The sequence below is a fragment of the Nonomuraea sp. NPDC049637 genome, from assembly GCF_040675235.1.
In the GTDB taxonomy this organism is placed as follows: Bacteria; Actinomycetota; Actinomycetes; order Streptosporangiales; family Streptosporangiaceae; genus Nonomuraea.
In genome coordinates this window covers 112,186-223,796 of the sequence record NZ_JBFAOM010000008.1, presented here as the reverse complement: position 1 = coordinate 223,796, position 111,611 = coordinate 112,186, and the positions used below count along the sequence as shown (strand labels likewise).

The following is a 111,611-nucleotide window of genomic DNA, read 5'->3' as shown; positions in this document are numbered from 1 at the left end:
CGCCGGTGATCTCGTCCTCCGCGTACCCGAGCCGCCGGAACTTCGCCACGTTGTACGGCGTGCTCAGGTAGGGGCGCAGGTGCTCGCGGGCGGCGGCGCGGGCCTTGGCGGGGTCGGTCTCGAACAGCACCGGATGCTCGACGGCCAGGAACGCGTCCGGCCCGAGGAGCTGCCGTGACTCGGCGGTGTGCGCGACGTTGACGTGGTAGGTCTGGGCGCCCGCCGCCCGGTCGCGGGCCAGTTCGAGCATCTTGGGCCCGTACGCGGCCAGCAGGCGGCGCACGCCCGGCTTGGGAGCCGGGTTGACGGTCTCCAGCTCGTCCAGCTCGTCGAGGTAGGCCCGCATGGCCGTCAGCGGGGTCGTCCCGGGGCGGGGGGCGCCGCCGAAACCCAGGCCGAGCACGTGCCGGTCGGGGTAGGCGTCGGCCAGCAGCAGGGCGGCGCCGTACGTCCACCTGGCCTCGCGGGCCCAGATCTGGGCGATGCCGTTCACGATGTGCATCCTTCGCGTGCACGACAGCAGGAAGCCGGCATGGGTGAGCGCCTCGCGGCCGAGCAGCTCGGGCATCCAGAACGCCCGCCACCCCTGCTCCTCCAGCTCCTGGATCGACTCGCGCATGTGCGCGGCCGGCACGTGCTCGAAGTCGAACGTGTAGATCCCGAACGTGCCGAGATCCAGGCCGTCGATGGTGCCCATGGGACATCCCCTCATCGTGTGTCGATCCTCAGAAGCATAGACATATCGCAAAATGTCGATATATGAAAACCGACCTCTGTCGTCCGGGGGGCTCGGCGGGGAGCGGCTTCTACAGGGTGCGACCGAGGGTGGCGACGAGCTGGGCGATGCGGCGCTCGTCACGCTTGTAGTGCGTCCACTTGCCCACGCGGGTGGCGTGTACCAGCCCCGCGCGCTGCAGCTCGCTCAGGTACGCCGACACCGTCGACTGCGCGAGCCCGACCCTGGCCTGGATGTGCGTCACGCACACCCCGACCTCCACCGGGTCGGCGATCGCCCCCTCCAGGGAGAAGTGGCGCTCCGGCTCCCGCAACCACGACAGCAATTGCAGCCGGGTCGGGTTCGCCAACGCCCGCAACGCCTCGGACAGCTCTGAATCGGTCAAAAGTGGAGCCTCCGCCATGGATGCGAGCATAGTGAGCCATCGACGCATCGCGGTAATCCGATGCGTACCAGCTCGGCGCCCGCGCGGCTCCTCAAGGGGAGGCAATGCCTCGGTAGATTTCCCGCACCCGAAGTAATCCATCCAGTCAAGACGATTGCCTCAAATAAGTCGATCGCCTTATATTCCGATGTGTCGGGCTTTCAAGCTGGAGGACGCATGACCGTTGACGCGATCCCCGATTTCCCCTTCGACCGCCCCACGGCGCTGGAACCGCCCCCACAACTCGCCGACCTGCGGGAGAAGTGCCCCGTGGCCCACGTACGCCTGCCCAGCGGCGACGTGGCGGCCCTGGTGACCCGGTACGACGACGCCCGCGCCGTCATGGCCGACCCCCGCTTCAGCCGCAACCTCGCCCGCGAGGGCGCCGCCCGGCTGTCCACCACCGAGGACGGCGGCCTGTTCAACCGCCGCAAGGACGGCGCCGGCGACATCGGCGAGGGCGAGGGCCACATGCGCTGGCGGCGCCTGCTGAGCCGCTGGTTCACGGCCAGGAAGATGGAGGTCTGGCGCCCCCGCGTCCAGGCCATGGCCGAGGACCTCCTCGACTCCATGCTGGCCAAGGGCTCCCCGGGCAACCTGTCGTCCGGCCTGGCCCTGCCCCTGCCGGTACGGGTCATCTGCGCGCTGGTCGGCGCGCCGAGCTCGGACCAGGACAAGTTCGCGCACTGGTCGCGCACGATGCTGACCCTGACGCGCAACACGCAGGAGGAGGTCGACACGGCCTACCGGGAGTTCAACGCGTACGTGTCGGACCTGATCGACCGCAACCGCGCCGACCCCGGCGACGACCTGCTCAGCGAGCTGACCCAGATCACCGACGCCGAGGACGGCAGGCTCAGCCGGGACGAGCTCATCGCCACCGTGCGCGGGCTGCTGCTGGCCGGGCACGAGACCACGTCCAACATGATCGCCATCATGACGGCGATGCTGCTGTCCGACCGGCAACGCTACGAGGCCGTGATCGACGACCCCGACTTGATCCCGGGCACCGTGGAGGAGGTTCTGCGGCTGGACAGCACGTTGTCGGCCATCGGCGGCGTGCCCCGGTTCATCACCGAGGACGTCGAGCTGAGCGAGATCACCGTGCCCGCGGGCAGCACGCTGATCCCCAACATCCCGGCCGCCAACCGCGACCCGGCCAAGTTCGCCGACCCCGACCGGTTCGACCCGCGCCGGGAGAACAGCAGCCAGCACCTCACCTTCGGCGCCGGCCGCCACTACTGCCTCGGCCAGCCGCTGGCCAGGCTGGAGCTGCAGGTCGTCCTGGGCCTGCTGGCGCGGCGGCTGCCCGGCCTGCGGCTCCGCGACGACCCCGCCGAGCTGCGGCTGCGCACGGGCGGCCTGTCCGGCGGCCTCCAGGACGTGTGGGTCACCTGGTGACCCCCTGACCTCGGCCGGCGGCATGGGATAGCGTTCGGGGACGGTGGTGGAAACGAGATCGAGGACCGGTCATGGACGTCAGTACGGCGGTCGCCGCGCCGTCTCCCCGCTCGATCCGGGCCAAGGACAGGATCATGCAGACCGCGGAGCGGCTCTACGCCGAGCACGGCTTCGCGCACGTGTCGATCAGGATGATCCGCGAGGCCGCGGGCCAGCGGAACAAGTCCGCCGTCCAATACCACTTCAGCACCCGTGACGAGCTGATCCACGCGATCCTGTCCCGTCACGCGGCCGCCGTCGACCGGCACCGCCTGCCGATGGTGGCCGCGCTGGAGACGTCGGGCGAGGTGTCGCTGCGCGACTGGATCACGTGCGCGATCGCGCCGAGCATCGAGCACCACATCGAGCTGGGCACCCCGTCCTGGTACGGGCGGTTCCTCGCCCAGGCCGTCGTGGAGCCGTCCCTGCGCGAGTACACGGCGCGGGTGACGTTGAGCACGCCCTCGTTCCGCCGGCTGGAGCTGCTGCGCCCGCCGTCGATGCGCGACCGGGAGCGCCAGCTGTCCGAGCGGCAGGCGGCGATGATCCGGCTGCTCGTCGTGCACATGAGCGCCGAGCTGGAGGCCGACCTGGCGGCCGGCCACGCCGCCGCCGGTTCAGTCGAAGAATCCTGGCGGGCTCTGGGCGAACATCTTGTCACCGCCGTCTGCGGGCTCAGCGGGGCCCTGCTGCCTTAGCGCGTCCCTGTCCGGCACGCGTACGATCTCCCCGCCGGTGCCGCGAGGGGTGCCGTAGTGGCGGACCGCCTGGTAGTACAGCTTGGCCAGCGCGTTGCAGCTCGGCTGACGGAAGAGCGAGTACTGGGTGCACACCTGCTTGAGGTCGAAGTAGAACGCCTTGTCGATGTGCTCCTTGTTCGCCGGGAAGTCGCCGACGGCCTGGTAGTTCCGGTAGCCGAAGTCGTGTCGCCGGCACGGGATCGAGAAGTCGAAGCCGAGCGGCTGGTCGGGGCTGCTCGTACAGCCGTCGCTCGACCAGTCGAAGTCGAAGTCGGCCCACGACCCCTGGTCGGCCCAGGCGTCCCGCCAGGCCTCGGCGCTGGACGCGGTGGGCTGCGTGAACCCCGAGAGCGCGGCGAGCTTCTCCTCCAGCGTCACCGCCTGGGCCGGCGGCGCGACCGCGAGAACGGCGACCAGCGAGAGAGCGAGCGGGACCGGCGCCCCGAGAGCCCGTCTGACCATGGGAACCTGCCTGTTTCGACCGGGACGGGAACATGTCATGGTCAGGTTCGCCCGCCGGCCCGCCGCGGCCCGGGAATTCCGGGAAAACCAGTGGCAAAGGTCGTGTCCGGTTTCTGATGAGAGGCGGCGCGGGCGGCCGCTCGGCCTTCAGGTGCGGACGTCAGCCCAGGCCGTCGGCGTGGTTCATCTCCTCCGCCCGGGCCAGCGCCTCGGCCAGGGGCGGGACGTCCCAGACCGTGCGTTCGGCGTCCGTGGTGACGGGGTCGACGCGGTAGAGGCACCAGCGGCCGCCGATGTCGACGTACTGGGTGCCGTACCGCTGGGGCAGGCCCATCTGCAGCAACCACCGGTCGAGGGCCGAGGCGGCCAGCCTGCGGGCGGGCCGGCAACCGGCGCCGGCCGCCCGCCGCGCCAGCTCGAAGGCCAGGTGGTAGTGCTCGGCCAGCCCGCCGTGCTGCATCACCGCGGCCAGGTGGTAGTAGTCGCCCGGCGAGCGCACCTCTCCGGCCGCGAACTTCTCCATGCAGCGTGCCCGCCGGGCCAGGCCGCGCTCGCCGCCGTCGCCGGGCACGCCGTCGCGCCGGTCGTGCTGGTCGCGTTCGAACAAGTCACGCAGCTCCGGGTCGCCGGGCGCCTCGACGTCGGGGTCGGCGATCTTGGCGAGGATTTCCGGAAGGCTGAACATTTGGCTGCGCGGCGCGGCCGACCATCTGCGCGCCGCTCGCGCGCGGCTCTTTCCAGTACGGTTATCCGCCACGTCTGCCAGCGTGCCGGGACAACCCGGGGCGCGCAAGACGGCGCCACGCCGCAATATAGGGAAAATGTAGGGCCGTCGCCCGTTGACGCTTTATTGGGCCGGGGCGATGATGGCCGCGAAAGGGGCGCTTGCGCCTCCGCCGGAAATGGGGGAATGCGTGACCCTGCTTAAGGATGCGAATACTCGACACCCCGGGGCGCCTGCCGGCGTGCCCGCCGAGCGCCGGAACATGGCCGTGAACTGCGGGTTCTTGGCAGGTGCTGGCAGGGGCTGAGCAGATGAGGCCAGCGCCCGGCGCCACGGCGCTCCTTCGCGCCGGCCGCCCCGAGTTCGCCGCCGATTTCCGGGCGCATGAATTCATGCCCTTCGGCCCGGAGGTCCCGTCCATTGACTCGGGGTGGTGCGGAATTCTAGAACGGTCATCGCCGGGAAGCGTTTCCCATGCGGTCGGCGATAACGCGCGGCGGAGGCCGGTCGCGATATTACGCATAAGTCGCACAGGCAAATGGACCGGGCGCGAGGAAGCGCCTGGCATTCCGGGACCGCCGCTCGCCGGCGGCGCGGCATGAGTGATCTCGTCGCCTCCGCCGCGGAGGCCCTGCGCGCGCTCGACGAGGCGCTGCTCTGCCTGCTGAAGGCGCTCCCGCCCGAGGACCCCGGCGCGCGCGCGGAGCTGCGGGCCGAACTTGAGCGGGCGGGCGTCACGGACGAGGTCGCCGGCCGCTGCCTGCGCATCCTGCGAATGGTCCTGTCCGGCGAGCACGCGCGCCCGAGCGACTGGATCGGGGTGACGGCGGTGTTCCAGTGCGGATTCTGCGGCTCGACGCCCGACCCCGCCGATCTCGTCGTCGGCAAGTCGGTCTCGCTCTGCCTGGGCTGCGCGCTGCTGGCGACGGCCGGGGCGATGCGGGGCGAGCGGGAGCCGGTGGAGCGGCCGTGCGCGTTCTGCGGCGCGCGGGCCGTGCCCGCCCACCTGGGCGCCGACGGGGACAGGACGGTCTGCCGCGCCTGCGGCGAGCTGGTGCTCTACATCATCGCCAGCAAGAAGCGCGCCGACTGACGCCCGGGGGACGGCGGGGCGGCCGTCAGCCGCCCTGGGTGTAGATCGTCCGCCATCGTGAGCACCGGCCGACGGGCCGCGCGCCGTTGCCGCGGCACACCTGCGCCCGGATCTGCAGCGCGCCGCCGACGTTCTTGCGGAAGGAGCCGGTGCCCGGCAGGCAGTTGTAGACGCCGTGCGTGCGCCAGCGGCCGTTGCTCGCGCTCTGGTACCTGATCAGCACCCACGAGCAGTCCTTGCCGCGGTCGTCGTCGAGGGTGCCGGTCACGGCCAGCCCCGACTGGCCGGCCACGACCTTGCCCCGGGCGGTCGCCAGGCCGTCGGTGGAGTGCAGGGCGCCCCACCTCCAGCTCGCGGGATCGGCGGCGGTGTCGGCGGCTGTGTCGGCGGCGGCCGCCGTGCTCAGCGCGGTCAGCGTGAGGACGGCGGCGCCCAGGGCGGTCAGGACGCGGGTCGGAAGATGGTTCGTCACCGGTCCAGGACTACCGGCCGGTACTTGTGGCCGACTTGGAAGCGGGCTGAGGCGTCAGAGTGCGGGGCAGCGGGCGGGGGCGGTGCCGTAGGCGTACCTGAGGAAGTCGACCAGGTAGGCCGACCAGGCGTTCCAGTCGTGGCCGCCCCTGCTGTAGCAGTAGCGGTGGCCGACGCCGAGGCCGGTCAGCGTGGCGTCGAACTCGCTCGCGTACGCGCCGAGGATCGGCTCGCTGACGCCTGCGGCGTCGTCGCTCGCCCTGGTGTCGTAGCCGCACGCGGCGGGGGCGGGCTCGGTGCCGTCCGGGACGCGCGGGAGGCTCGCGCAGCCGCCGGCGTACAGGGCCAGCCGCCCGTCATAGGGGGCGTACCTGCCCTGGGTGACCAGGTCGGCGGGGTTGGCGGCGGGCCAGTCGTCGACCGTGCGGCCGTGGAAGACCGTGGTGGTGTGCGGGCCGAACAGCGTGTCCAGGCGGTAGCGGCGCTGCACCTCCTGGTCGAGGACGGGCAGCGGGCTGCCGTTGTCGTACTTGTTGACGCGGAACTCGCCCAGGTCGGTCAGCTCGATCGCGGCGCCCGACTGCCACATGGAGTCGGAGATCGTGCGCTGGGCGGGCCTGGCGCGCAGGTCGATGCCGGGCGAGAACGCGCCGATCACCGAGAAGACGTCGGGGTGCGCGGCCGCGTACCGCAGCGCGCCGTAGCCGCCCATGGACAGGCCCGCCAGGCCGCGTCCTGACCGGTCGGCGACGGTGTTGAAGTTGGCGTCGATCCACGGGATGAGCTGGTCGATGTGGTACGTCTCCCACTTCGGTGCGAAATATCCGTCCGTACGGCCGGCCCAGTCCGCGTACCAGCCGGTCATCCCGCCGGTCGGCATCACCACGATGCCGTCGAAGGAGCCCGCCTTGCGGACGAGGGAGACCAGGTCGGCCTTGGTGGTCCACGAGTCGTAGTTGTCGCCGCCGCCGTTGAGCAGGTAGAGCGCCCGGTAGGGGGTGGCGCGCGAGGGGTCGTAGTCCTTCGGCAGGTAGACGCGGACGCTGATCGGGCGCGACAGCGGGTCGATGACCGGGGTGCCGCCGGACGCCTGGAAGATCGCCGTCGAGGTCATCGTGACGTCCCGCAGCTCCGAGCCGTCGCTCTGCGGGCGACGTCGTACGTCGACGCAGGTGATGCCATGGCCGTCGGGGCGGGGCAGCACGGCCGCGCACCCGGCCGACTGGGTGGCCGCCGGTGCGGGCGCCGCCTGCGCCACCCCCGTGCCTGCGAACGTGCCTGCGAACATCAGTAATCCGGCAAGGGCGGACGTGAACCGCATCGCTCTCCTTCGGTTCGGGCTCCCGACCGCCCCAATTTACGAGGGGACCGGCGGCCGGCGCGTCAACCGCCGGACCGAAGGAGGTCAACTTCTGCCGTACGTTCCCAGCTTCTGCCGTACGGCTCAGCTTCTGCTGTACGCCTCAGTGGAGGTGCGCGGCCGTCCAGCAGTCGGGCGTGCCCGATCTGCCGCACGTCGTCAGCCCGCGCAGGACTCCGGCCAGGTACGCCGTCCGGGCGTTGCCGGGGTCGTTGGACTCCTGGCGGGGGTCGGTGACGGTGTTGTAGTACTCGGGTTTCGGGTCGTTCTCGTACTCGACGTACAGCTCGCCCGCGGTTCGTACGGCGTTGTAGGTGGGCGGTTGCGCGTTGCCCTGCCTCAGCCGGTCGGCGTCGGGATCGGGCCTGCCGGGCGTCCGCGGATCGGGCTTGACGTGCTCGACCAGCGCCGCCTGCCGCCAGTCCGCGACCTGCCGGCCCTGGATGAGGGGGAGCAGGCTGCGGCCGTCCCGGCTGTCGCGGATCGCCGGGGCGATGCCGGCCATGTCGAGGAAGGTCGCGAACAGGTCCACGTTCTGGGCGATGGCGCCGCTCACCAGCCGGTCGCGCTCTCCGGTGACCGGCCGCCTGACCAGCAGCGGGACCCGTACGTCGTGGTCGTAGGCGGTGGACTTGCCGCGGACCAGCCGGTGCTGGCCGAGGTGGAAGCCGTTGTCGCTGGCGAACACGACGTAGGTGTTGCGGCGCTCGGGCTCGGTGAGCGTGGACAACACCCGTCCCACCATGTCGTCGACCGACTGGACCATGCGGATCCGGTCACGGAAGTCCTCGCGCAGCTCCTCGGCGCGTTTGGCCTCGATCGGGGCCCGGCGGACCCAGGAGGGCTTGTCGGCGGTGTCCTCGTCGAAGGAGGGCAGGGCGGTCACGTCGATGCCGGCGCAGTCGGGGCCGCCGCAGTCGCCGTGCGGGAACTCGCCGTCCGGGAAGCGGTCCTTCGGACGGTCGCGCGGCGCGGGCGGGAAACGCGGCTCGGTGTCGCCGGGCCTGACGTCCACCCGGTTGTGCGGGGAGAAGGGCGAGACCTGGAGGAAGAACGGCTTGCCGGGGGCGTGCTCGCGGGAGCGCTCGATGAAGCCGGTCGCCCGCTGGGCCAGCTCGTCGACCAGGTAGTCGCCCCTGGAGGGGGCGATCGGGCGCCGGTCGCCCGACTCCTCCCTGATGTAGCGGGTGAGCTGGTACCTGAACTCGTTGTAGCCGCCGCCCGCGGAGACGTGCCATTCGTCCCAGCCGTCCGGCACCTGGTAGCCGGGGCGGGCCGGGTACTCGTTGATGTACTTGCCCAGGTAGCCCGTGCGGTAGCCGGCCTGGTGGAGGGGGACGGCGTAGGTGCGGCCCTCGTGCCGGGCGAACGCCTCGTAGCCGCCGCGGTCGTAGCCCTGGTTGGTCCGTACGCCGGTGTTGTGGGGGAACAGGCCGGTGAACATCGAGGCGCGGGAGGGGCAGCAGAGCGAGTCGGACACGTAGTAGTCGGTGAACGTGGTGCCGCCCTCGGCGAGCCCGCGGACCGTGTCCATGTAGGGCAGCAGGTCGGCGGACAGGTCGTCGACCAGGAAGAAGATGATGTTCGGCCGGGCCGGCGGGGTGTCGGCGGACGCCGGGGGCGTGGGGGAGGCGGTGAGCAGAGCGAGGATGGCGGCCACCGCCGCAGCCACACATCTCCTGATATTTCGGGACAACGACATGACTGCCTCGTAAGCGGTGGTAGGAGAGCAACGGCGCTGCCCACTAATACCAGACAAACTACCCACAAAGCACAAAACCTCCCACACCCACCCCACCCATCACCGCAGCTCAGCAGCCTCGGGCGCGAAGAGCGAAGGGGATGGAGGGGGAAAGGCCCGGAGAACGCGGAGGGCGCGGCGGGCGCCAAGGGTGCTGAGGGGGCGGGCGGATGAGCGCGGGAGGCGCAGAAGGCGGAGGGTGCAGAAGCCGAGGGTCGCCGAAGGCGAAGGGATGTGAGCGTGGGAATGTCAAGGTGGGCTCGCGAAGGGCGCGGCGCGCTTCCCGGCCCTCGGTCCCCGCCTTCGACCCATGGTTCAGGCGCCCGGTCCTGGCTCTAGCGTCCGACCTCGGGCTTCGGCTTCCGGCTCTGGCCTCGAATTCGCTGCGCGTCTGTGGTCGCCGTTCCGGGGTGGGGTGGGTCTGGGGGGAGGATGCGGGTCAGGGTTTCCTGGACGGTGGTGCGGACGGTGGCCGGGTCGTCCAGGTCGAAGCCCACTACCAGGCCGTCCCTGACCAGGAGGAGGATGTCGGCGGTGCGTTCGGCGTCGGCGTGGCCGTCGGCGGCCAGGAGGTCGCGGTACAGGTCGCGGTGCCAGCGCCGGTGCTCGGCGATGGCCTTCCGTACGGGATGCGCCGGATCCGGGTACTCGGCCGCCGTGTTGACGAACGGGCAGCCGCGGTAACCCGGGCCGGACCCGAACTCGCACATGAACGCGAAGACGGCCGTCAGCGTCTCCCGGGGTGAGTCAGCGCGCAGCGTGTCAACCATGGCCCGCTGCATCGAGCCCTGCTCGGCGATGTACGCCCGGACCAGCTCGTCCTTGCTCGGGAAGTGGTGGTAGAAGGTCGCCTTCGCGACGCCCGCCGCCGCGATGATCCGGTCGATCCCCACCGAGTGCACGCCCTCGGCGTAGAACAGCCGCGCCGCGGTCTCCAGGACCCGGGTGCGGGCCGGGCTCGGGCGGGGTTCCTTCACCGTCTCTGCGCTCACTCCTTGACGCTACCAGACAGACCTGTCTAGTCTCAGGCTCAACGAACTAGACAGACAGGTCTGTCTGATAGAGCGAAGGGCAACCGGTCATGAGCATGTACACCGCCATCGCCACCTCGGCGGGCCGCGACGGGCGCGCGGTCTCCTCCGACGGCAGGCTGGACGTCAAGCTGGCCCTGCAGAAGGAGCTGGGCGGCGACGGCGAGGGCACCAACCCCGAGCAGCTCTTCGCCGCCGGCTACGCCGCCTGTTTCGCCTCGGCCATGCGGCTGGTGGCCGGGCAGAAGCGGATCGACGTCTCCGACGCCGCCGTCACGGCGGAGATCGGCCTGTCGCCCAACGGTGCGGGCGGGTTCCAGCTCGACGCCCCGCTCCGCGTCGAGCTGCCCGACGACATCGCCCCCGAGGTCGCCCGCGAGCTGGTCGAGGCCACCCACCTGGTCTGCCCGTACTCCAACGCCACCCGCGGCAACATCCCGGTCAACCTGATCGTCGAGTGACGCAATCTGCCTCCCCGGAAGATCGGCCGGAGGTAGAGACGGGAGACTTGAAGTGTGACATGTTACATGCCATGCGAATCACTCTCTCCGCGGCGGCCGCCCTCCTGGCGATCGCCGCGCTCGGCGTCCCTTCCGTCTCCGCCGCGGCGGAGCCCGCGGCGCCGCCCGCGAAGAAGGTGAGCAGGGAGATCTCCCCGCTCAGCCCGCAGCAACGCGAGCAGGCGGCGCTGCGCAGGCAGGCCGTCGAAGGCGTCTTATCCCCGGACGCGGCGGCGGCCAAGGCGCGGCCCGGCCGCTCGGTCAAGGTCGGCCACCGCTACGTCGAGCTCGCCCAGGAGCGCAAGGACCAGGTCTTCGTCGTCCTGGCCGAGTTCGGCGACAAGGTGGACAACGAGACGAAGATCGACGGCCAGATCAAGTACGGCGGTCAGCCCGGCCCCCGCCACAACGCGATCCCCGACCCGCGCGGCACCGACGACAACCACACCCTCTGGCGTCCCGACTTCGACCGCGCCTCCTACGCGAAGTCCTACTTCGCCACCGGCGGCAACTCCCTGCGCGACTACTACCGCCTCCAGTCCTCCGGCCGCTACGACCTCGACGGCTACGTCAGCGACTGGGTACGCGTGCCGTACAACGAGGCCCGCTACGGCAGCGACCGGTGCGCCCCCGAGGAGGGCGGCATCTGCTGGAACAACTGGGACCTGGTCCGCGACTCGGCCAACGCCTGGTACGAGGCCGAGAAGGCCAAGGGCAGGACGGTGGAGCAGATCCGCGCAGAACTGGCCAAGTACGACGTCTGGGACCGCTACGACCACGACAACGACGGCGACTTCGACGAGCCCGACGGCTACCTGGACCACTACCAGGTCGTGCACGCCGGCGTGGACGAGACCTGGGGCGGCGGCGCGCAGGGCGCGGACGCCGTCTGGGCCCACCGCTACTTCGCCTACTGGCCCGAGCGCGGCCAGGCCGGCCCCGAGGGCAACCGCAACGGCGGCACCCAGATCGGCGACACCGGCATCTGGGTCGGCGACTACCTGACGGTCGGCGAGAACAGCGGCGTCGGCCTGACCGCCCACGAGTTCGGCCACGACCTGGGCTTGCCCGACCTGTACGCGGGCGGCGGCGACAACTCGGTCAACTTCTGGTCGCTGATGTCGTCCGGCTCCTACCTGAGCTCGCGGACCGGCCCGCTCGGCGAGTACGCCGGCGACCTGGACGCCTGGAGCAAACTCCAGCTCGGCTGGCTGGCCTACGACCGGGCCCGCGCCGCCACCCCCTCCACGCACACCCTCGGCGTCGGCTCCTACAACACCCGCGATCCGCAGGCGCTCGTGGTGGACCTGCCGGCGCGCGAGATCAGCACCCCGCTGGGCCGGCCGTACCAGGGGGAGTGGCAGTGGTGGAGCGGCAAGGGCGACAACCTTGAGCAGACGCTCACCCGGCAGATCGACCTCTCCCGGGCCACGGAGCCGACGCTCAGGGCGCACGCGGCCTACGCGATCGAGCAGGGCTACGACTTCCTGTACGCCGAGGTCTCCCGCGACGGCGCGGCCTGGACGCCGGTCGGGCAGCCGCTCACCGGAAGCTCGGACTGGCGGGAGATCGCCTACGATCTGAGCCCGTACGCGGGCGGCAGGATCTGGTTCCGCTTCCGCTACTCGACCGACTCCAACACCTCCGAGTCCGGCTTCCGGCTGGACGACGTCCAGGTGCCCGGCGTGTTCGCCGACGACGTCGAGCAGGGTGAGGGCGAGTGGACGGCGGTGGGCTTCGCCCGCAGCGGCGAGGTGGGCGTGCAGCGCTTCTCCCGGGCCTACCTCGCCGAGAACCGGCGTTACACCGGGTACAACGCCTACCTGCGGACCGGGCCGTACAACTTCGGGTGGACCGGCAGCCAGCGGGTCGAGCACTACCCGTACCAGCAGGGCGTGCTCATCTGGCTCTGGGACGCCTGGTACGGCGACAACACCACCCGCGACCACCCCGGCGAGGGCATGATCCTGCCCGTCGACGCCCGGCCCGAGCCGCTGCGCTGGGCCAGTGGGGCGGCGGCCGGGGCGCGGCTCCAGGTGTTCGACGCGCCGTTCGGCAATGCCCGCACGGACCGGCTGCGGCTGCACTCGGCGGGCGTTCCCGCCGTGTTCCCGGCGCGTCCGGGCGTTCCGGTGTTCGACGACCACCGGGGCGTCTACTGGCACCCCGATCTGCCGCAGCTCGGGGTGAAGGTGCCCGACACCGGCACCCGGATCGCCGTCCTGCGTGACGGGGACCGCGCGCTCGTGCGCGTCTCGGCCTCCTGACGCCGGCCGCGGCCCGCGCGCGGGGACGCGGGCCGCAGGTCGATGGGCGTTTACGACCGTTTTAGGCGGTTCGGGGCAGGGTTGTGGTGTTGTATCCCATGGAGAGGAAAGACCATGACCTCTGGGCCTGACGGATTCGGCAAGGCGGAGACCCTGGAGAACGAACCGCCCAGGCGCCGATTCCCCCGCTCCGTACTGCTCGCCGCGACCACCGCGGTCGTCCTGGCCACCGGCGCCGGCGTGGCCGCCGCCTCGGCGCTCTCGCCGGCGCCGTCGCCCACCGGGACGCCCCCGCCCGCGGCGAGCCCGTCGGCCGTCCCGTCGGGCTCGCCGTCCGACAAGGGACGCGGCTGGGGGCGCGGGTTCGGCGGCCCGCCCGTCCACGGCGAGTTCGTCGTGCCCGACGGGCAGGGCGCGTACGTGACGGTGGCCACCCAGTACGGCGACGTCACCGCCGTCGGCCAGAACTCCGTCACGGTCAAGAGCGCGGACGGCTACACCAAGCAGTACGTCGTCGACGCAGGCACCCGGATCAACCGCGACCAGGGTATCGACGCGATCAAGACCGGCCAGAAGGTCATGGTCAGCGCCAAGGTCACCGGCGGCACGGCCACCGCCGTCACCGTCCACGACGTGACCGCCCGCGACGGCCGCGGCCGGCACCCCCACGGCGACGACCGCTGGGACGACCGGAACGGCGACAGGAACGGCGACTGGCACGGCGACAAGGGCGGCCCCCGGCACGGCGACCACCGCCCCACGCCGTCACCCAGCGCCACCTCCTGAGGGACGCCGACCGAGGGACGCCGACCGAGCTCGACGCGATTATGCCCCCCGTATATACCCTCGGTATATAGTGCGGGAGCATGAGCGTTCCTCTTGCGCTGCTCGGACTCCTTGAGCGGGAGCCGAGCCACGGCTACGACCTGAAGCGCGACTACGACACCTATTTCGGCCGCGGCAAGTCCCTGCCCTTCGGCCAGGTGTACTCCACCCTCGGCCGGCTGGCCAGGGACGGCAAGGTCACCGCCGGGGAGAGCGAGCCCGGCGACGGCCCCGAGCGCAAGCGCTACGCGATCACCCCCGTCGGCGCGCGTGAGGTCGAGGCGTGGCTGAGCGAGCCGGTCGCGGCCGAGCCGTACCTGCAGACCGTGCTGTTCACCAAGGTCGTGCTGGCGCTGATGCTGGGCCGCGACGCGGCGGCCTATCTCGACCTCCAGCGCGCCACCCACCTGCGGCGCATGCGCGAGTTCGCGCAGATCAAGCGAGGGGACTCGCTCGCCGACGCGCTGCTCGCCGACCACGGCATGTTCCACCTGGAAGCCGACCTGCGCTGGATCGACGTCACGCAGGCGCGGCTGGACGCGCTGGCCGAGCTGGTGCGGGGGTCGTCGTGATCCTGGAGGCCCGCGGGATCAGCCGCTCCTTCGGCCGCACCCCGGCGCTGCGGGAGGCGAGCCTGGAGGTGGCGGCCGGCGAGATCGTGGCGGTCATGGGCCCGAGCGGCTCGGGCAAGTCGACGTTGCTGCACTGCCTGGCCGGGATCTTCACCCCCGACAGCGGCGAGGTGTGGTTCGACGGCAGCCGCCTGGACACCATGAGCGACGACCGGCGCACCCGGCTGCGGCGCACCGCGTTCGGCTTCGTGTTCCAGTTCGGGCAGCTCGTGCCGGAGCTCACCGCGGCCGACAACGTCGCCCTGCCGCTGCTGCTCGCGCGTACCGGGCGCAAGGAGGCGTACCGGCGGGCGGCGGGCTGGCTGGAGCGGCTGGAGCTGGCCGAGCTGGGCGGGCGGCGCATCGGCGAGCTGTCCGGCGGGCAGGCGCAGCGGGTGGCGATCGCCAGGGCGCTGGTGACCGGGCCGCGGGTGTTGTTCGCCGACGAGCCGACCGGCTCGCTCGACTCGCTGACCGGCGAGCACGTCATGGAACTGCTGGTCGGCCTGGCGCGCGAGGAGGGCACGACCGTGCTCGTGGTGACCCACGACGCCCGCGTCGCCTCCTGCGCCGACCGGGAGGTCATCGTCCGCGACGGCCGGCTCACCGACCCCTTCGCCGGTCAGGTCGTACGGTGATCGCCCTCGGCCTGCGGCTGTCGCTGGCCGGAGGCAGGGAGGCGGCCGCCCGGCTCGCGCTGATCGTCGCGGGCGTGGCGGTCGGCGTGACGGTGCTGCTGGCCACGCTCTCCCTGTTCAACGCCTTCCAGACGGCCGGCGAGCGCACCTGCTGGGAGTGCACCCGCGGCACCGCCCCCAGCGGCTGGGCCCTCGACGCCACCGCCACCGGCGCCCTGTGGAACTACCACGAGGACTACTACGCCGGACGCCCGATCAGGCGGCTCGACGCCGCCGCGCTCGGCGGTCAGGCTCCCGTCGTCCCCGGGCTGTCGCGCATGCCCGCGCCCGGCCAGTACTACGTCTCCCCGGCGCTGGCCGGGCTGCTGGACTCGGCGCCGCGCACGCAGCTCGCCGACCGCTTCCCCGGCACGAGGGCAGGGACGATCGGCCGTGCCGCGCTCACCGGCCCCGACGACCTGACCATCGTGATCGGCCGCACGCCCGAGCAGGTCGCCGCCCTGCGCGGCACCCGGCAGGTCGACACGACGGCCGACGAGCCCGCCGTCGACGGCGACGCCGACGTCTACCACTTCGGGTTCGCGATCGCGGCCGTCGGGCTGCTGCTGCCGCTGCTGGTGCTGGTCAACACCGCCACCCGGTTGGCCGCCGCCCGCCGCGAGGCGCGCTTCGCCGCGATCCGGCTGGTGGGCGGCACGTCCCGGCAGGTCAACCTGTTCGCCGCGGTGGACTCCGCGCTCGGCGCGCTGACCGGCACGCTCGCCGGGATCGTGCTCTTCCTCCTGGTACGTCCGGCCGTCGCCGGCATCCGCGTCACCGGCTCCCGGTTCTTCCCCGACACGGTGACCCCGGCCGCCTGGCAGTACGCGGCCGTGCTCGCCGGCGTCCCGCTGCTGGCCGGGGTGAGCGCGCTGTGGTCGCTGCGCCGGGTCCGGATCTCGCCGCTGGGCGCGCTCAGGAAGGGCGCCCCACGGCCGCCGCGCGCCTGGCGGGCGATCCCGCTGCTGGCCGGGCTGGCGCTGTTCGCGGTGCCGATGTTCCAGACCGACGACCGCAAGCCGGACGCCGGGCCGGCCTCGGCGGGCCTGGCGCTGATCATGATCGGGCTCATCCTGGCCGGCCCCTGGCTGACGATGCTGGCCGCCCGCCTGGCCGCCCGGCTGACCGGCGGAGCGGCGACGCTGCTGGCCGCCCGGCGGCTGGCCGCCGACCCGAAGGCCGCCTTCAGGTCGGTGAGCGGGCTCGTCCTCGCGGTGTTCATCGGGACGGCGATCGCCGGGATCGTGCCCGCCGTGGTGGACGGCCAGCGGGCGGTGGCCGGCGGCACGCTGTCCGGCGTGCTGCGCGCCCCGCTCGGCGACCTCGGCGGCGGCGGGTTGTCGCCGCAGGCCGGGGCCGAGCTGGTGGCCCGGCTGCGCGCGTATCCGGGCGTCGGCGTGCTGCCGATCCACGCCGCGAAGGAGGAGGCGGAGGACCGGGTGATCGACCCCGAGCGGCCCCCGCCGCCCCGCGCGGTCGTCGAGTGCGCCGACCTGGCCCGCTTCCCGGCGCTCGGGCAGTGCCCGCCGGGCGCGCGGGCCGTCGCCGGACGGTTCGACCGGGTGGTGGAGGCCGACAACCCGCTCACCATCGACAAGCTGATCCCCCTCGCCGGGCCCGGCAGCGAGCCGGTCTCCGCCGACGGGCTCAATCTGGCCTCCGTGCTGGTCACCATGGCCGACCCGGCGACGCTGGAGGAGATCCGCACCCTGCTGGCCGGGCAGAGCACCGGCCCGCCGATGACGTTCGACGAGGTCGCCCAGGTCCGGGCGGCGCTCTACACGCAGGCCGAGAACGTCGCGCTGGCCATGGTCGCGCTGACGCTGCTCGCCGGCGGCTGCAGCCTGCTGGTGGCGGTCGGCGGCGGGCTGGTGGAACGCCGCCAGCCGTTCACGCTGCTGCGGCTGGCCGGCACCCCCGGCCGCACCCTGGGCGCGGTCGTGCTGCTGGAGTCGGCGTTGCCGCTCGTCCTGGCGGCCGTCGTGGCGGCCGGGGCCGGGTTCGGGGTGGCGGCGCCGTTCATCGACGCCCTCGCCATGAAGGGGGCCTCCCTGGCGATGCCGGGGCCCGCGTACTTCGCCGGCGTCGGCGGCGGGCTGGTGGCCTCCCTGCTGGTGATCTCGACCGTCCTGCCGCTGCTGCGGCGCATGACCTCGCCCGACAACGCGCGTTTCGAATAGGAGCCCCATGAAGCTGCGAGCGTCCTGCGCGGCGATCGTGCTCGCCGTGCTCGCCGGCCTGCTCACGGCCCCGCCGGCCCCGCCGGTCGCGGCCGCCGCCGGCCGCTACTCGGCCGAGATCCGGCGCACCGAGTACGGCATCCCGCACGTGTCCGCCAAGGACCACGGCGGCCTCGGCTTCGGCTACGGGTACGCCTTCGCCCAGGACAACCTGTGCGTGCTGGCCTCGTGGGTGGTGACGTTGCGCGGCGAACGATCCCGCCACTTCGGCCTGCGGGCCCTGTCCGACGACCCGGTGCGCCCGGTCGCCAACCTCACCAGCGACCTCTACCACCGCAGCGTCGCCGACTCCGGCGTCGTCCGGCGGCTGCTGGCCAGGCCCGCCCCCATCGGGCCCAGCGCGGAGCTGCGCGAGCTGGTCGACGGGTACGTGGCCGGCTACAACCGCTACCTCGACGACACCGGCGTGGCCGACCTGCCCGACCCCACCTGCCGCGGCAAGTCGTGGGTCGGCCCGATCACCGCCGACGACGTCTGGGCCAACCTCCTCGACCTCGGCCGCATGTCGGGCAGCTCGGCGCTCAAGGAGGCCATCGTCGGCGGCGGCGACGACGGGGACGACGGCCCGCGCCGCGCCCCCGGCAGCAACGGCTGGGCGCTGGGCCGCGAGGCCACCCGCGACGGCCGCGGCATGCTGCTGGCCGACCCGCACTTCCCGTGGAACGGCGTCCGCCGCTTCTACCAGGTGCAGCTCACCATCCCCGGCGTGCTGGACGTCGCCGGCGGCAGCCTGTACGGCACCCCCGTCGTGCAGATCGGCCACAACAGGACCGTCGCCTGGACCCACACCGTCTCCCACGCCCAGCGGTTCACCCTCTACCGGCTCCGACTGGCGCAGGGCGACCCCACCACCTACCTGGTCGACGGCCGGCCCGAGCCGATGGGCCGCCAGGAGGTCGTGGTCCCGCTCCAGGACGGCACCCTCGTCTCCCGCACCCTGTTCACCTCCCGCTACGGCCCGGTGCTGGCCGCCGGGCGCGGCGAGGAGTACGCGTACGCGCTGGCCGACGTCAACGCCGCCAACCTGCGGGCGGCCGACGAGTGGCTGGCGATGGCCAAGGCCGGCGACCTGCGCGGGCTGCGCGCCGCCCAGGACGCCCACCAGGGCCTGCCGTTCGTCTACACGCTGGCCGCGGACGTCGGGGGGACGGCGTCCTTCGCCGACGCCTCCGTCGTTCCGCACGTCACCGACGCCCAGGCCCGCCGGTGCGCCATGCCGTCGCCCGACCCGTCGATCGACGCCTTCGTCCTGGACGGCTCGACCTCGGCGTGCCTGTGGGGCAAGGACGCCGACGCCGTCGTGCCGGGCATCTTCGGCCCCGGCAACCAGCCCGGCCTGACCCGCGCCGACTACGTCGCCAACTCCAACAACAGCCCGTGGATGACGAACCCGGCCGCGCCGCTGACCGGCTACGACCAGGTCTGGGGCACCGTACGGACCGACGTGGAGCTGCGGCCCCGGGTCAGCCTGGACATGATCGACCGGCGGCTCAAGGGCGCCGACGGGCTCGGCGCGCCCGGCTTCACCCTGGAGACGCTCCAGGCCACCGCGCGGAGCAAGCGCAACCTCGGCTTCGAGCTCATGCGCACGGACCTGAAGGCGTTGTGCCGGGACCGTCGCGAGCTGCGGGCCTCCTCGGGGGAGCGGGTCGACGTACGGGACGCCTGCCGGACCCTGACCCGCTGGGACGGGCGCGCCACCCTGGACGGCGAGGGGGCCGTGTTGTGGCGGCGGTTCTTCGACGGGCTGCAGGCCCCCGTCAAGCCCGGAGAGCCGCCGCAGAGCTGGTGGCGGGTGCCGTTCGACCCCGCCCGCCCGCTCACCACGCCGCGCGGCCTCAAGCGGGACGACCCCGCCGTGCGGCGCGCCCTGGCCGACGCCGTGCTGTTCTTCCGCGACAACCGCCTGCCCCTGACCCTGACCACCGGCCAGGCCCAGCACTACGCGTCGGTCCCGATCCCCGGCTGCACCGAGGGGGAGGGCTGCTTCGACCGCGTCCGCAACTCCGGCCCGCTCGGCAAGGACGGCCGCTACCCCGATGTGAACACCGGCTCCAGCTTCATGATGGCCGTCGAGCTCACCCCGGACGGGCCGCGCACCCGCACCGTCCTGACCTACTCCCTGTCCGCCGACCCGAGCTCCCCCCACCACACCGACCAGACCGCCCTGTTCTCCCGGGGAGGCTGGGTCACGGAACGCTTCACCGACGCCGAGATCCGCTCCGCCCCGCAACTGAACGTCACCACCGTGACCGGCTGACCAGCTTGTGGCGGCGGGGTTCTGGCCCTATTGTCACCCTTCGTGAAACCCCTCATGATCTTGACGATGGCGGGCGTGCTCACGGCCTCCCTGGCCGGCACGGCCGCCGCCGAGAGTGCGGCCTACCCGGTCAAGCACCCCAAGCTGATCGCCAACCCCCTCTACGAGGCGGGCCCGCTGCCCACGACCACCTGCGCCGAGCCGCGGGTCAAGCGCCACAACGTCAAGCAGGCCCGCGCCTACGTGGACGCCGTCATCGCCTGCCTGGAGACCACCTGGCAGCAGCACCTGACCGCGGCGGGGCTGCCGTACGCGCCGGTGAAGGTGCGGCACATGGACCGCATCCCCAAGAGCTACTGCGGCATCGCGGGGAGCAACGAAGCGTCGCAGGCGTGGTACTGCGACAAGACCCGCACGCTGGCCTTCCAGATCGGCAAGGACTGGACCGACGACCCGAGCGACCTGTGGCTGCTCCACACGACCGCCTCGATGTACGGCTACCACGTGCAGAACCTCGTCGGGGTCGCCGACGCCTACGACGTGATCACGTACCGCGGCAAGGCCGAGGAGCGTGAGCAGGACCGGCGCAATCATCTTCAGGTGGCCTGCCTGTCCGGCGCGTTCATCAAGAGCGTCTGGCCCCTGGAGGGCAGGTCGAAGAAGGACTGGGGCTACTTCCTCACCCTTCCCAACGGGGACAAGGAGGGCAAGTACAGCTCGTACGGCAAGACCGCCACCATCCGCTCCTGGATCAAGCAGGGCTTCGCCACCGGCGACCCGGGCTCCTGCAACACCTGGGCGGCTGCCTCCTCCAAGGTGCTCTGAGCGCCCTCCCGCAGTGCCCGTGACCAGGTGTCATGCCGGTGACCGGGGGCATGACCTGGGCAAGGGCATCTCGGGGGGTGGGGTGGGCGGACAGCGGCCGGAGGGCGGCGCGTACGGCGGAGACCTGGGGCCGTTCGGCGCCGAGAAGCTCCGGCGGCTGCAGGCGAGCCTGACGCAGATCGAGGATCTGCACGGCCGGATGGCGCGCCTGCTGGAGGCCGTCCTCGCGATCAGTTCCGAGCTGGAGCTGAACGCGGCCCTCCGCACGATCGTGGAGGTCTCGGCCGACCTGGTGGACGCCCGGTACGGCGCCCTCGGCGTGCTCAACGACGAGGGCGAGTTCGCCGACCTGTTCACCTACGGCGTCACCGAGGACGTGCACGACGCCATCGGCCGCCTGCCGACCAGCCACGGCCTGCTCCAGGAACTGATGGCCCGGCCGCGGCCGCTGCGCGTGGACGACGTGCTCGCCCATCCCGGCTTCCGCGAGTACCCTCCCGGCCATCCGGTGATGCACACCCTGCTGGGCACGCCGATCCTGGTCCGCGGCACCGTGTACGGCAACCTGTACTTCGCCGACAAACGGTCGGGCCTGCCGTTCACCGGCGACGACGAGCGGATCGTCGCGGCGCTGGCCAGCGCGGCCGGCGTCGCCATCGAGAACGCCCGCCTCTACGAGCGCATCCGCCGCAACACCGAGGAGTTCCAGAGCAGCCTGCTCCCGTCGCTGCCCGACCTGAACGGCCTGTGGGCCTGCGCCCGCTACCTGCCCTCCAGCACCGTCCCGCGCATCGGCGGCGACTGGTACGACGCGATCGTCCTGCCCGACGGCGTGCCCTGCCTGATGGTCGGCGACGTGATGGGCCACGACCTGCGCTCGGCCACCGTCATGAGCCAGATCAGCAACATGCTGCGGGTGCTCGCCTACGAGCACTGCGAGCCGCCGTCCCACATCCTGCGCCGCCTCGACGAGATCCTGCACGCCCTGCACGGCGGCCCGATGGCGACGGTGCTGCTGGCCCGCCTGGAGGAGTACGGCGGCACCGACTGGCGGCTGAGGTGGGCCACCGCCGGGCACCTGCCCCCGCTGCTGCTCCCCGTCGAGGGCCCCGCCCGCTACCTGCGGGCCGAGGGCGGCCACCCCCTCGGCGTCACCCCCGACCTGCCCCGGCCCGACCACGAGCAGGTCATCCCGGCCGGGTCCACGCTGCTGCTCTACACCGACGGGCTCGTCGAGGACCCCGCGCACGGCCTCGACCGGGGCATGGAGAGCCTGATCCGCACCGCCTCCCGGCTGCGCCACCTGCCCCTGGAGGAGATGTGCGAGCTGCTGCTCGTGCACCGGGGCGAGGGCTTCACCGACGACGTCGCCCTGCTGGCCCTGCGGCTCGGCGAACCGGCCGACCTGCACGTCGGCTGACCGGCCCGGCCGCCTGGTCGATGGCCAGATATGACAGATAACTGTCGTTGCAGACATTCCGCCAGTTCGGTGAGAATCGGGTCATGCCCGCTGCTCACCGCGTCGTCATCGCGCTCTTCCCGGACGTCGACCTGCTCGACGTCACCGGCCCGGCCGAGGTGTTCGCCCTGGCCAACCGGGTCGCCGGTCGCGCCCTGTACGACGTGCGGCTGGCCGGGCCCCAGGGCGGCCAGGTCACCACGTCCGCCGGGGTGCGGCTGGTCGCCGACCTGACGTTCGACCAGGTCGGCGACCAGGTGGACACCCTGGTGGTGCCCGGCGCGGTGACCGTCACGCCCGACGGGCCCCGCGCCCTGACGGACGCCGAGGTGGTCGCCTGGGTACGGCGGACCGCTCCGGGCGCCCGCCGGGTGGCCTCGGTGTGCGTCGGCGCGCACATCCTGGCCGAGGCCGGCCTCCTGGACGGCCTGACCGCCACCACCCACTGGTCCACCGCCGGGCAACTGGCCGCCGACCACCCCCGGGTCACCGTCGATCCCGATCCGATCTTCCTGCGCTCCAGCGGCCGGATCTGGACGGGCGCGGGCATCAGCGCCTGCCTCGACCTGACCCTCGCGCTGGTGGCCGAGGACCACGGCGAGGAGACGGCCCTCGCGGTGGCCCGCGAACTGGTCGTCTACCTCAAGCGCCAGGGCGGCCAGAGCCAGTTCAGCGTCCCGCTGACCCGGGCCGCCTCGGGCCGCCGCGACATCGACGACCTGCGCCTGTGGATCGCCGAGCACCTCGCCGAGGAGCTGACGACGGTCGAGCTGGCGGCGCGGATGGGGCTGAGCCAGCGCCAGTTCACCCGGGTGTTCCGGCAGCAGACCGGCTTCACCCCGGCCGCGTACGTCGAGTCGGCGCGTGTCGAGGTGGCGCGCCGGCTGCTGGAGACCACCGACCTGCCGCTGCCCCGGGTGGCCGCCGACAGCGGGCTCGGCTCGGTGGAGACCCTGCACCGCGCCTTCCGCCGCCGTCTGGGCACCGGCCCCGGCACCTACCGCCGCCGTTTCCACACGGTGGCCTGATCCCGCATCTGCCTGCGTGCGCCGTCCGAGCCGGGCGGCGGCGCGAGCCTGCCCGAAAGGAAACCCCTGCCATGAGCAGCACCGTCTCGCCCACCCTGCGCCAGGTCGTCGGCCTGCCGGCCGAGCCCGCCCGGCTGGCCGACTCGACCCTCGTGCTGATCGACTACCAGAACACCTACCGCACCGGCGTCATGGCCCTGCCGGACGCCGACCGGGCCCTCGCGGCCGGCGCCCGCCTGCTGGAGCGCGCCCGAGTCGCCGGTGCCCGCGTCGTGCACGTCGTCAACGACGGCGGCCCCGGCAGCCCGTACGACGTCCGCGCCGAGATCGGGGCGATCAGCGCGCCGGTCGCGCCGCGCGACGGGGAGCCGGTGGTGGTCAAGACGTTCCCCGACGCCTTCCACCAGACCGGGCTCCAGGACGTCCTGGAGGGCCTGGCGGCCGGGCCCGACCTGGTCCTGGCGGGGTTCATGACCCACATGTGCGTCACCTTCACCGCCCAGGGGGCCTTCCGGCTGGGCTACCGCCCCACGGTCGTCGCCGACGCCTGCGCCACCCGCACCCTGGCCGGCCCCGGCGGCGCGCCGCTGGCCGCCGACGTGCTGCACGAGGCCGCCCTGACGACGATCGGCGACCTGTTCGGCCTGGTGGTCCCCACGACCGACGCCCTGCCCGCCTGACCGTCCCCGTTCCGGCCGGTCCCGGCCCGGTCCCGGCCCGGTCCCGTGGCGGTTCGGGGCCGGGCGGGCGGTCGCGGGGTCAGCCGGTGGCCGGGCGGCGGCGGCCGGCGACCAGGCGGTCGGCCGGCGTCCGGTGACGCGCGGCGGGGGCGGAGTCGGGCTGCCGGTCGGCGGTGCGCCCAGTGGTTCGCCCAGTGGTGGGCCCGGTGGTGGGCCCGGTGGTGGCCACCAGGCGGTCGGCGGGCTGGTCCGTCGTGCGGCGCTCGTCCTGGTCCGTGGCGGGCCGGTCGTCGGCCCGCTCGGCCAGCAGACGGCGCAGTTCGCGGCGGCGGGCCAGCCTGCGGCCGATCCCGGCGGCGATCAGGAAGGCGCCGAAGATGAACGCGGCGGCGGTGGCCGCCCCCGCGGCGAACAGCTCCAGGTCGCCCACCCGGAAGGTGACGCCCATCAGCGTCAGCGCGGCGGTGGCGGTGGTCGTCGTCTGGGTGAACAGGACGACCACGGCGGCCGACCCGGCGACCATGAGCAGCAGGCCGAGCAGGACCATGGTTCTCACTCTCCTCGAACGTCGGCGATCACGTTTCATTGCCGCTGCCCAGCATTTCTTTACTCATGTATGGGCATGCGTCCGGCGTCGAAGAAATGGCCGCGCATTCGCATCCGGAATGGCCGCGCGGAGCACCGCTAATTGCTTCGCGAAAAAATCCGCATTGAGCAGCGGCGCTGCGCCCGGCGGGCAGGTCACGGGGTTTGTCGGCCGGTGGGCAGGGGAGAGCGGACCAAGAAGGGAAGTGATAGCAGTGAAAGTGGACACTTTCCGGCTCCTGGCGAACTCCGCAGGAGAAACGGTCGTTCTGCATCCGGCCGGGGACCTTGACCTGCACACCGCCGGCGCCATCGAGGATTGGGCGACCGGCTATCTCGACGGCACGCCGGCCGCCGTCACTTTGATCGATCTGTCCGACGTCGGCTTCATGGATTCGGCCGGACTCGGCGCGCTGATCGGCGCGTGGAAACGCATCACCGCCACGGGACGGACGGTGATGGTCGCCGCGCCGACCCCGCAACCGGCCAGACTGATGCGGATCACCGGCCTGGAAGGGCGTCTCGGCGTACGCGCCACCGTCGCCGAGGCGCTGGAGGAGATCATTCCCAGACGGACGCACGCGCCCGCCTAGGCGGCGTCCGTCCGGAGCGTGCGGCGTCAGCCGTCACTCGCCTTGGCGTAGTCGGCGGCGCCGCCCGCGAAGTCGTACAGGACGACCTGTTCGTCCCCGACCACCCAGGCGTCGTGTCCGGGCGGGCAGACGAAGACCTCGCCCGGCCCCGCCTCGGCCTCGGTGCCGTCGTCCATGCGCAGGCGCATCCGGCCCGAGACCACGAAGCCGTTGTGGTGCACCTGGCAGGACGACGTGCCGGCGATCGGCCTGACGGACTCCGACCACCGCCATCCCGGCTCGAACGTGGCGACCCCGAACGTCAGGCCGCTCAGCTCGCAGATCTCCAGGTGGCCCTTCGGGAAGTCCCGCCGCTCGTCGGGCTTGTCGATGCTCTTGACCTCGATCATGGCTCACCCCCTCGTCAGCTACCTTCTTACGCTGAATTGTCCATACCGAGGGGTTGGCCAGGGCAAATATCCCTTTGTGGGGACGGGTACGGCCCGCGAGCGGGGCCGTACCCGTGTCGTGCGGACTATCCGGCCCAGGGCAGCGAGTCGGACGGCCACGCCCGCTTCGTCTGCTTCCTGAACGTCTCCTCAGGCGTGCCCACGGCGCAGCGGGTGCCCTGCGGCGGAACCTTCAGGTCGATGAGGTACTGGTCGATGATGTCGGTCTGGCACTTGTCCTTGCCGTAGATGCGGTGACCCCAGCCCTCGTACGTGAGCAGCACGGCCTTCGAGCCGAGCTGGCGGTTGACGTTGGCCGCCCAGATCCACGGCGTGGCCGGGTCGTGGATCGAGTTGCCGAGCAGCAGCGGGGCCTGGCCGGTGTACCGCAGCGAGTGCGGCGGGTTGACGGGGGCGCCCGAGTTCATGCAGATGGGCAGGTCGTCGGTCGGGTACGGGTGGTACTTCGTGTCCGGCGCCAGCAGGCCGGCGGTGCGCATGAGTGCGGCGTACTCGGCGTAGCTGTTCACCTTGAGGTTGTAGTCCTGGCAGAGGATCCGGGTCGGCAGTTCGGCGACGTCGCCCTCCACCGGGCCCCGGCCGGGCAGCGGGGGCACCCACTCGGGGGCCGGGCCGCCGTTCAGCCAGTTGATCACTTCGCTCAGCGTGCGCCAGTCGGGCCCCTCGTTGCCCAGCGCGGCGTTGTAGATGACCTGCAGCTCGGTCATCCGCTGACCGGTGCTGGGGTAGACCAGCTCGCCGCGGCGGGCCTTGTCCAGCAGGCTCTTCCAGATCGCGCGGATGTCGCGGCCGTTCAGCACGCAGCTGGTGTCCTGCTGGCACCAGCCGACGAACTGGTCGAAGCCGTCCTCGACGGCCAGGGCCTCGGTGGCGAAGAAGCCCTTCACGCCGAGGCTGTGGTCCATGTTGCTGTCGAGGGCGAGCGCCCGGATGCGGCCGGGGAACAGCTCGGCGTACATCTGGCCGATCAGGGTGCCGTACGAGATGCCGTAGTAGGTGAGCTTCTCCTCGCCGAGGGCGGCGCGGAGGGCGTCCATGTCACGGGCCACGGAGACGGAGTCCACGTGGTCGTAGAGCGGGCCGGTACGGGCCCGGCAGTCCGGGTGCAGCTTCTTGGTGAAGGCGTTCCAGGCGTCGAAGTCGGCCTGGCTGCGCATGACGGTCGGCGGCATCTGGTTGTAGACCGACGCCGAGCAGATGACCGGGTGGCTGCGGCCCACGCCGCGCGGGTCGAAGCCGACGATGTCGAACCGCTGCTGCAGCTCCTCGGTGTAGGACCCGGGAGCGCCGTAGACGGCCTCCACGCCGGACCCGCCAGGGCCGCCGGGGTTGATCACCAGCGAGCCGACCCTGGCGGCCGGGTCGGTGGCCTTGCGCCGGGCGACCGCGAGGTCGATCGAGGGCCCGCTCGGCTGGGCCCAGTCGATGGGCACGGTGAGCTTGCCGCACTCGGCGCTGGGCTCCTCCTCGCAGGGCGCCCAGGTGATGGCGTTCGTCGTGGTCGTGGCGGGTTTCGCGGTCGTCGCCGCGTTGGCCGCCGGAACCGGGATCAAGGTCGCCAGCGCCACGAAGGCGGTGGCGAACAGTGGGAGTCTTCTCCGCAAAATAGGGCTCCAATCAACGGCCGGTGCGCCCCCCGTGGGCATCCGGCCGAGCTTGATCATCGCGGTTTATGGATGGAAATGACGGCAAAATCGGAAATTTCCTCAAAGTCGCCCGAGTGCTCTGTGCGCCCCGAGCCCTCCGCCGAACCGGCGGGTCACCCGATCCGGTAGGCGCGGATCACCGTCTGCTCCACGGTGTTGCCCCCGGTGTCGGCGGCGCGGGCGCGCAGGGAGACGAAGCCCGCCCCGGCCGGGTGGCGCAGCCGTACGGCGCCGCCCGCGACCTTCGCCGCGCGCCAGGTGCGGCCGTCGTCGTAGGAGACCTCCACGGCCAGTTCCCGCACCGCCCCCGCCTGCCCGCGCACGGACACCGGCACCGCGAACGCCCGGCCGGCGGGCGCGCCGCTCGCCGGGTCCAGCGCGGGCGAGAAGGCGACGACCGGCAGCGGCAGCGCGCCGTCCCGGCCACCGGCCGAGCGGAACGTCCAGGCGACCGCCGTACGGGTGGAGAGCAGCTCCGGGCCGCGCTCGGCCGCCATCTCCAGCCGGTAGGCCGCCTCCCCGGCCGGCACATCGAACCGCGCCCCCAGACCGGGCTCCTCCGCCACCAGCTCGCCGTCGCGGTAGAGGGCGGTCCGCGCGCCGGACACGCTCGACATCCCCGGATGACCGGCCCCGTCGGCGTACAGCGCGGGGAATGCGGAGATCACGTCACCCATGCGGGAGACGGGAGGAGTGCCGTCCTCGGTGACCGGCGCGGGACCGAAGACGCCGCGGTTCCAGGTCTCGTCGTAGGCGTGTCCCGCCTCGTACCTGCGGGGGGTCGAGATCAGGTCGGCTCCCCACGTCGGGCCCATTTCCGTGTAGACGTTCTGCCAGCGGAGGCCGCCGCCGGTGTTGACGTACTCGGTGTGCGTGAAGGGGGGCCGGAAGTCGGTCACGAACATGATGCCGAAGAACCGTCCCTCCGCGGGCCAGGCGGCGCTCGCGGCGCCGGCGTCCGTGCCGGCCGCCGGCGCGCCGTAGTCCCTGCGGATCGTGGCCAGGTCCGCGCGCCCGACCCGGCGGCTGAAGCCGGTCGGCACCTGGCCCTGGACGAACCACGCCAGCCGGTACGCCTGAGCGCTGCCCGCCAGGTCGCCGTCCGGGCCCGGCACCGCCCACTGGCCGGCGACCCTGGTCAGCAGGTCGTACCGGCCGGACCCGACCTGCGCGGTGCGGATGCCGGGCGCGGCGTCGAACATGGTGGCCTCCGCGCCCAGGTAGTAGGGGAAGCCGTCGAGCGTGCGGCCGCCGTAGGTCACCTCGGTCATCAGGTGCCTGGCCGCCGGGTCGGGCGGCGCGATGGACACCGGCCGCGCCCGAGCCGGGTCCAGCCGCAGCGACTGATCCCGGTCCAGGCGCAGGCCGGGATGGACGAGCATGGTCAGACCTTCGCCGTCGGTGGTCCGGCTGTCGACGACGTAGGTGCCCTTGGCCAGCCGCAGCGTGACCCTGCCGCCCGCCTGGACGGTGACCGGGTTCCAGTCCTTGCGGGCGACGTCGGTCCGGTAGAGGGTGGTCAGCGCGTCGGCGGCGCCCGGCCGGTCGAGGGTCAGGTCGTAGCTCTCGACCTCCTTGACCACGGCGAGCGGCGTGCTCACGGTCGTGCCGTCCTCGGCGGTGGCCTCCAGGTAGCCGCCGAGCGGCCCGTCGGCCGCGTCGCCGCGGGTGTCGGCGGTGACGGTCGCCTCCGCCCGGCCGCCGGCGGGGACGGTCAGCGTGCCGGGCGACACCTCGAACACGTCCGCGCCGGTCCGCGCCGACAGGCGCAGCGTCACCGGCTCAGGGCCGTCGTTGCGGTAGGCGAGCTTCCTGGTGACCGGCTGGTCGTCGTCGTGCGGCCAGGCGAGCACGCCGAAGCTGACCGACGCGGGGGAGGCGGTCACCGTCTGGCCGATCGCGCGGCCCACGTCGAGGCGCCCCGCGCCCTGGGCGTAGATCCCGGTGCCGGGCTGCGGCCGGGCGGAGGCCATGAGGGCGGCCTTGAGCTGCTCGGGCGTCCAGTCCGGGCGCAGCCCGGCCAGGATCGCGGCCGATCCCGCCGCGTGCGGGGCCGCCATGGAGGTGCCCGACATCTCGACGTACGGGCCGTCGCCGGGGGAGTCCTTGCCACGCGCGGCGCGGATGGCGACGCCCGGCGCGGTGAGGTCGGGCTTCAACGCCGAGTCGCCCGCGCGGGGACCGGCGCTGGAGAAGACGGCCAGACGGTCGGCACGGTCCACCGCGCCGACCGACAGGGCGGCGTCCGCGGTGGAGGGCGAGGAGACGGTGCCCGGCTTGCCGTAGTTCCCGGCGGCCACGACGAACAGCACGCCGTACCGCTCGGTCAGCGTCCGGACGGCCTCCTCCAGCGGGTCCAGGCCGGGGACGTCCGGCGAGCCGAGGCTGAGGTTGGCCACCTTGGCCCCCTGCTCGGCGGCCCACTGCATGCCGGCCAGGATCGCCGACTCCGCGCACCAGCGGTCGGCGCACACCTTGGCGTCCAGGAGGGTGGCGCCCGGCGCGACACCGCGGTAACGCTCGCCGGTCCCGGCGATGGTCGAGGCCACATGGGTGCCGTGCCCGGTGAGGTCGGCCGCGGTGTCCGTGCCGGTGAAGTTCCGGCGGGCCGCCACCTTGCCGGCCAGGTCGGGGTGGGTGTCGTCGATGCCGGAGTCCAGGACGGCGACCTTCACCCCGGCGCCCGTGTAGCCCTTCTCCCAGGCGGCGGGGGCGCCGATCTGCTTGACGCTGCCGTCCAGCGACAGGGTCGCCCGGCCGTCGAGCCAGATCTTCCCCGTGCCTGAGGTGAGCGAGGCCCTGAGGTCCGGCCAGGAGCCGGCGGCGGCGTCGAAGCGTACGGCGGCGCCGTTCACGGCCGGCAGGTCGCGGGTCACCGCCATGCCATGGGCGGCCAGGCCCGGCCGGCGGGCGGCGTCCGGGCCCGCGACGATGAGGGGCAGGGCGCCGGGGGCGTACTCCAGCAGGGTCGTCACGTCGAACAGGCGGGGGTCGAGCCGGCCGGCGGCCAGCAGGGGGACGGCGTCGCCCGGGATGACGCGGAGCCGGTCGCCGATCTTCTCCGTGCTGAAGACGACGCCCGTACGGCCCTTGCCCGGCGCGACGCGCACGCCGTCGGCGACGAGGCTCACCCGGTCTCCCGTGATCAGCGTCACGGTACGGGCGGGGCCGCCCGGCGGGGCCGGCAGGCCGGAGGGGACGGCTCCGAGGAGGGCGATGGTCAGCGAGACCGCTGTCGTTCTGAGGATCACATGTCTTCTTGGCGGAATGCCCGCCCCCTCTTCACGGGCTGAGAGGGCGTGAAGAAGGACGGGCGCTCCCGCCAAGTAGGGGTGTGACACAAACCATGACGGTCGAGGACGAGCAGGCGATCGCCGAGTCCCTGCGCCTCCCCGAGAGGTTCGGGGTGCTCTACGACCGCTACTTTCCCGAGATCCACCGGTACGTCGCCGGCCGCCTCGGCACCCAGGCCGCCGACGACCTCACCGCGGAGATCTTCCTGGCCGCCTTCCACGGCCGGGCCGGCTTCGACTCCGGCCGTGGGGTGGTCCGCGGCTGGCTGTACGGCATCGCCACCAACGTCGTCGCCCAGCACCGCCGGAGCGAGCTGCGCCGGTTGCAGGCGATGCAACGGGCCCCGGAAGGAACGCTCACCGGCGAACAGGCCGAGGACGGGCACGAGGACCTGGTCGCCGGACGGCTGGCGGCGGCGGGCGTCAAGGACGACCTGGTGGCGGCCCTCCAGGCGATGCCGGACGCCGACCGCGACGTCCTGCTGCTGCTGGCGCTGGCCGATCTGAGCTACCAGGAGATCGGCCAGGCCCTCGACATCCCCTCGGGAACGGTCGGTTCCCGGCTGAACCGCATCAGAAGGAAGCTTCGCGCCGCCCTGGGCGGCGTCAATCCCCTGCTTGGAGACTCCCGTGGCTGACCTGAACCAGGACCTGACCCTGATCCGCGACCTCTACGCGGCCCCGCCCCCCACCCCCGAGGTGCTGGCCGACGGCCGGGCCCGCCTCGCCGACGCCTACGCCTCCTCCATGGACGCCGGCGTCCGCCGGGAGGAGCGGCGGCCCCCGCTGCGGGCGCTGCCGGACGGCGGGAGGGGCCGGCGGCGCTGGCCGCTCGTGGGGGCGAGCCTGGCCGGGGCGGCCGCCGTCACCGTGGCCGCCACCTTCCTCACCGCACCCTCGACGCCTTCGACACCCGCGACACCCGCGGCGTCCGCGGCGCCCGCCCGGCTCTCGGCCGGTGAGATCCTGCTGGCCGCCGCCGGCTCGGTCACCCCCGACGCGGGCGACGGCGCGTACTGGAGGCGCGACGGCGTCGCCGGCCGGTACGAACGCGCGCCCGGCGGCCACTACACCCTCAAGACCAGCCGCTCGATCGAGCTCTGGCTCCCCAAGGCGGCCGGCCGCCCCACCTGGGTGATCCGCCAGGACCTCGGCGCCGAGCCGGCGACGCCCGAGGACGAGACGGCCTGGCGCGCCGCGGGCTCCCCCCGGACCTGGACCCTGAGCCGGGGCACGCCCCCGGTGAAACTGCAGGCCGGCCCGGGGGAGCGCGACGCCGTACGCGACGACAGCGGCAAGACCCTCACCCTGCTCGGCACGCCCATGACGCCCGCCACCCTGAACGCCCTGCCGACCACCCCGGAGGCGCTGCGCGACACCCTCGAACGCCTCGTGTCGAAGGGGTACGGCAAGGAGCGGGTGGACATGAACGCCCAGCTGTTCGAGACCGGCGTGCGGCTCGTCATGAACTTCCCGACCTCGCCGGAGGTGCGGGCGGCGACGTACCGCATGCTGGCCGCGCTCCCGGGGGCGAGCGCGGAGAGCGAGGCCACCGACCCGCTCGGCCGCAAGGGCCACGCGGTCAGCCGGCCGGCCGGGCCGGGCGAGCGGTACCGGTTCGTCGTGGACACCGCCACCGGCCTGCCGCTGGCCCTGGAGTCGACGATCGGCCAGGACCGCTCGTACGAGGCGATCAGGACGGCCGCCTGGACCGACGAGGAGCCCCGGCTCCCGGCCCTGCGCCGCGACATGAACCGCTGACCCCGCCGTTCAGCGGGCGCGCGGGGGCCGGCGGGACCCCGGTCAGCGGGTGCACAGGGCGGTGTCGAAGGCGGCGATCAGGAGGTCGCGGGCCTTGCCGCCGTTGGCCGAGCCCGTGGTGTAGACGGTGACCGCGCGGCCCGCGCGGTCGCGGCCGCTGAAGGTGGACACGCCCGGGACGTCGCCGCCGTGCCCCCACAACTTCCCGCCGCAGCTCAGCGGGATCTCCATGACGCCGTAGCCGTACCGGGCGCCCTTGGGCCAGCCGGGCCGGTCGATGTCGACGTACGAACCGGATGTGACGGACTGCGCCCGCCAGAACGTGTTCAGGTCGCGCGGCGTCGAGACCAGCCCGCCGCTGGCGCCGAACGCGTGGCCGGGCAGCCGGGTCAGGTCGACGACGCCGTCCTTGGGACGCAGCGGGTGCACGCCGTAGGTGTGCGCGTGCGGCCCGCGGATGCCGGTCTCGCCCTCGGCCGGCCAGTACGTGTCCCGCATGCCCAGCGGCCTCAGCACCAGGTCGCGGCTGACCGCGCGGAAGTCGCGGCCGGTCACCGCCTGCGCGACCAGGCCGAGGACCAGGTAGTTGGTGTTGGAGTAGGCGAACCGGCCGCGGGGCGTCGGTTCGAGGGAGAGGGCCAGCTTGAGCAGGTCCTGCTTGCCGATCTTCGACCAGTCGGCGGCGGGGGTGAAGTCCGGCAGGCCGCTGGTCTGCTGCAGGAGCATCTTCACGGTGATGTCCCGTCCGTCGATGCCCTTGCCGCGGACGACCCCCGGCAGGTACGTCTCGACCGGCTCGTCCAGGTTCACCTTGCCCTGGCCGGCCAGCTTGAGCACGGTGGCCGCGATGATCGACTTGCTCACGCTGGCGATCCTGAACCGGCCGTCCGCGCCGGGCATGGGCTGCTTGGTGCCGCGCCGCGCGGTGCCGGAGACGACAGTCGTGGTCCGGCCGTCCGGGTGGCGGACGTAGGCCACGGCGCCGGGCACGTCGGGGGAGGCGGTGAGGGCGTCCAGCCGCGACTGCAACGACGGCGCACGCTCGGCGGCGAACGCCGGAGCCACCGGTGCGAGCGCCAGCGGGACGATCACGAGCAGGGCGAGTGCGCGCCGGGCGGTGGAGGAAGGCATCGGGACTCCTTGTCGCGTCGATCAAGCTCTGTCCCGACTGTGGCGAATCAGCGGCTTCGGCACAGTCACGGCACCACCCGCCCTCGTGCGGGGGTTGTCCCTACCGCCCGGCGCGCGCGTCGCCCGCTACCCGCCGGGGCGGGCGATGGCCAGGACGTGGCCGACGAGGGCGGCGTTGTCCTCGGCCGGGCCGCCGTCCGGGTCGAGCAGCGTGTCCTCCAGGCCGATCCGGGTCGCCAGGCCCCGCCGTACGGCCTCGGCCACCAGCGGCCACGTCGCCGGCCCCTCACCGTGCAGCAGGCGGGGGGCCGGCGACCCGTCCAGGCGGTCGAGAATGGCCGCGGCCCGGGGGATCGCCTCCTCGGCCGGCGCGTCGATCACCTCGACGAGGATGCGCGTCATCCGCCCGGCCAGCCCCGAGGCGGTCAGCGTCGCGGCGTCGGCCGGCGTCCACACCCCCGCCTCGACCCCGATCCCCGCCGCCAGCAACGTCCGCGCCAGCTCGCCGAACCCCGGCTCCGACAGGTTCACCGACGCGAAGTCCGGACGGGCGCCGGCGGGCAGCTCCGCCCAGGCGGTCACCGCGTCCAGGCGGGCCGCGGCGTCGCCGCCCGTGATCCACAGCCCGGTGGACACGCCCACGGGCAGCCCCGGCGCCGCCGCCCTGACGGCCGACGTCGCCGCCCCGACGTCGGCGGCGGCCAGCGACTCGCGTCCCGCCGCGTCCCGCGGATGGAGGTGCACCGCCCCCGCCCCCGCCCGCCGCACGGCCACGGCGTCGGCGGCCAGCTCGGCGGGCGTCAGGGGCAGCCGGGGATGCTCGTCGGCCGCCCGGCTTCCGTTCAGACACGCTTTGATGAACATGAGCCCCATCCTTACCCGCGCGAACCGGGCTCAGGCGCGGCGTCGGGCGGGCCCGGTTCAGCGGGCGGCGCCGGGGCGGCGGCGGTTCAGTGGGCGGCGTCCAGGCGGGCGCGCTGGTCGTCGGTCAGCTCCAGGTCCACGGCGGCCAGGTTCTCCTCGAGCTGGGCCACCGACGACGCCCCGACCAGCGGGATCACCGGGAACGCCGAGCCGATCTGCCAGGCCAGCACCACCTGGTTCATGCTCGCCCCGCACTCCTTCGCGACCTCGCGCAGCACCGCCATGCGGGCCGGGGTGCCGGGGTGGTCGTAGTCCGGCGGCACCGGCTTGTCCTGCCGGGTGTAGGCCCCGCCGAGCAGCGGCGAGTAGGCGACCAGCGTGAGGGCGGGCTCGGCGCGCAGGTAGCTCAGCAACTCGGCGCCGGCGTGGCCGAGGCTGCCGTCCTGGAAGATCGACTCCGGCATGTCGAAGCGCGGGCGCAGCAGGCTGTGCTGGTACTGCAGCACCTCGTACCCGGCCACCCCCGACGCGGCGGCCAGCGCGCGGGCCCGCTCCACCCGCCAGATCGCGTGGTTGCTCGCCCCGAGCAGGCCGACCGTGCCCTCGGCCACCAGGGCGCCGAAGCCCTCGACGGTCTCGGCCACCTCCACCGAGCGGTCCTCGATGTGGGCGTAGAGCAGGTCGATGCGGTCCACGCCGAGGCGTTCGCGGCTGCGCTCGGCCGACTCCGTGATGATCTTGGCGGACAGGCCCTCGGCGTTGTCGACGTAGCTGGTGCCCGGCGCGAGCGGCCGCGCGCCCAGCTTGGTGGCGATCACGATCTCGTCCCCGGCGCCGCTGCTGCGCCGCCAGCGGCCGAGCAGCTCCTCGCTCTGCCCGCCCTGGCCGCCGTCCACCCAGAAGGCGTAGTTGTCGGACGTGTCGATGAACGTCCCGCCGGCCTCGGCGTAGCGGTCGAGGATGGCGAACGACGTCTTCTCGTCGGTCACCGAGCCGAACAACATCGCCCCGAGGGCGAGCACGCTCACCTCGCGGCGGGTGTCCGGGTTCGTGCCGATCGTCCGGTACTTCATGCTGTTCTCCCCAGTTCGTCACGTTCTGTACGAGGCCCCGGAACGGGAGTCTGAGGGCTGGAGCGAACTCCAGGTCAAGCCGGACCGGCTGTCTTCTTGAAATTAGATCATTTCTCTAGAAAAATGCTCTGATATGTCGATCATGGTGGTGACCGGCGGCAACCGGGGCATCGGGTACGCGGTGTGCGAACGGCTGGCCGGCGACGGGCACAAGGTGCTGCTGGTCGCGCGGGACGCGGAGCGGGGCCGGCAGGCCGCCGCGCGGATCGGGGGCGACGTCCAGGCCGTGGCGGGCGACCTCAGCACGGCGGAGTCGGTCCGGCGGCTGGCCGGCGACCTGCTGGACCGCTGCCCGCGCATCGACGTGCTGGTCCACAACGCCGGCCTGTGGCCCGCCCGCCGCGTCCTGACCGAGGACGGACTGGAGGAGTCGTTCGCGGTCAACCACCTGGCGCCGTTCCTGCTCAACCACCTGCTGGAGGACCGGCTCGGACGCGTCGTGCAGGTCACCGCCGGCCTGTACGCCAAGGGCCGGGCCGAACCCGGACGCACGGCCGTGGGCGCCGCCTTCTCGCCGATGCGCACGTACGCCGACACCAAGCGGTGCAACCTGCTGACCGTGCCCCTGTTCGCCGACCGCTGGCGGACGGCCGGGATCACGATCGACGCCGTGCACCCCGGCGTCATCCGCACCGGGCTCGGCGACCGCCGCGGCCCGCTCGGCTGGCTGCTCAAGGCCGCCAAGCGCAGCTGGGCCGCGCCCGAGGAAGGCGCGCGGCACGTCGTCTCCCTGGCCGCGGCTCCCGGCACCGGCCGGTACTTCGACCAGGACCGCGAGGTCCCGTTGCAGGGCCCGGCGCTGGACGCCGGCCTGGCCAGGCGCGTCTGGGACGAGGCCGAGGCGCTGGCCGGGGTGCGATGACCCGGCACCGGCGCAGCGAGGAGACCGTGCGCAGGCTCCTGGACACCGCCCTGGAGGTCTACCCGGCCGACTTCACCCTCCGGGCGGTGACCACGCGCAGCGGCGTCAGCATGGGCAGCGTCTACCACCACTTCGGCAGCCTCGAAGGGCTGGCCGCCGCGCTGTACGGCCGGTGCATGGACGAGCTGCTCGACACGCTGGTCACCGTCACCGAGGAGACCGCCGACGCCCGTGACGGCGTGCGCCGCGCGGTGACGGCCTACCTCGGCTTCACCGCCTCGCACCCGGACAAGGCCCGCTTCATCCACGCGGCGCCGTACGCGCTGGACCTCGGCCCGTACGCCGAGCGCATCGCCGCGGCCAAGGCGTCCCGGCTGGCCCGGCTGAACGCCTGGATGGGCGCGCGCATGGCGGAGGGGGCGGTGGCACGGCTGCCGGCGGCGCAGGTGGAGATGCTGCTGATCGGGCCGGTGGCCGAGGTGAGCAGACGGTGGCTGGCGGGCGCGCCGGACATCGACCTGGACGAGGCGGCCCGCGTCCTGCCCGACCGCATCTGGTTGTCGCTCAGCGGTTGAGCGGCCGGTCGCCTGTGGGGGACGCCTCCCGGCGGCGGGGGGTTCGCGGCCCGAAGGAAGCAGCTCGGCGGGCGGCGGTCCGGGCCGCGTGGAGGCTCCTCGGCGGTGGGCGATTCCGGGCTGCGTGGAGGCTCCTCGGCGGCAGGGGCTGAAGTGGTCGCCGGTAGGATGGGGGCGGCTTCCCGTGCCGGGAGCCGCGGCGGTGGGGCCCGCCGCCTCCCGTTCGTCCGGGGGTAACCGCGGTGTCGCCGCCAACGGTCCCTGCCAGAGATGTGCCACGCTCATGTGCTGGTAGGAGATGCCTCATGACCCAAGCTCGTCCCCCCGAACCAGGACCCGGACCCGGACCCGGCCTCGGATCCGGCCCCGGCCGCGTGCACGCCGCCGAGGGGCTGGAGATCGCCGGCGCGCATGCCGCCGGAGGCCCCGGCGGCGTCGGGGGTGCGCAGGTCGATCCGCGGGCCGCGGTCGATCCCGACGTCGACCTCCACGTGCCCGCCCAGCGCGGCGAGCTGGCCCGCGCCCCGGTCGCCACGCTGGCCGTCATCGCGGCCGGCGGCGTGCTGGGCGCGCTCGCCCGCTACGCCGTCCTGACCGCCTTCCCGGTGCCGCCGGGCGGGTTCGCCTGGCCGACGCTGGCCGTCAACGTCACCGGCTGCCTGCTGGTCGGGCTGCTGATGGTGGCCATCACCGAGGTCTGGCAGGCCCATCCGCTCACCCGGCCGTTCCTGGGGGTGGGGGTGCTGGGCGGGTTCACCACGTTCTCCACCTCCATCGCCGACGCCCAAGGAGCGCTGGCCGCGGGGCAGCCCCGCACGGCGCTCGCCTACCTGGCGGTCACGCTGGTCGCGGCCCTGGTGGCGGTCTTCCTGGGCCAGACGCTCGGCCGCGCACTGTTCAGCCGGTTCGCCACTGCCGCCGGCACAGCCACCGCCGAGACCGCCCCCGACCAGGCCACTCGCGACCAGGGCGCTCGCGACCAGGCCGTCCCCGGCCAGGCCGGGCGGGCTCCGCGCGGTGGGAGGCGTCCGTGATGACGTTGCTGCTGGTGGTGCTGGGCGCCGCCGTGGGGGCGCCGGCCCGCTACCTGATCGACCGCGCCGTCCAGGCCCGGCACGACAGCCTGTTCCCGTGGGGCACCTTCACCGTGAACGTGACCGGGTCGGCGCTGCTCGGCTTCCTGCTGGCGCTGCCCGCCGCCGGCGGAGTCCAGGCGCTCCTGGGCACGGGCCTGTGCGGAGCGCTGACCACGTACTCCACCTTCGGTTACGAGACCCTGCGGCTGCTGCAGAACGGCGCCCGCACCTACGCCGCGCTCAACGCCGTGGCCGGCGTCGCGGCCGGCCTCGGAGCGGCCTGGTGCGGCATCGCCCTCGCCCAGGCGATCATCCCGTGATCCGCCCCGGGAGCTCGACGGCGAGCGGCCGGCGCGTTTGACGATCACTCGACGGGAAAGCTGAACGAGGCCGGCGTACCCCATTCCGACCTCCGACAGACGAGACGATCATGCTTGTGGAGTTCGAGCTGCGCTGTCCCATCAGCGCTGATCTGGCCTTCATCCGCGACCTGGTGCGCATCCACGGCCACCACAGCGGATTGTCCGGCGAGCGGCTGGAGGACCTGGTGCTCGCGGTGAACGAGGCCGTCACCAACGTCCTCGACCATGGCGGTTCGGCCGGCCTGGTCACCGCGACCCGGGACCCGATCGGCGTCTGCGTGGAGATCCTGGACACCGCGGGCCGCCTGACCCCCGACCACCTCGGCGCCGCGGGCGTCGACCCGACCGCGTCCCAGGGGTTCGGCCTGTGGGTGATCCAGCAGTTGTGCGACTCGGTCGCGCTGGAGTGCACCGGCCTCGGCTCGCGGCTGCGCCTGCGCATGCTGGTGCCCGCGGAGACCCCCGGCGCCGCCGATCGCCGTCTCAGCAGCACCATGGCCGGCGGCGCCTTCCCCTGGTCCTAGCCCGGAGGACGCCGGCCCGGCACCTTGCCGGGTACACGAAGTCGGCATGTCAGTAATCATCCGATAACGTAGTGTGATGATGGCTGATCGGGGCGACATCGGACACCGGCCGGACGGCTCCGGTTCCGGCGCCCAGCCGGCGGAGTGGCTGCTGCGGGCGGCCTTCGACGGCACGGGCATGGGCATCTACCTCACCGATCTCGCCGGCCGCATCACGTGGGTCAACCCGGGCGCGGCGGCCCTGCTCGGCTTCACCGCCGACGAGCTGCGCGGCGCCGACGCGCACCGGACGCTGCACCGCCGCCTCGACGGCAGCCTCCCGCCCCGCTCCGGCTGCGAGCTGGTGACGGTGTGCCGGGAGGACCGGCACGTACGCAGCGAGTTCGCCACCTTCGCCACCGCGGGCGGCCGGCTGCTCCCGGTCGCCTGGCTGGCCTCGCCCCTCCACCACGACGGCGAGCCGGCCGGCGTCGTCGTGGTCTTCATCGACGTCGTCGAACGCCTCGACGCGGCCGGCCGGCAGGCCGAAGAGCTCGTCCGCGCCCAGAAGCTGACCGAGCAGTTCCGCCTGCTGACCGAGATCAGCACCGTCCTCACCCAGACGCTGGACGTGCGCGAGGCGATGACGCGGCTCGGCCGGCTGCTGGTGCCGCGCCTGGCCGACTGGGCGGCGGTGGACATGTTCCTCGGGCCGCGCGAGCTGCGCCGCCTGGCCATGGCCTGCGCCGGGGCCGCGCCGGTTGACCCCTCGTGGTTCGCCGAGCTGCCGTCGTTGCCGAAGGGCCCCTCGCGGTCGGCGCTGGTCCGGGTGCTGCGCGGGGAGCAGGCCCTGCTGCTGGGGCCCGAGCAGATCGCCGCGCCGCCCGACGGGCCGCTGGCCGCCGCCCACGACTCCCTGTTCAACGTGCTGGGCGGCTCGTCGGCGATCGTGGCGCCGCTGCGAACCCCGCGCCGCGTGCTGGGCGCGCTGACGGTGGCGCGCACCGACCCGGCGCGGTCGTACACGGAGGCCGACGTGGAACTGGTGGCCGACATCGCCCGCACCGCGGCGCTGGCCGCCGACAACGCCTGCCTGTTCGGCCAGCAGCGCGACATCGTCGACACCATGCAGCGCCACCTGCTGACCGCGCTGCCCCAGGTCGATCACCTCCAGCTCGCCGCCCGCTACCTGGCGGCCCCGGCCGGCTCGCAGGTGGGCGGCGACTGGTACGACGCGTTCGTGCTCCCCGACGGCGTCACCGCGCTGGCCATCGGCGACGTCGCCGGCCACGACCTGGAGGCCGCCGGGCAGATGGCCCAGCTCCGCAACATGCTGCGCGCCCTGGCCTGCGACCACAAGGAGTCGCCCAGCCTGATCCTCGACCGGCTCAACAAGGTCATGGCCGTGGCCAGCGACGCCCTCACGGCCTCGGCCATCCTGGCCAGGATCGAGCCGCCCCAGCCGGAAGGCGACCCGGACACGCGGATGCTGCGCTGGGCCAGCGCCGGCCACCTGCCGCCGTTGCTGGTCACCGCGCAGGGGCAGGCCCGCTACCTGGAGGAGGGCCAGTCGCTGCTGCTGGGCGTGCATCTCGACGACGTGACCCGCCACGACGCCCTGGCGCCGCTGCCGCCGGGCAGCACGCTGCTGCTCTACACCGACGGGCTGGTCGAGGTGCCCGGCGTCAACCTGGACAACAGCCTGGCCCGGCTGCGCCGGCACGCCGCGACGCTGGCCCGCCGCCCGCTCCAGGACTTCTGCGAGCAGGTGCTCGCGCTGGCGCCGTCGCCGCGTACCGACGACATCGCGCTGCTCGCCCTGCGCCTGCCGCCGCCCGGGCAGTAGGACGGAAGCCGCCTCCGGAACCGGGGCGCTCAGGGAGCGGTGAGCGCGGCGTCGATCGCCGGGCCGTGGCGCTCCAGCCACGCCTCGCGCCGCTTAATCAGGTCGCCGACGCCCTCCTCCCACATCCGGGCCCAGCCGCCGCCCCGCTCCTCGGCGATCTGCCGCATCGAGAACCACGACCGCCGGGTACGCAGCACGGCCACCTCGACCAGGCGCGAACGGTCGACGCCGGACATCCCGTACGCGTCGGCGAGCAGCCGGCAGCGGCGCGGCACGTCCAGCCCGCGCAGGGGCGGGTCGGCGTCGGCCGGGTCGGCCAGCGGCGCCCAGTACACCATCGCGCTCATCAGCTCCTCCACCCGGGTGGACGGCCTGGCGATGTCGAAGTCGATCAGCCCGGCCGCCACGCCGTCGCGGAACACGATGTTGTCCGGCGTGTAGTCCAGGTGCCCGACCAGCTCCGGCGGGTACGGCGGCGCGGACGGCATGCCCGGCGGCTCGGTGAACCCGAAGTCCGCCCGCACGCCGTCGGGCGGGACGAACCCCGCCACGGCCTCGTGGTAGGCCCGGATCAGCCGGCCCACGGACGCCAGCCGCTCCTCGTCGGCCAGCCACGCGGGCCGCGGCTGCCCGGCGACCTCCCCGGGCACGAAGGTCAGCACCTCGCGGCCGGCGGCGTCGATGCCGAGGAACCGCGGCGCGCCCGCGAACCCGGCCTCCTCCAGGTGCCCCAGCAGGGCGTGGACCAGCGGGGCGTTGGGTCCCACGGTGCGGCGCACGGTGTCGCCGACGCGTACGACGCCTTCGGTGACGTCGCCGCCGGTGAGCGGGATCTCGGGTTGCGGCTCGGCGGGCTCGGCGTAGGTGACGGAGCTCATGACGTCCTGGGGTGGTGAGGAAGTGGGCCGGTCATGATGTCAGGCGTGGGCGGCGGAGGGAAATCGTCCACGCCGGGCCGGAGGAGGATCTGCCGCACGATCTCCGCGACGGCGGCCGGGTGGGTGAGGTGCGGGTGGTGCCCGGCCCCCGGGATGACCGTCACGGGGACGGGGCTGTCGGTCAGCGGGTCCAGCTCGCCCGCCACGAGGTGCACGGGGACGGGGCCGCCGAGCAGCGTGCGGAGGGCGGCGCGCTCGGCGGGGCGGTGCGCGGCGCGCAGCACGCGGGCGGTGCGCCGGGCGACCCCGGGACGCCGAAGTCCGGCCGCGGCGCTCGCGACCGCCCGCCGCGCGTCCTCGGGCGGGGACGCCGGGCCGAGGAGGGTGGCCGCGAGCCGGTCGGGGCCCATCCTGCCGAGGACCGGGGCCGCGAGGAGCAGAGTGAGCGCGGACGGCCGGCGCTGGAGGAAGTACGGCGACAGCAGGATCAGGGCGGCGATCCGGCCGGGGTGGGCGGCGGCGTACCGCAGCGCCGGGGCGGCGGCGGCCGAGTGCGCGACGATCACCGGACGGGTACGCACGGGCGCCAGCAACTCGGCCAGCCAGTCCGACGCCGCGGCCCCGGCGGGCGAGGAACGCCCCAGCCCCGGCAGATCGGCGACGAGCGCGGGAAACCGGTCCGAAGCGGGGAACCCGGCGACGAGCCCGGGGAAGCGGTCCGGAGCGGGGGAGCCGGCGGCAAGCGTGGGAGAGCGGTCCGGAGCGGGGGAGCCGGCGGCAAGCGTGGGAGAGCGGTCCGGAGCAGGGGAGCCGGCGGCAAGCTCGGGGAACCGGTCCGCGGCGGTTCCGGGGCGGGTCGCGGGCGGGGCGCTGTCCAGTTCGTCGAGCACGCCGTGCCAGGAGTCGCCGTCGAGCGGCAGCCCGTGCAGCAACACCAGCCGTGGCGACGTACGCTCACCCGCCACGTACGTGCGCGACCCCGCCACGCTGTGGAAACCGCCGGGACGTGCGGCCGGAGCGGCCCCGAAGCGGTCGGCGACCAGCCGGTCGGCCCAGCGGCGCAACGCGTCCTCCACGGGTGGCCGCCGGAGCCGCGCGGACGCGGCGACCCGGTCGGCCGAGCCGGTGTCGTACCGGTCCTCGGTCAGGAAGCCCAGCGTCTCGGGCTCGGCGCCGGTCAGCGCGGACGGCAGGCGGCGGATCACGCCCACCGGCACGCGGATGCGCGGCGCGCGTACGCCGAGGTGGTCCGCGAGCAGCCGGATCAGGTCGGGCAGGTCGGGCGTGGCGGGATCGAGCACCCAGTGCAGGCCGCCCGGCTCGGGGTCGTGTTCGGGCACGGCGGCCATGAACCGGGCGAAATCGTCCACCGTCACCACCGGGACGAACGTACGGGCGCCGCCCGGCAGCGCGGGCAGCCGCCCCGCCCACAGGTCGCGGACCAGCGAGGCCGGCCCGACGTACTGGCCGGCCTCGCCGGTCAGCGAATGGCCGATGACGCTGCTCGGGTTCACCACGGTCAGCGGCACGCCGAGCCGGGCCGCGGCGACCCGTACGGCGGCGTCCCCCTCGGCCTTGGAGCCCTCGTACGCTCCTTTGTCCCGGTACAGGGCCGCCAGTTCGGCCTCCGGCAGCGGATGGCGCGGCCGCGGGTCCAGCCCGACGCGGTAGCCCGACACGTGCACCAGCCGGCGCAGCGCGGGCCGGGCGGCGGCCCAGTTCAGCACGTTGAGCGCGCCTTCGACGTTGACCGTCCTGGCCTCCTCGCGTTCCATGCCGAAGCGGTAGACGCCGGCGGCGTTGAACACGTCCCGCACGCCCGCCGCCCCTTCGGCGGGCCCGCTCAGCCCCAGGCCGGGCCCGGCCGTGACGTCGCCCTCGACGACGGTGAGCCGCGCGCCGGGCGCGCCGCGCTCGCGCAGCCAGCGGCCGAGCCCGCCGTCCGCGCGGCGGACGACGGCCGTCACGGCGCGGCCCTGTTCCAGCAGGTGCAGGACCGTCCATCTGCCGATGAAGCCGGTCGCGCCGAACACCACGGCGTCTTCCATGACTCTTCCTCTCTAGACCGATCTACATATTCTGCGGGCATGAAAAACCGCCGGCTCAGGCCAGCAGCCTGACGACCTGGCGGCGGACCCGTTCGACGGGCAGCCGGGAACGGCTCGCGCGGGCCAGCAGCAGCGCGCCCTCGATCAGCGCGAGCACGGTCGCCGCCAGATCGTCGGCCGTGTCGCGCCGGTCGCCGGCCATGTCGTGCTCGTCGGGCTGCGGGGCGTCGGGCTGCGGGGCGTCGGCCGCGGCAAGCCCGTCGGCGCGCAGGGCGTCGGCCAGTCTGCGCTGCCAGCCCTCGTAGATGCCGGCGCAGACGCGTTGGAGTTGCTCGTTGGAGGAGGAGACCTCCAGGGCCACGGTCGCCACCGGGCAGCCCTTGGCGTACCCGGCCGCCACCATCCTGTCGGCCAGCGCGTCGAGGACGGCCGGCACGAGGTCACGGGCGCGCGGCAGCGTGCCGGCCAGATCGTCGATCATGGCGTCGACCTCGCGCCCGGCGGCGGCGAGCGCCTCGCCCACCAGCTGGTCCTTGCCGCCGGGGAAGTGGTGGTAGAGCGACCCGCGCGGCGCGCCGGCCACCGCCAGCACCTCGTTGAGACCGGTGCCGTGGCTGCCCTGGGCCTCCACCAGCGTGCGGGCGGCCGCGACGATGCGCGCCCGTGTCTCGTCCCCCTTGACCGCCATGCGGCACACACTAGACCGGTCTGCATATTCCTGTCCAACGGCCGCGGGCGGTGGACCGGCCGCCCGACGTCGCGAGGGGGCGGCCGGTCCCGTGGGTCAGGCGGCTTCGTGCCGGCGCTGGCAGTTGATGCAGAACCGGGCCAGCGGCCGGATCTTGAGCCGTTCGAACGGGATGCCCGCCTCGCAGTGCGAGCAGCGGCCGTACGAGCCGGCCGTCAGCCGGTCGCGGGCCTCGGTGAGCTCGGCGATGGCCCGGTCGGCGGTGGCCAGGGAGGCCAGCAGCTCCTGCCAGGTGTCGTCCGCGCCGTTGCCGTCCTGGGCCGCGGCCTGCAGGCCCAGCAGGTGACGGCTGCGCCGCTCCAGCTGCTCGTCGATGTCCTGGCGCAGGGACTGAAGCTGCACGGTGCTCAGGTGGTCGGTCATGGTGGTTTCCTTTCCGCGCGGTGATTGCGGGGGTTCAGAGGGCGATGACGGGCGCCGCGGGGCGCAGGCACAGCCGCAGCAGGCCGCGGACGGTGGCGTGCTGCGGCTCCGGCGCGGCGTTGATCCGCGTGCGAAGGGCGGTGTGCAGGCGATCCAGCAGCCGCGTCTGGAGCGCGCCCCCGCCGGTGACGGTCAGGCCGTTGTCGCGGACGGCCGGGCGGAGGTGGGCCGGCTGGCGGCGCAGCAGGCCCGCGGTCATCTCCACGACGCCGTCCAGCGCGTCCGGCAGCAGGCCCGCGCTGGTCGTGGCGCTGAGCTGGAGCGCCGCCGCGTCGCTGACCGCGCCGCCGCTGACGACGACGGCCTCGACGATGCCCGCCCCGACGTCCAGCAGCAGGTACGGCCCCGGCCCCGCGACGTCCAGACCGGCGCCGGCGGCGGCGGCCAGCGGCGCCTCGACCAGCGTCACCTGGCAGCCGGCCGCCTCGGCGACGGCCGCGCGCACCGCCTGGCGGTCGCTGCCCGTCGCGGCCCTCGGCACCGCGGCCATCACGTGCTCCAGCGGCCGGCCGCCGGCCAGCCAGGCGTCCTGCAGCACGAGATGCACCAGCCGCAGGCAGGCGCCCGGGTCGACGACCATGCCCCGGCGGATCGGGCGGACCGGGACCCCGGCCGCGCTCTCCGGCGACGGGACGACGACCGCCGAGGGACGGTCGGCGATGGCGAACCCGTCCAGGGACAGCGAACGGGTGCGTGAGGTGCCCAGGTCGAGCACCACGTGGGCGCGGTGCACCGCGGATGTTCGCGGTGAGTGTTCGTGGACTGATCCGGCGTCGGACATGACGATGATCGGCTCCTTGCTCTGACGCGGAGAACTCGTACGCGAAAGACGAGAGAAAAGGGCGCATCCCGCACGCGGGCACGCGACGACGGCGACCTCCGGCCGTACCGGAACGCGCGGAACCCGCGGGCGGCCGGGCAACGCGTGGACCCGGCCGTGCTGGGGCCGGGCGCGACGACCGGCCCCGCGGCGCGCAAGGCGGGCCGGGAGGCGGCGACTCGTGAAGAGGGAGGGAGCTAGATCAGCGGCGGGCTGCGCGAGCCCGCGGTGCGGTGCCCGACCTGCTGCGGGTCGCGGATCGCGGCCGCGTCGGAACCGGGCGCGGGAAGCAGCGCGAGGTGGGCGGCCTCGGCGTGCCGCGCGCCGCGCAGCGGCGGCCACAACGACAGCACGTGGTGCTCACGGCCGCTGGACGCCTGGGGCGGCAGGCTCGGCATCCGGTCGCCGCTCTTGTCCGGGGTCCATTCGTGGCCGGCGGACAGAGGGCGCGGGGTCGTCTGGTCGTCGGCGTAGGAAGGGCCGGCGACCAGCAGGGACAGCAGAACCAGGCCCACCACGCAGCACAGCGCGATGGGGCCTCGTGGCGCTCTGCACGGTCCCGTCATAAGGCCGACCATAGCCCAGCCGGTGAGAAAAGGCATTACCGTCCGGTTTCCCGTTCCGGCGGCACGGCGCGCGGTCGACGGGGAGGCGGGGCAGGGGCGTCGGGAGGGCCTTCCGGTGCTGGTGGGGGGCCGCAGCGGCGGGGAAGTGCGGCACGTGCGGAGGCGGGGGCGTGCGGGGGAGTGCGGCACATGCGGAGGCGGGGCGTACGGGGCGGGGGGCGTGCGGGGGAGTGCGGGGCGGGGGCTGCAGGGCGGGGTTCGCCGGGACAGGGGCGCGTGGCCGGTCGCCGGACCGGGAGCCGGTCTTCGTCCGGACGGCCGATGTGCGCATGTCGCCGGGAACCCCGCCGTTCAGCGTGCTGGTGTGTCAGCGGGAACTTCGCCGCGGGTCATTTAGAACCCGTCGAAGTTCTCGCCCCACTCGCCCCAGTCGTCGTCCTCGTTGTGGTCGTCGTCGTGGCCATGGTCGTCGCGGCCGTGGTCGTCGTCGTGGCGGTCCGGCTTGTGGACGGAGCGGCCGGGAGGGCCTTCCGGACCACGCGGGCCCTGGGGACCACGCGGGCCCACGCGGTGGTGGTGGTCGTGGTCGTGGTCGTGGTGGTGACCGCCGCCCCACCAGCCGCCCCAACGCGGGCCCCACCAGCGAGGACCGCAGTGACGCCAGCCGCAGCCGCCCCGGAGGACCGGCTTCTCATCGGCTGGGCTCTGATACGACGCCGTGCCGGCCGTGCTGGCCTGGGCGGCCGGCATCTGGCCGCCACCAAGCAGCAGGCACGCGCTCGTGGCGAGCACGGCCGCCGGCTTCTTCATCATTGATTTCATCGCGCTTTCCGTTCAGAAGTTTCCAGAACCGCCGCGGGACTTCTCGACTGCCGTCGGTCTCCGGCATGAGCAGTCTTACCCGCGCATTGAGTTCGGAGTTCTGACAAGACAGGCATGAGCTGCTAAAGCTTGACCAGATTTACCAGGCCCTTACAGCCGACTTGTCCAGTTTTATTGCGACAAGAAGCGGTGGTGTCGCTTTACTGTGACTCGATCATTCCCTAGCACTGTCGCCCCGAAAATGCGGCGCTGCCGGGAACATGCGCTCCGGGCGGCCCGCGCCGCGGACGCGGGGGTGCCGGTTTGGCCGGACGTCCGCTATCGTCACTGTCGTACTTCAACTAGACAGTGAGGTTGAGTGTGACGGAACGTACGGACGTGCGGCTGGAACTGCTGACCGGCGAGCAGGCGCTCGCGCGCCGGGCGGAGCTGATCGACCTCTACCGCGAGGTGTTCACCGGGCCGCCGTGGAACGAGGGGGAGGGCGAGGTGGCCGAGTTCGGCGTCCGGTTCGCCGCCGACGCCGCCCGGCCCGGTTTCCGCGCGGTGCTGGCCGTGGACGACGCGGGCCCGTGCGGGTTCGGGACGGCCTGGCCGACGGAGACCCCGCTGCCGCGGACCCGCAGCTACGGCAAGGTGCTCGCGGCGCTCGGCCCGGACGGGGTGGCCCGGATGCTGGCCGGTGCGCTCCAGGTGGACGAACTGGCGGTGGCTCCACGCGCCCGCGGCCGCGGTCTGGCGGGACGCATTCTGGACCTTCTGTGCGGCGAATCCCGAAGCTGGCTGCTGACCTCCGTGAACGCCCCCGACGCCATTCGCCTGTACGAGCGTCTGGGGTGGCGACGGGCGGGCGAGAACGAGGGAATTGTGGTATTCATCAAGCCCGAGCAACCACGAACTTTCACGCAATCTCTGGACTAGTACCGATATCCAGAACAAAACCACCCCGATATCGAATAAGCCAGACATCACCCCCCAAGAAACCCGAACCACCCACCGCGCCCCAACGGCATAACCTCCCAAACGCCCCCACCCCACCCGCCCTTCACGCCGCCTCCCGCCCCACCCCGATCCGGCCGTGACGGGGGCTGCCTCCCGGACGCCCGGTCTGTCATGATCGACTGGGATGAGCGTGCAGGCGTTACAGGCGACGGACCCACCCGAGATCGGCGGCCACCGGCTGCTCGGGCGCCTCGGCGCGGGCGGCATGGGCGTCGTGTACCTGGCCAGGAGCCGCCGCCTGGGCCTGGTGGCCATCAAGGTCATCAAGCACGACCCGGCCGACCCCGAGGCCATGGAACGGTTCCGCCGCGAGGCCGCCACCCTGCGCGGCCTGCGCAGCCCGTACGTGGCGCCGCTGGTGGACGCCCGGGTGACGGCGCCGCCGTACTGGCTGGCGACGGCGTACGTGCGAGGGCCGACGTTGTTGCGGGCGGTTGCGGAACGGGGGCCGTTGCCGCCGGAGCTGTGCCGTCGGTTGCTCGCCGGGCTGGCCGCCGCCCTGGCCGACGTGCACCGGCACGGCGTGCAGCACCGCGACCTCAAGCCGCACAACGTCATCCTGTCGCCGCAGGGCCCGCGGCTGATCGACTTCGGCATCGCGCGGGCCCCCGGTCAGAGCACGATCACGACGTCGGGGGAGATCGTCGGCACGCCCGGCTACATCGCTCCCGAGGCCGTACGTCAGGAGCCCGTCACGGCGGCGGCGGACGTCTTCGCGCTGGCCGGCACGATCGCCTACGCCGCCACCGGCCGTCCGCCGTTCGGGCGCGGCGAGCCGATGGCGGTGCTCTACAGCAGCCTGAACGCCGACATCGACGTGGACGGCGTCGAGCCCGCGCTCGCCGGCCTGATCCGCTCGTGCGCCGCACGCGACCCGGCGGAGCGGATCACGTCCGACCGGGCGGCGGCCCTCGCCGGAAGCGCCATGGGCCCGCTGTCCTGGGCCGCGGACGCGGAGTACCAGGCCCTGGTCGCCGAAACCGGCCCCACCGAAGACGAACCGGCCGAGAGCGCCCCCAAGGGACACGACCCCGCCGTGGGCAAGGCGGCCAAGGGCGACCCGGTCGAGGGCGGCCTCACTGGGGCGACGCGGCCCGCGCGGGCGGCCTGGCCGGGCCGCGCGCTGGCGGCCGGGGCCGTTCTGCTGGCCCTGGGCGTGACGGCCGCTGTCCTGTTGCCCCGGCTCACCACGCCCACGACCACCTCCACCCCCACCCCCACCACGAAGGGCGGCCCGGCGGCCGTCCGGGCGACCGTGGCGGAGGTTCCCCCAACCGTGGTGGTCACCCAGCCGCCCCCCGGCCCCGCCCCCACGGGCCCTGTCCGGTGGCAGGCGGTGCACGGCCCCCGGTGCGCGGCCGAGTGGTTCTACGCCGATCCCGCCTGGCGTCCCGTAACCGGCGGATGGAAGGGCGACGGCTGCGTGGGCGCGGCGCTGGCGCTGCGGGTCGGGAACGAGCCGGCCCACTTCAACCAGGTCGTCAACTGGTACTTCGACACCCGCGGCGGCGCCCGCTGCACGATCGACGTGCACATCCCCGACGACCCCCGCTCGTCCGGCCTGGCCTTCTTCTACCTGGACGACGACGACACCGACCCGCCGCACCTCGGCCCGCCGGTGACCGTGGACCAGCGCGCCTTCCGGGGGCGCTGGGCCCCGCTCGGCACCTGGCGGGTGCCGGCTCCGGGCCGGCTCACCGTCCTGGTCGGCAACCAGCCCGTCACGGCCGACGACACCCACGAGGTGACGGTCTCCGCAGCCCGCGCACGGTGTCACTGGTGACCCCGCGACGCGGGCCGACGGTTCAGGGCAGGGTTCAGCGCAGGGTTCTGCCGAGGGTGCCCTGCTCGGGGTAGGAGTACCGGACGCGCAGCACGAGCTTGGCCTTGCGCGGCTGGCTGCCGGCGTAGGCCAGCAGGCCCGAGAAGAAGTCGAGGCCGTCGGCGTTCACCCCGACCTCGACGCAGCCGTGGCTGTACCCCTTGTGTGAGTTGTGCAGGTAGAAGCCGCCACGCCCGTACATGTTCCCCTGGATCGGGGTGAGCCGGACGCGGAAGGTGCCCCAGTCGGGGAAGACCGGGCCGCCGCCGCCCACGGGCAGGAACTGGATGCCCTCCCCGGGGTTGGAGACGGCCTTGTCGCCCCGCTGGTTCGCTGCCTCGACGGAGTTCTGCCGGGGATCGACGTGGGTGAAGAACGTGTACAGACCCTCCGGCAGCGGGCCGTGGTCCTTGCTGTTCTGCATGGTGCCGATCTGGTGTCCCACCAGGCCGGACGTGGCCGCGTACAGCAGCGTGCCGGAGCCCTGGAGTGAGGCGGGCATGGATCTGCGCCAGTACAGGAACCTGCCGGTGTAGACCAGGTCGGCCTGGTCGTCGGTGGGGTCACGGACGTCGAGGTCGAACCGGCCGAGCGTGCGCAGGGCGCCCGTCCTGGGCACTTCTATGGCCTCGAACCGGCCCGATCCGGGCGTCCTGCCGGTCAGCGCGAACACCCGGTAGGAGCCCTGCGGGCCGTAGGAGGCCCGGGTCTCCTCCAGGAACACCAGGCCGGAGGTGTGGTGGAAGAGCACGCCGTGCACGTTGTCGTCGGGCTGCTCGCCCTTCCACATCATCGGCTGGGTCTCCTCGCCGACGGTGAGGGAGATCCGGGAGACCCGGTCGTTCTGGCTTCTCTGGAAGCAGAAGTACGTCATCGGGCCGTCCGCCGCCCTACGAGATCGTCGCGAGGTTGGACGTGAGCGCGATGTCGGTGCCGGACGACGGCGTGTACTCGTGCCACTCGGCGATGAGCGCCCCCTTCTCGCCCGGCTGGAGGATCGGCACGGGGGCCTGCGTGCCGCGGTGGGCGAAGCTCAGCCGCTCGACCGTGAGGTGGGTGGCGTCCGGGATGGCGACGACGAGCTGGGCCTCCTGGACGCGGCGGTCGTCCTCGGCGTCCAGCACGACCGGCAGCCCGACGACGAACGCCGAGCTGTTGCCGACCTTGATGTTCACCGGGTTCGGGCTCGGCGCCAGGTCCGACGAGGACGTGGTGAAGGCGGCGTCCTGGAGCCGGGCGGCCGCCCGTTCGGGGTTGGCGGGCGGGATGCCGGGATAGTTGCGGTCGTCGTAGGCCGCGATCTCCTGCGCGATCGTCAGGTAGGGCGCCGGGATCGGCGCGCCGACCGCGCCCCCCTCGGCGAAGCGCATCCACTCCTCCTCCCAGCCCTTGCGCACGGTCAGGACGATCCGCGCGCTGCCGGCCCGCAGGAACGCCTGCCTGGTCGGGTCCGGGTGCCGCAACTGCCGGACGAACGGCCAGCTCGGCGGGACGTCCCAGAAGTAGGAGTAGAGGAACGTCACCACGTTCTCCCACTCGATCGCCTGGTTGATGAAGCGCACCAGGTCCTCGTGCCGGCGCAGCAGCGTCCACTGCTCGGCGGTGAGCCCGAGGCTCGGCCCGTCGAAGCCGATGCCGTGCTGGAGGTCGACGTGCGCGGCCAGGAAGGCGGCCAGGACGTCGGCGGGCATGAAGTCGAAGTCGCTGCCGAGGATGAACCGCAGGACGCACTTCATGATCTCGTCGCTCTCCTCGCGCCGCAGCGTCAGGGTGTCGACGTTCGCCAGTTTGTCCTCGATGGCCGCGATGCGCGCGGCGATGTCCTCCTGCTCGGCGAAGTACCTGGTCTGGGCGGCGTTGTAGAGGGTGTTCCAGACGTCGGTGCGCCACTGCTCGACGGCCTCGTCCGTGAGGTCGAGCCGCACGCCGAGCCCGACGAACACCCGCTCGGAGTGGTGGAAGAAGAACGTGATCTTGTGGCGGCCGGTGAAGCCGCGCATGTAGGGCGTGGCGCCGTCGAAGGACATGATCCGGTGGTCGCGGATGATGAGCGCGTCCGACAGGTTGCGCCACGTCGGCTCGGAGCGGGCCCCGATGACGTCGAAGTTCATCTTGTCGTCGGAGTCGTCCTTGCCGACCTGCGCGTCCAGCATGATCTCCCGGATGTGCGTGCCGCCGGGCACGTCGAACTCCAGGTCCAGGAACCACCAGTTCCCGTCGGTGTTGACGTGCGAGCTGACGGTCAGCGGCGTCGGCGCCTCGGGGTGCGGCCGGACGGTCACGCCGTGCCGGTCGGCCAGCCACTGGTACTTCGGGACGCCGGTCGGCGACGGGTGGCCGTCCTGGTCGACCAGTTCCGTGGTGATGTCGGCGTGCTTGACCGGGAACTCGAAGGGGCCCTGCTGCGAGCGCAGCAGTTCCAGCTCCGCGTACGCCCGCCGCATCGACGCCCCCGGCTCGGGGACCGCGATGTCGTACGTCAGGCGCAGCCCGTACCGGTAGAGACGGACCCGCCACTTGCGCATCAGGCTGAAGTAGTCGATCCGGACGGGGTCGTTGCCGGTGTTCCTCAGCACCCGGGTCGAGGTCTCCTCCGACCCCGTCACGGTGGTGGTGGAGATGGTCACCTTGTGCTCGCGGCGGGAGCGCGAGGACGCCTTCTGCGTGGTGGCGCGGGCGTGCTTGATGCTCTCGGCGGCCGAGGCCGACTCCGAGCCCTGCGCGGTGAACCCGGTGGTGCTCGAACCGGAGATGATCGGGATGCCGCCCTGGACCGTGCCGGTGATGTTGAACTGGTTGGAGTGCTGGCTCTGCGACGACGTCGACTGCGACAGGTCGGTGTTGTCGGTCACGCCCGTCTCGCTGACCTCCTCCAGCGAGTCGGTGACGATGGTGGTGAACTCCTTCGAGGTGACCGACCACTCCTTGTGCGTGACCGCGGTCACCTCGCCGGGCGCGAGCGGGATGGTCGAGACGAGCTCGCCGCGCTGGATGCCGACCGGCACCATCTCGATGCGTTCCAGGTTGAGCATGCCGATGGGCGGCGCGGCGGTGTTGACCGCCAGGCCGCGCAGGGCCACCGCGGCGGTGTTGAGCGCCTGCGCGGCCCGGCCGGCCGCCTCCCTGGCGCCCGCGCCCTCCGCCTCGCGCAGGCGTTCGGCGCGCAGCTCGACGAGCGTCCCGGCGAACAGCGCCAGCTCGGCGGCCGGCACCCGCGCCAGCGCGGCGGGGTCGGGGCGCAGCGCCGCGACGGGCTGCTCCTCGAAGCGCCTGAGCAGGTCGAACGCCTCGGCGGAGACGCCTTCCGGGTCGTCCCCGGCCCGGAGGCGGTCACGGACCGCGTCGGTGTCGCCGGGGGCCAGCGCGAGCTGCCGGACCGCCCCCAGCTTGACGATGCCCCCGCCCGCGCCCCCGCCGCCGGGTGCGTCGTCGTGCGCGCTGGGCACCCGCAGCGGGACGAGCGTGCCCTTCAGTACCTCCCGCGCCGAGTTGTCCAGCACCGGCGCGGCCGGCGGGGACGGCGGCCCCGCGGCCGCCGCGCTGTGGATGTCTGCCATGGTCGTCCCCCTCGTGGATGAGCTGTGCCGCCATGGTGCGGGCGGGCGGCGGGGGACGGCATGAGTAAGGGCTACTCAGAAAAAGGCGGCCCGCGCCTCCGCCGAGATGGCCGTCGGAGGCGCGGGCCGTGCACCGGATCTTGTCAGGTGCGGCGCCCGCGCAGCAGGCGAATGGTGATCGCCGCGCCGAGCAGGACCACGGCGCCCACGACCCAGGGCAGGGGGGTGCCCCCGGGGCCGGGGACGCCGTAGCCGCCCGCGTAGCCGTCCCTGGCATAGGAGCTGCCGGGGAGCTTGGCGGCGTAGCGCTGCTGCGCCAGCCGCCGGTAGTCGGCCACGGGGACGCCCGCCCGGCCCACCGACTGCGCTGCCTCGTCGTTGAGCGGCACGACCGTGCCGTCGCGCAGGGCGTACCAGGCGTTGAGCTGCGGCTCGCGGAACACGGTGCCGGTCTGGCCCGCGTACCGCTGTTCGTCGCCGCCGCTGGCGATGTTGCTGACCACCCACGTTCCCCGGCGGTCGCGGGTGGTCCAGACGGAGGCGGTCTGCCCGTCCGGCGCGGTGGCGCCGGTGGCGAGGAAGGCGAAGCGGGCGATCTCCGCCGACCGTCCGCTCACGAAGTCCGGGTTGAGGTCGTTGACGGCGACCGTCGGGCCGTCGACCCGCGCCGCCACCGGCGCCAGGCTGGTCTGCCTGCCCTGGCCGGCGAAGAAGCGGCCGACCGTGTCGCCGGCGCCCGCGGCCGCGGCCCGGGCGGCGTCGACGTCGGCCTGGGTGGGCGCGCCGGGGTCGGCCAGCGCCGGGCTCGGGACCCACAGGAACAGCGCGGTCAGGGCCGCGACCGCTGCGAAGAGCTTCATGTCGATGGCCTCCCTCACGCGCCGATGTAGTCGAGCGAGTGGGTCCAGAAGAACGAGGAGTTGGAGACGTAGTAGTTGTAGGTGGACCAGTTGTAGCGGGTGCTGGACGGCCACGGGTTGCTCCAGTACACGTACGACGAGGTCTTGTCGTAGCCGTAGATGACCTCCATGTGGCCGCCGCCGCTGGTCCACTGGATGCGGGCCATGATCGGGCGTTGGGCGTCGATCTCCCGGACGATGGCGGCGTAGGTCAGGTAGTCGTAGACGTACACGCCGGGGTTGATGCCGATCTGGCGGAAGGCGGTCTGGTCGTTGCCGAGGGTGGCCTGGTTGTTCGGGCAGCTGGTGTTGACGCCGCGGTTGAAGGCCAGGTTGCAGAACTGGTTCTGGCTGTAGGAGTACCCGTAGTAGGCGGCGACGGAGTTGCCCGTCGCGGCCCAGCACCAGTTGGAGTACTGCTGCGACTGCTGGGTGAAGTTCAGCTTGTACGAGGTCGCGGCCTCGGCCGGGGGGCTGCTCGCGATCCAGGTGGCCGCCGCTAGGGCGAGGGCCACGGCGAGGCGGAACATAGGCGCTCCTTCTGCTGGGGGGTGCTGCGAAGGATGTTCGACCTGCGGAGATGGCCGTACAAGGGGGAGCGGATTTCCCTGACAGATCACTGTGGAAGGTGACATTTCATGACGTTCATGAAGTGATGACGAATCTGTGGAAATCTGTGAACATTCACAACGTGGCGGATGAGCTCCAGGCCGCGCTGCGCGCCGGCCCCTTTCACGTCGCCCTGCGGGCCGCGGTCGGAGCGCGGGGGCTGACCCTCGAACGGCTGCGCCACCGGCTGGCGCAGCGCGGCCTGCACGTCGGGGTGAGCACGCTGAGCTACTGGCAGCAGGGCCTGCGCCGGCCGGAGCGCGAGGAGTCGTTGCGGGCCGTGGGAGCCCTGGAGGAGATCCTCGACCTGCCGCCGCGCTCGCTGGTCGGGCTGCTCGGGCCGCCGAGGCCGCGCGGCCGCGCGCCCGGGGTGGCGTACTCGACCCTGTTCCGGCCCGCCCAGGTGGTCTCCGCCATGCTGGACGAGCTGGACGCGGTTGCCGACGACCGCCGCCTGCACATCGCCGTGATGTACGAGTCGCTGCGCATCGGCCCCGACCGCAGCCTCACCACCCGCGAGACCACGCAGGTGGTGCAGGCCCACGAGGAGGGCGCCGACCGCTACATCATGATCTACCGCGGCGACGCCGGCTGCGACGTGGACCGGGTCACCGTCGCCGCCCTGGAGGACTGCCGCGTCGGCCGCGTCACCAGGGACGGCGAGACCGCCACGGTGGTCGCCGAGCTGCTGTTCGACCGGTCGCTGCGGGTCGGCGACACCCACGTGCTGCGGTACGAGATCACCGACCTCAGCGGCGCCGAGTCCTGCTTCTACGAGCGCGGCTTCCGCTTCCCGGCCGGCCAGTACGTGCTGCGCGTCGCCTTCGACCCGGTCGAGCTGCCGGTGCGCATCCACCGCTTCGCCCGCCGCGGACCGGGCGGTGGCGAGCTGACCGCCTCCGAGCTGACGCTGAACGCCCAGCACGCCGTCCACCTGATGGCCGCCGCCCTCCAGCCGGGCCTGGTCGGCATCCGGTGGGCCTGGCCCTGACCGGCGCGTCGCTGTCACACTCCGGGCCGCTGTCCCGTCCTGTCGCCGACAATGACGAGGAACGGAGAGGCGATGACCATGAGAGCGATACGCGTTCACCGGCCCGGCGGCGACCTGACCCTGGAGGACGTGCCCGTGCCGCGCCCGGCCACCGGTGACGTGGTGGTGCGCGTGCACGCGGCCGGTTTCGTGCCCGACGAGCTGGACTGGCCGGGCACCTGGACCGACCGGGCCGGACGGGACCGGGCGCCGTCCGTGCCCGCCCACGAGGTGGCCGGCGTGGTGTCCGAGGTCGCCTACGGCACCACCGGCCTGTCCGTGGGCGACCGCGTCTTCGGACTGACCGACTGGCACCGTGACGGCGGCGCGGCGGAGTACGTCGCGGTCGAGGCGCGCGACCTGGCCCCGATCCCCGCGAACGTCACCTTCACCGAGGCGGCCGCGCTGCCCCTGGCCGGGCTGACCGCCTGGCAGGGCCTGTTCACGCACGGCGGCCTGGAGGCGGGCCGGACGGTCGTCGTCCACGGCGCGGGCGGCGGCACGGGCACGCTCGCCGTCCAGCTCGCCCGCCGGGCCGGCGCGCACGTCGTCGCCACCGGACGGGGGCGCGTCGCGGGCCTGGCGGTGGAGCTGGGGGCGCACGAGTTCGTCGACCTGGAGCGGCAGTCGTTCGAGGAGGCGGTCGAGCCGGTGGACCTGATCTTCGACACGATCGGCGGCGACCTGCTCGCCCGCTCGGCGGCCAAGGTGAAGCCGGGCGGCGCGCTGGTCTCGATCACCGCGCCGCCGCCGGTCGTGCCCGACGGTGGGCGGGCGGTGTTCTTCATCGTCGAGCCCGACCGCGCCCAGCTCGCCGAGCTGGCCGCGCGGGCCGGGGCGGGGCTGCTGCGCGCCCACGTCGGCGCGGTGTACCCGCTGGCCGAGACCGGGCGGGCGTTCCGTGACAAGCGCGGCGGGGTGCCGGGGAAGGCCGTGATCGAGATCTGACGCCCGGCGGCACATGTATGGATATTTCGGCCTATTGAGGAAAGCTTGACCGGCCTGCCGTATGACCGTCCGGGCCACGGGCACGCGCAGTTACGGAGCCAAGCGACCCGCTGACTCCGCGTATCGAAGAAAGGAACCGTCATGGCGCAGAGCAAGGCCCGCAAGACGAAGACGGGCGACAAGGACAAGGACAAGAGCCGGAGCTCCTCGAGCCAGAGCCGCACCGGCGCCGACAAGAAGTCCTCCGGCAACAAGCCCCAGGACGGCAAGAACCTCCCGGGGCACCAGAGCTGAGCCTGACCGGCACGACGGCGTGACACCCGGCCTTCGGGCCGCGGGTCACGCCGTCTCTCTTGTCGGGGTTGTTCCTGTCTGTAGGCAGATGACCAGAATGAGGAGACAGTTCCCCGCCCCTTCAGTCTCTCCATGCACAACGTTCACCCGTGCGCTCCAACGTGTCCGCTCGAAGGGCACGCCGCCTCATCGGCTGCCCGTGAACGTCATGGAAGGACCCGATGCAGCCGATGGCAGCACGACAGTTATCAGGCGGTTCGAGGAGCAGGGGACGGCTCGCCGTCACCACCGCGCTCGCGGCGGTGCTGGTGGGCGGCTTCGTGACGGCGGCGTACGCCGACCCGGGTGAGCAGGGCCGCGGACGGCCGACCCCCACCCCCACGAGCACCCCCGCCCCGCCCGCCCTCACCCCCGCCACCGGCTCCTACCTGGAGGGCACCGCGAAGGTCGCCGCCGTCCCGGTCACGGCCGGCGACAGCGTCACGAAGCTCGACCTCGACGGCAACCCCGTCACCGCCACCGCGACGGTGGGCGTCTCCAAGCTGGCCTTCGACGTCGGCTCGAACTCCACCGAGGCGCAGTACCACAGCTACGTGCAGGTCAACGGCGCCTACAAGGCCGAGATCGGCAACTTCGCCAACCAGCGGGCCATCATCGAGATCCCGAACGAACACCTGGTCAAGGGCGAGAACACGGTCGAGATCGTGGTCGGCGCGATCCAGTCGTCCTGCGGGCAGAACTATGACGACTTCGTGCTCTCGGACGTGGGCCTCGAACTGCTCGGCGAGGTGGCCGACGGCGAGGACAACCCGTACACGCTCAACTTCGGCGACGGCAACTGCGGCAGCAACCCCACGCTGCTCAAGCGCGCCACGCTCACGTTCTTCACCCAGTCCGACCCGCGGGGCACGACCGGCCTCGCCGCCGACCTGGACACCACCGAACTGGCCAACGGCGAGCACGTCCTCAGCGCCGCCACCGCGGCGGGCGCGACCGTCCGGAACACCGTGACGGTGAACAACGCCCCGGCCGGCGCGCCGCGGCTGCTGCCCACCGACGGCACCCTCGTGGCCGGCGTCAAGACGGTGAACGCGACCGTCCCGGCGGCCGGCGCGGGCGGCGTCGAGTCGCTGACCGTGGACGGCGGCAAGCCGGTCACCAGGGCCACGCTCGGCAACGGCGCCGCCATGCTCGCCTTCGACGTCGGCGCGGACTCGATCGACGACAAGTACGACGACTTCCTGCTGGTCAACGGCAAGCGCATCGACCTGGGCGGCACCTGGGCGAGCCGGCGCGTGACCGTCGCGGTCCCGGCCAGGTTCCTGACGCCGGGCGAGAACACGATCAAGGTCGTCACCGGCGACTACAAGGACGCCTGCGGCGTCAACCGGGACGACTTCACGATCGCGAACCTCGCCCTGACCCTGGACGGCGCCACGGTGACCGGGAAGGACGTCAAGCCCTCGTACGCGCTGGGCGACGGCGACTGCGGCAGCGACCAGGCCCTCCCGCGCGAGGCCGAGCTGCGCTACACGATCGACGCCCCCGCCGTGCACGTCACCGAGACGCTCGGCGCGGGCCGGGCGACGCTCGGCTTCACGGTGGGCAGCAACTCGATCGAGGCCCGCTACCAGAACTTCGTGCTGGTCAACGGCCAGAAGGTGGTGCTCGACGGCGACTTCGTGAGCCGCCGGGTGGACCTGCCGATCCCGAACGAGTACCTCGTGCCCGGCTGGAACACGATCGACTTCGTGGCCGGCACGTACCCGACGTCCTGCGGCGCCAACCGGGACGACTTCGCGATCTCGAACATCGTCCTCACCCCGGCGCAGGGCACCGCGGCCGGGCAGATGGTCAAGCCGTCCTACAGCATGGGCGACGGCAACTGCGGCGACACGGCGAACCTGCTGACGGAGATCGACCTGGAGTTCCTGGTGGACGCCCCGGCTCGCGGCCTGCGCGCCGACCTGGACACCACCGCGATCAAGGACGGCCGGCACACCCTGGCGGCCAGGTCCACCTCCGGCCAGACCGCCGAACGCGTTCTGATCACCGACAACTCCGCGCCGAAGGTCGCGCGCAGCGTCCCCGCCGCGGACGAGAAGATCACCGCGACGGTCGTCCTGGACGTCAGGCTCGAAGACGCCTCCGGCGTGGTGTCCGGGCCGGACGTCAAGCTCGACGGCCAGGCCGTGGAGCTGGGCGCCCGGATCGGCCCCGGGCTGAAGGCGGGCCGGCACACGCTGTCGGTCACCGGCGCCGACGGGCTCGGCAACACCGCGGCCCGGGAGATCGTCTTCGAGTCGGCCGGCATCCCGGACGCCCCCGCCGAGCTGACCCCGGCCTCCGGGACGGCCGACGTGACCGACCCCGTCACGCTGTCGGCCAAGGTCGGCGAGCCCGGCGGCGGCCCGGTGACGGCCACCTTCTCCGAGGCCAGGATCCTCACCCCGGACGAGGCGTACCAGGGCACGGCCACGACGCTGCCCACGACGCTCAAGGTGCCGGGCGAGCAGCGGATCAGGGGCGACGGGCTCGAACCCGGCGACGGCCGCACGCTCGACGCCCCCACCGGCCGCGACCTCGTCTACCAGCGCTTCGACGTCAAGGTGCAGGGCCACGTGGACGCGCCCGTGCTGCGCTGGGAGGGCGTCGTCGATCCCGAGCGCCTGGCCTCGCTGCGGGCCTGGAACACCGAGGCCAAGGCGTGGGACCTGCTGACCAGCGCCCGCGGCGGGGCCGACGGCAGGACGGTCCTGACCGCCGTCGTCGGCCCCGAGTACGTGGACCGGCAGCAGGTGCACGTCATGGTGACCGGCGAGGACCCGTTCGCCGACGACATCGACCCCGGCGACCCGAACGGCTTCGCCGACCCCGCCAGCTACGACTTCTCGATCGTGCACTTCACCGACACCCAGTACATCTCCGAGGGCGCGGTGGAGCAGGAGACCCCGCAGGAGCGCGCGGTGTGGGAGTCGGCCTACGCCGGCATCGTCAACTGGATCACCGCCAACAAGGACCAGCGCAAGATCTCCTACGTCGCCCACACCGGCGACATCATCGAGAACAACATCCGCAAGCCCGCCGACGAGGCCACGCAGCGCGAGGTCGTCGGCGAGTTCGAGGTGTCGTCGAAGCAGCAGCGCGTGCTGGACCAGGCCAACATCCCGAACGGCGTCATCGCCGGCAACCACGACAACCAGTCGGGCACCGAGGACGGCCCCGGAGCGATCTACAACAAGTACTACGGCCCGTCCCGCTACCAGGACGCCTCCCAGGGCTGGCGGCACGCGAAGTACGGCGGCCCGTGGAAGGAGGGCGACAACCAGAACCACTACGACCTGTTCTCCGCGGGCGGCCTGGACTTCGTGGTCGTCGGCCTGTCGTACGGCGTGACCAGGGAGGAGGCCGAGTGGGCCGACTCGGTCTTCAAGAAGTTCCCGGGCCGCAACGGCATCCTGCTCTCGCACGACTACCTCGTGCCGAGCACCCATCCCGACGGCCGCGGTGCCGCCTTCTCCGCCCCCGACGGCTCGATGCTCTACAAGACGGTGGTGGAGAAGAACCCGAACGTCTTCCTCATCCTGGCCGGTCACGAGCACGGCGTGGGCACCAACGTGAAACCGAAGGTCGGCCAGGTCGGCAACGGCGTGGTCGAGCTGCTGGCCGACTACCAGTTCTACACGGTCTCGGCCGACCGGCTCGGGCTCACGGAGGTCGGCGGCTACCAGCCGGAGGACCAGCTCCAGTTCGGGGCCAGTTACTTCCGGCTGCTGCAGTTCGACGTCAAGCGGGCCGAGCTGAGCGTGGACACCTACTCGCCGCTGCTCGGCGACTTCGGCGCCGGCGAGTTCGACCCGCTGCGCCGCTACGACGGGCGCGAGGACAACATGGTCCTGCCCGTGGACCTCACCACCCGGACGACGACCTTCAGGACCGACTCCCTGGCGCTCTACAAGCCGACGAAGATCATCGGCCGGAGCACCGCGGCCTCGGGCCAGGTCGCCTCGGTGACGTGGCGGCACCTCAAGGACGACACGGCCTACGCCTGGTTCGTCACGGCCCGTTCCGCGGGCGGCGGCGTCACCGCGTCCGAGCCCAGCGTCTTCGTCACCAAGGACGAGCACGGCCGTCCCGGCAAGTGGGACAAGGACTCGCCCATGTACCGCTGGTTCACCCGCTGATCCGTCCCCCTCGCCGCCCCGGGCCCGCGCCCGGGGCGGCGCCCTTCCCCCTGATCCTGGAGACCCGAGACATGCCTCGCTGGCGCTGGCCGTACGCCGTCGTCCTGGCCGTCATCCTCTGCGCGGCGCTGGCCGACCTGCTGCATCCCGCCCCGGCGGCGGCGCACGACGCGACCACGAAGGCCCACGCCGAGGTGACCGGCACGGCCACCGACGTCAGGGTCGTGCTCGACCTGGAGTACGACCTGCTGATGAAGTCCGCCTGGCTCTACGCCGAGGCGTACGAGGCCGTGGAGCGGGCCGAGCAGCTGCGGCAGCTCGCGGTCAACCGCGACGCCGTGTTCGGCTACGTCACCCGCCGCTTCGCCGTCGCCCGCGCCGGCCGGCCGTGCGTCCCCCGGCAGGTGGGCGGGGCGGACGTGCACCCGCGCGGCAAGGCCGCCTTCGCCACGCTGACCCTCGCCTACGCCTGCCCGGCGGTGGACGGCGGCGAGCACACGATCTCCAGCGCCCTGTTCCCCGACGCCGAAACCTTCGTCCACAGCACCCAGACGCTCCTGCGCTACGACCTCGCCGGAGAGCGGGGGTCGGCCGTCCTGACCGCCGCGAGCCCGACCCTGCGCCTGGCCGAACGGGCGGCGGCCGGCCAGGTCGGGGAGTTCTTCCTGCTCGGCGTCGAGCACCTCGTGCTCGGGCTGGACCACGTCTTCTTCCTGCTCACCCTGATCATCGGCGCCCGCGGCGCGCGTGACGTCGTGGTCACCGCCTCGGCCTTCACGGTCGCCCACAGCATCACGTTCCTGCTGGCCGCCATGGGCGTGGTGGCCGTGCCGGCGGCGGTGGTCGAGCCGGTGATCGCCGCCTCGATCGTCGTCGTCGCGCTGGCGAACCTGCTGGGCCGCGACCGGCCGGGAGCCTGGCGGCTGCCCGTCGTCTTCGCCTTCGGACTGGTGCACGGGCTGGGGTTCGCGGGCGCGCTCGACATCCGCGAGAGCGGGTCGTGGGAGCTGCTGCTGTCGCTGCTGAGCTTCAACGTCGGGATCGAGGTGACCCAGCTCGCGATCATCGCGGTGCTCTTCCCGCTGCTCGTGCTGCTGCGGCGGACGGCCGCGGCCCGCTGGACGGTGGCCGCGGTGTCGCTGTCCATCGTGGCGGTCAGCCTGTACTGGTTCCTCGACCGGATCCCGCTCCCGCTCTGAGCGCCCACAGGCGGCCGGCTCCCCAGGCGAGCAGGGCCAGCACGCCGGCCAGCAGGTATTCGATGGCCGGGATCCTGATCGCCTCGTTCGTGCCGGCCAGGTCGCCGCGCAGGGCGTACACGGCGAGCAGGGCCGCCGCGTAGCAGCCGGTCAGCGCCCAGCGGACGGCGCGGGACAGGCCCAGGCCGTGCATCTGGGTGATCACGAAGACGCCGAGGAAGCCGAACAGGAACATCGGCCACAATCCGTCCGGGCCCGAGGTCATGACGGCCACCAGGGTGCCGTGGACCACGACGGCCAGCTCCAGCGTCACCGTCCAGTAGCGGTTGGTGTGCGCCCTGGTGAGGAAGAGGCTGCCCTGGAGCAGCAGCAGGAACATGTAGAAGAAGCCGATCAGGTGGCCGGGCGTGGACTCGGCCGGGTGGTACCAGAAGGTGTAGACCGCCGCCCAGCTGAACAGGTAGCCGTGGTAGCGGCGGGCGAAGTCGACGATCTCCCGCCTGATGGGCGCGGGCCTGCCGAGGAACAGGCCGCGCCGCCGGTTCTCCATGATCAGGACGACGACCAGCAGGAGGACGACCGAGCCCTGGGAGCTGTAGATCGACACGTCCTGGGCCAGGCCGTCGTAGAACAGCTGGGTCTGGACGGTGTGCAGGGCGACGAACCCGGCGTTCACCGCCAGCGCGACGACGTTGACCGGGTGGAGGCCGGCGGAGTAGCGGCGGACCCGGGTCTGGGCGTGGTGGATGAGCCACCAGAACACGAGCTGGTGGGCGGCGTAACCGGCCCAGGCCGACAGCCTGGTCCACACGGTGGGCTCGGGCAGTTTCCAGTAGTACCAGGACGCGCCCTGGTCGGGCAGCAGCACGACGTCGTCCAGCCACCGGCCCAGGAACCAGATCAGGCCGGTCAGGACGGCGCTCGCGACCACCCCCGCGAGGAGTACCGTCTCGGGGCGGATCGCGGCTAACGTTTTCTTTCCACGATGGAATACTTCCACGATAGAAATATAAGGGGTGACATGACGGCCTACGACCTGATGGTCCTCATCCGCCGGCTCAACGTGGAGAGCGACCGGTTCGTGGAGGGCTTCGCGGTCGGGCACCGGCTGCACAGGACCGACATGAACGCCCTGGTGGTCATCCTCGACGCCCACCTCGCCGGCCGGCCGCTCTCGCCCGGCGGGCTGGGGGCCGCGCTGAACCTCTCGGCCCCCGCCACGACCGCCCTCCTCGGCCGGCTGGAGCAGGCCGGCCACGTCGTGCGGCGGCGCGACGAGGGCGACCGCCGCAGGGTCGAGGTCGTTCTGAATGAGCAGGCCGTCGAGCTGGCGGGCGCGTTCTTCGCGCCGCTCGTCCGGCGCCTCACCGCGGCGATCGACGCCTTCACCCCGGCGGAGCGGGAGGTCGTCGGCAGGTTCCTCGCGGACGCGATCGAGGCGACCGTGGCGGCCAGGAAGGAGCACGAGGCGTGAGCGCGTCCCGGTCGATCGTGATCACCGGCGGCACCCGCGGGCTCGGTCTCGGCCTCGCCCGCTCGCTGACCGCCCTCGGCCACCGGGTCGCCGTGTGCGGCACCGACCCGGACCGCGTGGCCGCGGCGGGGGCCGAGCTCGGCGGGCCGGCCGTCGTGGCCGACGTCGCCGACCGCGCCCGCCTCCAGGAGCTCTGGGACGAGGCCGTACGGCGGCACGGCCGGGTGGACATCTGGGTCAACAACGCCGGCATCTCCCACGACCGCCTCCCGTTGTGGCGGCTGCCCGCCGCCGAGGCCCGCGCGGTGACCGAGGTCAACCTGCTGGGCACGGTCAACGGCTGCGCGGTGGCGGTGGCGGGCATGGCGGCGCAGGACGGCGGCGGCCACGTCTGGAACATGGAGGGGCTGGGCGGCGACGGCCGCACGGTGCCCGGACTCGCCGTCTACGGCGCCACCAAGCGGGCCGTGACGTACCTGACCAGGGCGCTGGCCAAGGAGGCCCCCGACGGGGTGACGGCGGGCCTGCTCAGCCCCGGCATGGTGCTCACCGACCTGCTGACGCACGGCTACTCGCAGGCCGAGCGGCAACGCTCGGCCCGCATCTTCGCGATCCTCGCCGACCCGGTGGAGACGGTGGCGCCGTGGCTGGCCGAACGGGTGGTCGGCCGGGCGCGGAACGGCGCCCACGTGCGCTGGCTGACCCCCGCCAAGATCGCCTACCGCTTCGCCACCCGCCGTCCCTGAGCCGGCGTCGGTTCAGCCGTCCTGTCTGCGGACGAGGAAGCCGCCGCGGCCGTCGAACTCCACCGCGTACACCGCGTCGAAGCCGTCGGCGGCGCGCGGCCGGCGCAGCCGTCTGAGCGTGGCGAAGACGCCCACCTCGGGGACCCGGGCCCGGCCCGTGCGTTCGGCGTTGCGCTGGAGCGAGGCCTTGACGTTGGGCGGGAACCAGTAGGCCGCCACCCGCGCGCCGTGCTCGCGGCCGGCCACGATGAGCGGCTGCCACTCCTCGGGCGAGGCGTTGGTGTTGTCCACGGCCACGTTCCGGTCCTCCTCCAGCGCCTCGCGGATCAGCCGGAGCTGGCGGTGCTGACGGCGGCGCGCGTTGGGGAAGTCGTCCTTGCTCACGTGCGCGTGCGTGGTGGCCAGGCAGCGCCGGTAGAAGGTGGACTTGCCGGAGGCCTGCAGGCCGATGAGGATGGCCACCTCCCGATCGATCATGGTTCCACCCTATTTGCTCCTGGACAGGCTAACGTCGTTAGCCTAGAGTCTGGCTAACAGCGTTAGCTTCTGGGGAGGGCATCATGACCGCGGTGACCGTCAGGCGAGTGGCCGGCCGTTCAGGGTGGGCGGCGCTCGCCGCCTTCTGCCTGGCGTTCCTCGTCTTCGAGGTGGCCAAGCACGGCGGCGCCACGCCGGTCAGCTCGGCGTTGTTCGTGCTGGCGCCGTACGCGACCAGGTTCGGCGGGTCGGCGGTGGTGCACGACCTCGCCCATCGCCCGTGGATCCCGCTGGCCGTCCTGGTCGGCTACTCGGTCTCGCCGCTGGGCTGGGTGCCGGTCTTCACGGCGGGGCTGGCCTGGCTGACGTACGTCGCGGTCGCCCGTCTCCTCGGGCACGGTCCGCGGAGCGCGCGTGGCTGAGCTGTCGTCGCGCGCGGGACAGATCGTCGCGGCGGCGCGGGAGCTGGTCGAGGAGGGCGGGGCGGAGGCGCTGACCATGCGCGCGCTGGCCGCGCGGCTCGGGATCCGCGCGCCCTCGCTCTACAAGCACTTTCCCGACAAGTCCGCCGTGGAAGCCGAACTCATCGCCATCGCCCTCGGCGAACTGGCCGCCGCCCTCGAACGCGCCGAGCACGACAGCGGCGGGGGCGGGCTGGCGGTGCTCGGGCGGGCCTATCGGGCGTACGCGCTGGGCCATCCGCATCTGTACCGGCTGATGAGCGCGGGGGCGCTGCCGCGGGACCTGCTGCCCGCCGGGGTGGAGGAGCGGGCGGCGCTGCCGCTGGTGCGGATCGTGCGGGGCGAGGCCGCCGCCCGCGCGGTCTGGGGGCTGGCCCACGGGCTGGTCATGCTCGAACTCGACGGCCGTTTCCCGCCCGGCGCCGACATCGAGGCCGCCTGGACCGCCGGGATGTCCGCGTTCACGACGGCGGCCCGCTGACGGGCCGTACGGGCTTCAGGGACGGGGGTGCAGGCCGTCCAGGGTGAGGGTGAGGAGGCGGTCGGCGCGGGCCGGGTCGGGGGTGGCCTGGGCGATGCCCGCCGCCAGCTCGACCAGGTCGGCGACCTCGACGTCCGCCCGCACGGCCCCCGCCTCCTGGGCGGGCAGCAGCAGCCGGGTGGCGGCGGCGCGCAACATCGCCCAGCAGTCGACCCCCGCCCCGTCCTGCGTGAGCATCATCCGGGCCCCGAGCCCCCGGTCGGTCATGGCGTGCGCGACCAGCGACCGCAGCCAGGCCACCAGCGCCTCGCCGGGCGGCAGCGTCCGCCCCGCCTCCTCCGCCCGCGCGCACAGCCGGGTCAGCCGCCCCTCGAACACGGCCGCGAGCAGCGCCTCGCGGGTGGGGAAGTGCCGGTAGAGCGTGCCCGCCCCGACGCCGGCCCGTCTGGCGATCTCGTTGAGCGAGGCGTCGGGCCCCTCCTCGGCGACCACGGCGATGGCCGCCGTCACCAGTTGCTCGTAGTTGCGGCGCGCGTCGGCGCGCATGGCCCGTGCCGGCACTGGACACTCCCGCGGGTTGAATCGGAGAACGTCTCCGATTATAGTCCCCGACGTAACCGGAGAAGCTCTCCGCATAGACGGGACGGTGACCCATGACCGACGACGTCCACCACGACGACGGACCCCGCCTGGGCAAGGTGGGCCTGTGGACGTTCGCCCTCGAGGCCCACCCCGCCGGGGTGGCGCAAGAGGCCGCGGCCGAGATCGAGGAGCTGGGGTACGGCGCCCTGTGGTTCGGCGAGGGGTTCGGCCGCGACTCGGTGAGCCAGTCGTGGCTGCTGCTCTCGGCGACCAGCCGGATCACGGTGGCCGCCGGCATCGCCAACATCGCCCTGCGCGACCCGATCGCGATGGCCGCCGCCGAACGGGCGCTCAACGAGGCCCACCCCGGCCGGTATCTCCTCGGCCTCGGCGGCCACCGCATCAGCGACGAGCCGATCCAGATGGACGGCTACCAGATCCCCAGCCTGGGCCGGGCGGTGACCACGATGGGCGGCTACCTCGACGCCATGGACGCCGTCCCGCTGGGCTCGGCGGCCCCGGCGCACGCGCCGCGCCGCGTGCTGGCCGCGCTCGGCCCGAAGATGCTGGGCCTGGCGGCGCGGCGGACGCTCGGCGCCCACACGTACTTCGTGCCCGTCGAGCACACCGCGCGGGCCAGGGAGGCGATGGGCCCCGGCGCGTTGCTGGCCGTCGAGCAGGCCGTCGTGCTGCACCGGGACCCGGCCAGGGCCCGCGAGCTGGCCACCGAGCACGTCTCCTTCTACCGCACCGGGGCGCCCCACCAGGCCGCCAGCCTGCGCAGGCTCGGCTTCGGCGAGGACGAGATCGAGCACGGCAGCGACCGGCTGGTGGACGCGATCGTGGCCCACGGCGACGCGGCGGCGATCGAGAAGCGCGTACGGGCCCACCTCGACGCGGGCGCCGACCACGTGTGCCTCCAGGTCCTCACCGACGACCCCGGCGACCTGCCCCTCCCGGAGTGGCGCGAGCTCGCCGCCCTGACCTCCCTGTGACGACCACGCCCAGGCCCGGACGGCGGCCCGCCGTCGGCACGGCGGGAGAGGGTGTTCAGCCGGTCATGGAGGGCCGGTAGCGGATCCAGATGTCGCCTCGGCTGTGGCCGGAGAGGCGGAGGACCACCGCGTCGGCGGCGGGCGGTTCGACCGGTTTGTTGTGGACCCGCCCGAGCCCGGGGGAGACCACCTCGTCGGCGCGCACCCGCCAGCCGTGCGGCACCTTCAGATGCAGGTCGCCGAACCACGAGGTGATCGCCACCTGCACCAGCACCTCGGGATGGGGACACTCGGCGGCCAGGAAGTCGAGCTTCGCGGTGCCCCACACGCCGAGCCGGACGTCGATGCGCGGCGGCACCACCCACCGCCCGGTCCTGCTCACCCGCCAGTGCTCGGTGTGCATCGCCAGCACGTCGGAGGCGGAGGCGGCGGCGGGGACGGGGGAGAGAGCGGGCAGGTCGGCGACGAGGGCGCCGAGCTCGCCGACCGTCCTGGCGGCGTACGCGCGGTCGATGCGCTCGTGCAACTCGTCGAGGCTGATGCGGCCTTCGGCGACCGCCTGCCGCAGCCTGTCGGCCACCTGGTCGCGGTCGTGGTCGCCGGCCCGGATGTCGGCGTCGTCCGTCATGGCGACCACTCTAAGGATCATCGGGCGCGCGGGCCATGCGCGCGGGCCCGGTCAGTCCGCGGCGGCCCGGTAGCCGGTGGCGCGGAACAGGAAGGAGGCCCAGGACCGGTAGGGCCGCCACGACTCGGCGAGCCTGCGGTAGGCGCCCGCGGGGGCGTCCTCGGGCAGCCCGTACGCCTCGCGCAGGATGCCGAACAGCCGGGGTTCGTCGCCGGGGAACGCGTCGGGCGCGCCGGCTCCGCGGATCAGGATCAGCCCGGCCGAGAACGGCCCCACGCCGGGCAGCGCCCGCAGTTCGGCCAGGGCGTCCTCGGGGGTGAGCGAGCGCAGGTGCTCGGTGGTGAGCACGCCGTCGAGCGCCGCCTGCGCCAGGCCGCGCAGCCACTCCTCCTTCTGCGCGGGCAGGCCGAGACCGCCCGCGTCCACCAGGCTCACGGGCGGCGGGAACGCCTGGTACGCCTGCCCGTCCACGGTGACGGCGGCGCCGTACCGGTCGGCGATGCGCTGCTTGACGCGCGAGGCAATGAGCATCGACGAGCGCTGCACGATCACCGCCCAGCAGGCCGCCTCCCACGGGCTCCAGAAGCACACCGGCCGCAGCCCCGGGCGGTCCCGCTGCACGTCGCCGAGCACCGGGTCGGCTTCGCCGAGTCGGGCGAAGCCGGTGCCGTCCACGTCGAGGGACAGGATGCGCGCGATCTCGCCCCGGATCGCCGGGCCGGGGGCGCGGGTGGTGGTGACGGCGACGCCGCCCGGCGCGGCGGTCACGCTCACCCCGATCGGCAGCCAGTCGGACTCGGCGCAGTAGGCGAAGCGCAGCGTCCGGCCGTCGGAGGGCAGCGCGCTGGTGGCGGGCCAGTCCTCGACGAAGCGCAGCGCGGCGCCGAAGTCGAACGGGCCCTTCGCGGTGAGCGTGAATCCGTGCGTGGTCATGGGCCGTATGGTAGGCGCCGCGGCGGCATGGTCCCTGGTGGGGCCGGGCTTTCGCATCACGGGGCCCGGTGGGGGCAGCGGGCGGGCATGAGGAAGTTCATGAAGATCTTCGTGGCGCGCTGGCTGGCCCGTACCCCGTGGGGGCTGGCGATCATGGCCGCCGCCTACCTGCTCGGACGGCGGAGGAGGCGGGCCGGGCGGCCCGCCGGACGGCCGACCGGCCGCCGGCGGGCGCGCCGCGAGCCCGCCCACCACCGGCGCTAGTCCCGGACGGAGGCGGGACGCCGGCGGTCGCCCTCCGCGGCCGCCGGCCGTCGGTCCCAGGTGCGGTAGAGGATGGACCGCGCGGCCACCACCACGCAGAACACCCCGAGCAGCAGCCCCCACGTCACGTCCGAGAAGAAGTGCATGCCGCGGTAGAGCCGGGAGAAGGCGACGATCAGCGGGGCGGCGATCCCGATCGTCCAGATCACCACCTGCAGGGCCCGGTTGCGCACGTGCGTCGTCAGCACCAGCGCCAGCCCGCAGTAGAACGCGACGGCGGCGCTGACGTGCCCCGAGGGGAAGCTGGACGTGGGCGGCGCGGGGTCGAGGTGGGGCACCGGCGGACGGCTGCGGCCGACGGGCTCGGTGGTGGCCAGGAAGACCAGCGACTGGCCCCAGACCGCCGCGATCATGAAGATCGACTCCCGCCAGCGCTTGTAGACCAGCCGGAACAGGACCACCGCCACCGCCGTGAACGCCACGACGTAGGGCGTGTCCGACAGGCTGGTGCCGTAGTCGGTGAGCGTGTTCCACAGCGACGTGCGGATCGAGGCGAAGTCCTTGCTCACGGCCACGTCGCCGGGCTGCGGGACGCCGACGATGAGCAGCCCCATGCCGTACGTGACGGCGCCCATCAGCACCAGAGGTAACACCAGCGACAACGCGTAGTACCGGACATGCTCAGCTCTGCTCATCGGGCACCTTCACCGGTTCGGGTTCCATACCTTCGGTCAGCGGCGCGGTGGGCCGGCGGCCCGTGTCGCGCCGCCACGTCTCGAACGCCGCCGCGGTCGCGGCGATCACCGCCACGCCCAGCACGATCCCCGCCACGACGTCGCTCACCCAGTGCACGCCGAGGGCGATCCTGGTGAAGCCCACCGAGACCACCACGAAACAGGCCAGCACCCAGGCGAGCCGGCGCCCCCACCGGGGCAGCATCGGCAGCAGGAGCAGGGTGACGACCCCGGCCCCGAGCGTCACGTTGACCGCGTGGCCGGAGGGGAAGGAGTCGCCGGGCGCCAGCGCGACGGGGTCGGGCAGGTGCGGCCGCACCCGCGCGACGAGGATCTTGAGGCCGAGCCCGATCAGGCCGCCCGCGGTCACGGTCGTGATCGCCCACAGGGCCAGCCTGCGCCTGCCGCGCACCAGCAGCCAGACCGTGAACGCCGCCACCGCGACGCGCCACGGCCACGGCCCGAACAGGTCGGTCCAGACGATCAGCACCCGGGTCACGCCGGGATGGGCGAGCGCGTACTCGTGCAGTTCGCGGGCCACCCCGGCGTCGAGCCGGTTGAGCGGCATCTTGGCCACGACGAGCAGCAGGGAGAAGGGGATCATGATGAGCGCGACGGCGAGCGCCGCGACCGTCATCCGTGGTCCCAGCCTGTCGAGCAGGAATGTCTTCATCAGAACCTCCGCGATCTGCGCAGCTCCGGCGGCCGGCCGTCGGGGTCGACGGCGAACCGGTAGAGCGGCATGGCCATCGCCCTGCGCACCCGGGACAACGTGGGGGCCGGGTGGGGGCGTAACCGGCCGGACGGGCGCGGGCCCCGGCAGCCGGCCGAGTGCCAGGCCTCCAGCCGGGCCGCCGACTCGGCGAACGCGTCGAACGCGGCGACCGGGTCGCACAGCTCGTCCCGGCCGGACTCCGACTCCTCGTCCAGGTGCTCGGCCATGAGCGCCAGCCGCAGGTCGCGGGCGAACCGCAGGGCGCCGTGCGGCGGCCTCGGGTCCTCCCGCTCGTCCAGGACGGCGCAGCTCAGCTCCGAGTCGTAGGTCCATGAGCGCAGGTTGACGTTGTCCGACCCGACCGACGCCCACACGTCGTCCACCACGCACACCTTGGCGTGCACGTAGACGGGGGTGCCCTGGTGGTTCTCCAGGTCGTAGATCGCGACCCGGTCGCCGCCGGCCCGCATCAGCCGGTCCAGCGCCTCGACCCGGCCGATCAGGCTCGCCGGGCCGGCCAGCCAGCCGTCCTGGTCGGGGTGGCGCGGCACCACGATGATCATGCGCAGCTCCGGCTCGCGCTCCAGCGCCTGGGCGAACGGCTCGATCACGTCCGTGGACCACAGGTACTGGTCCTCCAGGTACACCAGCGACCTGGCCCTGCCGAGCACCTTGTGGTAGGCGTGCGCGATGCTGCGCTCGCCGTCCGGCGCGAACGGGTACGCGCTGTGCCGGGCCGGGTAGGTGCGCAGGAGCTGCACGTGGTGCGTGCCCGCGCGCGGGGGCGGCGGGCCCGGCTCGGGCAGCGGGGGAGCGTCGTCCAGCTTGCTGAAGTGGTCGCGCAGGCGGCGCAGCGGGTCCCTGGTCTCGGGGGCCGGGTCCTCCCAGCGTTCGCAGAAGGTCTTCTCCACCTCGGCGACCGCCGGCCCGTGGATGGCGAGCTGGATGTCGTGCCAGGGCGGGCGGGGGCCGTACACGTCGGGCATCGGGCAGGGCTGCGGGTCGCCCAGGTGCTCGGCGTCGTCGCGGCGGCTGTGGCACAGGTCGATGCCGCCGACGAAGGCCACGTCCGCCGAGGGGTCGCGGTCGTGGCGGAGGATGACGAACTTCTGGTGGTGGGAGCCGCCCGGCTTGGTCCGGGTGTCCAGCAGCGCCTGCCCGTGCGCGTTCTCGATCTTCTCGCCCAGGTGGCGGTTCTCGGCCGCGCTGAACCGCAGGCGGTCCAGGTGGGAGCGCCAGATGAGGCCCCTGACGATGGCGCCGCGTTCGGCCGCGGCCCCGAGGGCGGCGCTCACCGTGGGGCCGTCGTCGGTCAGCCGCTCGTCGGGGTCGCCGCGCCAGTCGGCGAACAGCAGCAGGTCGTCCTTGCCCAGCGCTTCCAGACAGGTCTTCAGCTCCGCGAAGTACGTGGCGCCGTGGATCAGCGGCCGTACGTCGTTGCCGCTGGACCACGCGTCGAGGCCGGTCGCCCGGTTGTCGCGTTCCTCCTCGGTGAGGAACCAGTCCTGGATGCGCATTCGGCCACCGCTACCCGCATGAAAGCCCTTAATAACCCGGTCAAGGCCGGGTAGTGAGGGAGGAGTGTCCCCCACTATCGCGGTTGTCGCACATCAGAAGAAGATCCTCGGCGCCGGCCTGGACCGGCTGCGCGTGCTGCTCACCGAGCGGGACGTCGGCGAGCTGATCTGGCACGAGGTGCCCAAGAGCAAGAAGGCGCCCAAGAAGGTGCGCAAGGCGCTCAAGGCGGGCGCGGAGCTGGTGTTCGTCTGGGGCGGTGACGGCATGGTGCAACGCTGCGCCGACGCCATGGCCGGCTCCGGCGTGCCGATGGCGATCCTGCCCGCCGGGACGGCGAACCTGTTCGCCGGCAACCTGGGCATCCCCACCGATCTGGAGGAGTCCGTACGGATCGGCTTCGAGGGCCGCCGTGCCGAGCTGGACCTCGGGGTGCTCAACGGCGAGCACTTCGCGGTCATGGCCGGCGCCGGGTTCGAGGCCGAGATGATCGCCGAGGCCGACGGCAAGGCCAAGCGGAAGTTCGGCAAGCTGAGCTACGTCAAGGCCGCCGTCCGGCACGTCGGCGGGCCGCTGGTGCCGATGACGGTCAAGGTCGACGGGTCCACCTGGTTCGAGGGGGAGGCGAGCTGCCTGCTGCTCGGCAATGTGGGCACGATCGCCGGCGGGGTCGAGGCGTTCGACGACGCCCGGCCCGACGACGGCTGGCTGGAGGTCGGGCTCTCCACGGCCAAGGGGCCGATCCAGTGGGCCCGGGTGATGGGCAAGATGGCCGCCGGACGGTCGGAGGACTCGCCGTTCGTGCGCATCACCCGGGCGCGCAAGGTGTCGGCCCGGTTCGGCTCGCCGATGACGTACGAGCTGGACGGCGGCGACCGCGAGGCCACCACCAAGATCAAGGCGAAGGTGGCCCCGGGCGCGCTGACCGTCTGCCTGCCGTCCTAGCCGGCGCGGGCGGCGTCCATGACCCGTCCGGCGTCGCGCTCGAAGGAGGCGCGGGCGCCGAGCGTCAGGAGGCCGCCCACGATCATGGGGACGACCAGCAGGTACATGCCGCCGATCAGCGAGCCGAACCGGTCGGAGGCGATGCCGACGACGAGCGAGCCGAACGCCCCGGCCGCCGTGATGAGCAGTTGCAGGACGGCGAAGCCGAGACCGCGCGCGGCGGCCGGGACGACGTCGGCCAGGCAGGCCGTCATGTTCGGGATCGCGATGGACATGAGCGAGCAGGCCAGCAGGACCAGCGCGGTCATCGGGCCGATCGAGTCCATGGCCAGCGCGCCGGCCAGCACGGCCGCGCCCGCCGTGATGCCGCCGCCACCGGCCAGCAGCCTGCCGCCCTTGCGGGTGCCGTGCCACCTGCGGCCGAGCCAGGAGCCGACCAGGGTGCCGGCCAGCGTCCCGGCGATGGTGATCAGGCCGCTCAGCGAGCCGGCGGCGCCGACGCCGACGCCGTACTCGCGGACCATGAGCGTGGGCAGCCAGTAGAAGATCCCGGCCAGGCCGAGGGTGAGCAGGCCCAGCCCGACGCAGACGAACAGCAGCGTCGGGATGCGGATGACCTGCCCGAACTGCTGCCAGAAGGGCGCCTTGGGCGCCGCGGCGCCCGCGGACGATCCGGCGCTCTCGACGGGGGCTCCGGCGACCATCCGGTCCAGGTCGCCGCGGCCCGGCTCGCGCAGGAACCAGACGAGCACCGCTGTGAGCACGCCGGGCACCACCATCACCAGGAACGCGGTGCGCCAGGAGAACACCTCGGCCAGCACGCCGCCCAGCAGCGTGCCGATGCCGCCGAGGTAGGTCGTGACGCGGGTCAGTCCGTACGCCTTGGCCCGGCTGACCGGCGGGTAGTAGTCGGCGAGCAGGCTGCCGGCCGCCGGGTTGTCGATGTTCTCGGCCGCCGCGAGCAGCACCCGCATCAGGTAGAACATCACGAAGCCGGTGGCCAGGCCCGAGCCGAGCGTGGCGACGGCCCACAGCAGCACGACCACCGCGATGATCCGCGTGCGGCTGAACCGGTCGGCCAGGAAGCCCGCCGGCAGGGAGACGATCGCGGCGGCCAGCGCCGCGGCGGTCGGGATCGAGCCCGCGGCGGTGTCGGTGAAGCCCCACTCCTTCTGGACGAGCGGCAGCACCCCCGACAGCAGGTTGTACTCCATGCGGTCCACGAGCCCGACGATGAAGAGCACGACCAGCGGCGCCCAGCCGAACGGCGCCCTGGTCCCCGCGTCGATGACGCCGGCACGCGGCGAACCCAACGTCCTGACCATGCCCACCCTTCCCGTAGGAAAATCTAGAATGCTGTTCTAGGCGAACGTTCTAGCCAGAGTGGCAGAAGTCACACGATTCGTAAATGGGCGGTTTCTGGGAAATTTCGCAGTTTGGGGCTCATGTACGGTGATCGCATGAATGCTGGGCAGGTCACGGGCGCGATGCTGGTCGCCGGCACCACCTCCGACGCGGGCAAGAGCGTGGTCACCGCCGGGATCTGCCGCTGGCTGGCCCGCCAGGGCGTGCGCGTGGCGCCCTTCAAGGCCCAGAACATGTCGCTCAACTCCTACGTCACCGCCGGCGGCGCCGAGATCGGCCGCGCCCAGGCCATGCAGGCCCAGGCCGCCGGGCTGGAACCGGTCGCCGACATGAACCCCGTCCTGCTCAAGCCGGGCAGCGACCGCCGCAGCCAGGTCGTGCTCCTCGGCGAGCCCGTCGCGGACGTGGACGCCATGGAGTACGGCGCGCTGAAGGACCTCCTGCGGACCACCGCCCTGGCGTCCCTGGAACGGCTGCGGGCCCAGTACGACGTGGTGATCTGCGAGGGCGCCGGCAGCCCCGCGGAGATCAACCTGCGCCGCGGCGACATCGCGAACATGGGCCTGGCCAGGGCCGCCGGGCTGCCCGTCGTTGTGGTCGGCGACATCGACAGGGGCGGCGTGTTCGCCGCCTTCCACGGCACGGTCGCGCTGCTGGACGCGGCCGACCAGGCCCTCGTCTCAGGGTTCGTGGTCAACAAGTTCCGGGGCGCCCGCGAGCTGCTCGAACCCGGCCTCGACATGATCAGGAAGCTCACCGGCCGGTCGGTGTACGGCGTGCTGCCCTGGCTCGACGGCCTCTGGCTGGACGTCGAGGACTCCCTCGCGCTGGACAACCGCCGGGTCGCGACCGGCCGGCCGCTGGGCAGGCAGACGTTGCGCGTGGCGGTCGTCCGGCTGCCCCGGATCTCCAACTTCACCGACCTGGACGCCCTCGCCGCCGAGCCCGGCGTGCTGGTGCGCTTCGTGACCGACCCGGTCGAGCTGGACGACGCCGACCTGGTGGTGCTGCCGGGCTCGCGGGCCACGGTCGAGGACCTGGCCTGGCTGCGGCGCACCGGCCTGGCCGACGCCCTGCTCGCGCGGCGCGGGCCCGTCCTCGGGATCTGCGGCGGGTTCCAGATGCTCGGCCGGGAGATCGTGGACGAGGTCGAGTCGCGGGCGGGCCGGGTGGACGGGCTCGGGCTGCTGCCGGTGCGCGTCGAGTTCGCGCCGGACAAGCGGCTCGCCCGGCCGGTCGGACGGGCCTACGGGCAGCCGGTCAGCGCGTACGAGATCCACCACGGCCGGGCGACCGTCGAGGGCGGCGAGCCCTTCCTGGACGGCTGCCGCGCCGGCGACGTGTGGGGCACCACCTGGCACGGCGCCCTGGAGAACGACGCCTTCCGCCGGGCCTTCCTGGCCGACGTCGCCGAACGCGCCGGGCGCGCCTTCGTCCCCGCCCCGGACACCGACTTCGGCCGCCTGCGCGAGGCCCGCCTCGACGCCCTGGGCGATCTGGTCGAGCAGCACCTGGACACCGACGCCCTGCTCGGCCTGCTGCGCGACGGCCCCGCCCCCGTGCCCTACCTGCCGCCGGGCGCCCCCTCGGCCTGATCCCGCCGGGAACGCTCGGCCTCGGCGGTGATCCAGGCGTCGATCTCCTCCCAGTGCGAGTACAGCCAGCGGACCTGGCTCTCCCGGTCGTCCCTGGGCACCTCGGCCGCCGGCACCCGCCACCACCTGGCCGTGATCCGTGCCGCGTACGGCAGCCTGCGCCACACGTCGCCGATCGTGACCAGGTCGTCCAGGCCGGTGTGCGCGACGAAGACCACGTCGGCCTCCGGGCAGGCGGTGATCGCGGCGATGGCCCCGCCCGGCTTGGGCGGCAGCAGGTGGGTCATGCCGCGCGCCCGCTCAGCCTCCTCGGCCAGGCCCTTGTCCTCCAGCCGGCGGATCGCCAGCCGCCGCCGGCGCGGGGTGAAGTTGCCGCCCTCGGGGAAGATCACCAGCGCGTCGCGGTCGTCCATGGTGGCCGACAGCCGCCGGATCTCCTCGATCACCCGCCCGCGGCCGGACCGCCGCGGCACGAAGGCGTTCGGCAGGCGGTTGACCACGACGTCGAGCGACGGGTCGTACTGGAGGGCGGCCTTCATGACGATCCGCGGGTGCCGCCGGTACACCGCCAGCAGGTGATAGATCAGCAGGAAGGAGTCGCCCGGCCCGGCGTGCCGGGACAGCACCACGATCGGGCGGCTCAGCCGGGCGGCGCGCTCCTGCGGGGTCGGCGCGGGCTCCTCGACGTCCACGGTCAGCCGGAAGATCCGCACCGCCGCCGCGTACACCTTGGCCAGGAACCAGCGGATCAGCGCGTAGTGCCGCTCCTGGCGCCGGGCCCGCCCGAACGCCCCCGACAACCACAGCCCGAGGCAGGCGATGAGCACCGCCGACTCCAGCGTCAGCCAGGCCGCGCCGAACCAGACGAACCGCAGCCCCCTGCGCTGCGGCGGCGGCAGCCGCAAGGACGCCGCGAACGTGACCAGCAGCCACAGCGGCAACGTCACCAGCACCACCACCGTGACCACGACGACGAGCGGAGCCAGGACGATCCGGCGCACGATACGCGGTGGGAACAACGGCGCCTCCCCGAGGTCTGCCTTCCCTGAGGTCCTCCCTTCATCCTCCTCTTGTCCGCAGGTAGCGGGAAGAAGCCTGGTACGCCCGCTCGATGTAGGCGGAGATCTGGGACAGGTCGCGGTAGCGCAGGGTGGACAGCGGCGCGGCGACCCCGGCCGGCAGCACGTGCACCTCCACCCCCGGCGGCAACGTGGCCATCTCCTCGGCGAACCGGTGGCGGCGCGCGATCTCGAACGCCACCATCCCCACCTCCCAGAACCGCCGGGGCGCCGTCAGCGGCCGCTCGATCCGGCCGACGTGCAGCACGTAGACCCGCCTGGCCCCCAGCTGCACGGCCCGGCCGACCGGGATGCTGTGCACCAGCCCGCCGTCGAAGAAGTGCTCCCCGCCGATCTTCACGGGCGGCAGCAGCCCCGGCACCGCGCACGACGCCAGCACCGCCTCCACCAGCGGCCCGCTGGCGAACCAGTGGGCCGCGGCGCGCTCGACCGACGCCGCCACGCACTGGAACGGCACCGCCAGCTCCTCGATCAGCTCCGTGCGCACCGCCGCGGCCAGCACCTCCCGCAGGGGACCGTTGGGGTGCAGGTGGGTGCCGGTCCTGGCCAGCGTGGACAGCCGCGTCACCCACGACCCGGCGAACGCCGTGCGCACGACGTCGGACCGCCACAACGAGGTCAGCCGGTCGACCGCCCGCGCCGGGTCGGCGGCGATGAGCGCGCCGTTGAGCGCCCCCACCGACGTGCCGACGACCACGTCGGGCCGGATGCCGAAGTCGTCGAGCGCCTGGAGCATGCCCACCTCGTGAGCACCCAGCACGCCACCGCCACCGAGCACGAACGCCGTCTCCACGTTCCTCACCCTGCCCAATTCACGGTGCCCATGTCACGGTGCCCATGTCACGGTGCCCATGTCACGGGCCCCTTGCCCGCGGCCCATTCTCGTTGCCGTGTCCCGGAAGGGAACCGGCCGGGACGCTGCCGACTTCGGCCAGTGACCCCGCCGCCGCCCCGGCGGGACGATTCCGGCATGACAGCAGTGGTACAGGCCGAAGGGCTGACCAAGTACTACGGCGGGCGGCGCGGGCTCGAAGACCTCACGCTGGAGATCCGGCCCGGCGAGATCTTCGGCTACCTCGGGCCCAACGGCGCCGGCAAGACCACCACGATCAGGCTGCTCCTCGACGTGATCAGGCCCACCCGCGGCACGGTCCGCGTGTTCGGCCACGACCCGCGCGCCGCCGCCACCCGAGCCCGCATCGGCTACCTGCCCGGCGAGCTGGCGCTCGAAGGCCGCGACCGGGCCCGCGACTACCTGGCCTTCCTCGGCCGCGTGCGCGGCGGGGTGCCGGGCAGCCGCATCGAGGAGCTGGCCGAACGGTTCGACGCCGACCTGTCGGTGCCGATGCGCAAGCTCTCCAAGGGCAACAAGCAGAAGGTCGGGCTGATCCAGGCGTTCATGCACGAGCCGGAGTTCCTCATCCTCGACGAGCCGACCAGCGGGCTCGACCCGCTCGTCCAGCAGGAGTTCCTGGCCATGGTCCGGGAGGTGCGGGCGGCCGGCCGGACCGTGCTCATGTCCTCGCACGTGCTGGCCGAGGTGGAGAGCGTCTCCGACCGGGTCGGCATCGTCCGCGCGGGCCGCCTGGTGACCGTGGAGAACGTGGCCGCGCTGCGCGAGAAGGCCGTACGCCGGATGGAGCTGCACTTCGACGCCCCGGTGCCGGCGTCGGCGTTCGAGCGCCTGCCGGGGGTGCGCGACCTGCGCGTGGAGGGCGCCAGCGTTCGGTGCACGATCGACGGCCGCCCGGACGCCCTGGTCAAGGCCGCCGCCCGGTTCACCGTCGTGCACCTGGTCAGCGCCGAGCCCGACCTGGAAGAGATCTTCCTGACCTACTACAGCGAGGAGGACCGGCACCATGATCACCAAGAGTCTGCGTGACCACCGCCGGGCCCTGATCTGGTGGACCGTCGGCATCAGCGCGTTCATGGCCCTCTACATCAGCATCTTCCGGAGCGTCAGCCAGGACCCGAGGACGTTCAACCAGCAGGCCCTGGCCAAGTACCCCGGCCCGCTCAGGGACCTCATGGGCGGCATGCCCGACCTGGCGCTCGGCGTCAACTTCCTGCAGACGGTCGTCTACCAGCTCTTCGTCCCGATGTTGTTCGTCGTGCTCGCCACCATGATGGCCAACCGGGCGATCGCCCAGCCGGAGGAGGCCGGGACGCTGGAGCTCGTCGTCACGCTGCCGGTGGACCGCAAGCGGCTGGTGCTCCAGCGGTTCTGCGCGCTGGCGCTGGCGCTGCTGGCGGTGTTCGCCGTGACGCTGGCCGTGGCGTGGGCGGCCGGTGACGCGGCCGAGCTCGGGGTGCCGTTCGACCGCGTCCTGGCCGCGCACGTCGGGGTGCTGCTGCTCGCGCTGTTCTTCGGGACCGTGGCCCTGACCGTGGGCGCGGTGACCGGCCGCAGGATGGTCGCCTCGGCCGTCGTCGGCGTGTGGGTGGCGGCCGGGTACATCGTCGTCACGCTCGGCCGCGGCGTGGCGGCCATCGCCTGGCTGAAGTGGCTCTCGCCGTTCCACTACTACGCCGAGGGCCGGCCGCTCTATGAGGGCCTGCCGGTCGGGGACTACCTTGTGCTGGCGGGAGCGACGGCAGTGCTCGTGCTCACCGCGATCCTGTCCTTCGACAGGCGTGACGTAGGAGTGTGATGGTGCTCTCCAGGATGCCCGCCGACCTGCTCGGCGGGCATCGTCAGGTGCTGGCCGGGGCGGCCGCCGGGCGTCCGCCCTCGCGGGCGGCGCTCGACGCCTGCCGCGCCGACGGCACGCGCGCCGCCGAACAGGGCGTCCCGCTGCGCACGCTGGTCGACGGCGCGCTCGCCGCCGCCGAGGGGCTGCCGGACGTGCTGCCCGCGCTGCGCAGGGCCGTCTCGGCGCTCATGGAGGGGTACGAGCTGGCCCAGCTCGCCGCCCTCAGGGGCGAGGAGACGGCCCGCAGGGAGTTCGTGGACGACCTGCTCCAGGGACGGGCCGAGCGGCTGGCCGAACGGGCCGAGCACTTCGGCCTCCGGCTGGCCGAGTCGTACGTGGTGGCCGCCGCCCGCGGGCTGCGCGACGGGGACCAGGACCGCATCGAGCGCGACCTGATCGCCCGGTTCGGCTCGCACAACGTGCTGGTGGCCGTGCGCGAGGGCCTGCTGGTGTGCGTCGTGCCCGCCACGCTGCCCGCCGCCGTGGGGGAGTTCACCCACCACGTACGCGCCCGCTTCCCGGCCGGGTGGCGGGTCGGCGTGGGACGGCCGCACCGCGGGCCGGGCGGCGTCGTGACCTCCTTCAGGGAGGCGGCCGGCGCACTGGAGCTGGCCGACGCGCTGCGGCTCACGCTCGACGTGGTCAAGGCCGCCGACCTGCTGGTCTTCCCCGTGCTGCTGCGCGACCGCGGCGCGATCGAGGACCTGGTGACCAGCGTGCTGAGCCCGCTGCTGCACGCCAGGGGCGGACACGAGCCGCTGGTCGAGACGCTGGAGGCGGTCTTCGCCGCGCACGGCAACCAGGCGGCGGCCGCCCGCAGGCTGCGGATCAGCCCGCGGGCGGTGACGTACCGGCTGGAACGCATCCGCCGGCTGACCGGCTTCTCACCCGACGACCCCACCCAGCGCTTCACCCTGGAGACCGCGGTCCTGGGCGCGCGGCTGCTGGACTGGCCGTGGGATCAGTCGTGAAGGGCGAGCCGGAGCCCGAACCCGACGATGACCACGCCGGTCACCCGGTCGAGGATCCGCCGTACCCGGGCCGACCGCAGGACGTCGCTCATCAGCGAGGCGAACCCGATCAGCACCGCGCTCCACGCCAGCCCCTCGGCCACGTGCACCCCGGCCAGCAGCAGCCCCATCGCCGCGTGCGGCGCGCCGGCCGGGATGAAGTGCGGCAACATCGCCACGTAGAACGCCCCGACCTTGGGATTGAGCAGGTTCGTGAGCAGGCCGCGCCGGAACCCCTTGCCGAAGCCGAACGCCCGCTGCCCGTCCTCCTCCTCGCCCGCCCGCGCCTTGGCGAGCAGCATGCGCACCCCCATCCACACCAGGTACGCCGCCCCCGCCCAGCGCAGGACGTCGTAGGCGAACCGCGAGGCCGCCAGCAGCGCCGACAGCCCCGCCGCGGTGAGCACGCCCCAGACCAGCGTGCCGAGCTGGATGCCCAGCACCACCCCCCAGGCCGCCCGCCTGCCGGTGAGCAGCGACGTGCGCAGGGTGAGAGCCGTGTCGAGCCCCGGCGTGATCGTCAGGAGCGCGACGACGGCAGCGAACGACCAGACCGCCGAAGTGATGTCCACAAGGGGCGAGCGTAGCGCTAGGGAATCAACAGCAACTTTCCGGTCGTACGCCGGGCGGCCAGGTCCTCGTGGGCCCGTCGCGCCTCGGCCAGCGGGTAACGCTCGGACACGCTGATCCTGAGCTGGCCGGAGGAGATCCAGCCGAACAGGTCGGCGGCCCGCCAGAGCAGCTCCTCCCGCTCGGCGACGTAATGGACGAGCGTGGGCCTGGTCAGGAAGAGCGAGCCGGCGCGGTTGAGCACCTGCGGATCGAACGGCGGGACCGGGCCGCTGGCCGCGCCGTAGAGGGCCATGAGCCCGCGCGGGCGCAGCGCCTCCAGGCCGCCGTCGAACGTCGTTTTGCCGACGCCGTCGTAGACGACGTGGATCCGGCCGCGCAACGCGTCGGCGAACTCGTCGTAGCCCAGCACCTCGTCCGCCCCGGCCGCGCGGGCCAGCTTCTCCTTCTCCGGCGTGGAGACCGTGCTGTAGACCTTGGCGCCGCGCAGCTTGGCGACCTGGATCAGCAGCTGGCCCATGCCGCCGGCGCCGGCGTGCACCAGCACCTGGTCGCCCTCCTTGACCTGGTACGTCGAGTGGGTGAGGTAGTGGGCGGTCATGCCCTGGAGCATCGCCGCCGCCGCCAGCTCGGCGGACACGCCGTCGGGCACCGGCACCAGCCGGTCGGCCGGCACCACGGCCTTCTCCGCGTAGCTTCCCAGCACGCCGGCCCACGCCACGGTGTCGCCGACGGTCAGCCCGTCCACCCCCGGGCCGACGGCCGAGACCACCCCGGCGCCCTCGGACCCGATCGGGGTCGGCACCGGCAGCGGGTAGGCGCCGGAACGGTGGTAGATGTCGATGAAGTTGACCCCGCTGGCCGCGACGTCGACCACGACCTCCCCGTCACCCGGCGCCGGATCGGGACGCTCGACGTATTCGAGAACCTCTGGACCGCCCTGGGCGGAGACGATGATGGCATGCATACCCCCAGTCAACTCCGCCCCGGCCGCCCCCCGCCACCCCGCCCCCACCACACCGCCAGCAGCCCCCGGGGCCGGCATCACCCGCCACGCCCACCGGCCCCCACCCCCGCAGCTCACGGGCCGACCGCACCCGCCACCGGCCGGACGGGGCCGCTACCGGCCGGACGGGGCCACCACCGGCTGGGCGCGGCCGTCACTGGTTGGGTGTGGTTGAGGCGGGGATGATGCGGGCCAGGGCGCCGGCTTCGAGGGCCACCCAGATCGCGCCGTCGGGCCCGACCGTCAGCCCGTGCGGCTCGCTGCCTCCGGCGGCGCCCGGCTCGCCCTGCCCAGCGGCCTCCGGCTCGCCCTGCTCGGCGGCCTCCGGCTCGTCCTGCCCGGCGGTCGCGGACGGCGGCACCGAGGACGGCGGCAGCGGCACCGAGGGCAGCGGGTGCTCCTCGATCGCGCCGTCGACCGTGATGCGGCCGAGACGCCCGGCGGCCCACTCGGTGAACCAGAGCGCGCCGTCGGGACCGGCCACGATGGCGTGCGGACGGCAGGCCCGATCGGGCAGCGGGAACTCGGTGATCTTGCCGGCCGGATCGATCCGGCCCACCTGCCCCGCGCCGATCTCCACGAACCACACCGCCCCGTCGGGCCCGAGCGTGATGCCCACGGGGCCGGCCCCCTCGGTGGGCAGCGGATGCACGGTGACCTCCCCGGACATCGAGATCCGGCCGACGGCGTGACCCTGGTTGATCGAGAACCAGAGCGCGTCGTCGCCGCCCACCGTGATGAAGGCGGGCATGCCGCCCTCCACCGGCACGTCGAAGTCGGAGCGCGCGCCGTCGGCGCCGATGCGCCCGATGCGCCCGCTGCCCATCTGGGTGAACCACATCGCCCCGTCCGGCCCGGCGACGATCCCGTACGGCGAGTCGGCCGGGTACGCGGTGACCTGGCCGTCGCCGGTGATGCGGCAGACCCGGCCGCCCTTGCCCTCGGTGAACCACACCGCGCCGTCGTGGCCGGGCACGATCACGCCGGGCTGCCCGTCGGCCGGGTCGAGCTGGTGGATCACCGGTTCTTGCCCCGGCACCAGCCTGCCGACACGGCCCTGATGGACGAGCGTGAACCACAGCGCGCCGTCGGTGGCGGTGGCCACGCCGTAGGGCGAGCCTGCGGAAATCATGGTCAACATAGGTGTCCCCCTGTCAGTCGGATCTCGGTGCCCGTGAAGCGGCGCCTCAGCGCCCGGTCGTGCGTGACCATGACCACCGCCCCCTGGTAGGCGGCGAGCGCGTGGTCGAGCTCGTCGGCCAGGACGGGCGACAGATGGTTGGTCGGCTCGTCGAGCAGCAGCAGGTCGTGCTCCCCGATGAGCAGCCTGGCCAGCGACAGCCGGCGCCGCTGGCCGACCGAGAGCTCGCCCACCCGCCGGTCGAGCGCGTGCGCGGGGAAGAGGCCGGTGTCCAGCAGGGCCGCGCGCCGCTCGTCGGCGTAGCCGTCGTGCCCGAACGCGGCAAGCACGGGCAGGCCGGGGTCGAGGTCGTCGTCCTGGGCGAGGTGGCCGGCCCGGCACTCGGCGCGCTCGGCCAGCACCCGCAGCAAGGTGGACTTGCCCGCCCCGTTGGGCCCGCTCACCAGCACCCGCTCGCCCGGCCGGACGGTCAGCGACTCGACGTGGAGCCGGTCGCCGACGTGCACGTCACGCAGCTCCACCAGAGGCGCGGGCGTGACCGGCCCGCCGCCCGCCGGATCGCCGCCCGTTGGATTGGCGCCCGCCGGACCACCGCCCGCCGGACCACCGCCCGCCGGACCACCGCCCGCCGGATCGCCGCCCGTCGGATTGGCGCCCGCCGGGCCGTTGCCCGTCGGAGCGGGAGCGCGGAAGGCGGCCCGGAAGCGGAGCGGGGCCGGCGGGCGGGGGACGGGGTCCTCCTCCAGGCGGCGCAGCCGCTCGTGGGCGTTGCGCACGCGGGTGGCCACCGAGCTCTGGACGCGGCCCGCGTTGCGGTCGTAGGCCATCTTGTTGTTGTCCTTCATGGCCCGCCCGGCCGCCACGCGGTGGGCGGTGGTGGCGGCGTGCTCACGCACCTGCCGGACCTCCTCGCGCCAGGCCGCGTACGCCTGCTCCCACCGAGCCCGCGCCGCCGCCTTGGCGGCCAGGTAGCCGCTGTACCCGCCGCCGAACCGGGTGACGGCCCCCTCCTCGACCTCCAGGACGGCGGTGGCCACCCGGTCGAGGAAGACCCGGTCGTGGGAGACCACGACCACCGGCCCCCGGTGACCGCGCAGCCGCTCTTCGAGCCAGGTCAGCGCCGGCTCGTCGAGGTGGTTGGTCGGCTCGTCGAGCAGCAGCGTGGCGGGGTCGGCGGCCAGCACGCAGGCCAGACCCAGCCGGGCGCGCTCGCCGCCCGACAGGCTCGACAGCACCCGGTCGCGGGCGACGTGCGCCAGGCCGAGGCCGTGGAGGGCCTTGTCGACGCGCGCGTCGGCCGCGTAGCCGCCGCGGGCCTCGTAGGCGGTCAGCAGCTCGCCGTATTCGCCCATGACGTCGTCGGTGAGCGCCGACTCCAGCTCGCGCAGCCTTCGCTCCATGGCCCGCAGGCCGGCCAGCGCGTGGTCGACCGCCTGTTGGACGGTGTGACCGGGCGGCAGGCCGAGCGTCTGGCCGAGGTGACCGACATCGCAGACATCGCCGGTGACGCCGATGCCGCCGGCGGTCACGCCGCCGGTGGCCTCGCCCGGGACGCCGCCGGTGATGGTGATCTCGCCGTCGTCGGGCTGTTCGACGCCCGCCAGCAGGCGGAGCAGGGTGGACTTGCCGGAGCCGTTCTCGCCGACGACGGCCAAGCGCTCGCCGGGACCCACGGACAGGGACACATCGGTGAGCACGACGCGGTCGCCGTACGACTTGCCGAGCCTTCGAACGTTGATCAGGATGGAACTCCAATCGCAACTGTTGTAGCGTTAGTCTGACACAAGTGAAGCCGCAAACGCAACTGGAGTAGTTTTTGGAAACTGGCAGACGTCCGGGAGGGCGCAGCGCGCGAGTTCGCGACGCCGTGCGCCAGGCGACCCTGGCCGAGCTGGCGGCCCATGGATTCCGCGGCCTGACGGTCGAGAACGTGGCCGAGCGGTCAGGCGTGCACAAGACCACCGTCTACCGGCGGTGGGGCAACGTGGAGGGCCTCATCTCCGACGCCCTGGAGCTGGCCAGGGACGAGCCGTGGCCGATCCCCGACACCGGCAGCGTCGAGGGCGACCTGCGGGCGGTCGTCCAGCTCGTGCGCGGCGGGTTCGCCGACCCGGAGCTGGGGCCGGTGTCGTCGGCGTTCGTGGCGGCGGCCGTCCAGAGCCCGGAGGCGGCGCGGGCCCTGCACGAGTTCTTCGCCGCCCGGCACGACCAGTCGGCCGAGGTGGTGCGGCGCGCGATCGCCCGCGGCGAGCTGCCCGACGTCGTCGACGTCCGGGAGGTGATCAGGGTGGCCGTCGCCCCGGTCTACTACCGGCTGTTCGTCGCGCACGAGCCGGTGAGCGAGCGGGACGCCGACCGCGCCGCCGACGCCGCCCTGGCCGCCGCCCGCGCCGGAATCCTCTGAGCCCCCGATCAGAGCAGCACCTGGAAAAGGGGCCCGACGGGGGCGGCCGCCTGGAAGGGGCGGCCGCAGGGCTGGTCAGGGGCGCCGGGTGCGGAACCGGTCGAGGAAACGCCGGGCCTTCTCCTGGTTCTGCGGGTCTCTGGCCATGCGCTTGGCCTTCTCGACGGTCTGCCTGCCTTCAGGGCTGCGCAGGTACGCGCGCACCCGGTCCATGAGCTTCGCCATGCACATCCCCTACCCCGATGACCGCCGGGAACGCGGGCCCGCCGGTCTAGGGCTCCTTCTGCCCCCGCAGCTCGAAGTCGTCGAACGTCATCTTCAGCAGCGACTGGGTGTCCTTGGGCGTACGCGCGAACAGCCCGACGTACCCGTTGCCGAGCCCGTTGGGGTCGTCGGCCTGCTGCACCCGCTTGTCGTTCACCCACATCGTCAGCCGCACCCCGGCGCCGCGCTGCTCGCACGAGGCCACGATGCGCATCCGGCCCTCCGGCTTGGCCACCTTGGCGGGCTGGGTCAGCGTGCCGCCCGCGCCGTCGTACACGCGGCGGATCCGGGCGTTCCCCTCGGTGTCGAGGCCGAACTCGTAGTAGGTGTCGTCGTCGTCGGAGTTGTGGCAGTACAGGCCGTACTCGCCGTTGCCCGCGTACTCCCCGACCTCGGCGGTGACGCCGACGACCACCGACGACGGCAACATCGGCGTGGGCGTGGCCGAGGGGTCGGGGGTGGTCGTGGGCGTGGCGACGAGGAAGGGGATGGGGGCCTTGGCCCGCTGTTCCTCGCGGCCGTCCTCCACGTCGAGCCCGTACGTGCCGTCCGCGCGGTAGCCCTTGCTGCCCGTGGCGTCGGGGTCGTACGTGCCCGGCCAGCCGCCGGAGGTCTGCGTGAAGTCCTCCCGGTACAGGACGCCCAGGTCGTCGGGCGGCCCGCCCGGGGTGAGCACCGCCCAGGCCGTCGCCGCGCCGGCCACCAGCACCGCCGCGGCGGCCGCGCCGATCCCGATCAGCCTGCCGCGCCGCTTCGCCGCCGTGCCGGCCGCCGTGTGGGCCGCCGTGTGGGCCGCCGTGTGGGCCGCTGTGCCGGCTGCCGTGGGCGCGACATCGGTGAACGGCGTGGTGGCGTGCTGCCAGGCCACCTGCACGGTGTGCGCCGCCTGCTCGGGCGCCGCCGAGCGGCCCACGAGGTGGTCGAGGAGCTGCTGAGCGGTGGGCCGCGCGGCCGGGTCCTTGCGCAGCGCGGCCCCGACCAGCTCGCGCAGGCCGGGATCGACGTCGTCGAGGCGGGGCTCGGCGTTGAGCACCTGGTAGACGATGGAGGGCAGCGTGTCGCCGCCGAACGGCGCCCGCCCGCTCGCCGCGAACGCGATCAGGCAGCCCCACGAGAACACGTCGCAGGCGGGCGAGACCGGCTCGCCACGCAGCACCTCGGGGGCCATGTACCGGGGCGTGCCGACCAGCTCGCCGGTGCCGGTGACGCCGCCCAGCGTGTCGAGCGCCCGCGCGATGCCGAAGTCGATCACGCGCGGCCCGACGGGGGACAGCAGCACGTTCGACGGCTTGAGGTCGCGGTGGACCACCGCGGCGCCGTGGATGGCGGTGAGCGCGGTGGCCACGCTGACCGCCAGCGCGTCGAGGCTGGACCCGCGCAGCGGTCCCGACCGGCGGACGGCCTCCTCCAGGTTGGGGCCGGGCACGTACTCGGTGACCACGTAGAGCAGGTCGCCGTCGAGCGCGGCCTCGAGCACCGCGGCGGTGCAGAACCTGCGGACGCGGCGAGCGGCGTCGGCCTCCCGGCGGAAGCGCATCCGGAACTGCTCGTGCTGACTGAGCTCCGGATTGATCACCTTGATGGCGACCTGCTGCCCGGCGGGATCCTCGGCGAGGTGGACCGTGCCCATGCCACCCCGCCCGAGCACGCTCAGCAGCCGGTAGCGCCCGATCTGGGATATTTCACCGCTCACGGCGGCCCAGCTTACCGATTGGCGGCTATCGCCCGCAGGACGCGCACGCGCCGCGCGTACGCCGCGCGTACGACCAGGCCGCCCCGGCCATCCCGGCGCCCCACACCACGTACCCGGGCACGGCCACCCAGAAGAACGCCTCGGGCAGATCGCCGCCGGAGAACGGCACGCCCCCGCTGAGCCGTTCGGCGGCCATCTGCCCGAGCGCCACCCCGAAGTAGGCCAGCAGCCCGCCGGACACCCCCACCCCGGGCCACAACACCAGCCGGCGCGGCACCGGACGCCCGGCCAGCCACGGCACCCATCCCGGCCACACCCGCCCGAACCGGTGGACGAGCGCCAGCGGCAGCAACGTCCCGGCGAGCAGGAACTCGATCTCGAACGCCACCGCCCCGGCCCGGTACGGCACGACGTCGAACCCGACGGCCGCCTGCGCCGCGATCCGCGCCAGGCAGCCGGCCACGGAGACGTAGGCCGCGGCGAAGGCCCACCCCGGCGTACGCGCGAGCACCCGGGACGAACGCCGCCCGCACGCCGCGCAGGCCCCCGCGGCCCGCCGCCGGTAGGCCGCGGCGGACCGCCAGAGCAGCACCCCCGAGCCCACGCAGGCCGCCTTGCTGAGCGCCCCCGCCCACGAGAACGGCATGCCGAGCCCCGGGACGACCGCGGACACCACGTCGAGCAGCAGCAGCGCCCCCGACACGTTGAGCGCGCCGCCCACCGCCCACGCCAGCGCCGGCGGCGCCCATCCCAGCGGGCCGTCCGGGCGCGCGGCCATCAGGCCGACCAGCGCCGCCGCGGCCGCCGCGCACAGGCCCACCGCGGCCCAGCCGGTGAACACGATCAGGTCCGACCCGATCGGCGACATCCGCTCGGGCATGTGGCCGAGCTCCCAGTAGACGCGCAGGCCGCCGTAGAGGACGACCAGCGCGAGCGCGACGGCGGGCGTCCTGACAATCTTCACGTGCGGGGTCATGCACGACATCCTGCCGACGCCCGCGGGCCCGTCCCTCCCCTGCGGGAGGCGGGCTCATCCCCCGTGCGGGGGAGCGCCGCGCAGCCCGGCCCGCACCCGGCCCAGCCCGTGTGCGGGGTCCACCACCAGCACGCGGCAGCCCGCGGCGGTGGCCGCGGCCACGCCCGCCGGGCTGTCCTCGACGGCCACGCACCGCGCCGGGGCCACCCGCAGCCTGCGGGCCGCCTCCAGGTACGGGTCCGGGTGCGGCTTGCCCCGGACGGTGTCCTCGTCGGCGATCACCAGGTCGAACGCGTGCCCGAGCCGGGGCAGCACGAGCTCCGCGATGCTGCGGGGGGAGGCGGTCACCAGAGCGGTCGGGACGCCCGCCGCGGCCAGCTCGGCCAGCAGCTCCGGCGCCCCCGGCACGACCGTCAGCCCGGTCCTGACCCGCTCGGCGAACGCCTCGGTGAGCGCGCCCGCCACCCCTTCCGCGCTCGTCCCGCCGCTCGCTCCACTGACCCCGTCCACCAGGTACGCGGCCGTGTCGCCCACCGTGCGGCCCGTCACGTGCGGCGCGTCGGCGGCCGTCAGCGCCCGGCCCAGCGACCGGGCCACCGACGCCGCGGCCTGCCACCAGAGCCCTTCGGTGTCCACCAGCGTGCCGTCCATGTCGAACAGAACCGCGTCCGGCGTGCCGTTCACACAGGACAGGGCCGCGTCCGGCGTGCCGTCCGCAGAGGACAGGGCCGCGTCGGCGGGCCTGTCAGGCATCGGCCGACAACACCGGCGCGGGCGCCGTCACCGTACGGGCGGCCACCAGCACCGGACGCTCCACCAGCCGGACCGTGACGCGGGCCCCCGCCCCCAGCCGGGCCGCCTCGTGCCCCGGCACGTCGGCCAGCACCTCGCCGCCCTCCAGCGACAGCCGCAGCCGCACCGAGGCGCCCCGGAAGGACGCGGCCAGCACCTCGGCGCCGCCCTCCGGGTCGGGCGTGACCCGGACGGCCTCGGGCCGGATCAGCACATCCACGTCGGGCTCGGCGGGCGCCGGGCCGTCCACGGGGAGGAGCTGGCCGAGCACGGTGACGCCGTCCCCGGACAGCCGCCCGGCCAGGTGGTTCATGGCCCCGACGAACTCGGCGACGAACGGCGTGGCCGGCCGGTCGTAGACCTCGGCGGGCGGCCCGCACTGCTCCAGCCGTCCCTCGCGCAGCACTGCGACCCGGTCGGCGATCGACAGGGCCTCCTCCTGGTCGTGGGTGACGAAGACGGTGGTGATGCCGAGGTCGAGCTGCAACCGGCGGATCTCCTCGCGCAACGTCACCCGCACCTTGGCGTCGAGCGCCGACAGCGGCTCGTCCAGCAGCAGCACGCGCGGTTCCAGCGCGAGCGCGCGGGCCAGGGCGACGCGCTGCTGCTGGCCGCCGGAGAGCTGGTGCGGGAAACGGTCGGCGTGGGTGGGGAGGCCGACGAGTTCGAGCAGCTCGGCGGCCCTGGCGTGCCGGACGGCCGCGGGCGCCTTGCGGACGCGCAGGCCGAAGGCCACGTTGTCGCGGGCGTTGAGGTTGGGGAAGAGCGAGTAGGACTGGAAGACCATCCCGGCGTCGCGCTTGTTGGCGGGCACGTTCGTGATGTCCTTTCCGTCCAGCAGCACCGCGCCGGAGTCGGGCCGCTCGAACCCGGCCACGCAGCGCAGCGCCGTCGTCTTGCCGCAGCCCGACGGCCCCAGCAGGGCGACGAACTCGCCGGGGGCGATGGTCAGGTCGAACCCGTCGAGCGCGACCGTCCTGCCGAACACCCGGCGCAGCCCGCGGAACTCCACCGCAGCGGTCATGATTTCTTCCTTCCACTGAAGACGGTGGAGACGGCGAGCAGCAACGCCCAGATGAGCAGCAGGCTGAGGATGGAGACCGCGACGGACAACTGCCCCTTGGAGCCGGAGACGGTCACGATCCAGACCGCGAACGGCTCGTAGCCGAGCAGGCTGGCCACCGTGTACTCGCCCAGCACCAGCGCGAGCGTCAGGAACGACGCGCTGGCCAGGGCCGAGCGCAGGTTCGGCACCACGACCCGCAGCAGCACGTGCGGCCAGGACGCGCCCAGGTTCCGGGCGGCCTCGACCAGCGTGCGCACGTCCATGGTGCGCAGCCCGGCGTCCAGCGAGCGGTAGACGAACGGCAGCACCAGCACGACGTACGCGAGCACGAGCACGACGGGGAACCCCGGGTCCTGGATCGCGATCAGCGTGCCCCAGAACGGCGTCGGCGCCAGGATGTCGGCCCCGTCACGCAACGAGGTCGTCAGCCCGGCCACGAACGTGATCGGCGGCACCACCAGCGGCAGCGTGCACAGCACCTCCATCACCGGCCGCAGCCGCGGCGCGAACAGCCGTACGGCCAGCATGGCCGGCAGCGCCAGCAGCAGGACCAGCACGATCGTCGCGGCGGCCAGCGACAGCGACAGCAGCAGCGAGCGCGCGAAGCCCTCGGCCGTCAGCAGCTCGCCGTAGGCGGAGAACGAGACCCCGGTGGCCGGGTTGTGCACCGTGTACCAGAGCGAGGCGCCGAGCGGGATCAGGAAGTAGGCCGCGGCCAGGGCGAACACCAGGCCGCGCCACCAGCGGGGCCGGGCGGGCGCCTTCGCCGCCGCCGCGGCGACGGGCTCCAGCCCGGTCAGCGCAGCCATCGGGAGCTCCTCCTCTGCAGCGGCAGGTAGATCGCCATCACCAGCCCGGCCACCACGATCATGTCCAGGCTGAGCGCCAGCGCGATGTTCTCGTAGCCGACCAGCACGTCACCGGTCAGCGCGCTGGCGATCTTCAGGGTGACCAGCGGCACGACGGTGCCCACCATGGCGTTGGCGGTCGCGTACGCCGAGAACGCCGATCCGAACAGCAGCACCACCCCGCCCAGCATCGCGGGCGCGAGCACCGGCAGCGCGACGAGACGCCAGTAGTGCCAGGCGGTCGCGCCGCTGTTGGCGGCGGCCTCGCGCCACTGGGGCCTCAGCCCGTCCAGCGCGGGCGCCATGACCAGCACCATCAGCGGGATCGCGAAGTACAGGTAGACGATCACCAGCCCCCAGAACGTGTACAACGACCCCGAGGGCAGCCCCACCAGGCCGCTGATCACGCCCGAGTTGCCCAGCGTGGCGATCCAGAAGAACGCCAGGGGCACCCCGCCGAAGTTGGCCAGCACGCCCGAGGCGGTCAGCACGGCCTCGCGCAGCAGCGTGAAGCGCGAGGTCACCACGGCGTAGGCGAGGAACGTGCCGAGGACGGCCCCGGCCAGCGCCACCACGGCCGACAGCTTGACGCTCCCGGCCATGGCGACCAGGTAGCCGCCCTGGAGGCTCTGCGCGAGGTTGGCCAGGCTCGGCCGTCCCTGGACGGTGAAGGCCCCCGCGACCAGCGCGACCGCCGGGACCCCGAAGACGAGGGCGAAGAAGGCCAGCAGGGGCAGGGCGCCGGCCCAGCCCCTGGAACGCGGGCGGGTCATCCCGAGATCGCGGCGTCCCAGCCGCTGGCCAGCTTGGCCTTGGCCGCGTCGACCTGCTCGGGCGTGGGGAACTCGGGCGTGCCCTCGACCTGGGGCAGCTTCGCGGCCAGCGCCTTGTCCACCGTGCCGTCGGAGGTCATGGACGGCAGCAGCACCGGACGGGCGAAGCCCTTGAGGTAGAGGTTCTGGCCCTCGGCGCTGTAGAGGTACTCCTGCCACAGCCTGGCCGCCGCCGGGTGCGGGGCGTCCTTGTTGATCGCCTGGGCGTACATCTGGAAGTACTTGCCGTCGGTCGGCACGTTCACCTTCCAGTCGAGGCCCTTGGCGGCCATCTGGGGGGCGTAGGCGGCGTTGTTGTAGTCCCAGTCGATGCTGATCTGGGTCTCGCCCTTCTCGATGGTCGCCGGGGTCGTCTCGACCGGGTTGTAGTTGCCGGCGTCCTTGAGCTTCTTGAAGAAGTCGATGCCGGGCTGGATGTCGTCGAAGGAGCCGCCGCTGGCGATCGCGGCGGCGTACACGCCGGCGAAGGCCGAGCCGGACTTGGTGGGGTTGCCGTTCATCGCGACCTTGCCCTTGTACTCGGGCTTGAGCAGGTCGGCGTAGCTGGTCGGGCAGTTGGCGATCTTCTTGGCGTCGCAGCCGATCGAGACGTAGCCGCCGTAGTCGTTGGTCCAGAGCCCGGTCGGCTCCTTCTGCCCCTCGGGGATCTTGTCGAACGACTGCACCTTGTACGGCGCGAACAGCCCTTCCTCGGCGCCGCTGATCGCGAACGACTGGCCGAGGTCGAGCACGTCGGGCGCGCGGTCCTGGCCCTTGCGGGTCTTGACGGCGTTGATCTCGTCCGCGCTGGCCGCGTCGGGCGTCTCGCTCTCGATCTTGATGCCGTACTTGGCCTCGAACGACTTGATGATCTCGCCGTAGTTGGCCCAGTCGGGCGGCAGCGCGATGACGTGGAGGTTGCCCTCCTTCTTGGCGGCCTCGACGAGCTTGTCGAAGCCGCCGAAGTCGGCGGCGGAGGCGGCGGTCGCCGCGTTCGCCCCGCCTTCGGCCGTCTTGGTGGTCTGCTGGCTGCTCGGGGCGGCGCCACACGCCGCGGTGACAACGGTAAGGGCCGCGATGACGCCGGCCGCACGGGCGCGAGGTGTGAACACGTCGCCTCCACTCTCCGGGGGGTGTGGAAAGAACTTAGGGGAACTTGTACAAACAAGCGAGCACCAGTAAGTCGCATAAACATTGCTCTTTCGTGAATGGAGAAGGTCGCGAATGGTTGCGCGCTATGAACGGATAGCCGCTGAGCTGCGTGATGACATCCTGGCGGGCGCGTACCCGGTCGGCTCCCAGCTTCCGAGCGAGGCCGAGCTGGCCACCCGGCACCGGGCGGCGCGCGGGACCGTGCGGCAGGCGGTGGCCGTGCTGGTCGCCGAGGGGCTGGTGGGATCGAGGCAGGGCGCCAGGCGCATCGTGCTCGGCAACGCGCGCAGCCAGAGCTTCGCCGAGCTGCACAGCTTCGCCCAGTGGGCCAGGGCCAACGGCTACCGCATCGGCGGCCAGGTGATCTCCCAGCGCCGCCGGGCCGCCACCGCGCCCGAGTCGGCCAGGTTCGGCGGGGACGAGGTGCTGGAGGTGCTGCGCCTGCGCTCGCTGGAGGGCGAGCCGGTCCTGGTCGAGCGGACCGTCTACGCCGAGTGGGTGGCTCCCGCCGTCGAGGCGCTGGCCGCCGACTGCGCGTCCGTCACCGAGGCCCTGTACGAGTCCGTCGGCCTGATCTTCGCCTACGGCGAGCACCTCATCGACGCCGTGCCCGCCGGCGCCGGGGACGCCCGGCTGCTGGGCGTGCGGCGCGGCAGCCCGCTCCTGCGCCAGCGCCGCGTCACCACCACGCACGAGGGCCGCCCGGTGGAGTCCTCCGACGACCGCTACCGGGCGGGCAGCGTCACCTTCAGCATCCGCAACTCGATCGGCGCCAACCCCCTGACGCGGCGGGCGGGCGACTTGCGCTTCGGGCCGTAAGAACATATGTTCGATACATAAGCGCCCGTCTTCCCCCGGGTGGCTCAGCAAAGGAACCAGAGCCGCGGGGAGAAGCGTCTTGAGCAGACTCTATGGCGATCCGATAGAGGTGTGGACCAGAGACGGCGAGCCGACCCAGTTCGTCTGGCGCGACCGGCTCTACCTCGTCCGCAACGTGCTCGACCACTGGGTCGTGGCGCGCGAGTGGTGGAAGACCGGCGAGGGCGACCCCGGCGAGCGCCGCTTCTGGCGGGTGGAGGCGAGCCCGGGACGCGAGGTCGGCTCGTACGAGCTGCGCTACGACACCGCCGGCGACGGCTGGCTGCTGCTGCGGGCGTGGGACTGATGGCGCCCCCGTTCCCGCACCTCGACGTGGCCTCGGCCTACTCCATGAGGTACGGCACCGCCTTCCCGCACGCCCTGGTGGAACGGGCCGCAGAACACGGCATGGACATCCTCGCGCTGACCGACCGCGACGGGCTCTACGGCGCGGTCAAGCACGTCCAGGCGTGCGCCGACGCCGGGATCGCCCCCGTGGTCGGCGTGAACCTGGCGCTCGACGTCCCGGCCGTCCCGGCGGCGCCCGGCATGCGCGCGCCGCGGCCCAGGACCGGGCCGGCCGCCGAGGACCGGATCACCGTGCTCGCGCGCTCCGGCGGCTGGTCGCGGCTGTGCCGCCTGGTCACCGCCGCGCACGCCGCCAGTGAGCGCGGCGCGCCCAAGGCGACCCGCGAGCTGGTCGGCGCCTGGGCCGGCCCGGCGGGCGGCGACCACGGGTTCGGCGCCGAGGACGGGCTCGTGGTGCTGCTCGGGCCGCGCTCCGACGTCGGCCGCGCGATCGCCGAACGCCGCGACGAGCAGGCCAGGACGCTGCTCGGCCGGTGGCGCGCCGCCGTCCCCGGCGTGGTGATCGAACTGGTCGACCAGTACGGCTTCCGCGACGCCACCACGGCCGTCCGCATGCTCGGCCTGGCCGAGTCCGCCGGCGTGCCGGCCGTGCTGACCAACGCCGTCCGCTACCTCGACCCGGCCGACCACCAGGTCGGCGACGTGCTCGACGCGGCCCGCCGGCTCGTCCCGCTGCACCCGCGGCACCTGGAGAGCACCACCTCGCACGCCTACCTCAAGAGCACCAAGGAGATGTGGCAGGTGGCGGCCAAGGTCTGCGGCGCCGACCGGGAGCGGGTGGCCCGGCTGCTGTTCACCACCAGGCGCCTGGCCGAGGCGTGCTCGATGGACCCGCTGCGGCTGCTCGCGCTCAGGAACGACCCGCCCGACCTCAATCTGCCCGAGGTCGGCCGCGACCCGGTGCCGCTGCTGCGCAACCGCGTCGAGGACGGCCTGGTCAGGCGCGGCCTCGACCGTTCGGGGGAGGCCAGGGAACGCCTGCGGGCCGAGCTGGACGTCATCGAGCGCAAGCGCCTGTCGGGGTACTTCATCGCCGTGGCCGGCATCACCGACATGATCCGCGGCATGGACATCCGCTGCGCCATCCGCGGCTCGGGCGCCGGCAGCCTGGTCAACTACCTCATCGGCATCGGCGAGGTGAACCCGCTCGAACACGGCCTGCTCATGGAGCGTTTCCTGTCGGAGGGCCGCGTCGGCCTGCCCGACATCGACGTGGACGTGGAGTCGGCCCGCCGGCTCGACTGCTACAAGGCCATCTTCGAACGCTACGGCGAGGCCCGCGTGGCCTGCGTGTCCATGATGGAGACCTACCGCGCGCGCAGCGCCATCAGGGACGTCGCCGGCGCGATGGGCCTGCCGCCGCACGAGATCGACGCCATCGCCAAGGCGTTCCCGCACATCAGGGCCAGGCAGATCACCGCGTCCCTGGCCGACCTGCCCGAGCTGCGCGAGAGCCGGCTCGGCGAGGCCGGGCTCGACCGGGTGTTCCGGCTGGCCGAGAAGCTCGACGGCCTGCCCAGGCACATCGCGCTGCACCCGTGCGGCGTGCTGGTCGGCAACTCGGGCCTGCGCGACAGGACGCCGGTGGAACGCAGCCTGCTGGAGTTCCCGATGTCCCAGTTCGACAAGGACGACGTGGAGGAGGCCGGCCTGCTCAAGCTGGACGTGCTGGGCGTGCGGATGCAGTCGGCCATGGCGTACACGCTGAGCGAGATCAAACGCGTGGACGACATCGAGGTCAGGCTGGACGAGCAGGCCGGCGACGACCCCGGCGTCGAGTACGTCCCGCACGACGACCAGGAGACCTACGACATGATCTGCGCCAGCCGCACGCTCGGCTGCTTCCAGATCGAGTCGCCGGGCCAGCGGGAGCTGGTGGCCAAGCTGGAGCCGCGCCGGATGCACGACCTGATCGTGGACATCTCCCTGTTCCGGCCGGGGCCGGTCAACTCCGACATGGTCACCCCCTACCTGGAGGCCAGGCACGGGTGGCGGCAGCCGTACTACCCGCACGCCCGGCTGCGCGAGGCGCTGAAGGAGACGCACGGCGTGGTCGTCTTCCACGAGCAGGTGCTGAAGATCATTTCGGTGATGACGGGACGCGACCTGTCCTTCGCCGAGACCCTGCGGCGCACCCTCGGCACGCCGGAGGGCCGGGAGCGGGTGCGCAAGGCGTTCGTGCCGCTGGCCAGGGCCAACGGGTTCGGCGACGCGGCGGTGGAGCGGGCCTGGAAGGTGCTCGACGCGTTCGGCGCCTTCGGGTTCTGCAAGGCGCACGCGGCGGCGTTCGCGCTGCCCACCTACCAGTCGGCCTGGCTCAAGCGGCACCACGCGGCGGCGTTCTTCGCCGGGGTGCTCACCCACGAGCCCGGCATGTACCCGCCGCGCGTCATCATCGACGAGGCCCGGCAGTGCGGGGTCGAGATCCTGCCGCTCGACGTCAACGGGTCCGGCAAGGACTGGCGGGTGGAACGGCTCGGCCCGCGCCCGCCGCTGCGGCTCCGGGTGAGCCCGTCGGAGCTGGGGGAGGAGCGGCGTCCGGTGCGGCAGGAGTTCAGGATCGGGGAGATCGGCCGCGGTTACGCGCTGCGGGTGCCGTTCTCGGCGATCAAGGGGGTGAGCGAGGCCGAGGTCGAACGCATGGTGGCCGGGCAGCCGTACACGTCGCTGGCCGACTTCTGGGACCGGGCCAGGCCCTCGCGGCCGACCATCGAGCGCATCGTCCAGGTCGGCGGCCTCGACGCGCTGCACGGCCTGCGTCCCGGCGGCCCCCGCTGGCGTCCGGGCGAGCTGACCAGGCGCGACCTGATCGCCCAGGTGGGGGCGCTGGAACGGGCGTCGTCGATCGGCGTGCGCTCGGCCGCGCCCCGGTCCAGGCGCTACACCGCGGCGCCGCCGCGCCCCCGGGCCGAGCCGCCGTCCACGCAGCTGCCGCTCGGCTTCGGCGAGCACCTGCCGCCGGGCGAGCTGCCCGAGATGACGGAGACGGAGATGGTCGAGGCCGAGCTGGAGATCCTCGGCATCGACGTCAGCCGGCACGTCATCAGCTTCCACGACGAGCTGCTCGACGCGCTCGGGGTGGTGCGCTCCAAGGACCTGCTGGCCCAGCGCAACGGCGCGGAGGTGCTGGTCGCGGGGGTGAAGGTGGCCACCCAGACGCCCGCCGTGCGCTCGGGGCAGCGGGTCATCTTCACCACCCTCGACGACTCGACGGGGCCGGTCGACCTGACCTTCTTCGAGTCGGTGCAGGGCAGGTGCGCGGCGACGGTGTTCGGCTCGTGGCTCATGCTGGCCAGGGGAGTGGTCCGCCGTACGGGGGCCCGCGCGGTCTCCATGCGCGCCGTCGACTGCTGGAACCTGACCGACCTGGACGCGCTGTGGCGGGCGGAGGGTGTGGAGGCCGTCCGCGCCCTGCTCGACCGGGCCCCGGAAGAGCGGCCCGGCGTCGGCAGACGCAGGATCGAGTACGCCAACGGCTTCCGGCTCTCGCCCTACTCCGACCTCGGCCCCGCCATCGCCGCCCCGCCCCGGCAGCTCTGGCACGCCAGCCCCGGCAGCTCCGGCCCGACGGCGGCCTGACCCCGTACCCGGGCGCGCGGCGGTCGTCAGCCGGTGTGGCCGAACGGGGCCGAGCCCTGGGCGGGCCGGCTGGTCAGCCGGGTCACGACCTCAGGGCCGGGCGCGGACTCGGCGACCGACGCGCGCAGCCGTCCGGCCACGTCGAGCCGCTGGACGCGGGTGACCTCGCGGACGGTGGCGGCGCACAGCAGGGCCGCCACCACCGCGCCGCCCAGCTCCAGCAACCCCACCCCGGTCAGCCCGTCGGAGGCGGACTCCAGCGGGAGGCGGACCGTGACCAGCGTCAGCATGCCCAGCCAGCTCAGCCACCACGCCGTCAGCAGCACCAGCCACCGCCCGCGCCGCCCGGACGGCGGCTTGGCCCGCCGCCAGATGTCGTCGACCAGCAGCGCGGGCGCGACCAGGTTGACGACGGGGATCAGCCAGGCGGCCGCGACCGGCCCGGTGGGGCTGGAACGGTCCTTCACCTGACGGGCGCGCACCAGCCAGGTCACGTAGGCGGCCCCGGCGGCGACGGAGGTGCCCGCGACCAGCATCATCAGCACCGCGAACGTCGTCACCGCCCCCACGACCGCCTCCGCCTGCGCCCCGTGGGGACGGCCGCCGAACGCGGCGAGCTGGACGGCGAGATGACGGCCGCGGGACCGCTCGAAGACCACGAGGGCGCCCAGGGAGAGGACCTGCGCGGCAAGCGTCACATATACGGCGGAAGCAGCTTTGGTTGGCGGTGCCTGGGCGTAGCGCACGATGTTCTCCCCCCGGGCCATGCGCTGAGGTTCTGACTCACTTGTATCCCGTCAGCACCGCTGTTAATCAGCTCACCACGCCGGATTCCCACGCCCAAGCCGCGATTCCCACCCGATTGCGGACACCGAGTTTCGCCTGGATGCTGCCCAGGTGCGTCTTCACCGTCGACAGCGACACGAACAGCTCGGCGGCCACCTCCTGGTTGGTGCGTCCCCTGGCCACCAGGCGCACGACGTCGAGCTCGCGGTCGGTCAGCGGGCCGTTCGGCGGCTCGGCCGCCCGCCTGGGCTGGGTCAGGTGCTGCAGCAGCCGTACGGTGACCGACGGCGACACCAGCGCGTCGCCCCCTGCGGCGGCCCTGACCGCCTCGATGAGCAGCGTGGGGCCGCTGTCCTTGAGCAGGAAGCCGGTGGCCCCGGCGCGCAGCGCGCCGTAGACGTACTCGTCGAGGTCGAAGGTGGTGACGATGACCACCCGCATCGGGTTCTCCACGCCCGGCCCGGCCAGCACGCGGGTCACCTCCAGTCCGTCGAGCTTGGGCATCCTGATGTCGAGCAGGCACACGTCCGGCCGCAGCCGCCTGGCCTCGGCCACGGCCTCGGCGCCGTCGGCCACGGCGGCCACGACCTCCATGTCCGGTTGAGCGTCCAAGATCATTTGGAAGCCGGTGCGCACCAGCTGCTGGTCGTCGGCGATGAGAACCCGAATAGTCACGGCTCAACTCTAAGGATCAGCCGTTCGGCCGAGGCCGAAATGGACGCACGGCCGATCCGCCGCCACCCCCCGCCGCGGAAGGGTGGAGCCCATGAACGACGTGCTTGTTGGACGAGCCCTGGCCAAGCGGTTCGGGCAGACGGTCGCCCTGGGCGGCGTGGACATCACGGTACGGGCGGGAGAGGCCGTGGCCATCATGGGCCCGAGCGGTTCCGGCAAGTCGACCCTCCTCCACTGCCTGGCCGGGATCATGAAGCCGGACGACGGCGAGGTCCACCTGCTGGGCCAGCGCATCGACGCCATGGGCGAGCGGCAGCGCAGCGCCCTGCGCCGCACCCGCTTCGGCTTCGTCTTCCAGTTCGGCCAGCTCCTGCCCGAGCTGCCCGCCGAGGAGAACGTGGCGCTGCCGCTCATGCTGGGCGGCGTGCCGCGCGCCCAGGCCGTACGGCAGGCCCGCGAGTGGTTCCCGCTGCTCGGCCTGCACCAGATGGAGACCCGGCGGCCCGGCGAGCTGTCCGGCGGCCAGGCCCAGCGCGTGGCCATCGCCAGGGCGCTGGTGAGCAAGCCCGCCGTGGTCTTCGCCGACGAGCCGACCGGCGCGCTCGACCAGCAGACCGGCCAGGACACCATGCGCCTGCTCACCGAGGCGACCAGGCACAACGGGGCCTGCCTGATCGTCGTCACGCACGACCCCAACGTGGCCGCCTGGTGCGACCGCACGGTCGAGGTCCGCGACGGCCGCCTGCTCGCCCACGGGGTGACCGCGTGAACCTCGACCTGACCTGGCGGCTGCTCAAGGGCGGCGGCCGCAGGGGCATGCTGGGCACCTGGCTCACCTTCGGCGCGGTCGCGGTGGCCACGGCGCTGCTGCTGTTCGCCGTCGCCGCGAACGTCGCCTTCGGCGCCAGGGCCGACCGCAGCGCCTGGCGCAACCCCGTGGCCGCGGCGCAGAAGGACGCGGTGGCCGTCGAGGCGAGCCGCTTCGACTACGTGGACGGCAAGACGATCACCGTCGTCGACCTGGCCGCGCTCAAGCCGGGGGCGCCCGCCCCGCCCGGCATGCCGCGCTTCCCGGCCCCCGGCGAGGTGTGGCTGTCGCCCGCCCTGTCCGAGCTGGCCGCCGACCTGCCCGCCGACCGGCTGGCCAAGCGTTACCCGGCGCCGAAGGGCGTGCTCGGCGAGGAGGCGCTGGTCCAGCCCGAGGAGCTGGTCGCGGTGGTCGGCCACGCGCCGGACGCGCCCGCGATGACCGCCGAGCGCAGCGACGACTGGATCCTCGGCAAGCCGCCGGTGAAGGTCGCGACCCTGGCCGGCACGCCCAGCGAGGACGCCGAGGCGTACCAGGTGCTGGCGCTGATCGCCAGCGTGCTCATGGTGGTGCCGCTGCTGGTGTTCGGCGGCGCGGCGGCCAGGCTCACGGTCGCCCGGCGCGACCAGCGGCTGGCCGCGCTCAGGCTGGTCGGCGCCACGCCGGGCCAGGTGGTCGGCATGACGGTGGCCGAGGCCGTGCTGGTGGCCTTCGCCGGCGCCCTGGCCGGGGCCGTCGCGTTCGGGGCGGCCGTGCCGCTGCTGGCGCGCATCCCGATCCAGGGCGGCACCTGGTTCGTCGCCGACCTGTTCCCGAACCTGCTGATCCTGGCCGGCGTGCTGGTCGCGGTGCCGCTGCTGGTGGGGCTGTCGGCGGTGGTCGGGCTGCGCCGGGTCGTGGTCAGCCCGCTCGGCGTGGCCAAGCGGGAGACGCCGCCCGGCATGCGGTTCGTCCGCGTGCTCGCGCTGCTCGCGGTGCTGGCCGTGTTCCCGCTGCTCACCAGGGGGACCAGCGTGGCGATCGTGGCCGTGGCGCTCGGGCTGGCGTTCCTGTGCCTGAACCTGGCCGGACCGTGGGTGGTCGGCCTCATCGGCAAGGTCGCGGCCGGGACCGCGCGCCGGCCCGCGCGGCTGCTGGCGGCCCGCAGGCTGGTGGATGACCCGCGCTCGGCCTGGCGGACCGTCAGCGGCGTGGCCCTGACCGGCTTCGTGGCCGGGTTCCTCGGCCTGCTCAGCCCCGGCGCGTTCGGCGGGGACGCCGGGCCCGCCCAGCTCAGCGTCGTGGCACCGGCGGGCGAGGCCTCGAAGGTAGCCGACCAGGCCCGCGACCGGCTCGCGGGAGCGGGCATCACGGCCACGGTGAAGACCGTCAAGCACACCGTGGTCGCGGCGCTCGGCAGCGGCGCCGACGACGTCGTGGTCGACCGGGCGCGCACCGCGCTGAGCGACCTCGTGCCGGGTCGCACCCCGACGACGAAGGCCGACGACCAGCGCTTCGGCCTGCAGATCCTGGCCGACGTGCGGGTGGGCACGATCGTGGTGCTGTCGGTGTCGTTCCTGGTGGCGATCGCCAGCGCGGGCATCACCGCGGCCTCGTCGGTGCTGGACCGGCGGCAGACGTACGCGCTGCTGCGGCTGGCGGGCACGCCCCTGGAGGTCCTGGACCGGGCCCGGCGGGCCGAGACGCTGATCCCGATGGCCGTGATGGGCGGCGGCGCGATCCTGGTGGGCGCGTTCTGCGCGATGCCGTTCATGATCGGCGGGGTGAGCACGAGCGGCGTGGTCACGCTGCTGGTCTGCGTGGGCGCCGGCTTCGCGGGCGTGATCGGCGCGGGCGCGCTGAGCAGGCCGCTGCTGCGCTCGGTGACCGACGACCCGGCGCCCCGGCCGGACTGACCGCCCGGCCGGACCCGGCCCGGTCCGGCACGGGTCAGCTCGGCACGGGTCAGCTCGGCACGGGTCAGCCGAGCACGAGGTCGCGGACCGTGCGCAGCGACTGCTCGTCGCGCGGTCCCATCACCAGCAGGCTGGTGACCGGGCTCTTGTGCCACAGGTCGAGCCGTTCCCTGATCCGGCCGGGCGGGCCGACGAGCGAGATGCCGTCGGCCAGCTCGTCGGGGATCGCCCGGAACGCCTCGTCCTTGCGGCCGGCCAGGTAGAGCGCCTGGATGTGCTCGGCCGCCGCGGCGAAGCCCATGCGGCCGATGATGTCGGCGTGGAAGTTGCGCTGCTTGGCGCCCATGCCGCCGATGTAGAGCGTGAGCATCATCTTGACGCCGTCGAGGGCGGCCCTGACGTCGTCGGAGATGACGACCATCACCATGGCGGCGATCTCGAAGCCGGGGTCGCGGCCGGCCAGCGCGTCGCCGTACATCTCCTCGATCTTGCCGGGGAAGGCGAACAGCGGCAGCCAGCCCTGCGCGACCTCGGCGGCCAGGGCGACGTTCTTGGGGCCCTCCGCGCCGAGATAGACGGGGATGTCGCGGCGCAGCGGGTGGGTGATGAGCTTGAGCGGCTTGCCCAGGCCGCCCGGCAGGGGCAGCGGGTAGTGGTCGCCGTCGCTGGTCACGGGCTCCTCGCGGCGCCACACGCGGCGCATGATCTCGACGTACTCGCGGGTCCTGGCCAGGGGCCTGGCGAACGGCTGCCCGTACCAGCCCTCCACGACCTGCGGGCCGGAGGCGCCGATGCCGAGCAGCAGCCGGCCGCCGGTCAGGTGGTCGAGCGTCATCGCGGTCATCGCGGTCGTGACCGGCGGGCGGGCCGAGATCTGCGCCACCGACGTGCCCAGCTTGATCCGGCTCGTACGCGCCCCGTACCAGGCCAGCGGGGTGAACACGTCGCTGCCGTACGCCTCGGCGGTCCACACCGAGTCGTAGCCGAGGCGTTCGGCGGCGAGGACGGTCTCCGTGGCGTCGTCGGCGTCGCGCTGCCAGTAGCCGAGGTTCAGGCCGAGCTTCATACGCACCTCCGGAATAAAGTTCCATTACCGAGGCCGCAGTGTCAATGCGTGATCTCCCGGGGAGATCAGACATTGTGCTCAAGAGTCTCTGCCGTCTCTTCTGCCTGCTGCTCCTGCTGTCGCCGGCGACCGAGCCGACGATGGCCGTGAGCGCCTCGCGGCCGAACATCGTGTTCGTGATGGCCGACGACCTGGAGAGCGGCACGCTGCCCCACTTCCCGGCCATCAGTTCGGAGCTGGTGGCGAAGGGCACTTCCTTCAGCCGCTTCTTCGTGACGAACTCCTGGTGCTGCCCGTCGCGCACGTCGATCCTGCGCTCCCAGTACGTCCACAGCCACGGCGTCCTGACCAACACCGCCCCCGAAGGGGGGTTCGACCGCTTCCACTCCCTCGATCTGGAACGTTCCACGATCGGCACCTGGATGCAGCAGGCCGGCTACCGCACCGCGCTGATGGGCAAGTTCCTCAACCACTATCCCGGCGCCACCGCCGACGCCGCCTACGTGCCGCCCGGCTGGGACGAATGGGACGTCCCGGTCCGCAAGCTCTACGAGGAGTACGGCTACCGCCTCAACGAGAACGGCGACCTGTACGACTACGGCTGGTCGGAGGAGGACTACCTGTCCGACGTGCTGGCCGACAAGGCCCGCGACTTCATCACCGGCGCCGACGAGCCGTTCTTCCTCTACCTGACGCCCATCGGCCCGCACAACCCGGCCAACCCGGCGGTCCGGCACGTCGCCGACCTGCCCGAGGTCACCGCGCCGCGCACGCCTTCGTTCAACCAGGCCGACGTGAGCAAGGAGCCGCTGTGGCTGAGCTCCCTGCCCTCGCTGACGCAGGAGGACATCGACCGGGTCGACGAGCGCCACCGCAGGCGGCTGCGGTCGATGCTGGGCGTCGACGACCTGGTCCGCTCGGTGATCGAGGCGCTGCAGGCGTCCGGCAAGCTCGACAACACCTACATCATCTTCACCTCCGACAACGGCTTCCATCTCGGCACCCACCGGCTGGCGCAGGGCAAGACGACGCCGTTCGAGGAGGCGATCAAGGTTCCGTTCGTGGTGCGCGGGCCGGGGATCCGGGCGGGGGCCACGATCGGGCAGCTCGGCGCGACCGTGGACATCGCGCCGACGATCGCCGAGCTGGGCGGGGCCGCCGTGCCGGCGTTCAGCGAGGGGCGCTCGCTGGTGCCGCTGCTGCGCGGCAGCCCGCCCGCCCAGTGGCGCAAGAACGTGCTGGTCGAGTTCAACAGGCCGGTCAACCGGTCGTCGGCGGCCCAGACCCCGGTGCCCTCCTACCAGGCGCTGCGCACCGAGCGCTACACCTACGTCAGGTACGACACGGGGGAGCGGCAGCTCTACGACCTGGCCGCCGACCCGTACCAGCTCGACAACCTCGCGGCCACCGCCGACCCGGCGCTGCTGGCCGGCCTCGACGCCCGGCTCCAGGCGATGCGGGCCTGCTCGGGGGCGGGCTGCCGGGAGGCCGACGCGCGTCAGTGACCGGGGAACAGGGCGGGGTAGGCGTGCGCCAGGTGGTCGGTCACCGCCTGCTGGGCCTCCTCCGGGTCGCCCGCCGCGACGGCCGCGCGGATGCGCTCGTGGTCGGCGCGCAGCACGGAAAGGTCGCCGAGGCGTTCGACCGCTTCGATGGCGTTCCTGCGCATCGCGTCCCGGAGTGAGCGCATGATGGCGGCGATGAGCCGGTTGCCCGAGGCGTCCGCGATCGCGCAGTGGAAGGCGGTGTCGTGCTCCACGAACTCCTCCGCCGTGGCCGCCCGGTCCATGCCCTCGATCGCGGCGGCCAGCTCCGCCGTGCCGGCCCGGGTCGCCGCCGCGTGCGCGGCCGACCAGCGTTCGATCATCAGCCGGGCGTCGACGACCTCGCGCTGCTCCAGGGTGGCCAGGCCCAGGTTGAGCCGGAGCAGGTCGGTGAGCGCCGTGTCGGGCCGCGAGGTCAGTACGGCTCCCGCGTCCGGACCCCGTCCCACCTGCGAGGACACCACGCCCAGGGTCTCCAGGACGCGCAGCGCCTCCCGTACGGACGAGCGGCCGACGCCCAGTTGCTCGGCGAGCTGACGTTCGCCGGGCAGCCGGTCGCCCACGGTCAGGCCGTCCTCGGCGATGCGCCGTTCGATCTGGGCGAGCACGTCCTCGAACGCCCGTGTGCGTTTCACCGATGCCTCCCCGGTGCTGGCCCGGAACTGTGGGGTTAGGTATGGTCTGACCATACAGTGGTCGGACCATTCGTTGGGAGAGTCGTGCGAGTCGCCCTGTTCATCACGTGCGTGAACGACACGCTCTTCCCGGGCACCGGCAAGGCCGTCGTGTCGCTGCTGCGCAGGCTGGGCTGCGACGTGGACTTCCCCGTCGCCCAGACGTGCTGCGGGCAGATGCACGTCAACACCGGTTACCGGGCGGAGGGCGTGCGGCTGGCCAGGAAGTTCACCGAGGTGTTCGCCGGGTACGACGCCGTCGTGGCGCCGTCGGGGTCGTGCGCGGCCATGGTGCGCGAGCAGTACCCGAAGCTGGTGCGGCCGGGCAGCAGGGGCGCGGCGGCCGTGGCCGAGGTCGTGCCCAAGGTGTACGAGCTGAGCGAGTTCCTGCTGGACGTCCTGAAAGTCGACGACGTTGGCGCATATTTCCCGCACCGGGTGACATATCACCCGACGTGCCATTCGCTGCGCGGGCTGCATCTGGGCGACCGGCCCACCCGGCTGCTACGGAAGGTCCGAGGTCTGGAGCTCGTGCCGCTGCCGGGCGCGGAGGAGTGCTGCGGCTTCGGCGGCACGTTCGCGGTCAAGAACCCGGCGGTGTCGGCCGCCATGGGGGCCGACAAGGTGCGCGGCATCCTCGACACGGGCGCCGAGGTGATCTGCGCGGCCGACAACTCCTGCCTGATGCACATCGGCGGCACCCTGAGCCGCCAGAAGACGGGGGTCAGGACGATGCACCTGGCGGAGATCCTCGCAGCCACGGAGGAGACCCGATGAGCGCGACATTCCTCGGCATGCCCGGAAATTTCCCAAAAAATGCGGCGAAGGCCGTGGAGGATTCGCAACTGCGGTTCAACCTCCGGAAAGCCACCCACACCATTCGCGGCAAGCGCGCCGGCGTCGTCGGCGAGCTGCCCGACTGGGCCGAGCTGCGCGCGGCCGGCAAGGCCGTCAAGGATCACACGCTCCGCCACCTCGACCGTTACCTCCTCCAGCTGGAGGAGGCCGTGCGGCGGGCGGGCGGCACCGTCCACTGGGCCAGGGACGCCGAGGAGGCCAACCGCATCGTCGGCGACCTGGTCGCGGCCACCGGCGAGACCGAGGTGGTCAAGGTCAAGTCGATGGCCACCCAGGAGATCGGGCTCAACGAGGCGCTGGCCCGGCGCGGCATCACCGCGTACGAGACGGACCTGGCCGAGCTGATCGTGCAGCTCGGGGACGACTTCCCCAGCCACATCCTGGTGCCCGCGATCCACCGCAACCGGTCGGAGATCCGCGAGATCTTCCTCGACCGCATGCCCGGCGTGCCCGACGGCCTGACCGACGAACCGCCCGCCCTGGCCGAGGCCGCCCGGCTCCACCTGCGCGAACGCTTCCTCAGGAGCAAGGTCGCCGTCTCCGGGGCGAACTTCATGATCGCCGAGACCGGCACGCTGGTCGTGCTGGAGTCGGAGGGCAACGGCCGCATGTGCCTGACCCTCCCCGAGACGCTCATCAGCGTCGTCGGCATCGAGAAGCTGCTGCCGACCTGGCGGGATCTGGAGGTCTTCCTCCAGCTTCTTCCGCGCAGCTCCACAGGTGAGCGGATGAATCCGTACACCAGCACGTGGACCGGCGCCACCGAGGGCCAGGACTTCCACCTGGTGCTGCTCGACAACGGCCGCACCGACGTGCTCGCCGACGAGGTGGGCCGCCAGGCGCTGCGCTGCATCCGCTGCTCGGCCTGCCTGAACGTGTGCCCGGTCTACGAACGCGCGGGCGGCCACGCATACGGCTCGGTCTACCCCGGGCCGATCGGGGCCATCCTCACCCCGCAGCTCAGGGGCATGTCCTCGGACCTGGACGCCTCGCTGCCGTTCGCCTCCAGCCTGTGCGGGGCCTGCCTGGAGGTCTGCCCGGTGGCCATCGACATCCCCGAGGTGCTGGTGGACCTGCGGGCCAGGGCGCCGCACGCGGCGGCCGAGCGCGCGGGCATGAAGGCCGCCGGCTGGGTGCTGGACGACCAGGCCCGGCTGGCCAGGGCCCAGCGGCTGGCCGCCCGGCTGCGCAGGCTGGTGCCCAGACGGCGGCTGCCCGGCCCGCTGGCGGCCTGGACCGACACCCGGGACGTGCCCGACATCCCGGAAGAATCCTTCAGAGACTGGTGGGAGCGGAACGATGGGCGCGCGTGAGGAAATCCTGGCCAAGGTCAGGAAGGCGGTGGCGGACGCGCCCGAGACGGAGGTCGTCCGGCACTACCGCACCCGCCCGGACGTGGACGACGTGGTGGGCCTGTTCGCCGAGCGGGTGCGCGACTACCGGGCCGTCGTGCACGTGCTGCCCGACGCGGACGTGCCCGGCAAGCTGGCCGAGCTGGCCGCCGGCCGCCGCATGATCGTCCCGGACGGCTTCGCCTGGGCGGCCCCGAGCAGCCCGGACGCCGGCGCCGACCGGCGCTGGGACACCCTCGACGCCGCCGACGGGGTGATCACCGCCTGCGCGGTGGCCATAGCCGAGACCGGGACCATCGTCCTGGACCACGGGCCCGGCCAGGGCGCCAGGGCGCAGACGCTGATCCCCGACCACCACGTGTGCGTCGTGCGGGCCGACCAAATCGTGGCGGGCGTGCCCGAGGCGGTGGCCAGGCTCGACCCAGCCCGCCCGCTCACCTGGATCAGCGGCCCGTCGGCGACCAGCGACATCGAGCTGAACCGGGTCGAGGGCGTGCACGGCCCGCGGACCCTCGAAGTGATCATCAGCACGTCCAGGGTGGTCAGTACCTGAGGACGGCCGCCACGTCCTGCACGTCGTCGGTGAACCACAGTTCGGCGTCCGTCATGGCGGCGGCCCTGACCACGGCCGAGTCCGCGCGTTCCTCGACGGGCTGCTCGACGCCCCAGCGCCGCAGCTCGCCCTGGTCGGTGGAGAGCTGGGTGCCGCCTTCGCCGGTCCACACGGTCCGGTCGAGCTGGGCGGGCATGAGCACCGCGTGCACCCTGCCCTCGCGCAGGGCGTGCGCGACCTGGGACAGGCCGGCCGGGCCCGAGGACTCGCGGTGGCGGTCGAGCAGCTCGGCGCGGCGGCGTTCGAGCCAGTCGTCCAGCGCGCGCTCGACGTCGGCCTCGAACTGGCCGTGGTCGGAGCGGCTGCCGTGCTCGACCATCATCACCCGGTCGGCGGACTTGGTGCTGAGATGTTGCAGCAGGTAGGAGCGTGACTTCGGCTCGCCGGCCACGATGATCAGCTCGGCGCCGATCCTGCGTACCTGCTCGTCGATCTCGCGGGCGACGGCGACCGCGTTCTTCTCCCACGTCTCCTCGGCGCCCCGCTCGTACCGCTTCTGCGACCAGCCGCCCTGGGCGGTCTTCTGCAGCGGCCAGTCGGCCGCCGCCACGGTGGTCGTGCGCGGCGCGCCGCCGCCGAACACCGACAGCTCGGCCCCGGCGTGGTCCACGATGACCCGCAGGTGCGGCACGTTCTCGCCGCGCTGCCTCAGCATCGGCGTGACGTGCGGCAGCGGCGACACGGTCGCCATCTCGTACGGCGCCCGCGCCAGCGGCTCGGCCAGCACCACCGCGCCGTGCGTGGCGAACAGCGCCTGGCCCGGAGCCGGCCGGTTGGCGGCCACCTCCAGGGCGTCGATGGTCTCGGGGTCGGTCCCGTCGAGCTGGTCACGCACGCTGTGCCAGTGCGTCTCCCGCTGCGGCTCGGTGAGCGCGCCCAGGTAGACCGAGGCGTACGGGCCGCGCCGCTCGTACAGCGGCCTGATGAAGTCGAGACGCACAGGTCACCACCTCCGCTCTTCCATGCCGAGGCCGAGCGCCTTGGCCACGTCGGCGATGTTCACAAAACGGCGGTCGGGAAGGGATCGCACCATGTCGGCCACCTGGTCGGGGGCGTCCACGTCCTCGGCGTGCTGGAGCAGGTCGTCCTTGGAGGCGGGCCAAGGGGTGTCGCTGAGCCATTTGGCCAGGTCGCTGCGGATGTCGACGCCGCGCTGGGTGATGCCATGGGGGGTGCCGGGCTCGTGTCCCGGGGGGTACGACTGCCCTGACTCCTCGCCGGGCCCGGGCATGGACTCGGTCTCCTTCCACTCCTCGGCGTGCGTGCTGCCGCCGCCGCGGACCATGCCCTCGGTCTCGTGCTTCTGCTGATCGTCCAGGCGCGGACCGTGCTTGTCGCTCCCACGTTCCATAGTTCCCTCACTCCTCTCGAATCGGCCCCTACCCCCGCTTTCGTGGGCAAACATCGTGAGTGTGTAGGGTGCGCACGTGTTCGATCCCGATGCGCACATCGCCGCCGCACGGCTCGTGCTGCGGCCGTTCGACCCCCGTGACGCCGCCCGCGTGCGGTCGGTGGTGGAGACGGTGGAGCCCGGCGACCGTTTCCTCCCGCCGGGCGCGCCCGTCCACGCCTCCGGCGTCGGCCAGTGGCTCGCGCACGGCGTGCACGAGCTGTACCGCTCGCAGCAGGGCCTGCACCTGGCCATGACCGAGGCCGACGACCGCATCGTGGGCGCCATCAGCCTGTTCAGGACGTCGTGGACGGCGGGCACCACCGAGGTCGGCTACGGCGTCCACCCGGCGTACCGGGGCCGCGGCTACGCCACCGAGGCCGTCCGCGCCCTGACCGCCTGGGTGTTCGCCACCACCGCCCTGCGCAGGGTGGACCTCACCGCGAACCTGGACAACCCGGCCTCCCTGCGCGTCGCGCTGAAAGCGGGCTTCACCTGGGAAGGCGTGCTGCGCGCCGCCGTGCTGGAGGAGGACGGCCCGCACGACCTGGTCGTCCTCGGCCTGCTGCGCGAGGACTCCGGCGAGCCCGCCCTGCCGAAGACCGAGCTGCGCACGCCCCGGCTGCTGCTGCGGCAGCCCGTCCCCGCCGACGTGCCCGGCCTGGCCGCCACCGGCGCCGACCCGCTCACCCAGGCCAGGACCGGCGTACCGCGCGACTACACCGAGGAGCACGCCCGCGCGTTCGTCGACATCTGCGAACGGATGCGGATGAGGGGCGCGGGCATCGCGTTCACCGTGGAGGAGTTCACCACCACCCGTTTCGTGGCCAACGTGGACCTCAGGGACCTCGACTGGCGCAACGGCACGGCCGAGGTCGGCTACATGACCGCGCCCTGGGCCCGCGGCCGGGGCTACGCGGGCGAGGCCGTGACCGCGATCGCCCGCTGGCTGTTCGAGCGCCACGGCTTCCGCCGGCTGCAACTGCGGGCCGCGGTGTCGAACCCGGCATCGCAACGCGTGGCGGAGAAGGCCGGCTTCACCCGCGAGGGCGTGGCCCGCGCCGCCCTCGACGGCGAGGACCTGATCGTCTACAGCCTGGTCCCGTCCGACCTGGCCTGAGGGCACAGCGGACTGGCCTCGACGGCCCATGGTGAAACCCGGCGGGAACCGTCACCCTGGGGGTGAGGACGGTGAGGCTGAATGATCACGGTTGTCGGCTGGGACGGGGTCGAGCTGCCGGCCGGGGCCGCGGGCAGGCTGCGTGAGGCGGAGCTCGTCGTGGGCCCCGCCGCCATTCTCGGCCGGCTCGGGGTCGACGGACGCGCCGCCGACGACGGCGACCTGCTCCAGGCGCTCGACGGCCATCTCGGCCCGGACCGGGGCCCGGCCGTCGTGGTCGCCGAGGGCGATCCCGGCTTCTTCGGAGTCGTCCGCACCTTACGGGCGCACGGCCTGCGGCCGGACGTCCTGCCGGCCACCTCGCTGATCAGCCGCGCCTTCGCCTGCGCCGGGCTCAACTGGGAGGACGCCCTCGTCGTCGCCCCCTCCGGCCCCGGCCGGCTCGCCCGCGTGGTGAACGCCTGCCGCGCCCACCCCAAGGTCGCG

The 111,611-nt window shown here is 73.2% G+C and carries 108 protein-coding genes (2 of these 108 only partly in view); 53 read left to right on the top strand and 55 right to left on the bottom strand.

Going from position 1 to position 111,611, the window contains the following annotated elements:
• Positions 1–697, bottom strand: the 5' portion of a protein-coding gene (locus tag AB0J71_RS14420) for a TIGR03620 family F420-dependent LLM class oxidoreductase (protein ID WP_364414421.1). The gene continues 191 nt to the left of window position 1, outside the view; 697 of the gene's 888 nt are visible here — the first part of the coding sequence; it begins with the start codon at positions 695–697; the stop codon falls past the left edge of the window.
• 109 nt (positions 698–806) lie between these two features.
• Positions 807–1,121 carry a metalloregulator ArsR/SmtB family transcription factor gene (locus AB0J71_RS14415; protein ID WP_352326615.1) on the bottom strand — a complete coding sequence of 105 codons (315 nt, stop codon included), beginning with the start codon at positions 1,119–1,121 and terminating at the stop codon, positions 807–809.
• 216 nt (positions 1,122–1,337) lie between these two features.
• Here AB0J71_RS14415 and AB0J71_RS14410 point away from each other — a divergent pair, with 216 nt between their 5' ends.
• The gene (locus tag AB0J71_RS14410; protein ID WP_352326616.1) at positions 1,338–2,561 is read left to right on the top strand and encodes a cytochrome P450; all 1,224 of its coding nucleotides are present in this window, start codon (positions 1,338–1,340) and stop codon (positions 2,559–2,561) included.
• Between the two features lie 71 nt (positions 2,562–2,632).
• On the top strand, positions 2,633–3,298 hold the full coding sequence (locus AB0J71_RS14405) for a helix-turn-helix domain-containing protein (protein ID WP_352326617.1): 666 nt from the start codon (positions 2,633–2,635) through the stop codon (positions 3,296–3,298).
• Here the strand turns inward: AB0J71_RS14405 and AB0J71_RS14400 are convergent.
• Both AB0J71_RS14400 and AB0J71_RS14395 read right to left on the bottom strand, forming a co-directional pair.
• Complete coding sequence (locus tag AB0J71_RS14400; RefSeq protein ID WP_364414419.1) at positions 3,218–3,802, bottom strand: phospholipase; 585 nt, start codon at positions 3,800–3,802, stop codon at positions 3,218–3,220. The two genes, AB0J71_RS14405 and AB0J71_RS14400, sit on opposite strands and share 81 nt — an antisense overlap.
• A gap of 160 nt (positions 3,803–3,962) precedes the next feature.
• The gene (locus AB0J71_RS14395; protein WP_352326620.1) at positions 3,963–4,487 is read right to left on the bottom strand and encodes a hypothetical protein; all 525 of its coding nucleotides are present in this window, start codon (positions 4,485–4,487) and stop codon (positions 3,963–3,965) included.
• Positions 4,488–5,124: 637 nt separating this feature from the next.
• Between AB0J71_RS14395 and AB0J71_RS14390 the strand changes: the two genes are divergently transcribed.
• Positions 5,125–5,619, top strand: a complete 495-nt coding sequence (locus AB0J71_RS14390) for a hypothetical protein (protein ID WP_352326621.1) — start codon at positions 5,125–5,127, stop codon at positions 5,617–5,619.
• 25 nt (positions 5,620–5,644) lie between these two features.
• Here AB0J71_RS14390 and AB0J71_RS14385 read toward each other — a convergent pair whose 3' ends face one another.
• From AB0J71_RS14385 to AB0J71_RS14370, 4 genes are all read right to left on the bottom strand, one after another.
• Complete coding sequence (locus tag AB0J71_RS14385) at positions 5,645–6,091, bottom strand: hypothetical protein (RefSeq protein ID WP_352326623.1); 447 nt, start codon at positions 6,089–6,091, stop codon at positions 5,645–5,647.
• A gap of 54 nt (positions 6,092–6,145) precedes the next feature.
• Positions 6,146–7,411, bottom strand: coding sequence for an alpha/beta hydrolase-fold protein (locus AB0J71_RS14380; protein ID WP_364414417.1), 1,266 nt, complete (start codon positions 7,409–7,411; stop codon positions 6,146–6,148).
• Positions 7,412–7,553: 142 nt separating this feature from the next.
• Positions 7,554–9,122, bottom strand: coding sequence for a sulfatase (locus AB0J71_RS14375; RefSeq protein ID WP_364414415.1), 1,569 nt, complete (start codon positions 9,120–9,122; stop codon positions 7,554–7,556).
• A 404-nt stretch (positions 9,123–9,526) separates the two neighbouring features.
• Positions 9,527–10,183, bottom strand: coding sequence for a TetR/AcrR family transcriptional regulator (locus AB0J71_RS14370; RefSeq protein WP_364414413.1), 657 nt, complete (start codon positions 10,181–10,183; stop codon positions 9,527–9,529).
• A gap of 89 nt (positions 10,184–10,272) precedes the next feature.
• On the opposite strand from AB0J71_RS14370, the gene AB0J71_RS14365 reads away from it, so the two are divergent.
• From AB0J71_RS14365 to AB0J71_RS14315, 11 genes are all read left to right on the top strand, one after another.
• The gene (locus AB0J71_RS14365) at positions 10,273–10,683 is read left to right on the top strand and encodes an organic hydroperoxide resistance protein (RefSeq protein ID WP_364414411.1); all 411 of its coding nucleotides are present in this window, start codon (positions 10,273–10,275) and stop codon (positions 10,681–10,683) included.
• Between the two features lie 71 nt (positions 10,684–10,754).
• Positions 10,755–12,989: an immune inhibitor A domain-containing protein gene (locus tag AB0J71_RS14360; protein WP_364414409.1), complete on the top strand. Its 2,235-nt coding sequence runs from the start codon at positions 10,755–10,757 to the stop codon at positions 12,987–12,989.
• A gap of 114 nt (positions 12,990–13,103) precedes the next feature.
• Entirely contained in the window at positions 13,104–13,775 is a 672-nt protein-coding gene (locus AB0J71_RS14355) for a hypothetical protein (protein ID WP_364414407.1), read from the top strand.
• 80 nt (positions 13,776–13,855) lie between these two features.
• Complete coding sequence (locus tag AB0J71_RS14350) at positions 13,856–14,386, top strand: PadR family transcriptional regulator (protein WP_352328448.1); 531 nt, start codon at positions 13,856–13,858, stop codon at positions 14,384–14,386.
• Positions 14,383–15,063 carry an ABC transporter ATP-binding protein gene (locus AB0J71_RS14345; protein ID WP_352328447.1) on the top strand — a complete coding sequence of 227 codons (681 nt, stop codon included), beginning with the start codon at positions 14,383–14,385 and terminating at the stop codon, positions 15,061–15,063. The genes AB0J71_RS14350 and AB0J71_RS14345 overlap by 4 nt, the downstream gene beginning before the upstream one ends.
• Positions 15,060–17,282 carry an FtsX-like permease family protein gene (locus AB0J71_RS14340; RefSeq protein ID WP_364414405.1) on the top strand — a complete coding sequence of 741 codons (2,223 nt, stop codon included), beginning with the start codon at positions 15,060–15,062 and terminating at the stop codon, positions 17,280–17,282. The genes AB0J71_RS14345 and AB0J71_RS14340 overlap by 4 nt, the downstream gene beginning before the upstream one ends.
• Before the next feature lie 7 nt (positions 17,283–17,289).
• Positions 17,290–19,602 carry a penicillin acylase family protein gene (locus AB0J71_RS14335; protein ID WP_364414403.1) on the top strand — a complete coding sequence of 771 codons (2,313 nt, stop codon included), beginning with the start codon at positions 17,290–17,292 and terminating at the stop codon, positions 19,600–19,602.
• Between the two features lie 42 nt (positions 19,603–19,644).
• Positions 19,645–20,427, top strand: coding sequence for a neutral zinc metallopeptidase (locus AB0J71_RS14330; RefSeq protein WP_364414401.1), 783 nt, complete (start codon positions 19,645–19,647; stop codon positions 20,425–20,427).
• 19 nt (positions 20,428–20,446) lie between these two features.
• Positions 20,447–21,847: a GAF domain-containing SpoIIE family protein phosphatase gene (locus AB0J71_RS14325; protein ID WP_352328443.1), complete on the top strand. Its 1,401-nt coding sequence runs from the start codon at positions 20,447–20,449 to the stop codon at positions 21,845–21,847.
• 83 nt (positions 21,848–21,930) lie between these two features.
• Positions 21,931–22,914, top strand: a complete 984-nt coding sequence (locus tag AB0J71_RS14320; RefSeq protein WP_364414399.1) for a helix-turn-helix domain-containing protein — start codon at positions 21,931–21,933, stop codon at positions 22,912–22,914.
• A gap of 71 nt (positions 22,915–22,985) precedes the next feature.
• Positions 22,986–23,594 carry a cysteine hydrolase family protein gene (locus AB0J71_RS14315; protein ID WP_364414397.1) on the top strand — a complete coding sequence of 203 codons (609 nt, stop codon included), beginning with the start codon at positions 22,986–22,988 and terminating at the stop codon, positions 23,592–23,594.
• Positions 23,595–23,673: 79 nt separating this feature from the next.
• Here AB0J71_RS14315 and AB0J71_RS14310 read toward each other — a convergent pair whose 3' ends face one another.
• Positions 23,674–24,150, bottom strand: a complete 477-nt coding sequence (locus AB0J71_RS14310) for a hypothetical protein (RefSeq protein ID WP_364414395.1) — start codon at positions 24,148–24,150, stop codon at positions 23,674–23,676.
• A gap of 250 nt (positions 24,151–24,400) precedes the next feature.
• Here AB0J71_RS14310 and AB0J71_RS14305 point away from each other — a divergent pair, with 250 nt between their 5' ends.
• Positions 24,401–24,772, top strand: coding sequence for an STAS domain-containing protein (locus tag AB0J71_RS14305; protein ID WP_352330347.1), 372 nt, complete (start codon positions 24,401–24,403; stop codon positions 24,770–24,772).
• A 26-nt stretch (positions 24,773–24,798) separates the two neighbouring features.
• Here AB0J71_RS14305 and AB0J71_RS14300 read toward each other — a convergent pair whose 3' ends face one another.
• The 3 genes from AB0J71_RS14300 to AB0J71_RS14290 all read right to left on the bottom strand — a co-directional run bounded on the left by AB0J71_RS14300 (position 24,799) and on the right by AB0J71_RS14290 (position 30,118).
• The gene (locus AB0J71_RS14300; RefSeq protein ID WP_352330345.1) at positions 24,799–25,161 is read right to left on the bottom strand and encodes a cupin domain-containing protein; all 363 of its coding nucleotides are present in this window, start codon (positions 25,159–25,161) and stop codon (positions 24,799–24,801) included.
• A gap of 125 nt (positions 25,162–25,286) precedes the next feature.
• A complete protein-coding gene (locus AB0J71_RS14295) occupies positions 25,287–26,825 on the bottom strand; it encodes an alpha/beta fold hydrolase (protein ID WP_364392373.1) in 1,539 nt (512 codons plus the stop codon).
• A gap of 155 nt (positions 26,826–26,980) precedes the next feature.
• The gene (locus AB0J71_RS14290; RefSeq protein WP_364414393.1) at positions 26,981–30,118 is read right to left on the bottom strand and encodes a S8 family serine peptidase; all 3,138 of its coding nucleotides are present in this window, start codon (positions 30,116–30,118) and stop codon (positions 26,981–26,983) included.
• Positions 30,119–30,201: 83 nt separating this feature from the next.
• Here AB0J71_RS14290 and AB0J71_RS14285 point away from each other — a divergent pair, with 83 nt between their 5' ends.
• Positions 30,202–30,798: an RNA polymerase sigma factor gene (locus AB0J71_RS14285; RefSeq protein ID WP_352329914.1), complete on the top strand. Its 597-nt coding sequence runs from the start codon at positions 30,202–30,204 to the stop codon at positions 30,796–30,798.
• Positions 30,791–31,921 carry a CU044_5270 family protein gene (locus tag AB0J71_RS14280; protein ID WP_364414391.1) on the top strand — a complete coding sequence of 377 codons (1,131 nt, stop codon included), beginning with the start codon at positions 30,791–30,793 and terminating at the stop codon, positions 31,919–31,921. The genes AB0J71_RS14285 and AB0J71_RS14280 overlap by 8 nt, the downstream gene beginning before the upstream one ends.
• A 42-nt stretch (positions 31,922–31,963) precedes the next feature.
• Here the strand turns inward: AB0J71_RS14280 and AB0J71_RS14275 are convergent, their stop codons facing one another.
• From AB0J71_RS14275 to AB0J71_RS14265, 3 genes are all read right to left on the bottom strand, one after another.
• A complete protein-coding gene (locus tag AB0J71_RS14275) occupies positions 31,964–33,052 on the bottom strand; it encodes a serine hydrolase domain-containing protein (RefSeq protein ID WP_352329918.1) in 1,089 nt (362 codons plus the stop codon).
• A gap of 126 nt (positions 33,053–33,178) precedes the next feature.
• A complete protein-coding gene (locus AB0J71_RS14270) occupies positions 33,179–33,916 on the bottom strand; it encodes a 3-keto-5-aminohexanoate cleavage protein (protein ID WP_364392381.1) in 738 nt (245 codons plus the stop codon).
• 86 nt (positions 33,917–34,002) lie between these two features.
• Positions 34,003–34,989: an aldo/keto reductase gene (locus AB0J71_RS14265; protein WP_352325720.1), complete on the bottom strand. Its 987-nt coding sequence runs from the start codon at positions 34,987–34,989 to the stop codon at positions 34,003–34,005.
• A 133-nt stretch (positions 34,990–35,122) separates the two neighbouring features.
• Between AB0J71_RS14265 and AB0J71_RS14260 the strand changes: the two genes are divergently transcribed.
• The 6 genes from AB0J71_RS14260 (at position 35,123) to AB0J71_RS14235 (ending at position 40,273) form a co-directional block, all read left to right on the top strand.
• On the top strand, positions 35,123–35,911 hold the full coding sequence (locus AB0J71_RS14260) for an SDR family NAD(P)-dependent oxidoreductase (RefSeq protein ID WP_364414389.1): 789 nt from the start codon (positions 35,123–35,125) through the stop codon (positions 35,909–35,911).
• Positions 35,908–36,486 (top strand): TetR/AcrR family transcriptional regulator, encoded by a 579-nt coding sequence (locus tag AB0J71_RS14255; RefSeq protein WP_352325717.1) that lies wholly within the window; start codon positions 35,908–35,910, stop codon positions 36,484–36,486. Before AB0J71_RS14260 ends, AB0J71_RS14255 begins: the two co-directional genes overlap by 4 nt.
• Positions 36,487–36,791: 305 nt before the next feature.
• Positions 36,792–37,520, top strand: a complete 729-nt coding sequence (locus tag AB0J71_RS14250; RefSeq protein ID WP_364414387.1) for a CrcB family protein — start codon at positions 36,792–36,794, stop codon at positions 37,518–37,520.
• Positions 37,520–37,882, top strand: a complete 363-nt coding sequence (gene crcB / locus AB0J71_RS14245) for a fluoride efflux transporter CrcB (RefSeq protein WP_364414479.1) — start codon at positions 37,520–37,522, stop codon at positions 37,880–37,882. The genes AB0J71_RS14250 and crcB overlap by 1 nt, the downstream gene beginning before the upstream one ends.
• A gap of 110 nt (positions 37,883–37,992) precedes the next feature.
• Complete coding sequence (locus AB0J71_RS14240) at positions 37,993–38,448, top strand: ATP-binding protein (protein ID WP_352325714.1); 456 nt, start codon at positions 37,993–37,995, stop codon at positions 38,446–38,448.
• 76 nt (positions 38,449–38,524) lie between these two features.
• Complete coding sequence (locus AB0J71_RS14235) at positions 38,525–40,273, top strand: SpoIIE family protein phosphatase (RefSeq protein WP_352325712.1); 1,749 nt, start codon at positions 38,525–38,527, stop codon at positions 40,271–40,273.
• Positions 40,274–40,302: 29 nt separating this feature from the next.
• Here the strand turns inward: AB0J71_RS14235 and AB0J71_RS14230 are convergent, their stop codons facing one another.
• The 7 genes from AB0J71_RS14230 to AB0J71_RS14200 all read right to left on the bottom strand — a co-directional run bounded on the left by AB0J71_RS14230 (position 40,303) and on the right by AB0J71_RS14200 (position 46,578).
• Positions 40,303–41,151: a phosphotransferase gene (locus AB0J71_RS14230; protein WP_364414385.1), complete on the bottom strand. Its 849-nt coding sequence runs from the start codon at positions 41,149–41,151 to the stop codon at positions 40,303–40,305.
• Positions 41,148–43,199, bottom strand: a complete 2,052-nt coding sequence (locus tag AB0J71_RS14225) for an alpha/beta fold hydrolase (RefSeq protein ID WP_364414383.1) — start codon at positions 43,197–43,199, stop codon at positions 41,148–41,150. Before AB0J71_RS14225 ends, AB0J71_RS14230 begins: the two co-directional genes overlap by 4 nt.
• A 55-nt stretch (positions 43,200–43,254) precedes the next feature.
• The gene (locus tag AB0J71_RS14220; RefSeq protein WP_364414381.1) at positions 43,255–43,887 is read right to left on the bottom strand and encodes a TetR/AcrR family transcriptional regulator; all 633 of its coding nucleotides are present in this window, start codon (positions 43,885–43,887) and stop codon (positions 43,255–43,257) included.
• Positions 43,888–43,983: 96 nt separating this feature from the next.
• On the bottom strand, positions 43,984–44,310 hold the full coding sequence (locus AB0J71_RS14215; protein WP_352325707.1) for a TraR/DksA C4-type zinc finger protein: 327 nt from the start codon (positions 44,308–44,310) through the stop codon (positions 43,984–43,986).
• 34 nt (positions 44,311–44,344) lie between these two features.
• Positions 44,345–45,103: a rod shape-determining protein gene (locus tag AB0J71_RS14210; protein WP_352325706.1), complete on the bottom strand. Its 759-nt coding sequence runs from the start codon at positions 45,101–45,103 to the stop codon at positions 44,345–44,347.
• 284 nt (positions 45,104–45,387) lie between these two features.
• Positions 45,388–45,708 (bottom strand): hypothetical protein, encoded by a 321-nt coding sequence (locus AB0J71_RS14205; protein WP_352325705.1) that lies wholly within the window; start codon positions 45,706–45,708, stop codon positions 45,388–45,390.
• 441 nt (positions 45,709–46,149) lie between these two features.
• Entirely contained in the window at positions 46,150–46,578 is a 429-nt protein-coding gene (locus tag AB0J71_RS14200; RefSeq protein WP_352325703.1) for a hypothetical protein, read from the bottom strand.
• A gap of 360 nt (positions 46,579–46,938) precedes the next feature.
• On the opposite strand from AB0J71_RS14200, the gene AB0J71_RS14195 reads away from it, so the two are divergent.
• Together AB0J71_RS14195 and AB0J71_RS14190 are read left to right on the top strand one after the other, a co-directional pair.
• Positions 46,939–47,499 (top strand): GNAT family N-acetyltransferase, encoded by a 561-nt coding sequence (locus AB0J71_RS14195; protein WP_364414379.1) that lies wholly within the window; start codon positions 46,939–46,941, stop codon positions 47,497–47,499.
• A 205-nt stretch (positions 47,500–47,704) separates the two neighbouring features.
• Positions 47,705–49,363: a serine/threonine-protein kinase gene (locus tag AB0J71_RS14190; RefSeq protein ID WP_364414377.1), complete on the top strand. Its 1,659-nt coding sequence runs from the start codon at positions 47,705–47,707 to the stop codon at positions 49,361–49,363.
• A 34-nt stretch (positions 49,364–49,397) separates the two neighbouring features.
• On the opposite strand, the gene AB0J71_RS14185 is transcribed toward AB0J71_RS14190, so the two are convergent.
• From AB0J71_RS14185 to AB0J71_RS14170, 4 genes are all read right to left on the bottom strand, one after another.
• Entirely contained in the window at positions 49,398–50,276 is an 879-nt protein-coding gene (locus AB0J71_RS14185) for a hypothetical protein (RefSeq protein ID WP_364414375.1), read from the bottom strand.
• Positions 50,277–50,292: 16 nt separating this feature from the next.
• Complete coding sequence (locus AB0J71_RS14180; protein WP_352325698.1) at positions 50,293–52,959, bottom strand: hypothetical protein; 2,667 nt, start codon at positions 52,957–52,959, stop codon at positions 50,293–50,295.
• Positions 52,960–53,102: 143 nt separating this feature from the next.
• Positions 53,103–53,819 carry a hypothetical protein gene (locus AB0J71_RS14175; RefSeq protein WP_364392394.1) on the bottom strand — a complete coding sequence of 239 codons (717 nt, stop codon included), beginning with the start codon at positions 53,817–53,819 and terminating at the stop codon, positions 53,103–53,105.
• 14 nt (positions 53,820–53,833) lie between these two features.
• Positions 53,834–54,388, bottom strand: coding sequence for a papain-like cysteine protease family protein (locus tag AB0J71_RS14170; protein WP_352326082.1), 555 nt, complete (start codon positions 54,386–54,388; stop codon positions 53,834–53,836).
• A gap of 161 nt (positions 54,389–54,549) precedes the next feature.
• Between AB0J71_RS14170 and AB0J71_RS14165 the strand changes: the two genes are divergently transcribed.
• The 5 genes from AB0J71_RS14165 (at position 54,550) to AB0J71_RS14145 (ending at position 62,122) form a co-directional block, all read left to right on the top strand.
• Positions 54,550–55,458: a hypothetical protein gene (locus tag AB0J71_RS14165; protein ID WP_352326080.1), complete on the top strand. Its 909-nt coding sequence runs from the start codon at positions 54,550–54,552 to the stop codon at positions 55,456–55,458.
• Between the two features lie 78 nt (positions 55,459–55,536).
• A complete protein-coding gene (locus tag AB0J71_RS14160) occupies positions 55,537–56,445 on the top strand; it encodes an NADP-dependent oxidoreductase (protein ID WP_364414373.1) in 909 nt (302 codons plus the stop codon).
• A 141-nt stretch (positions 56,446–56,586) separates the two neighbouring features.
• Positions 56,587–56,739: a hypothetical protein gene (locus AB0J71_RS14155; protein WP_352326077.1), complete on the top strand. Its 153-nt coding sequence runs from the start codon at positions 56,587–56,589 to the stop codon at positions 56,737–56,739.
• A 230-nt stretch (positions 56,740–56,969) separates the two neighbouring features.
• Complete coding sequence (locus AB0J71_RS14150) at positions 56,970–60,923, top strand: metallophosphoesterase (RefSeq protein WP_364414371.1); 3,954 nt, start codon at positions 56,970–56,972, stop codon at positions 60,921–60,923.
• A gap of 71 nt (positions 60,924–60,994) precedes the next feature.
• Positions 60,995–62,122: a HupE/UreJ family protein gene (locus AB0J71_RS14145; RefSeq protein WP_352326075.1), complete on the top strand. Its 1,128-nt coding sequence runs from the start codon at positions 60,995–60,997 to the stop codon at positions 62,120–62,122.
• On the opposite strand, the gene AB0J71_RS14140 is transcribed toward AB0J71_RS14145, so the two are convergent.
• On the bottom strand, positions 62,079–63,053 hold the full coding sequence (locus AB0J71_RS14140; RefSeq protein ID WP_352326074.1) for a hypothetical protein: 975 nt from the start codon (positions 63,051–63,053) through the stop codon (positions 62,079–62,081). The genes AB0J71_RS14145 and AB0J71_RS14140 overlap by 44 nt on opposite strands.
• Positions 63,054–63,143: 90 nt before the next feature.
• Here AB0J71_RS14140 and AB0J71_RS14135 point away from each other — a divergent pair, with 90 nt between their 5' ends.
• Both AB0J71_RS14135 and AB0J71_RS14130 read left to right on the top strand, forming a co-directional pair.
• Positions 63,144–63,596 carry a MarR family transcriptional regulator gene (locus tag AB0J71_RS14135; RefSeq protein WP_352326073.1) on the top strand — a complete coding sequence of 151 codons (453 nt, stop codon included), beginning with the start codon at positions 63,144–63,146 and terminating at the stop codon, positions 63,594–63,596.
• The gene (locus tag AB0J71_RS14130; RefSeq protein ID WP_352326072.1) at positions 63,593–64,342 is read left to right on the top strand and encodes an SDR family oxidoreductase; all 750 of its coding nucleotides are present in this window, start codon (positions 63,593–63,595) and stop codon (positions 64,340–64,342) included. Before AB0J71_RS14135 ends, AB0J71_RS14130 begins: the two co-directional genes overlap by 4 nt.
• Before the next feature lie 12 nt (positions 64,343–64,354).
• Here AB0J71_RS14130 and AB0J71_RS14125 read toward each other — a convergent pair whose 3' ends face one another.
• Complete coding sequence (locus AB0J71_RS14125) at positions 64,355–64,819, bottom strand: AAA family ATPase (RefSeq protein ID WP_364414369.1); 465 nt, start codon at positions 64,817–64,819, stop codon at positions 64,355–64,357.
• 83 nt (positions 64,820–64,902) lie between these two features.
• Between AB0J71_RS14125 and AB0J71_RS14120 the strand changes: the two genes are divergently transcribed.
• Both AB0J71_RS14120 and AB0J71_RS14115 read left to right on the top strand, forming a co-directional pair.
• Entirely contained in the window at positions 64,903–65,241 is a 339-nt protein-coding gene (locus tag AB0J71_RS14120; RefSeq protein WP_364414367.1) for a hypothetical protein, read from the top strand.
• Positions 65,234–65,761: a TetR/AcrR family transcriptional regulator gene (locus tag AB0J71_RS14115; protein WP_352326069.1), complete on the top strand. Its 528-nt coding sequence runs from the start codon at positions 65,234–65,236 to the stop codon at positions 65,759–65,761. The genes AB0J71_RS14120 and AB0J71_RS14115 overlap by 8 nt, the downstream gene beginning before the upstream one ends.
• Before the next feature lie 15 nt (positions 65,762–65,776).
• Here AB0J71_RS14115 and AB0J71_RS14110 read toward each other — a convergent pair whose 3' ends face one another.
• The gene (locus tag AB0J71_RS14110; protein ID WP_352326068.1) at positions 65,777–66,322 is read right to left on the bottom strand and encodes a helix-turn-helix domain-containing protein; all 546 of its coding nucleotides are present in this window, start codon (positions 66,320–66,322) and stop codon (positions 65,777–65,779) included.
• A gap of 92 nt (positions 66,323–66,414) precedes the next feature.
• Between AB0J71_RS14110 and AB0J71_RS14105 the strand changes: the two genes are divergently transcribed.
• Complete coding sequence (locus tag AB0J71_RS14105) at positions 66,415–67,338, top strand: TIGR03620 family F420-dependent LLM class oxidoreductase (protein WP_364414365.1); 924 nt, start codon at positions 66,415–66,417, stop codon at positions 67,336–67,338.
• A 55-nt stretch (positions 67,339–67,393) separates the two neighbouring features.
• Here AB0J71_RS14105 and AB0J71_RS14100 read toward each other — a convergent pair whose 3' ends face one another.
• A complete protein-coding gene (locus tag AB0J71_RS14100) occupies positions 67,394–67,966 on the bottom strand; it encodes a DUF1707 domain-containing protein (RefSeq protein ID WP_352326066.1) in 573 nt (190 codons plus the stop codon).
• Positions 67,967–68,017: 51 nt separating this feature from the next.
• A complete protein-coding gene (locus AB0J71_RS14095) occupies positions 68,018–68,899 on the bottom strand; it encodes a hypothetical protein (RefSeq protein WP_364414363.1) in 882 nt (293 codons plus the stop codon).
• 87 nt (positions 68,900–68,986) lie between these two features.
• Here AB0J71_RS14095 and AB0J71_RS14090 point away from each other — a divergent pair, with 87 nt between their 5' ends.
• On the top strand, positions 68,987–69,163 hold the full coding sequence (locus tag AB0J71_RS14090) for a DUF6203 family protein (RefSeq protein WP_352326064.1): 177 nt from the start codon (positions 68,987–68,989) through the stop codon (positions 69,161–69,163).
• Here the strand turns inward: AB0J71_RS14090 and AB0J71_RS14085 are convergent.
• The 3 genes from AB0J71_RS14085 to AB0J71_RS14075 are packed head-to-tail and all read right to left on the bottom strand — an operon-like array spanning position 69,160 to position 72,129.
• Positions 69,160–69,858: a phosphatase PAP2 family protein gene (locus AB0J71_RS14085; protein ID WP_364392406.1), complete on the bottom strand. Its 699-nt coding sequence runs from the start codon at positions 69,856–69,858 to the stop codon at positions 69,160–69,162. The two genes, AB0J71_RS14090 and AB0J71_RS14085, sit on opposite strands and share 4 nt — an antisense overlap.
• Positions 69,845–70,570, bottom strand: a complete 726-nt coding sequence (locus tag AB0J71_RS14080; protein WP_352323517.1) for a phosphatase PAP2 family protein — start codon at positions 70,568–70,570, stop codon at positions 69,845–69,847. The genes AB0J71_RS14085 and AB0J71_RS14080 overlap by 14 nt, the downstream gene beginning before the upstream one ends.
• Positions 70,570–72,129, bottom strand: a complete 1,560-nt coding sequence (locus tag AB0J71_RS14075) for a phospholipase D family protein (RefSeq protein WP_364414361.1) — start codon at positions 72,127–72,129, stop codon at positions 70,570–70,572. Before AB0J71_RS14075 ends, AB0J71_RS14080 begins: the two co-directional genes overlap by 1 nt.
• 64 nt (positions 72,130–72,193) lie before the next feature.
• On the opposite strand from AB0J71_RS14075, the gene AB0J71_RS14070 reads away from it, so the two are divergent.
• Entirely contained in the window at positions 72,194–73,072 is an 879-nt protein-coding gene (locus AB0J71_RS14070; RefSeq protein WP_352323514.1) for a diacylglycerol kinase family protein, read from the top strand.
• On the opposite strand, the gene AB0J71_RS14065 is transcribed toward AB0J71_RS14070, so the two are convergent.
• Complete coding sequence (locus tag AB0J71_RS14065) at positions 73,069–74,397, bottom strand: MFS transporter (RefSeq protein ID WP_364414359.1); 1,329 nt, start codon at positions 74,395–74,397, stop codon at positions 73,069–73,071. The two genes, AB0J71_RS14070 and AB0J71_RS14065, sit on opposite strands and share 4 nt — an antisense overlap.
• 135 nt (positions 74,398–74,532) lie before the next feature.
• Between AB0J71_RS14065 and AB0J71_RS14060 the strand changes: the two genes are divergently transcribed.
• Complete coding sequence (locus AB0J71_RS14060) at positions 74,533–76,032, top strand: cobyric acid synthase (protein ID WP_352323512.1); 1,500 nt, start codon at positions 74,533–74,535, stop codon at positions 76,030–76,032.
• Here the strand turns inward: AB0J71_RS14060 and AB0J71_RS14055 are convergent.
• Together AB0J71_RS14055 and AB0J71_RS14050 are read right to left on the bottom strand one after the other, a co-directional pair.
• On the bottom strand, positions 76,002–77,051 hold the full coding sequence (locus tag AB0J71_RS14055) for a 1-acyl-sn-glycerol-3-phosphate acyltransferase (protein ID WP_352323511.1): 1,050 nt from the start codon (positions 77,049–77,051) through the stop codon (positions 76,002–76,004). The two genes, AB0J71_RS14060 and AB0J71_RS14055, sit on opposite strands and share 31 nt — an antisense overlap.
• Positions 77,052–77,091: 40 nt before the next feature.
• Positions 77,092–77,904: a patatin-like phospholipase family protein gene (locus AB0J71_RS14050; protein ID WP_352323510.1), complete on the bottom strand. Its 813-nt coding sequence runs from the start codon at positions 77,902–77,904 to the stop codon at positions 77,092–77,094.
• A 177-nt stretch (positions 77,905–78,081) separates the two neighbouring features.
• Between AB0J71_RS14050 and AB0J71_RS14045 the strand changes: the two genes are divergently transcribed.
• From AB0J71_RS14045 to AB0J71_RS14035, 3 genes are read left to right on the top strand one after another with little or no spacing between them, the layout of a single operon-like run.
• Positions 78,082–78,993: an ABC transporter ATP-binding protein gene (locus tag AB0J71_RS14045; RefSeq protein ID WP_352323509.1), complete on the top strand. Its 912-nt coding sequence runs from the start codon at positions 78,082–78,084 to the stop codon at positions 78,991–78,993.
• Complete coding sequence (locus AB0J71_RS14040; RefSeq protein ID WP_364414357.1) at positions 78,971–79,762, top strand: ABC transporter permease subunit; 792 nt, start codon at positions 78,971–78,973, stop codon at positions 79,760–79,762. Before AB0J71_RS14045 ends, AB0J71_RS14040 begins: the two co-directional genes overlap by 23 nt.
• Positions 79,762–80,775 (top strand): helix-turn-helix domain-containing protein, encoded by a 1,014-nt coding sequence (locus AB0J71_RS14035; RefSeq protein ID WP_352323507.1) that lies wholly within the window; start codon positions 79,762–79,764, stop codon positions 80,773–80,775. The genes AB0J71_RS14040 and AB0J71_RS14035 overlap by 1 nt, the downstream gene beginning before the upstream one ends.
• On the opposite strand, the gene AB0J71_RS14030 is transcribed toward AB0J71_RS14035, so the two are convergent.
• The 4 genes from AB0J71_RS14030 to AB0J71_RS14015 form a co-directional block, all read right to left on the bottom strand.
• Positions 80,766–81,386, bottom strand: a complete 621-nt coding sequence (locus AB0J71_RS14030) for a LysE family translocator (RefSeq protein ID WP_364414355.1) — start codon at positions 81,384–81,386, stop codon at positions 80,766–80,768. The genes AB0J71_RS14035 and AB0J71_RS14030 overlap by 10 nt on opposite strands.
• 17 nt (positions 81,387–81,403) lie before the next feature.
• Complete coding sequence (locus AB0J71_RS14025) at positions 81,404–82,351, bottom strand: quinone oxidoreductase (protein WP_364414353.1); 948 nt, start codon at positions 82,349–82,351, stop codon at positions 81,404–81,406.
• 193 nt (positions 82,352–82,544) lie between these two features.
• The gene (locus tag AB0J71_RS14020) at positions 82,545–83,531 is read right to left on the bottom strand and encodes a virginiamycin B lyase (RefSeq protein WP_364414351.1); all 987 of its coding nucleotides are present in this window, start codon (positions 83,529–83,531) and stop codon (positions 82,545–82,547) included.
• Positions 83,525–85,228: an ABC-F family ATP-binding cassette domain-containing protein gene (locus AB0J71_RS14015; RefSeq protein WP_364414349.1), complete on the bottom strand. Its 1,704-nt coding sequence runs from the start codon at positions 85,226–85,228 to the stop codon at positions 83,525–83,527. Before AB0J71_RS14015 ends, AB0J71_RS14020 begins: the two co-directional genes overlap by 7 nt.
• A gap of 170 nt (positions 85,229–85,398) precedes the next feature.
• Between AB0J71_RS14015 and AB0J71_RS14010 the strand changes: the two genes are divergently transcribed.
• Positions 85,399–85,935 (top strand): TetR/AcrR family transcriptional regulator, encoded by a 537-nt coding sequence (locus AB0J71_RS14010; RefSeq protein WP_352323502.1) that lies wholly within the window; start codon positions 85,399–85,401, stop codon positions 85,933–85,935.
• A gap of 75 nt (positions 85,936–86,010) precedes the next feature.
• Here AB0J71_RS14010 and AB0J71_RS14005 read toward each other — a convergent pair whose 3' ends face one another.
• From AB0J71_RS14005 to AB0J71_RS13970, 8 genes are read right to left on the bottom strand one after another with little or no spacing between them, the layout of a single operon-like run.
• Entirely contained in the window at positions 86,011–86,160 is a 150-nt protein-coding gene (locus tag AB0J71_RS14005; protein WP_352323501.1) for a hypothetical protein, read from the bottom strand.
• A gap of 46 nt (positions 86,161–86,206) precedes the next feature.
• On the bottom strand, positions 86,207–87,892 hold the full coding sequence (locus AB0J71_RS14000) for a serine/threonine-protein kinase (RefSeq protein ID WP_364414347.1): 1,686 nt from the start codon (positions 87,890–87,892) through the stop codon (positions 86,207–86,209).
• A gap of 25 nt (positions 87,893–87,917) precedes the next feature.
• Positions 87,918–88,868, bottom strand: coding sequence for a hypothetical protein (locus AB0J71_RS13995; RefSeq protein ID WP_364414345.1), 951 nt, complete (start codon positions 88,866–88,868; stop codon positions 87,918–87,920).
• A gap of 54 nt (positions 88,869–88,922) precedes the next feature.
• A complete protein-coding gene (locus tag AB0J71_RS13990; protein ID WP_364414343.1) occupies positions 88,923–89,621 on the bottom strand; it encodes an HAD family phosphatase in 699 nt (232 codons plus the stop codon).
• A complete protein-coding gene (locus AB0J71_RS13985; protein WP_352323497.1) occupies positions 89,614–90,684 on the bottom strand; it encodes an ABC transporter ATP-binding protein in 1,071 nt (356 codons plus the stop codon). Before AB0J71_RS13985 ends, AB0J71_RS13990 begins: the two co-directional genes overlap by 8 nt.
• Entirely contained in the window at positions 90,681–91,535 is an 855-nt protein-coding gene (locus AB0J71_RS13980) for an ABC transporter permease subunit (RefSeq protein ID WP_352323496.1), read from the bottom strand. The genes AB0J71_RS13985 and AB0J71_RS13980 overlap by 4 nt, the downstream gene beginning before the upstream one ends.
• On the bottom strand, positions 91,523–92,347 hold the full coding sequence (locus tag AB0J71_RS13975; protein WP_352323495.1) for an ABC transporter permease subunit: 825 nt from the start codon (positions 92,345–92,347) through the stop codon (positions 91,523–91,525). Before AB0J71_RS13975 ends, AB0J71_RS13980 begins: the two co-directional genes overlap by 13 nt.
• A complete protein-coding gene (locus AB0J71_RS13970) occupies positions 92,344–93,498 on the bottom strand; it encodes an ABC transporter substrate-binding protein (protein WP_364414341.1) in 1,155 nt (384 codons plus the stop codon). The genes AB0J71_RS13975 and AB0J71_RS13970 overlap by 4 nt, the downstream gene beginning before the upstream one ends.
• A gap of 112 nt (positions 93,499–93,610) precedes the next feature.
• On the opposite strand from AB0J71_RS13970, the gene AB0J71_RS13965 reads away from it, so the two are divergent.
• The 3 genes from AB0J71_RS13965 to dnaE all read left to right on the top strand — a co-directional run bounded on the left by AB0J71_RS13965 (position 93,611) and on the right by dnaE (position 98,344).
• Positions 93,611–94,357: a GntR family transcriptional regulator gene (locus AB0J71_RS13965; protein WP_352323493.1), complete on the top strand. Its 747-nt coding sequence runs from the start codon at positions 93,611–93,613 to the stop codon at positions 94,355–94,357.
• Positions 94,358–94,436: 79 nt separating this feature from the next.
• On the top strand, positions 94,437–94,703 hold the full coding sequence (locus AB0J71_RS13960) for a DUF6504 family protein (RefSeq protein ID WP_352323492.1): 267 nt from the start codon (positions 94,437–94,439) through the stop codon (positions 94,701–94,703).
• Positions 94,703–98,344 carry a DNA polymerase III subunit alpha gene (gene dnaE / locus AB0J71_RS13955; RefSeq protein ID WP_364414339.1) on the top strand — a complete coding sequence of 1,214 codons (3,642 nt, stop codon included), beginning with the start codon at positions 94,703–94,705 and terminating at the stop codon, positions 98,342–98,344. The genes AB0J71_RS13960 and dnaE overlap by 1 nt, the downstream gene beginning before the upstream one ends.
• A 26-nt stretch (positions 98,345–98,370) precedes the next feature.
• Here the strand turns inward: dnaE and AB0J71_RS13950 are convergent, their stop codons facing one another.
• Both AB0J71_RS13950 and AB0J71_RS13945 read right to left on the bottom strand, forming a co-directional pair.
• The gene (locus AB0J71_RS13950; RefSeq protein WP_364414337.1) at positions 98,371–99,042 is read right to left on the bottom strand and encodes a DUF4328 domain-containing protein; all 672 of its coding nucleotides are present in this window, start codon (positions 99,040–99,042) and stop codon (positions 98,371–98,373) included.
• Positions 99,043–99,157: 115 nt separating this feature from the next.
• Positions 99,158–99,805, bottom strand: coding sequence for a response regulator transcription factor (locus AB0J71_RS13945; protein WP_352323489.1), 648 nt, complete (start codon positions 99,803–99,805; stop codon positions 99,158–99,160).
• 91 nt (positions 99,806–99,896) lie between these two features.
• Here AB0J71_RS13945 and AB0J71_RS13940 point away from each other — a divergent pair, with 91 nt between their 5' ends.
• Entirely contained in the window at positions 99,897–100,574 is a 678-nt protein-coding gene (locus tag AB0J71_RS13940) for an ABC transporter ATP-binding protein (protein WP_352323488.1), read from the top strand.
• Complete coding sequence (locus tag AB0J71_RS13935) at positions 100,571–102,508, top strand: FtsX-like permease family protein (RefSeq protein WP_364392422.1); 1,938 nt, start codon at positions 100,571–100,573, stop codon at positions 102,506–102,508. Before AB0J71_RS13940 ends, AB0J71_RS13935 begins: the two co-directional genes overlap by 4 nt.
• Positions 102,509–102,572: 64 nt before the next feature.
• Here the strand turns inward: AB0J71_RS13935 and AB0J71_RS13930 are convergent, their stop codons facing one another.
• Complete coding sequence (locus tag AB0J71_RS13930) at positions 102,573–103,574, bottom strand: LLM class F420-dependent oxidoreductase (RefSeq protein ID WP_352322458.1); 1,002 nt, start codon at positions 103,572–103,574, stop codon at positions 102,573–102,575.
• 74 nt (positions 103,575–103,648) lie between these two features.
• On the opposite strand from AB0J71_RS13930, the gene AB0J71_RS13925 reads away from it, so the two are divergent.
• Positions 103,649–105,079 (top strand): sulfatase, encoded by a 1,431-nt coding sequence (locus tag AB0J71_RS13925; RefSeq protein ID WP_364414335.1) that lies wholly within the window; start codon positions 103,649–103,651, stop codon positions 105,077–105,079.
• Here the strand turns inward: AB0J71_RS13925 and AB0J71_RS13920 are convergent.
• The gene (locus tag AB0J71_RS13920; RefSeq protein ID WP_352322456.1) at positions 105,073–105,753 is read right to left on the bottom strand and encodes an FCD domain-containing protein; all 681 of its coding nucleotides are present in this window, start codon (positions 105,751–105,753) and stop codon (positions 105,073–105,075) included. The genes AB0J71_RS13925 and AB0J71_RS13920 overlap by 7 nt on opposite strands.
• 84 nt (positions 105,754–105,837) lie before the next feature.
• On the opposite strand from AB0J71_RS13920, the gene AB0J71_RS13915 reads away from it, so the two are divergent.
• The 3 genes from AB0J71_RS13915 to AB0J71_RS13905 are packed head-to-tail and all read left to right on the top strand — an operon-like array spanning position 105,838 to position 108,555.
• Entirely contained in the window at positions 105,838–106,569 is a 732-nt protein-coding gene (locus AB0J71_RS13915) for a (Fe-S)-binding protein (RefSeq protein WP_352322455.1), read from the top strand.
• Positions 106,566–107,963 carry a lactate utilization protein B gene (locus AB0J71_RS13910; protein ID WP_352322454.1) on the top strand — a complete coding sequence of 466 codons (1,398 nt, stop codon included), beginning with the start codon at positions 106,566–106,568 and terminating at the stop codon, positions 107,961–107,963. The genes AB0J71_RS13915 and AB0J71_RS13910 overlap by 4 nt, the downstream gene beginning before the upstream one ends.
• Positions 107,950–108,555 (top strand): lactate utilization protein C, encoded by a 606-nt coding sequence (locus AB0J71_RS13905; protein WP_364414333.1) that lies wholly within the window; start codon positions 107,950–107,952, stop codon positions 108,553–108,555. Before AB0J71_RS13910 ends, AB0J71_RS13905 begins: the two co-directional genes overlap by 14 nt.
• On the opposite strand, the gene AB0J71_RS13900 is transcribed toward AB0J71_RS13905, so the two are convergent.
• Entirely contained in the window at positions 108,545–109,555 is a 1,011-nt protein-coding gene (locus tag AB0J71_RS13900) for a Vms1/Ankzf1 family peptidyl-tRNA hydrolase (RefSeq protein WP_352322452.1), read from the bottom strand. The two genes, AB0J71_RS13905 and AB0J71_RS13900, sit on opposite strands and share 11 nt — an antisense overlap.
• 3 nt (positions 109,556–109,558) lie before the next feature.
• Positions 109,559–109,966 carry a DUF2795 domain-containing protein gene (locus AB0J71_RS13895; RefSeq protein ID WP_364414331.1) on the bottom strand — a complete coding sequence of 136 codons (408 nt, stop codon included), beginning with the start codon at positions 109,964–109,966 and terminating at the stop codon, positions 109,559–109,561.
• 76 nt (positions 109,967–110,042) lie between these two features.
• Here AB0J71_RS13895 and AB0J71_RS13890 point away from each other — a divergent pair, with 76 nt between their 5' ends.
• On the top strand, positions 110,043–111,125 hold the full coding sequence (locus AB0J71_RS13890; RefSeq protein ID WP_364414329.1) for a GNAT family N-acetyltransferase: 1,083 nt from the start codon (positions 110,043–110,045) through the stop codon (positions 111,123–111,125).
• 81 nt (positions 111,126–111,206) lie between these two features.
• Positions 111,207–111,611 carry the 5' portion of an SAM-dependent methyltransferase gene (locus tag AB0J71_RS13885; RefSeq protein WP_352322450.1) on the top strand. The gene runs 771 nt beyond the window's last position, so only the first 405 of its 1,176 coding nucleotides appear in the window; it begins with the start codon at positions 111,207–111,209; the stop codon falls past the right edge of the window.

Excerpts from the sequence above, each read along its gene's own strand:
- AB0J71_RS14410 (WP_352326616.1), top strand. The coding sequence starts at position 1,338 with ATGACCGTTGACGCGATCCCCGATTTCCCCTTCGACCGCCCCACGGCG.
- AB0J71_RS14270 (WP_364392381.1), bottom strand. The coding sequence starts at position 33,916 with ATGTTCATCAAAGCGTGTCTGAACGGAAGCCGGGCGGCCGACGAGCAT.
- AB0J71_RS14090 (WP_352326064.1), top strand. The coding sequence starts at position 68,987 with ATGAGGAAGTTCATGAAGATCTTCGTGGCGCGCTGGCTGGCCCGTACC.
- AB0J71_RS14085 (WP_364392406.1), bottom strand. The coding sequence starts at position 69,858 with ATGAGCAGAGCTGAGCATGTCCGGTACTACGCGTTGTCGCTGGTGTTA.
- AB0J71_RS14065 (WP_364414359.1), bottom strand. The coding sequence starts at position 74,397 with ATGGTCAGGACGTTGGGTTCGCCGCGTGCCGGCGTCATCGACGCGGGG.
- AB0J71_RS14135 (WP_352326073.1), top strand. The coding sequence starts at position 63,144 with ATGACGGCCTACGACCTGATGGTCCTCATCCGCCGGCTCAACGTGGAG.
- AB0J71_RS14045 (WP_352323509.1), top strand. The coding sequence starts at position 78,082 with ATGACAGCAGTGGTACAGGCCGAAGGGCTGACCAAGTACTACGGCGGG.
- AB0J71_RS14230 (WP_364414385.1), bottom strand. The coding sequence starts at position 41,151 with ATGAGCTCCGTCACCTACGCCGAGCCCGCCGAGCCGCAACCCGAGATC.
- AB0J71_RS14225 (WP_364414383.1), bottom strand. The coding sequence starts at position 43,199 with ATGGAAGACGCCGTGGTGTTCGGCGCGACCGGCTTCATCGGCAGATGG.
- crcB (WP_364414479.1), top strand. The coding sequence starts at position 37,520 with ATGACGTTGCTGCTGGTGGTGCTGGGCGCCGCCGTGGGGGCGCCGGCC.
- AB0J71_RS14380 (WP_364414417.1), bottom strand. The coding sequence starts at position 7,411 with ATGCGGTTCACGTCCGCCCTTGCCGGATTACTGATGTTCGCAGGCACG.
- AB0J71_RS14080 (WP_352323517.1), bottom strand. The coding sequence starts at position 70,570 with ATGAAGACATTCCTGCTCGACAGGCTGGGACCACGGATGACGGTCGCG.
- AB0J71_RS13910 (WP_352322454.1), top strand. The coding sequence starts at position 106,566 with ATGAGCGCGACATTCCTCGGCATGCCCGGAAATTTCCCAAAAAATGCG.
- AB0J71_RS14105 (WP_364414365.1), top strand. The coding sequence starts at position 66,415 with ATGACCGACGACGTCCACCACGACGACGGACCCCGCCTGGGCAAGGTG.
- AB0J71_RS14185 (WP_364414375.1), bottom strand. The coding sequence starts at position 50,276 with ATGACGTACTTCTGCTTCCAGAGAAGCCAGAACGACCGGGTCTCCCGG.
- AB0J71_RS14215 (WP_352325707.1), bottom strand. The coding sequence starts at position 44,310 with ATGACCGACCACCTGAGCACCGTGCAGCTTCAGTCCCTGCGCCAGGAC.
- AB0J71_RS13895 (WP_364414331.1), bottom strand. The coding sequence starts at position 109,966 with ATGGAACGTGGGAGCGACAAGCACGGTCCGCGCCTGGACGATCAGCAG.
- AB0J71_RS14275 (WP_352329918.1), bottom strand. The coding sequence starts at position 33,052 with ATGCCTTCCTCCACCGCCCGGCGCGCACTCGCCCTGCTCGTGATCGTC.
- AB0J71_RS14160 (WP_364414373.1), top strand. The coding sequence starts at position 55,537 with ATGAGAGCGATACGCGTTCACCGGCCCGGCGGCGACCTGACCCTGGAG.
- AB0J71_RS13995 (WP_364414345.1), bottom strand. The coding sequence starts at position 88,868 with ATGACCCCGCACGTGAAGATTGTCAGGACGCCCGCCGTCGCGCTCGCG.
- AB0J71_RS14120 (WP_364414367.1), top strand. The coding sequence starts at position 64,903 with ATGACCGCGGTGACCGTCAGGCGAGTGGCCGGCCGTTCAGGGTGGGCG.
- AB0J71_RS13975 (WP_352323495.1), bottom strand. The coding sequence starts at position 92,347 with ATGACCCGCCCGCGTTCCAGGGGCTGGGCCGGCGCCCTGCCCCTGCTG.
- AB0J71_RS13930 (WP_352322458.1), bottom strand. The coding sequence starts at position 103,574 with ATGAAGCTCGGCCTGAACCTCGGCTACTGGCAGCGCGACGCCGACGAC.
- AB0J71_RS14300 (WP_352330345.1), bottom strand. The coding sequence starts at position 25,161 with ATGATCGAGGTCAAGAGCATCGACAAGCCCGACGAGCGGCGGGACTTC.
- AB0J71_RS14060 (WP_352323512.1), top strand. The coding sequence starts at position 74,533 with ATGAATGCTGGGCAGGTCACGGGCGCGATGCTGGTCGCCGGCACCACC.
- AB0J71_RS14040 (WP_364414357.1), top strand. The coding sequence starts at position 78,971 with ATGATCACCAAGAGTCTGCGTGACCACCGCCGGGCCCTGATCTGGTGG.
- AB0J71_RS14250 (WP_364414387.1), top strand. The coding sequence starts at position 36,792 with ATGACCCAAGCTCGTCCCCCCGAACCAGGACCCGGACCCGGACCCGGC.
- AB0J71_RS13990 (WP_364414343.1), bottom strand. The coding sequence starts at position 89,621 with ATGCCTGACAGGCCCGCCGACGCGGCCCTGTCCTCTGCGGACGGCACG.
- dnaE (WP_364414339.1), top strand. The coding sequence starts at position 94,703 with ATGGCGCCCCCGTTCCCGCACCTCGACGTGGCCTCGGCCTACTCCATG.
- AB0J71_RS14220 (WP_364414381.1), bottom strand. The coding sequence starts at position 43,887 with ATGGCGGTCAAGGGGGACGAGACACGGGCGCGCATCGTCGCGGCCGCC.
- AB0J71_RS13905 (WP_364414333.1), top strand. The coding sequence starts at position 107,950 with ATGGGCGCGCGTGAGGAAATCCTGGCCAAGGTCAGGAAGGCGGTGGCG.
- AB0J71_RS14100 (WP_352326066.1), bottom strand. The coding sequence starts at position 67,966 with ATGACGGACGACGCCGACATCCGGGCCGGCGACCACGACCGCGACCAG.
- AB0J71_RS14035 (WP_352323507.1), top strand. The coding sequence starts at position 79,762 with ATGGTGCTCTCCAGGATGCCCGCCGACCTGCTCGGCGGGCATCGTCAG.
- AB0J71_RS14335 (WP_364414403.1), top strand. The coding sequence starts at position 17,290 with ATGAAGCTGCGAGCGTCCTGCGCGGCGATCGTGCTCGCCGTGCTCGCC.
- AB0J71_RS14125 (WP_364414369.1), bottom strand. The coding sequence starts at position 64,819 with ATGATCGATCGGGAGGTGGCCATCCTCATCGGCCTGCAGGCCTCCGGC.
- AB0J71_RS14155 (WP_352326077.1), top strand. The coding sequence starts at position 56,587 with ATGGCGCAGAGCAAGGCCCGCAAGACGAAGACGGGCGACAAGGACAAG.
- AB0J71_RS14320 (WP_364414399.1), top strand. The coding sequence starts at position 21,931 with ATGCCCGCTGCTCACCGCGTCGTCATCGCGCTCTTCCCGGACGTCGAC.
- AB0J71_RS14170 (WP_352326082.1), bottom strand. The coding sequence starts at position 54,388 with ATGTTCCGCCTCGCCGTGGCCCTCGCCCTAGCGGCGGCCACCTGGATC.
- AB0J71_RS14405 (WP_352326617.1), top strand. The coding sequence starts at position 2,633 with ATGGACGTCAGTACGGCGGTCGCCGCGCCGTCTCCCCGCTCGATCCGG.
- AB0J71_RS14180 (WP_352325698.1), bottom strand. The coding sequence starts at position 52,959 with ATGGCAGACATCCACAGCGCGGCGGCCGCGGGGCCGCCGTCCCCGCCG.
- AB0J71_RS14150 (WP_364414371.1), top strand. The coding sequence starts at position 56,970 with ATGGCAGCACGACAGTTATCAGGCGGTTCGAGGAGCAGGGGACGGCTC.
- AB0J71_RS14400 (WP_364414419.1), bottom strand. The coding sequence starts at position 3,802 with ATGGTCAGACGGGCTCTCGGGGCGCCGGTCCCGCTCGCTCTCTCGCTG.
- AB0J71_RS13980 (WP_352323496.1), bottom strand. The coding sequence starts at position 91,535 with ATGGCTGCGCTGACCGGGCTGGAGCCCGTCGCCGCGGCGGCGGCGAAG.
- AB0J71_RS14175 (WP_364392394.1), bottom strand. The coding sequence starts at position 53,819 with ATGAAGCTCTTCGCAGCGGTCGCGGCCCTGACCGCGCTGTTCCTGTGG.
- AB0J71_RS14025 (WP_364414353.1), bottom strand. The coding sequence starts at position 82,351 with ATGCATGCCATCATCGTCTCCGCCCAGGGCGGTCCAGAGGTTCTCGAA.
- AB0J71_RS14200 (WP_352325703.1), bottom strand. The coding sequence starts at position 46,578 with ATGAAATCAATGATGAAGAAGCCGGCGGCCGTGCTCGCCACGAGCGCG.
- AB0J71_RS14360 (WP_364414409.1), top strand. The coding sequence starts at position 10,755 with ATGCGAATCACTCTCTCCGCGGCGGCCGCCCTCCTGGCGATCGCCGCG.
- AB0J71_RS14350 (WP_352328448.1), top strand. The coding sequence starts at position 13,856 with ATGAGCGTTCCTCTTGCGCTGCTCGGACTCCTTGAGCGGGAGCCGAGC.
- AB0J71_RS14390 (WP_352326621.1), top strand. The coding sequence starts at position 5,125 with ATGAGTGATCTCGTCGCCTCCGCCGCGGAGGCCCTGCGCGCGCTCGAC.
- AB0J71_RS14020 (WP_364414351.1), bottom strand. The coding sequence starts at position 83,531 with ATGTTGACCATGATTTCCGCAGGCTCGCCCTACGGCGTGGCCACCGCC.
- AB0J71_RS14095 (WP_364414363.1), bottom strand. The coding sequence starts at position 68,899 with ATGACCACGCACGGATTCACGCTCACCGCGAAGGGCCCGTTCGACTTC.
- AB0J71_RS14365 (WP_364414411.1), top strand. The coding sequence starts at position 10,273 with ATGAGCATGTACACCGCCATCGCCACCTCGGCGGGCCGCGACGGGCGC.
- AB0J71_RS13985 (WP_352323497.1), bottom strand. The coding sequence starts at position 90,684 with ATGACCGCTGCGGTGGAGTTCCGCGGGCTGCGCCGGGTGTTCGGCAGG.
- AB0J71_RS14005 (WP_352323501.1), bottom strand. The coding sequence starts at position 86,160 with ATGGCGAAGCTCATGGACCGGGTGCGCGCGTACCTGCGCAGCCCTGAA.
- AB0J71_RS13965 (WP_352323493.1), top strand. The coding sequence starts at position 93,611 with ATGGTTGCGCGCTATGAACGGATAGCCGCTGAGCTGCGTGATGACATC.
- AB0J71_RS14145 (WP_352326075.1), top strand. The coding sequence starts at position 60,995 with ATGCCTCGCTGGCGCTGGCCGTACGCCGTCGTCCTGGCCGTCATCCTC.
- AB0J71_RS14315 (WP_364414397.1), top strand. The coding sequence starts at position 22,986 with ATGAGCAGCACCGTCTCGCCCACCCTGCGCCAGGTCGTCGGCCTGCCG.
- AB0J71_RS14355 (WP_364414407.1), top strand. The coding sequence starts at position 13,104 with ATGACCTCTGGGCCTGACGGATTCGGCAAGGCGGAGACCCTGGAGAAC.
- AB0J71_RS14260 (WP_364414389.1), top strand. The coding sequence starts at position 35,123 with ATGTCGATCATGGTGGTGACCGGCGGCAACCGGGGCATCGGGTACGCG.
- AB0J71_RS13940 (WP_352323488.1), top strand. The coding sequence starts at position 99,897 with ATGAACGACGTGCTTGTTGGACGAGCCCTGGCCAAGCGGTTCGGGCAG.
- AB0J71_RS14265 (WP_352325720.1), bottom strand. The coding sequence starts at position 34,989 with ATGAAGTACCGGACGATCGGCACGAACCCGGACACCCGCCGCGAGGTG.
- AB0J71_RS14255 (WP_352325717.1), top strand. The coding sequence starts at position 35,908 with ATGACCCGGCACCGGCGCAGCGAGGAGACCGTGCGCAGGCTCCTGGAC.
- AB0J71_RS14075 (WP_364414361.1), bottom strand. The coding sequence starts at position 72,129 with ATGCGCATCCAGGACTGGTTCCTCACCGAGGAGGAACGCGACAACCGG.
- AB0J71_RS14190 (WP_364414377.1), top strand. The coding sequence starts at position 47,705 with ATGAGCGTGCAGGCGTTACAGGCGACGGACCCACCCGAGATCGGCGGC.
- AB0J71_RS14240 (WP_352325714.1), top strand. The coding sequence starts at position 37,993 with ATGCTTGTGGAGTTCGAGCTGCGCTGTCCCATCAGCGCTGATCTGGCC.
- AB0J71_RS14235 (WP_352325712.1), top strand. The coding sequence starts at position 38,525 with ATGATGGCTGATCGGGGCGACATCGGACACCGGCCGGACGGCTCCGGT.
- AB0J71_RS14395 (WP_352326620.1), bottom strand. The coding sequence starts at position 4,487 with ATGTTCAGCCTTCCGGAAATCCTCGCCAAGATCGCCGACCCCGACGTC.